We start from the raw sequence: 113,849 nt of genomic DNA, 5'->3' as shown, positions 1-113,849 counted from the left end.
CGGCGTGGAAGGGTTTGGTCAGGTAGTCATCGGCACCGGCTTCCAGCCCCTCGACCTTGTCCTGCCAGGCGCTGCGGGCGGTCAGAATCAGAATGGGGTAGTGGATGCCCTCGGCCCGGAGGGTCTGAATCAGTTTGACGCCGTCCAGATCGGGCAGCCCCAGGTCGATGATCGCCAGGTCGTAGGGGTGCTCCCGCCCCATGAACAGGCCTTCCCGGCCATCGGGCGCGGGGTCCACGGCGTGGCCCTCGGCCTGCAGCTGTTGCTGAATTTGGGTCCGCAGTGCCGCATCGTCTTCCACTACCAATAGGCGCATGGTTCGCCCCCTCTGCCAGTTGCTGTTGTTGTCAGCCGCTATTGTTGTTTCAGCACTTTTCCGCTCTGACCGTCCACGTTGAGGGTGCGAATTCGGCCGTCCTGCTGAAGAATTTTGACCCGGTAGATGACGCGGCCGCCGCGCTCGAACGTGTCGACCTTCAGAACCTTGCCGCCGACCTGCTTCTGCACCAGAGCCGCGGCCTGAGCGGGGGAGAACCGGGCGGCAGGCTGAGCCTCGGCGGCTGGCATCGCGCTGGGCAAACCGGCGAACGGTACTGGCAAACCCAGTGTCCACGCCAGTGACAGGGCGAGCGCGAGGCGAAGAGTGATGGCTCGGAGGTGTTTCATAATTCGAGGGTTCCAAGCGAGTGATTCAAGAGAGTCCCATGACTGCGACCCGCGTAGCTTACCCCGTCGTGCCCCGGGTTGTCAGGCGCCAACGGTCACAGTCTGCCGCTTCCTGTCTGAATGGAAGCTGAAACCCCCAAAAAACCAGCCCAAACAAGGTATAATCGCGGCCATTACCGAGTTTTACCACACCACGAGCAACACGACGAGAAATCGCGGCCCTTATGACCGAACAGAACGTGACTGAAAAGCAAGACGTAATCCAGTATATGACCGAGCTGGGTCAGAACGCACGGGCGGCTGCCCGGCAACTGGCGGCGGCGACCACCGGTACCAAGAACCGCGCGCTACTCGCCATGGCGGAAGCGCTGGAAGCGGCACGACCGGTACTGGCGAGTGAGAACCAGAAAGACCTGGAAGCCGGCGAAGCCAACGGCCTGGACGCGGCCCTGCTGGACCGTCTGGCCCTCAAGCCGGCCACCATCGACGGCATGATCGAGGGGCTGCGCCAGGTCGCGGCCCTACCGGACCCCTGCGGTGCGATTACCGATATGACCTATCGCCCCAGTGGCATTCAGGTGGGGAAAATGCGTGTGCCTTTGGGCGTGGTGGGGATCATTTACGAATCCCGCCCGAACGTGACCATCGACGCGGCCAGCCTGTGTCTGAAGTCCGGCAATGCCGCCATTCTGCGCGGCGGCAGCGAAGCCATTCACTCCAACCGCGCTATCGCCGAGTGCCTGAAGCAGGGGTTGCGCGAAGCGGGCCTGCCGGAAACGGCCGTGCAGGTGGTCAACACCACCGACCGGGCGGCCGTGGGCCAACTGATTGCCATGCCCGAGTACGTCGATGTGATTGTGCCCCGGGGCGGAAAAGGCCTGATCGAGCGCATCAGCCGGGATGCCCGGGTGCCGGTCATCAAGCACCTGGACGGCATCTGCCATGTGTTTATCGACGAGAAGGCGGACCTGGAAAAGGCCTTCAACATTGCCCTGAACGCCAAAACCCACCGCTACGGCGTGTGCAACGCCCTGGAAACCCTGCTGGTGGACGCGGCGGTGGCGGGCGAGATTCTGCCCCGCCTGGCGGAAGCCTATCTGGAGAAGGGCGTGGAGCTGCGCGGCTGTGACCGCACCCGCGCGCTGATCAGCGCCAACCCGGCCACCGACGAGGACTGGGCGACCGAATACCTGGCGCCGGTGCTGGCCATTCGCGTGGTGGACGGCCTGGACCAGGCGATGGACCACATTGCCCAGTACAGCTCCCAGCATACCGAAGCCATCGTCACCGAAGACTACACCCGTGCCCGCCGCTTCCTGGCCGAGGTGGATTCCAGCTCGGTGATGATCAATGCCTCCACCCGGTTTGCCGACGGTTTTGAGTATGGGCTGGGCGCCGAAATCGGTATTTCCACCGACAAGCTGCATGCACGCGGACCGGTGGGTTTGGAAGGACTCACTTCCCAGAAGTGGATCGTCTTCGGTGACGGCCATATTCGCAACTGAGGGGAGTCCGGATGGCGGCTCGCATCGGCCTGTTGGGGGGCACCTTTGACCCCATCCACCTCGGGCACCTGAGGCTGGCGCTGGAGGCCCGGGAGTTCCTGGGGCTGGATCATGTGCGCCTGCTCCCCTGCCACCAGCCGCCCCACCGGGCAACGCCGGATGTGAGCAGCGCCGAGCGCACCGAGCTATTGCGCTTGGCGCTGGATGATTGCCCGGAGCTGCACCTGGATGCCCGTGAACTCGAGCGCGATGGCCCGTCCTACACGCTGGAAACCCTGCAGAGTCTGCGCCGGGAGCTGGGAGAAGAGGCCCGGCTGGTGTGGATTCTGGGCTGCGATTCGTTCGCGGGGCTGGAGCAGTGGCACCGCTGGCGCGAGCTGCTGGACTGGGCCAACCTGTTGGTGGTCTCGCGACCGGGCTGGGACTTGCCCTCTCAAGGCACGCTGGCCAACTGGCTGAGCGAGCATGCAGTGGCGCCGGAGGCGCTGCTCGACCGCCCCGCTGGCGCCATTGCCGTGCAGACGCTCCGCCTGCTGCCGATTTCGGCGACGGAAATCCGGTCGATGATTCAGAGCGGCTCCTCGCCGCAATTTTTACTGCCCGACCCGGTGTGGCATGCCATCCGGGAGCGGGGGCTTTACCGGGGCCGCTGACAGGCGGCGCCGGTTTTTACCGTTTTATCCAACTGATGTTTTACAAAATAGGTGGCGAATGTCCGCAGCGTTAAATGAATTGATCGTCAATGCCCTGGATGACCTCAAGGGCCGGAATGTGGTGCAGCTCGACGTGCGCGAGCTGAGTAATGTGATGGATACCCTCGTGATCGCGAGTGGTACCTCCAGCCGGCACGTCAAATCCCTGGCCAGCAATGTGGTGGAAGATGCCAAGCACGCCGGACACCAGCCACTGGGCGTTGAAGGGCTCGAGACGGGCAATTGGGTTTTGGTGGATTTCGGTGATATCGTCGTTCACGTGATGTTGGACGAGGCCCGCGAGTTTTATGACCTGGAAAAACTCTGGTCTATGGAACCCGCCACCCGTTCGGAAACCTAACGGGGTTCGCCATGCGTATTCGCCTGATCGCCGTCGGGACCAAAATGCCCGGCTGGGTAGAACAGGGCTACGCCGAGTACGCCAAGCGCCTGCCCAGGGACTGCACGGTTGAATTGGTTGAGTTGCCCCTCGGCCCCCGGGGCAAGAGCAGCTCGGCCGCGGTCGCCATGGAGCGCGAAGGCCAGGCGATGATGGCGGCCATCGGCAAGGGGGACCGCGTGGTTGCCCTGGATGTGAAGGGCAAGGCCTGGAGCACCGAGCAGTTGGCCGCCAAACTGGATGACTGGCGCATGAGCGGCGCCAATTACAGTCTGCTCATCGGTGGGCCGGACGGCCTGGCGCCGGAGTGCCTGACACTGGCGGAAAGTAAGTGGTCGCTATCGGCCCTGACGTTGCCGCACCCCGTGGTCCGTATTGTGGTGATTGAACAGCTGTATCGAGCCTACTCGATTCTGCACAACCACCCGTACCATAAATAACGAACCGAGAGTTCATGTCAGAAGACCAGCGTTTCAAAGATCACCACCGGGAGGCTCGCATTACCTCAAGCCGACTGGTCATCACGTCGGTGATTATGGCGGCGTTGGTGGCTCTGCTGGTGTTTCGTTATTACACCCTGCAAGTGGTTCACCACGAGGACTACGCCACCCGTTCGGACCGCAACCGGGTGCACGTTCAGCCGGTGCCCCCCACTCGGGGCCTGATCTACGACCGCGATGGTGAGTTGCTCGCGGACAACCGGCCCAGTTATACCCTGTCGGTGATCCGCGAGCGGGTCGATGACATGGAGGAAACGGTACGGCTGTTGCGCACCCTGGTGGATATCCCCCAGAGCGACCTGGAAAAATTCTACGATCAGCTTCAACAATGGCGCCGCCCGTTCGAGGCCATTCCGGTTCGCTATGGTTTGACCGAGGAGGAAATCGCCCGCCTGGCGGTCAATGAGTACCGGCTCGAAGGGGTGGAGATCAACGCCCAGTTGGTGCGCCATTACCCCAAGGGGAAGTTGTTCGCCCATGTGCTCGGCTACGTGGGGCGGATCAGTCAGGCCGATCTGGCCCAGTTCGATGAAGATCAGCACAAACGCTACAGCGGGACCCACTCCATCGGCAAAAGCGGGCTGGAAAAGCAGTATGAGTCGCTTCTGCTGGGGGATGTGGGCAGTCAGAACGTGGAAACCAACGCCCGTGGCCGCGTGTTGCGGGTGCTGGATCGGACCGACCCGAAGCCCGGAGAGGACCTATACCTTCACCTGGATGCCGATATTCAGCGCGTGGCGGTCGAGGCCCTGGGAGAGTACCGGGGCGCGGTGGTGGCGATGGACGTGAAAACCGGAGGGGTGCTGGCGGCGGTCTCCACGCCCAGCTTCGACCCCAACCTGTTCGTGACCGGTATCAGTTTCAGGGATTATCGCCGCCTCAATCAGTCCCTGGATCTGCCGTTGTTCAACCGCTTTTTGCAAGGCCAATACCCCCCGGGCTCCACCGTCAAACCGGTGATGGGGTTGGCCGGGCTGCACTACGACGTGGTGGATACCAGTTACTCGGTAAAGGATCCGGGCTTCTATCGGTTGCCCGGTGACGACCGCCTGTACCGGGACTGGAAGCGCTATGGGCACGGCAAGCAGGTGGCTCTGGAACAGGCCATTGAGGAGTCCTGTGACGTTTATTTCTACGATCTCGGGCACCGAATGGGCATTGATCATATTCACCAGTTCGGCATCAAATTCGGTCTGGGCTCGCGTACGGGGGTGGATATCCCCTCCGAGCGGAACGGCCTCTGGCCCTCGCGCGAGTGGAAACGCAATAACCGGGGCCTGCCCTGGTTTCCCGGGGACAACCTCAACGTGGCCATCGGCCAGGGGTTTGCGCTCACCACCCCGATGCAACTGGCCCAAATGACCACCACTCTGGCGAACCGTGGGCATCGGCTTACGCCCCAGATGGTGAGCCGGGTGGGGAATGAACCGGTGGCCACCGTGGAAGAGGAAGAGTTGGATGTGGCCCCGGATGACTGGGACTTTGTGCTGAGTGCCATGGAAGGGGTCATGCACGGTGAGCGTGGCACGGCTCGGCGGGCCGCCTACGGGGCCGACTATCATATGGCGGGCAAAACCGGTACGGCCCAGGTGGTGGCCATCCCCCAGGGGGAGGAGTACGACTCCGAGGCTCTGCTGGAGCGCCAACGCGACCATGCCCTGTTCGTGGGTTTCGCGCCGGTGGACGACCCCCAAATTGCTGTAGCGGTGGTGGTGGAAAATGGTGAGTCCGGCTCGGGTGTGGCCGCGCCGGTGGCGCGCAAGGTGTTCGATGCCTATATGAAGGACCGCGACGCCGTGGAAGAGGGGGGCTCACCGTGAGTCAGCAGGATTTTCTCCGTCGCCTGCCAGAAACCGGGCGCAGCCTGCGCCGCCGGGATCGCCTGCAGCAGCGTCTGCATATCGACTTCACCCTGTTGCTGTTGCTGCTGGCGGTGGCCTGTTATGGCCTGGTGGTGCTCTACAGCGCCAATGGCCAGTCCCTGCCGGGGGTTCAGCGCCAGGGCATTTACTTTCTCGTGGCCCTGGTGGGCATGATGGTGGCGGCTCAGGTGCCACCCCACCTGCTGCGCCGAATGGCGCCCTGGCTATATCTGGCGGGCGTGTTATTGCTCGCACTGGTGCTTCTGATGGGCATCGGCGCCATGGGGGCTCAGCGTTGGCTGGGGTTGGGGGGCTTTCGTTTTCAGCCGTCGGAAGTCATGAAGCTGGCCACGCCCATCATGGCCTCCGCGTACCTCGGGCAGCGTTTGCTGCCGCCGCGCTTCAAGCATGTGCTGGTGACTCTGGCGCTGGTGTCCTTGCCGGCTCTGTTGATCATCCAGCAGCCAGACCTGGGTACCGCTTTGCTGGTGGCCTCTTCCGGTCTGGTGGTCCTGTTTTTCGCCGGGCTGTCCTGGCGCTATATCATTGTGGCGGTGGTGGTGGTGTTGGCCAGTATCTGGCCCTTCTGGAAGTTCGTGATGCACGACTACCAACGTCAGCGAGTGCTTACGTTGCTCAACCCCGAGCAGGACCGCCTGGGGGCGGGCTGGAATATTATTCAGTCCAAAACCGCGATTGGCTCAGGGGGCTACTCCGGCAAGGGCTGGCTGCAGGGCACCCAGTCCCAGCTCGACTTTCTGCCCGAAGGGCATACGGATTTTATTATTGCGGTGCTGGGGGAAGAGTTCGGGTTGCTGGGCATCCTGTTCTTGCTGAGCCTTTATGCCCTGATCATCATGCGGGGTATGGTCATTGCGGCGCGTGCCCAGGACAGCTTCAGCCGCCTGCTGGCGGCCAGTATCACCTTCACCTTTTTTGTCTATGTGTTTGTCAACGCGGGCATGGTGTCCGGTATGTTGCCGGTGGTGGGGGTGCCGTTGCCTTTGGTGAGCCAGGGGGGGACGGCCATTGTGACCCTCATGGCCGGCTTCGGCATTCTGATGTCGATCGCCACCGAGCGGCGACGGGTCTCCCGTCAGGAATAGCCAACCGAAAAATTGAGAGGGTTTACGTCTTTGAATCGATTCCTGGGTATCGCTCTGGTTGCCGCCCTGATCACGGCGCTGGGCTTTGGCGCACCGGCGTCTGCGGATTACCGTCAACATCCGGAAGCCGAGCGTTTTGTCACCGAAATGACCGAGCATCACGGCTTTGATGAAGCCCAGATGCGCGCCTGGATGGCCGAAGCCGAGCGTCAGGACGGCATTCTGGAAGCCATCGCCCGGCCGGCGGAGCGCACCCGCACCTGGGCCGAGTATCGCCCGATTTTCCTGCAGCCTCTGCGGGTGACCCGGGGCGTCGAGTTCTGGCAATCTCACCGGGACGCCTTCGAGCGGGCGGAGGCCACCTACGGCGTGCCGCCGGAGGTGATTCTGGCGATTATCGGGGTGGAGACCAACTACGGCCGGACCATGGGCAGCCACCGGGTGATCGACGCGCTCACCACCCTGGCCTTTGATTACCCACCCCGCGCCCCGTTTTTCCGGCGGGAGCTGGAGCAGTACTTTATCCTCATGCGCGAACAGAAACAGAACCCTTTGGCGTTTAAGGGGTCCTATGCCGGAGCCATGGGGTTCGGGCAGTTCATGCCCTCCAGTTACCGCCATTACGCGGTGGATTTCGATGGGGATGGTCTCGTCGATATCTGGCACAACCCCACCGATGCGATCGGCAGCGTGGCCAATTATTTTGCCGAGCATGGCTGGCAGCGGGATGGTCTCGTGGCGGTGCGCGCCCGGGCCGGCGCGTCGCTGAACCGGGGCGCGAAGGAAGACTGGAACCGAATCGAACCGCCAGAGCAGACCGTCAAGGACTGGCAAGCGCGGGGCCTGGTACCGATTTTTCCGTTGCCGGGGGAAACGCCCGCCAACGCGCTGGCGCTTGAGGGGGACTTCGGGGAAGAATTCTGGCTGGCGTTTCAGAACTTTTACGTCATCACGCGCTACAACCGCAGCCATTTGTACGCGCTGGCCGTCCAGCAATTGAGTCAAGCCATAAAAACCGCAATGGAGACACAATCGTGAAATTCCGGGCAAGCCTTGCCGTTTTGGCTCTGAGTATACTGGTGGTCGCCTGCGCACCGCTGATGGAGGAGCAGGACCGGGGGCCCGACCGGCCGGTCGACCTCTCTCACGTCCCCGATGCCGAGCCCCGGCATGAACCGCGCACGTTAGCGGGCAATAAAAACCCCTACACGGTGTTGGGCAAAACCTATCATCTGATGGACGATGAAACCGGGTATAAAGAGCGCGGTATTGCCTCCTGGTACGGGCAGAAGTTTCACGGCCGGAAGACCTCCAACGGTGAAACCTATGATATGTACGGTATGACCGCCGCCCACAAAACCCTGCCGATTCCCAGCTATGTGCGCGTGACCAACCTGGACAATGGCCGTCAGGTAGTGGTGCGCGTCAATGATCGTGGGCCTTTTCACGCCGGTCGAATTATCGACCTCAGTTATGCCGCGGCCCAGAAGCTCGGCTTCGCCGCCCGGGGCACGGCCCAGGTGGAGGTGGAAATTATTGTGCCCGGGGACCAGGCGCCCGCGCCTCTGAGAGCCAACCGGGACGCCCCTGTCGTGGGGACGCCTGCACCCGGCGCTTTTACGCCGGTCAAAACTACCCAGGCGGCGCCCAAGAACCAGCCGATGACGTTTGTTCAGGTGGGGGCGTTCAGCACTCTCGACGCCGCCGAGAAACGGCGCACGCAGCTCGAGCGGTTTGTCGATCAGCCGGTATTGATTTACAGCCCGGACGAAGAACCGGTGCTGCACCGCGTTCGTATTGGACCACTGCATACAACCGAAGAAGTAACGGCTTTGCGCGAACAGCTGCGCAAAAATGCCATTGACCAAACCCATATCGTCCGGGAGTAGTGGTAAACTCCCCGCGTTTTCGTTTCACTCACACAACGGTTACACAATGATGCAAAAGTTTCTCCTGGCCACGGTATTCACGCTGTTGACCCTGACAGTTCAGGCGCAAGAGGTGATTATTCCCTCGCCCCCGCAATTGGCGGCCACTGCCTATTTGCTGATGGATGCGGACACGGGAAAAGTGCTGGTGGAACACAATGCCGATCAGCGCCTGCCTCCGGCGAGTCTGACCAAAATGATGACCGCCTACATTGTGTCGGAAGAGGTGGAACGCAACCGCGCCAGTGAAAACGACATGGTGAACATCAGTGTCAAGGCGTGGCAGAAAGGCGGCTCGAAAATGTTCGTGCGCGAGGGCACCGAGGTCAAATTGATTGACCTGCTTCGCGGCGTGATTATTCAGTCGGGTAACGATGCCAGTATCGCCTTGGCGGAACACATCGCCGGCAGCGAAGAGGGCTTCGTCGATGTAATGAACCAGACCGCTGCGCAGTTGGGGATGGTCAACACTCAATTTCAAAACTCCACCGGCTGGCCGGCGGAAGGGCACTACACCACCGCACGGGATTTGGCGATTCTGGCCAAGGCCGTGATCGAGGACCACCCCGATCACTACTCACTGTACAGCGAGAAGTACTTTTCCTATAACGGTATCAATCAGGCCAACCGCAACCGCCTGCTGTTTCGCGATGAGAGCGTTGACGGTCTGAAAACCGGTCACACCGAAGCGGCAGGTTATTGCCTGGTGGCCTCCGCGGTGCGTCGGGACATGCGTCTGATTTCCGTAGTGCTGGGTACCAGCAGCGAAAACGCCCGCGCGGCGGAAACGGAAAAGCTGCTCTCTTATGGCTTCCGTTACTATCAGACCCAGGCGCTTTACAGCGCCGGCGATGAGCTGCAACGCCAACGCGTCTGGGCGGGCAAGCAGGAAGAGGTTGTGATCGGCGTGTCCCAGGATATCCGTCTGACGATTCCCCGCGGTGCGGAAGACAAGCTTGACGCGCAAATGCATATTGATGAAATTATCAAGGCGCCGGTGGCCGTGGGTGACGAGCTGGGCAGCCTGACCATCGACCTGAACGGTGAGCGCCTGGTGGATGTGCCCCTGGTGGCGCTGGAGCCGGTGGAAGAAGCGGGCTTCTTCTCCCGTCTGATCGACGCCATCAAGCTGTTTTTCATCAAAATCTTCGGGTAACTCCGCTCGGGGTACCCATTGGGTTGCGGGGCAGGGATGCCTCCGGCCTGTTATAATGCCGGTGTTTCTACCGAATGAGAGGTGCGCCGGTTCCATGTCTGAGCAACAACCCCCCAAGATCGAGTTTCCCTGTGAGGATTACCCCATCAAAGTGTTGGGGGATGCCGGTGACGAGCTGCGAGAACTGGTCATCGACGTGATGGAACGTCACGCCCCCGGCTTCGATCAGACGCAGATTCGCGTCAAAGACAGCCGCAATGGTACCTATCAGTCCCTGACCGTGCGCATCACCGCCACCGGCGAGCGGCAGCTGAAGACCATTCATGAAGAGCTGATCGCCAGCTCCATCACCAAAATGGTGCTTTGATCCGATGACGGTGGCGTCCGCAGAGGACCTGAAAACGGTTCTGGAAACCGCCGACCTGGGTCGCGAGGCCTATGAGACGGTGTGGGCCCGCATGCGCCAGTTTACCGACGAGCGGGACGCGGGCACCCCGGATCAGTTCTGGCTGGTGGAGCACCCGCCGGTGTTTACCCAGGGCCAGGCTGGCAAGCCGGAGCACCTGCTGTTGCCAGGGGATATCCCGGTGGTGCAGGCCGACCGGGGCGGGCAGGTGACCTATCACGGGCCCGGCCAGTTGGTGGCCTATCCGCTACTGAGCCTGAAGCGCCTGGGCATCGGCGTGCGGGATCTGGTAACCGCCCTGGAGCAGACACTGGTGGCGCTGCTGGCTGACTACGGTATTGACGCCTACGACCGTCCCGACGCCCCCGGCGTCTATGTCGAGGGCGACAAAATCGCCTCCCTGGGCCTTCGGGTGCGCCGCGGTTGCAGCTTTCACGGCCTGGCCCTGAATGTGAACATGGACCTGGAGCCCTTCGGCCGGATCAACCCCTGTGGCTATCAGGGGCTGAAAATGACCCAGATGGCGGACCGGATGACACCGGCGCCCGCCATGGAGGACGTCAAGGTTCGGTTGACCCACCACTTTGTACAGAAATTGGGCTATTCGTGTACAATGCCCAGCCCACCGCGTTGATCGCGGAGGCCCAAAAGGCCGTACCGCCTTGCTCACAAGGCACTTAGCCCTTCGATTTTACCCAGAGGTCGAAAGATCGAGAGACGAGAGAGTTTCATGTCCGATACCCCCGAAATACAGCCCGTCAAACGCACCCGTCGCCTGCGCCAGGGTGAAAAGTTGCGCGATGCCGACAAGGTTGAGCGGATTCCGGTCAAAGTGATCGCGTCCGACGAAGTCCAGCGCAAGCCGGACTGGATTCGTGTGCGGGTACCCGCCTCACCGGAGGTGGACCGGATCAAGCAGATTCTGCGCAAAAACAATCTCTCTTCGGTGTGCGAAGAGGCCAACTGCCCCAACCTGGGGGAGTGTTTCAGTGGCGGTACCGCCACCTTCATGATCATGGGTGAAATCTGCACCCGTCGCTGCCCCTTCTGCGACGTGGGCCACGGCAAGCCCAACCCGCTGGATACCGAAGAGCCGGCGCACCTGGCCAAGGCCATCGCCGAAATGCAGCTCAAATACGTGGTGATCACCTCGGTGGACCGGGATGACCTGCGCGATGGCGGTGCCCAGCACTTCGCCGACTGTATCCGCGAGTCCCGCATTCACAGCCCGAACCTGCAGGTGGAGATTCTCACCCCGGACTTCCGCGGCCGCATGGGCCCGGCGCTGGACATTCTGGAGCAGGAAGCGCCGGACGTGTTCAACCACAACCTGGAAACCGTGCCCCGGCTCTACCGTCAGGCGCGCCCGGGGGCCAACTACAAATGGTCGCTGGAGCTTCTGAAGGAGTACAAAAAGCGCCGTCCGGACATCCTGACCAAATCCGGCCTGATGGTCGGCCTGGGCGAGACCAAAGAGGAAATCATCGAAGTCCTCAAGGACATGCGCGAGCACGATATCGACATGCTCACCATCGGCCAGTACCTGCAGCCCTCGAAAGACCACCTGGCGGTGGACCGCTTCGTGCACCCGGATGAGTTTGCCGAGTACACCCGCATCGCTCACGAGCTGGGCTTCAAGCACGCCGCCTGTGGCCCGTTGGTTCGCTCCAGCTACCACGCCGACAAACAGGCCCACGGTGAAGCCGTGGGCGTGGTGGACGACCTGCTGGCGACCGCTCAGTAAGCCGTCCTCCTGCCACTCAGGAGCCAGGGGCAATGGCCGAACGCCTTACGATCGAGCCGTTGACCCCGGACACCCCTCAGTTAGAGCCCTGGCTGGCGATCATCGGCCGCTGGCACCACGAGCATTGCGTCTCCCGGGGCCTCAACTCCTCGATCGAGCGGCGCATCGAGCAGATTCGCAAACACTTTTCCGGCGACGCTCTTCCCGTTACCCTGGTGGCTCACAAAGCGGGTCAGCCCTTGGGGAGCGTCAGTTTGCTTCGTTATCAAGCCGCTGGAACGGGCAACCGTCTGTGGTTGAGCAATCTGTACGTAGAGGCGTCTGTGCGAAAGGGGGGCTTGGGGGAGGCATTGCTGGAGCACGCGTGCCGTTACGCCAAGGCGCAGGGTGAGAAGGCGCTGTGGTTGTTCACCGACGACCAGCAGGCGTTTTACCGCAAGCGCGGATGGCGCCCGGCGGGGGATGCGCGGATAAGCCGGACGGAAGTGGATATTTTGGTTCGGGAGTTGTGATAGCGGTTAGTGGTAGGTGGCGCTTCGCTTACCGACCCTACGGCCAAATGACCCGAGAGAGTCCGCCGCGCGTAGGGTAGGTAAGCGAAGCGCCACCTACCAATAAAGCCCGAGATTACTCAATAGGCTGGGCGCCTTACATCAACGCTTCGGGTTCAACTGCCCCACCAAACGCCTGAAGAAGCGCCTTCACCAGCGCCACCAACTCAATACTCATCACCGCAAAATCCGCGTCAAAGGCTTCCTGGGCCGTCTCCGGATTGCGATCGCCCGCCTGCTCCAGCAACTGATCCTCAAACTTCAACCGCTTCACCGCGAACTGATCATCCATCACAAAATGAATCGCCTCTTTCCAGGTGAGCGCCAACTTACTGGCAAACATCCCGGCCTCAAGGTGGCTCGCCACCTCAGGCGCGCTCAAGTCCACGTTCTTGCAACGCACCACCCGGCTGTCCTTCCCGGCCTGAAACTCACATTCCTCCCCCAACACAAAATCCGTCGGCAGAGGCTCGCCCCGCAGCCAATGGGTCATCATCTGAGCGGGCGCCTGCTGCGGGGTCAGGGGCACGGCTTTGAGCGTACCCAGGCTCTCCCTAAGTTGGCTGAGCAGGTCCTCGGCTTTCTTGGCGGAAGAGCTGTTCACCAGAATCAGACGTTCCCGTGGTGCGATAAAGGCGTAGTCCCGTGAGGACTTGCTGAAGGCCTTGGGCAGCAGGTCGAAGATGATTTCGTCTTTCATCGTCTGCCGCTCTTTGCGACCCACCGGGCGGCCTTCTTCGGAACGAATATGGGAGAGCTTCTCTTCCAGGTGTTCGTTCACCACGGCGGAGGGCAGGATTTTCTCTTGGCGCTTGGCGCAGATCATCAGGCAGCCGCTGGCGGCATGCACATAATCCTGAGCGTCGGCGCCAGCGGGGGGGACCCAGCCGTAGCGCATCAGGTCCTGGCTGCCACAGGGTTGGAACGGTGCCTGGCTCAGTTTGTCGGCCAGGGCCTCGGCGCTCAGGGTGAAGTCTTCAGTCAGTTGGTAAAGGCGAAGGTTTTTGAACCACATAGTCGATCCGGTCTGCTACAACAAAAAGCGGGCGGCTCCGGGGAGCCGCCCGCCCGGGAAAGGGAGCGGGAGTTTAGCACAGCCTCAGGCGTCTTTCGGGGGCTCAATGGATTGGGGGTTGAACTCGCGCACGAAAATGCCCCAGGAGGCCACAAACAGGGCGGCAACCAACGGGCCCATGACAAAGCCGTTGATCCCGAACAGGGCGAGGCCGCCGAGCGTGGAAAGCAGCACGATATAGTCCGGCAGTTTGGTGTCCCGGCCCACCAGAACCGGGCGCAGTAGGTTGTCGACCAGCCCGATGACGATGGAACCGAAGGCGGTCAGGACGATGGCGTCGACGTAGTCTCCCACGGCGAAGAGGTAGACGGCGACGGGTGCCCAGATGAGGGCTGCGCCCACGGCGGGAATGAGTGAGACCACCGCCATGACCACGCCCCAGAGCACAGGGCCGGGAATGTCGAGGAACCAGAAAACCAGGCCGCCCAGCGCGCCCTGGAGGGCGGCGATGACGATGTTGCCTTTGACGGTGGCGCGGGTGACTTCGGCAAACTTGCCAAACAGCAGGCGTTCGCGTTCATCCCCGAGGGGGAGGGCCCTCATGAGTACATCCAGAATCCGTTGACCGTCGCGCAGCATGAAGAAGGTCAAGTAGATCATGACGCCGAAGTTGAGGATAAACTGGAAGGCGTTCTGGCCGATGTTGAGGCTGTGTTCTGCGAGAAACTTACCGCTGGCAAGGGCGGCTGCGGTGACTCTGTCTTGTAGGTCATCCAGTTTAACATCGAAGCGCAGGAGCACGTCTTGTGCGAAGGGGAAGCGGGTGGTGATTTCGGTTACGATTTTTTCGAGGTCGATGTTGCCGGCGTCCAGTTGTTCGTAAAGGTTGATCCCTTGGGAGATGACGGACATGGTGATGAAGATGACCGGCAGGATGACGATGACTAGGCTGATGACGAGTGTGACCAGGGCTGAGAGGGTGTTGCTGTTTCTGAGCCGGGGTGTCAGCCATTGTTTGACGGGCGCGAAGATGATGGCGACCGCGCAGGCCCAGAAGATGGGGCCGAAGAAGGGCAGTAGTACCCAGATGAAGGCCAGGGAGACGAACGCCAGTAGCCAGAGAAAGGCCTGGGTTTCCATTTTGCTGTTCATTCTTTCATTCCTTCTTGCGTGCTGGATTAGGTTCTTTTTCAGGGTGTTGGCGGCATCACGTCCGGCGCGCTACGGGGTAAAGCCTTTCAAGACACGCCGTGAACCCATCCCTGGGGGCTCGAATCGCGGGTCCCCCGCTCCACGGTCTTGAAAGGCTTTACCCCGCATCGCTCCTCAGCGGTTCTATTCCACTTTGCGCCAGATGTTACTACACATCGGCGTGTTTTTTGGTGATTGGCATCGCTGAAACAGAAACAAGAGGGGGAGGCGCGGCGGATGCGCGCTTTGCGCTTATCCCCCTACGCTACAACGGGCCGAGCGTAGCTACCCATGCCCAGCAGATTGACCATGGGCAGTTAATCGCAACTAAGCGTGAAGTTGGCACGGAGCCCAGGGAGTGGGTGTTCTGTTCCGAAACCCTCTCTTCAGGGATGAAGCGGTCCGGCGTTCCGGGAGGGAGCTACAGGGATGTATTTATCGCGTTTTCGGAACAGAACACCCACTCCCTGGGCGGTCTTTCCAGCAACTCACAAGACAGACGGTTATTCGTCCAGGAAGCTGCGCAGGTGGTCTGAGCGGGACGGGTGGCGGAGTTTGCGTAGGGCCTTGGCTTCGATCTGGCGGATACGCTCGCGCGTGACGTCAAACTGCTTGCCCACCTCTTCCAGCGTATGGTCCGTGTTCATATCGATACCGAAACGCATGCGCAATACCTTCGCTTCCCGTGCCGTCAGGCCGGCCAGCACCTCGCGAGTCGCCTCGGTCAGGCCCTCGGTGGTGGCGGAGTCGACCGGGGAGACAATGGTGTTGTCCTCGATGAAATCGCCCAGATGCGAGTCTTCGTCGTCCCCGATCGGGGTTTCCATGGAGATCGGCTCTTTGGCGATTTTCAGCACCTTGCGAACCTTGTCTTCCGGCATTTCCATGCGCTCGCCCAGTTCTTCCGGGGTGGGCTCGCGGCCCATTTCCTGAAGCATCTGGCGGGAGACGCGGTTGAGCTTGTTGATGGTCTCGATCATGTGCACCGGAATCCGGATGGTGCGGGCCTGGTCGGCGATCGAGCGGGTGATGGCCTGCCGGATCCACCAGGTGGCGTAGGTCGAGAACTTGTAGCCGCGGCGGTATTCAAACTTGTCGACGGCTTTCATCAGGCCGATGTTGCCTTCCTGGATCAGGTCCAGGAACTGCAGGCCGCGGTTGGTGTACTTTTTCGCGATCGAGATCACCAGGCGCAGGTTGGCTTCCACCATTTCCTTTTTGGCGCGGCGCGCGCGGGCTTCGCCGATGGACATGCGGCGGTTGATCTCTTTGATCTGGGCCAGGCTCAGGCCGCTTTCTGCTTCCAGTTGCGCCAGTTTACGCTGGGCCCGGGCAATCTCGGATTCCACGGACTTGAGGGCGTCCGAATAGTCACGCTTTTTCTTGATGACGCTGGGAATCCAGTCTTCGTTGGTCTCGTTGCCCGGGAACTCGCGCATGAAGGTTTTGCGCGGCATGCGGGACTCGCGCACGACCATCCGCATAATAGCGCGCTCTTCGCGGCGGACCAGGTCCAACACGATGCGGGCCTGGGCGTAAATCGGATCGAACTGGCGTGGCGGCAGTTTGAAGAACTTGAACAGCTCTCCCAGCTCGGCCAGTTCTTTCTGCGCCTGTTTGCTTTCGCGACCGTGCTTGCTGACGGTCTTCTCGGCTTTGGCCAGCTGTTTGGCCAGGGCGTCGAAGCGGACGCGGGCCTCCTCCGGGTCTACGCCGGAAGTGCTTTCCTCTTCTTCGTCGCTGTTGTTGTTATCGTCGTCGTTGTCATCGTCGTCTTTTTTGTCCTTCTTGTTGGCGGCTGACGATGTGTTGGACGAGGTGGCGGTGACCGAGGGGATTTCGTCCGCCGGGTCGAGCCAGCCGATGATCACGTCCGCCAGGCGGCGGTCTTCTTCCTGCACCTGCCTGTATTCGTCGAGGATGCGCTGGGCCGAGCCGGGCCAGTAGGCCAGGGCGGACATCAGCTCTCGCACGCCTTCTTCGATGCGCTTGGCGATGGCGATTTCGCCTTCGCGGGTCAGCAGTTCCACGGTCCCCATTTCGCGCATGTACATGCGCACCGGGTCGGTGGTGCGGCCGGCCTCGGTTTCCACCGCTGCCAGGGCCGCGGCTGCTTCGGCCGCTGCGATTTCGTCGGCGGAGGCGTCCCCGTCGGTCATCAGCAGGGTGTCGGCATCCGGAGCGATCTCATAGACACGAATGCCCATGTCGTTGATCATCTGAATGATGTCTTCCACCTGATCCGGATCGGAAATGTCCTCCGGAAGATGGTCGTTCACCTCGGCATAAGTGAGATAGCCCTGCTCTTTGCCGCGGGCGATCAGCTCTTTAATGCGGGATTGTTGCTGCTGTTGAGCGTTATCTGCCATTCGGGACCCTGTAAGAACCTGGAGGTGGAGAAGAAAAGCGCGGGATTATATCGCATTTATTGGGCTTGATTCCATAAAATCAACGCCTGAATCCCTTTTAGTGGGGTGTTTTGTGCGCCAATGCCGCTTTAACCAGTGCTTCACGCTCTTCGCGGCTCATTCCCGCAAAATCGCTGCTTTTTTGCCGCAGTTGGCTGAGCGCTTCGGTTTTTTGTAATTGGGCCAGCTGCCGGTGAATGCTTTTGAGGCAATCGCAGAAGGCCGCTCGGGTGTCGTAGTCCGCCCGCGCGGGTTTTGCCGCCCTGGCGGCGCCATGGGCCCCGGCGGCGACCAGCAGGTCCTGTCCGGCGATGCCCGCCAGGTGCTCCGCGCTGCGGGCGCCGTGCACGGCGCGCCAGTGGCCAATGATGTGGGGCAGCTGGTAGTGCGACCGCTCCCGCAGCAACTTTAGCAGCTCGCCCAGGGTTCGCAACTCCGGTTCCGGGCGCTCGAGCCAAAACTCCGGGGGCTCTTCCGAGGCCAGGCCGGGGTTGGCCAGTATCAGGCCGATGGCTTTGCGGGCCGGTGGCATCAGGTAGCGCTTTGCCGGCAGCACGGGCGGCGCAGCTTCGGCGGCGGGTGGCGGCTCCTCGGTATAGGAGGGCGGCCAGTCCGCGGGCGGAGGCTCCTGGTACTCCGGTGGCGGTGCTCGCTCGTCGACGGCCGGTCGGTTGGGGGCGGGTTCGCGTGCCGGGGTTTCTGGCTTGAGAACCACCGGCTCGCTCACCAGCTCCATCAGAGTGGCCCGGTTCAGACCGGTGCGCTGGGCCAGGCTGTCGAACATCAACTCCCGGAATACGCCTCGCGGCAGCTTGTCCAGCAGCGGTGCGACCCGTTTGCTCAGCAGGGCACGGCCCTCCAGGCTGGAGGGGTTGAGGTCCCGGCTCAGAGCGTCGAACAGGAAGTCTTCCAGGGGAACGGCCATGTTCACCATGTTGATGAATTTTTCCTGCCCCACCTGGCGCACGAGGGTGTCGGGGTCCTCGCCTTCGGGCAGGAACAGGAATTTGACCTGGCGCCCGTCCTCCATCACCGGTAGCGCGGCGGCGAGTGCCCGTTCGGCGGCGGTGCGCCCGGCCTGGTCCCCATCGAAGCAGAAGACCACCTCTCGGGTGTGCCGGAAGGCCAGGGCCAGGTGGTCTTCGCCGCAGGCGGTGCCCAGGGTCGCGACGCCGTAGCGAATACCGAATTGGGCCAGGGCGACCACGTCCATATAGCCTTCAACCACGAGCAGGCGCGGCAGGTCTCGGTGGGCCAGGCGCGCCTCGTACAATCCGTACAGCTCCCGGCCCTTGTGGAAGACGGGGGTTTCCGGGGAGTTCAGGTACTTGGGTTTGTCATCCCCCAGTACCCGACCGCCAAAGCCGATCACCCGCCCGCGCAGATCCCGGATGGGAAACATGATCCGATGGCGGAAACGGTCATAGCGCTTGTTCTGCTCCGGCTGGTGGATGAGCATGCCGCCTTCGGTGAGCAGGTTGCGCTCTTCCTCGCCGATGCCCAGGGTCTTGAGCAGGTTGTCCCAGCCCGGTGGGGCGAAACCCAGGCCGTAATCGCGGGCGATATGCCCGTCCAGGCCGCGTCGCTTGAGGTAGTCGACTGCTTCCTGGCGCTTGGGGTGCTGGCGTAATTGCAGGCGGTAATAGCGATCGGCCTGCTCCAGCAGGCTGTAGATGCTCTTGCGCGCCTGGGCGCGCTCTTTCTGTTCCGGGCTCTGTTCTTCGCGGGGAACATCCAGGCCCACGTGGTGGGCGAGTTGCTCCACGGCCTCCGGAAAGCCCTGCCGCTCGTAGTCCATCAGGAAGCCCACGGCGTTGCCGCTGGCACCGCAGCCAAAGCAGTAATAGAACTGTTTGTCCGGGCTGACGGTGAACGAGGGGGTCTTTTCGTCGTGGAAAGGGCAGCAGGCGCTGTAGTTTTTCCCGGTTTTCTTGAGTTTTACGCGATGATCGACCACCTCAACCAGATCAACCCGGTCGAGGAGCTCGTCAATAAAGCTTTGTGGAATCAGTCCGGCCATAGAGCCTTATTGTAGCGGGGAAGCGGGAGGCGCGTATGGAAATATAGAAGCCAAGTTAGCCGTAGGGCGAATAAGCGCAGCGCATCCGCCAATTCTGGGCCTTGGAGTTACCCCAACCGAGCCTTCAACCGCTTGCTCACATCCGCCATGTCTGCCCGGCCCTGGACTTGAGGCTTCAAAATGCCCATGACCTTGCCCATGTCTTTCATGCTCTCGGCGCCGCTCTGGCTGATGGCGTCAGCCACCAACTGGTCCAGTTCGGCATCGGAGAGCGGCTGGGGCAGAAATTCCTGGATGGTGTCGATTTCGAACCGCTCCTGATCCGCCAGCTCTTGCCGGCCCGCATCGAGATACTGCTTCTCGGAATCGCGCCGCTGCTTGACCATCTTATCCAGAACGGCGAGCACGCGGGCATCGTCGAGCTCGATGCGTTCATCGACCTCTATGCGTTTGAATTCGGCGGTTACCAGACGCAAAACAGCCACGCGGGCCTTTTCTCTGGCCCGCATGGCGGTTTTCAAGGCGTCGTTGATGCGTGTTTGAAGCTCTGAAGCTGGCATCAGCGTTTCCCTAATTGTCTTGTGGTAAGCGTGCGCTCTGAGAGCGCGGGCCCGGTGCGAGGCATCCGGGCCTAAGTCCAGCCGGTAGGTCCTGACGCTTGTCAGGCCGGCCCGTTCAGGCCCGTCTTAGTACAGGCGCTGGAACTTGCGGTTTTCCCGCTGGACTTTCTTGGCGTGCCGCTTAACGGCGGCAGCGGCCTTGCGCTTACGTACCGCTGTGGGCTTCTCATAGGCTTCGCGGCTGCGAACTTCGGCCAGGATGCCGGCCTTCTCACAGGAGCGCTTAAAACGACGCAATGCTACGTCAAAAGGCTCGTTGTCTTTGATCTTTACTGAAGGCATGCTGTTACCTTTGCTCAATTAATTCACCCCGAAACCGCCTGTTTTTGGGCTTCGGGATCCGAGGGCCGTGGATTCTAACCACTTATCCGCTGTGCTGCAACTGGTTCTTGGGCTTCCGGCTCTATATCATACGCCCTCATTTTTCACCCTGCGGTGTCAGAGCGAAACCCTATGCGAGTACTGGGTATAGAAACTTCCTGCGATGAAACCGGCCTGGCGCTGTACGACAGCGAACACGGGCTGTTGAGCCATGCGCTGTTCAGCCAGATTGAGCTGCATGCGGATTACGGTGGTGTGGTGCCGGAGCTGGCCTCCCGGGACCACCTGCGCAAGCTCCTGCCCTTGATCCGGCAGGTCATGGCCGAGGCGAAGACGTCGGCTGATGAGATTGATGCGATTGCCTACACGGCGGGGCCGGGCCTGATTGGTGCCCTGATGGTGGGGGCCTCGGTGGGCAGCGCATTGGCCTACGGCTGGGGTATACCGGCGCTGGGCGTGCATCATATGGAGGGACACCTGCTCGCCCCCATGCTTGAGGATGAGCCGCCCGCCTTTCCTTTTATTGCCCTGCTGGTGTCCGGAGGGCACACCCAGCTCGTACAGGTACAGGGCATTGGCGAATACCAGTTGCTGGGGGAGTCGCTCGACGACGCCGCCGGCGAGGCGTTCGACAAGGCCGCGAAAATGCTGGACCTGGACTATCCGGGCGGCCCCCATATTGCCAAGCTCGCCGAGCGGGGCCGGCCGGGGCGATTTACCTTTCCCCGGCCCATGGTGGACCGGCCGGGCCTGGACTTCAGTTTCAGCGGACTGAAAACCTATACGCTCAACACGGTGGCCGAGCACGCTCAGGCCGATGGCTTGCCGGACGACCAGACCTGCGCCGATATCGCCCACGCCTTTCAGGAGGCCGTGGTCAGTACCCTGGCGATCAAGTGTCGGCGAGCCCTGGAGCAGACGGGGCAGAAAACCCTGATTATTGCCGGTGGCGTTTCCGCCAACACCCGTTTGCGGGAAGAGCTGGAAACGTCACTGGCCAAAATCGGGGCCCGGGTGTTTTACGCTCGCCATGAGTTCTGTACCGACAACGGTGCCATGATCGCCTACGCTGGCTGCCAGCGTCTGCTGGCCGGGCAGTCGGATTCAACGGCGGTGACGGTACGCGCCCGCTGGCCTTTGGACGAGCTGCCACCTTTGAGCCTCCGAGACTGAGGAAATTGAATGGATATTGTTTATATTCGAGACTTGCGCGTGGATACCATTATTGGCATCTACGATTGGGAGCGGGAAGTGCGCCAGACCATCAGCCTGGATCTGGAGATGGCCTCAGACATCCGCAAGGCGGCGCAAACGGATGACATCCAATACGCGCTAAACTACAAGGCGGTCTCCAAACGCTTGATCGCTTACCTGGAGAACCGCGACGCGCAACTGGTGGAGGCCCTGGCGGAGGAGGTCGCCACTATCGTGCGCAACGAATTCGGCGTCGCCTGGGTGCGTCTGCGCTTGAGCAAGCCCGGCGCATTGCGTGGCGCGCGGGATGTGGGCCTGATCATTGAACGGGGAGAAAAACCGGCATGACCGAGGTGTACCTCAGTCTGGGCAGCAATATTGACCGTTATCGTCATATCTCGGCGGCGCTGGACGCGCTCGCCGGGCAGTTCGGGGAGCTGACCATTTCCTCGGTCTTCGAAAGCGAGGCCGTGGGCTTTGATGGCAGTCACTTCTTTAATCTGGTGGTTGGGGTTGATACGACCTTGTCGGTGGCCGGGCTGTCTGATGTGCTCAAGGGCATTGAGGATGATAACGGCCGTCGCCGCTCGGGCCCCAAGTTCAGCTCGCGGACGCTGGATATCGACATTCTGACCTACGGCGATTTTGTCGGCGAAGAGGCGGGGGTAAAACTGCCCCGGGGCGAGTTGACCAAAAACGCTTTCGTGCTTTGGCCCATGGCGGAAATTGCGCCTGGCCACCAACATCCGGTATCCGGGCGTACCTACGCCGAGCTGTGGGCCGACTATGACAAGTCCCGGCAAAAACTCTGGCCCGTCGATTTCGTCTGGCAAGGCCGGACGCTTTCCCACGCCTCTTCCTAAACCCAGGAGTCGCTCGTGAACGACCCGCAACCCGCTCAGCCGGTTTCGCGCTGGCTGGTACTGGTGGCTGTATGCCTCGGGGCTTTTATCGCACCTTTGGGTATGGCGTCGGTCAATGTCGCCCTGCCTACTATGGCGGAAGAGCTCAACGCCAGCGCCGTGCTGGTCAGTTGGGTGCCCACGGTGGTGTTGATCGCCAATATCATTTTTATGCTGCCCGCCGGCAAGCTCGCGGATAACCTGGGGCGCAAGCGGGTCTTTCGATGGGGCATCGGGCTCAATACCCTCGCCAGTGCCCTGGCGTTCTTTGCGCCCTCCATTGAAGTGGTTTTGGTGCTGCGTTTCTTTCAGGGCACCGGCGCCGCCATGATGTTCGCCACCAGTATGGCGCTGTTGATTTCGGTGTTCCCACCGGAGCGGCGCGGGCTGCCACTGGGGCTTAACGCCGCCTGTGTTTACCTGGGGTTGACGCTCGCCCCTGCGCTCGGTGGTTGGGTGACCGACGCCTTCGGCTGGCGTTTTGTGTTTCTGATGCCGCTGCCCTTGGTGGTGGTTGTTCTGACGCTGATCGCCTGGCGGGTGCCCGGTGATTGGTGGGGAGAGAAACAGACCCGGTTCGATTGGCGCGGTGCCCTCAATTTCGGGGCCTGGGCCATTGCCTTGGTGATCGGGCTTACGGGGTTGCCGGGGCTGTGGCAGAGTGGGGTCTTGGCGCTCTCTTTTGTCTTGCTGTACCAGTTTATTCGCCGACAGGCCCGACGAGAACAGCCGTTGATTCGCGTGCAGATGTTTCGAGAGTCGCGTCTGTTTTCTTTTTCCCTGATCACGGCGTTGTTCATGTATGCCAGCAGTTACCCGCTGGGTTTTCTGCTGAGCCTGTATCTGCAGTATGTACGGGGCTACAGTGCGGCCGATGCCGGGCAAGTGCTGCTGGTGCAGGCGCTGACCATGGCCTGTATCGCGCCGCTGGCGGGTAAGCTGGCGGATTACCTGCCGGCCCGCTGGCTGGCGAGTGTCGGCTGCTTTTGCACGCTCTGTGGCTACGGGTTACTGAGCACTCTGGGTGCCGAGACGCCCGCGGGTTTTATTGTTGCAGCGCTGTTTCTCGTCGGGCTGGGCTTCGGTTGCTTCTCCAGCCCCAACAACCACGTGGTGATGCAGTCGGCGCATGCCTCGGAGGTGGGCGTTGCCGCGGCTACCTTGAACCTCGCACGGGTGGTGGGCAACCTGATCGGGATGAGCCTGGTTAACCTGTTTGTGTACTGGAACCTGGGTGATCGCCCAATGAATGAAACACTGTCGGAGCCGCTATTGCACACTTTCGGTCAGGCTATGATCCTGGCCCTGGTGTTTCTATCAAGTGCGACTCTGGTGTCGTTGCTGCGTGGTTCGAGCGGACACAAAAAGCCGGGCGAGGAGCCCGGCCAAGTCAGGGGTTAAACGGTAACCACGAATGGATCAGTGAATTTCAATCCGCTTGCTTAGCGCCGTTTTTTCTTCCGCCTTGGGGACGGTCAGTGTCAGTAGGCCGTTTTTGAATTCGGCCTTGATGTCCTTGTCTTTGACATCGGCACCCAGGTTGAAGCTGCGGACGAATTTGCCATAACGCCGTTCTTGACGAATCAGTCGCCCTTCTTTTTCTTCCTTGTTTTCAAACCGGGACTCCGCGCTGATGGTCAGCAAGCCGTTGTCCAGGGTGACGTCGATATCTTTCTTGTCCACGCCCGGCAGCTCTGCCGTTAGTTCGTAGTGGTCTTTCTTCTCCGCGATGTCCACCCGAGGAGTGAAAGAGCTGACATCGTTCCCTCCAGACTGCGGCGTCCAGAAGTGATCAAGCAGATTGTCAAAATCAAACAAGGAATTGCGTGGTACGAGATTCATAACAACACCTCCTTTGAATGTAAAAGCCCGTCATCATTCAGAGCCTATCTCTGTCTGACACTTTCATGATGGGGTCAAACTGCTTTTTTTCAATTGATCTGGCGCAAACAACAGTGTGTTTTTGGGGCAGGCTAGCTGACACTTCGGCCACCGTCGACGGCAATAATCTGCCCGGTTATATAAGGCGCTTTGGTCAGAAGAAAAAGAATGGTTTCGGCGATGTCCACCGGGTCCCCGGGTTGCTTGAGGGGCACCCGGTCGAGAATGGTCGCCTTGCCTTTCTCGTCCAGCTCCGCCGTCTGCTCGGGCCACAAAATGGCGCCCGGGGCGATGCCGTTCACCCGGATTTCCGGTGCCAGCTCCCGAGAGAGCGACTTGGTGAGCATGACATTGCCGGCCTTGGCCGCGCAATAAATCGGGTGGTCTTTCAGCGGGCGGTCGGCGTGAATATCCGCGATGGTGATGATGGCGCCTTTGGTCTTGCGCAATGGGCCCGCGAGGGCCTGGGCGAGGAAAAAGGGCGCTTTCATATTGCTGTTTATCAGATCATCCCAATCTTCTTCGGTCGCTTCTCCGACCGGAGTCGGGTAAAAGCTGGAGGCGTTGTTGATCAGAGCGTCGAGACGCCCCCAGTGCGAGGCGGCTGCACCGGCGAGCTGAATCAGCTCTTCGTGTTTGGACAGGTCCGCCTGCATACTGATGGCACTGTCTGGGCGATCGCGGTTGAGCTGATTGACCAGCGCCTCAGCCTCAGTTCTTGAAGAGCGGTAGTGAACAATGATGCGGAAGCCGGCGCGGTGCAGTGTTTTGGCGGTTTCGGCACCGATACGCCGCGCGGCGCCGGTGAGTAGAGCGACGGGAGAAGAATCAGTCATAGGTGGTCTCGCAGTTGTCATATGTGGACCATCGGTTTACGCAAAACAGCATGAGAGAGTTCATTGCCGGGAACCCGTACCTCAGGGGGAGGACGTTGAGTCCGCCTCATTCCGATAGTGGTACGCATAATAAACTACCGGAATCACCAATAGGGTCAGCAGTGTGGATACAGCAATGCCGAAGATCAAGGACACCGCCAGGCCGCTGAAAATCGGATCATCCAGAATGAAAAATGCCCCCATGGTGGCGGCCAGGGCGGTGAGAATGATCGGCCGGGCGCGAACCGCCGCCGCATCAATCACCGCCTCAGCCAGGGGTTTTCCTGCCTTCTGTTGATGCTGAACAAAGTCCACCAGCAAAATCGAGTTGCGCACGATAATGCCCGCCAGAGCAATCATGCCGATCATGGAGGTGGCGGTGAACTGTTTGTCGAGCAGGGCGTGGCCCGGCAGTATCCCGATCAGGGTCAGGGGAATGGGGGCCATGATGATCAGCGGCAAGCCGTAAGAACGGAACTGCGCCACCACCAGCAGGTAGATCAGAATCAGCCCCACTGAGTAGGCAATGCCCATATCGCGGAAGGTTTCAAAGGTGATCTGCCACTCGCCGTCCCATTTCAGGCTCCAGGCGTAAGGGTTGTCCGGCTGCTCGGTCCAGAACTGGGCCAGGGGCGCACCCTTGATGGGCGTTTCGTTCAAGGTCGAGGCCACATCCAACATCCCGTAAAGGGGGCTGTCGAGGGGCCCGGCCATATCGGCGTAGACAAAGGTCACCGGCAGCAGGTCCTTGTGGTAAATGGTCTGGTCCCGGGTGGTTTCCCGGAACTGCACGACTTCGCTCAGCGGCACCCGGACGCCGCTCTGGCTGATCACCGACAGGGACCCCAGTAAGGCCTGGTTGGCTTTGTCGGCGTCGTTCAGTTCCAGGCGAATTGGAATGGGAGTTTTGCTCGCGATACCGTGCAGGTAGCTGACATCGGAACCGGACAGGGCGGCGGTGAGGCTATCGGCGATGGCCTTCTGACTCACGCCCAGCCGCGCCGCCCGCTGGCGGTCCACTTCCGCCACCAGTTTGCGCTGGGGCGCTTCGATGTCATCATCGATATCCACCAGATCTTCGGTGTTTTCAAACACCGCGCGAACCTCCCTGGCCACTTCCATCTGTCCTCGATAATCCAGTCCGTAAATTTCGGCCACAATCGGTGCCATTACGGGTGGGCCCGGGGGCACTTCGACAATTTTGACGGTCGCGTTGAGCTCCCGGCCAATGGCCTGCAGAGGAGCGCGCACCGCCCGGGCAATCTCGTGGCTTTTGCGGTCGCGATTGTGCTTGTCTGCCAGGTTGACCTGAATATCCCCCTGATGGGGCTCGCGGCGCAGGTAGTATTGGCGCACCAGCCCGTTGAAGTTGATTGGCGAAGCGGTGCCGCTGTAGGTCTGGTAGTCGAGCACTTCCGGCACGGTTTCCAGATGATCCCCCAGGGCGTTGAGCACCCGGTTGGTCTGCTCCACCGGCGTACCCTCGGGCATCTCCACTACCACCTGGAACTCGGATTTGTTATCAAAGGGCAGCATCTTCATCACCACTGCCTGAAAGCCCACCAGTGCCATGGAGCCGCCAATGAGCACCAGTAGAACCACCAGCAGGCTCACCCGGGCGCCCCGCCCCTGGCGGGCACGCAGAAAGGGGGTCATCAGGCGTTCGGACAGTCGGTGAGCAAACCCGGAGCGATCGTTTTCATCCGCCGCCTCGTGAGGGTGCTCCACCCGGGCAAACAGCCGGCGGTAGAGCCAGGGGGTGAACATGAAGGCAACAATCAGGGAGATCAGCATGCCCATACTGGCGTTGATCGGGATGGGCGCCATGTAAGGGCCCATCAGTCCGCTGACAAACGCCATGGGCAAGAGGGCGGCAATCACGGTGAAGGTGGCCAGAATGGTCGGGCCGCCCACTTCGTCCACCGCGTAGGGAATGCGCTCGGTCATAGTTTTCAGGCTGCCGGTAGCGCGTCGGTGAATGTTTTCCACCACCACAATGGCATCGTCCACGAGAATGCCGATGGAAAAAATCAGGGCGAACAGGGATACCCGGTTCAGGGTAAAGCCGTAGGCCCAGGAGGCAAACAGGGTAATAGCCAGGGTCACCACCACGGCCGCGCCTACGACCAGCGACTCGCGCCAACCCAGAGTGACCAGCACCAGCAGCACCACCGAGGCGGTGGCGAACAGCAGTTTTTTGATCAGGGTCTGGGCTTTGTCGTTGGCGGTTTTGCCATAGTCGCGGGTGACGGTGGCGTTGATGCCTTCGGGTACAAAGGTGCCCTGCAGGTGTTCAAAGCGCTCGATCACCTGCCGGGCCACTTCCACCGCATTGGAACCCGGTTGCTTGGCGACGGCGACCGTGACGGCGGGCTGGCGGGGTAGCGCTCTGTCATTCGCCGGGCCCATGCCAAAGCTCACATACTGCTCCGGCTGGTCCGGTCCCAGTTCGACTTCGGCGACATCTTTCAGAAATACCGGGCCGCCTTGGTTCATACCCACCACCAACTCGGCCACCTCGGTGGCGCTGCTGAGAAAGGTGCCCGCCTGAACCTGAATCACCTGATTGTCCGCCACAATGTTGCCGGCTTCGCGGGAGACGTTGGAGGCCATCAGCGCCCGGCTAAGCGATTGAATATCCAGGCCATAACCGGCCAGTTTTTGCGGGTCCAGGCGCACGTTCACCGCCCGGGTGGGGGCACCGATGGTGTCGATATCCCGGGTGCCGGGCACCCGCTGCAACTCGGTCTCGATGGTATGGGCCACGCGCGCGAGCTCGTGGGCGCCGACGCTCGGGTCGTCACTCCACAGGGTGCCGGCGACGATGGGCACATCATCGATGCCCATGGGTTTGATCATCGGCTGACCGATGCCCGCATTGGCGGGTACCCAGTCCTGATTGGAGTAAAAGGCGTTGTACAGGCGGACAATGGTTTCCTGGCGGGTCTCGCCCACGGTGAACTGCACCGTGAGCACGGCCATGCCGGGACGGGACGCGGAATAGATGTGTTCGACCCCGGCAATTTCCGAGAGAATCTGCTCCGCCGGTGTGGCCACCATCTGCTCCACCTCCCGGGCCGAGGCGCCGGGGTAGGGGATAAACACGTTGGCAAAAGTCACATCGATCTGGGGTTCTTCTTCCCGGGGCGTGACCAGTACCGCAAACAGCCCGAGCAAAAGGCCCAGAAGAGCCAACAACGGGGTGATTTCCGTGGTCAGAAACTGCCGGGCGATTCGGCCGGACAGGCCGAGACGGGGTTCCTCATTCATTGTGCCTGCCGCTCCTTCAGGGCGATGCCCGCCGCAATGGGATCCAGTGCGACTCGCTCACCGGCGTCGAGACCCGACAGTATGACTCTCTGGCCTTCCGGGGTCAGCTCCCCCGCACGGACCTGGCGCAACTCGATGCGGTGGTCCGGGTGTACCACATACAGACCGGTGACTTCGCTGCGCTGCACCACCGCCGAGGCGGGCACCTGCAGTTGTTTCTGTTCGCCGCGTTTGAAGGCCACCTTGACCAGGGTGCCGGGGAAGACCTGATGATCGCCCTCAGGCAGGGTCACCCGAGTGCGGAAGGTGTGGCTGCCCTCACTGGCCGCCGGCGAGATGCGTACATCGGTGGCGGCCAGGCTAGTGCCGTCGGGCAGAATTACCCGGGCCTCGCCGTGTTCCCGCAAGGGGCCCACCAAGGACTGAGGCACTTCCACCACCGCCCGTAAATGCTCCAGGGACAGACCGGTCAGCAGCGGCTGACCCGCACCGGCGGTTTCCCCCAGTTCGATATGACGCTCTTCGACGATGCCGCTGTAGGGCGCCCGCACCACCGTGCGCTCCAGGTTTTCCTGAGCGGCGCGCACGCCGGCTTCCGCCGCACTGACCCGCGCCTGGGCCGACTCAAAGGTGGCGGTCAGCCGGTCCAGCTCGGCCCGGGCAATCAGCTCCCGCTCGAACAACTCCCTCCCTCGTTCATAGGCCTGACGCGCCTCGGTCAGTTGGGCGCGAGCTTCCTGTAAGGTTGCCTGGGCAGTCGCCATTCGCGCCTGCTGCTCGGCGTCGCGAAAGCGCACGATCACCTCGCCTTTTTCGACGTAATCGTCCACATCAAACGGCAGCTCCATGACCCGGGCGCTGACTTCCGAGGAGACGGTGGAGCGATGCACCGCTTCGAGCACCCCGTCCAGGCGGGTTTCTTCAGCGACCGTCGTCGGTACCACGGAATAGGTGTCCAGCTCCGGCGCCGGCCGGTCGGCGCTGTCGGCCCTGCTCGGTTCACCCTCCGAGCAGGCAGACACTAATAGTGGGAAGGCGATCAGGGCGATCCATCGGTTCATGGCGTGGCTCCGGAGTGTTGTTTGTGGGTCGGGAGAAAACCTGTTTCACAGTATGCTCAGCGTTAACGCTTCGGTGCTTGATGTGCATCAAGGTTTGCCAATCCTTGCGCTCGCATACTGACCGAGTCACGGTGCCCGACAACGGTACTTGGAATGGCCTAAGCATAGACCAGATATTTCCTTACCACGGCCCGGCTCATTCCTGATACAGAGGGTAAGGTTATGGCAACCATTGCGGTCATGGGGGCAGGGCTCGGCGGCATGCAGGCCGGCTACGATATGAAGAAAGCCCTCGGTGCCGCGCACCGGGTGGTACTGATCAACCCGAGTGCGCATTTCCAGTTTACGCCTTCCAACCCCTGGGTGGCGGTGGGCTGGCGCAAGCCGGACGCGGTGACGGTGGACATCGGTCCCGCGGTCGGCGCCAAAGGGGTGGAGTTTATTGCGGCCGGTGTGACTCACATCGACCCCAAAGCCAATCGGCTGACTTTGTCCAACGACGAAAAAGTGGATTTTGACTATCTGATCATCACCACCGGGCCCAAGCTTGCGTTTGATGAAATTCCCGGTTTCGGACCCGACGGCTTTACTCAGTCGGTGTGCACCAACCCCCACGCCCAATCGACCTTCGCCGCGTATGAGAAATTTCTGGAAAACCCCGGCCCGATCGTGGTGGGCGCTGTTCAGGGTGCCAGTTGTTTTGGTCCCGCCTACGAGTTCGCGTTTATCCTGGACGCGGACCTGCGCAAGCGTAAACTGCGCCACAAGGTACCCATGACCTATGTCAGCAGCGAACCCTACATCGGCCATATGGGCCTCGGCGGTGTGGGTGACTCCAAAGGGTTACTGGAATCGGAATTTCGCCAACGCGACATTCGCTGGATCACCAATGCCAAAGTGGATGAAGTCACCAAAGAACACGTGAAGGTGACCGAACACAACCTCAAGGGCGAAGCGGAAAAAACTCACGAGATTGCGAGTCGGTTCACCATGTTGCTGCCCGCCTTCAAGGGCGTGGATGCCGTCGCCGAAGTCAAGGAGTTGTGCAACCCGCGCGGCTTTGTGGTGATCGACGACTACCAACGCAACCCCACCTACCCGCATATTTACGCGGCGGGCGTGTGCGTGGCCATTGCCCCGCCGGAGCCCACACCCATACCCACCGGTGTCCCCAAAACCGGCTATATGATCGAGTCCATGGTCACGGCGGCGGTGGAAAACATTAAAGCGGATATCGAAGGCAAGGCGCCCTATGCCCAGGCCACCTGGAACGCCGTCTGCCTGGCGGATATGGGCGACACCGGCGCCGCCTTTGTCGCGCTGCCGCAAATTCCGCCGCGCAACACCACTTGGGCAAAAAAGGGCAAATGGGTACACTTGGCAAAAGTCGCGTTCGAGAAGTACTTCCTGCACAAGATGCGCAGCGGCAACACCGAACCGGTGTACGAAAAATATGTATTGAAAGCGCTTGGTATCGAGCGGCTGAAAGACCAATGATCTGTTCCACAGAAAGGAGCCTGTCATGATCCAGACATTGTGCCCCCATTGCCTGACGCCCAACCGGATTGATCCCGGCCGGTTGGGTGAAGGGCCCAAGTGCGGTAAGTGTCACCAACGGCTGTTCGTTGGCCAACCGCTGTCGGCCGATGACGTACAGTTCCAGCGGCTGCTTACCAAGGAGCAGCTCCCGTTGGTGGTGGACTTCTGGGCCGATTGGTGCGGGCCCTGCAAAGCCATGGCGCCTGTGTTTGCAAAAGTGGCGGCCGAACAGGAGCCCCGAGCCCGTTTCGTCAAAGTCGACACCGAGCGTGCCCGACAAGCCGCCAGTCAGTTCAACATCCGCAGTATTCCCACTCTGATCGTGTTCAAAAACGGTAAACCCGCCGCTCAGCAAGCGGGTGCTTTGCCTTATCAAAATCTGGTGCAGTGGCTGAACACTGTCCTTTAGTCGGATGGCATGTTGGCGTTCGCCGAATGCGTTTTCTCGAGGGTAAAAGTAAAACGCGCCACTTTGTCGTCTACTGCCTCCCTCCATGGGTCTCTGTTCCCGAGATTAGACCTTCTTCAAGGTATTTTTCCGCTGTTTTGCAGTAAAGTGCACCCCTCGGCGCTACGGCGGCGTCGAATAGACATAATAATTAGCGGAAGGATCACACAAAATGCACAACAATAAATTCACAAGGGCAGTGGCGTTGGGGGTGTTGCTCGCATCCTTGGTCTACGGTTGCAGCGGTCGTTTCAACAGTGACGACACGGACCGGCAGTACGCTTACGACCGCATGCCTGTCAGTGAGGCGCCCGGGCTCTCCGAGCGGCCCTCCAATACTCAGTGTCTGGCCACGCGTTTCCAGCAGCCAGCAAGTATCCGTCTTGAACCCATGCTGCCTGAGGGGGCTTTGCAGGCGCCGGTCAATATGACGCCTTTGCCGGGCAGTGACGACGTCTTTTACGTGCTCGAGCAGGGCGGCCGGATCTGGCGTCTGGAGCGTCGGGGTGATGGTTTTGAAATGCAGGAGTGGGTGGATCTCTCGACTCACTTCCCGATCATGTTTCTGCGCAACGGCTGCCACGAATGTGGACTCTTCAGTCTGGCGTTTCATCCCGAGTTTGAGAAAAACGGCTATATCTATCTGTCTTTTACTGAAGGGGGCGATGGGAACATTCCCTTGACCTCTCACGTGGCCCGGGTGCGCTCCGAGGATGGTGGCCGCACGTTGGTCACCGATGACGACGGCCGCCCCTGGCGGGAGTCACTCTATCAGGTGCCCCAGCCGAATGACGTGCACAATGGCGGTCAGTTGCGCTTCGGGCCCGATGGTTATCTGTACCTGACCTTGGGTGACGGCGGTCCGATCGGTGACCCCAAAGAAAACAGCCAGAATACCGACAACCCCTACGGCAGTATGTTGCGCCTGACCGACGAGGGCGAACCGGCCCCGGGAAATAAGGCCGGCGGCTTGCCGGAAATTTACGCTTATGGGCTGCGCAATGCCTGGGGTTGGAGCTTTGATCGCAAGACCGGCAAGCTGTGGGCAGGGGATGTCGGTGGCGGTCGGATTGAAGAAATCGACATCGTCGAAAACGGCGGCAACTACGGGTGGCCTTGCCTGGAGGGGCGCGAGCCCACCGGTAAGTGCGAGGTGGAGGGGGACGTCGTTGAGCCCATCTGGGATTACACCCGGGCCCACGGCCGTTCCATCACCGGCGGTTACGTTTATCGGGGCGAAGCGATGCCCGAATTGTACGGGACCTACTTCTTTTCCGACTTCGGCAGCGGCGGCATCTGGGGTTTGGAGCAGGACGGCGATGATTACCATCAACGTTTGTTGCTGCACACTGGTAGCGTAATCGTGGCCTTTGCCGAGGATTACCGGGGCGAGCTGTACTTGGTGGATTATGAGAAAGGTTCGGTCTTTCGTGTCCTGTCGGCTCAGCCGCACCCGGACCGCCAGCAGATTCCCGAGCGCCTTTCCGAGACCGGGTGCATGGACCCGGAGAATCCCTCGCGCCCCTCCGAGGCGCTGATTCCCTATGACGTTCGTGAACCCTTCTGGTCCGATGGCGCGCGTAAAGAACGCTATATGGCACTGCCGGAGAAAGCAAAGGTGTCCGTATCGGAAGAGGGCGACCTGATCTTTCCCGTGGGCTCAGTGCTGGTCAAGCAGTTCCATTTGCAGGATCAGTTGGTGGAAACCCGACTGCTGCTTAACCAGGAACAGACCGGATGGATTGGCTACAGCTATCAGTGGAACGAGGAGCAGACCGAAGCCCATAGGCTGGAAACCAGTGCCGATGTGGAATGGGGTGAGCAGCTTTGGCATTACCCCAGCAGCGCCGAGTGCGCGCAGTGTCATACCCCGGCGGCGGATCATGCCCTGGGGCCTGAAGTCCGGCAGTTGGATCGCCCCTTCCACTATTCCCGCTCGGGCATCTGGGCCAACCAAGTCGATACATTGGCCTCATTGGGCGTGTTCGATCGGCCGGTGCCCGACTCGCTTCGAGAGCCGACCATGCCGGCCAGCCGGGACGAGCGCGTTTCCCTTGAGCAGCGAGCGCGGGCCTATCTGCACAGCAACTGTGCCAACTGCCATCAGCCCAGGGGCATCAGTCAGAGTAATATGGACTGGCGTTATGACACACCAATGGCCCTCACAGAATCCTGTGACAAGCCCCCAAAACGCGGCGACCTGGGCATTGCCGAAGCGCGCCTTATCGCTCCCGGAGAGCCGGAGCGATCCATACTCTGGCAACGCATGGCCCATCAGGATCAGCATCGTATGCCTCCGCTGGGCAGCCATCGCATTGACCGTGAAGGAGCCGATCTGGTCGCCGAGTGGATTCGCTCACTGGACGGGTGTTACACCCTGGTCGGCCCCATGAGTGTGCCGTTCACCATCCAGAACGTCGGCACCCAAGCCTACCTCGACCGTCACCGCCGGCTGGTGCAGTTGACTGATGGCGAGCCTCAGCGCTGGCGTGTGGACGAGGGCAATGTGTACTACCGGATACAGGCGCTGGATACCCGACGTTGGTACCTTCATGCCGAGCAGGAGAAACTGCAGGTCGGGACGATACGGCCGGGTTGGTGGAGCGCGGAGTGGGAGTTGTTGCCCCGGGGAGAGGCGTTCCTGATCCGCAATCGCTGGCTCGATGATCACTTCCTTTACATTAACCGAAGTGATGGTCGCCTTACGCTTGGACCAGTGAACCCCCATGAGCCCAATGCCCAATGGCGGTTCGAGGCAGCCGAATAACGCAGCTTCTCCTCTATGCCCGCTTCAGAGCCTGCAGGCGCGCCAGCCGCTCCCGGTCAAGCGCTTCGCCAAAGGCCTGGCCGGTAAAGCCCTGGGCGGCGATTTCCCGGTTGTCGATGGACTGGCATTCGCGCAGCGCTGTGCGCAAATAGTCTGCCTGGGGATAGTCGCGCTGTTCCAGGCCGGTGCGGCCGCGGGCGTCCGCTTCGCAGCACAGCAGGAAGCCTTCAAACTGCTGCGGCTTGCGAAACGCATCGGCGGCTTTCAACACCTTGAGTAAGGTGGTCGGTTTCAGTTCCAGCGCCCGATGGCAATGGGTGTGATATTCGGCCACCAGTCGGGCGAGGCGTTTGTGTTCCTTCGGGGCGGCGATTCGCTCACAGAGGGTGTCGAGCAAAGGCAGGGTGCGTTGCTCGTGGCCGATGTGTCGGGGCCACTCTTCTTCAGGGGTGGTGCCTTTGCCCAGATCGTGCACCAGCGCGGCAAAACGCACGGGAATGGCCGCACTCAAAACCGCGGCCTGCTGCAATACCATCAGGCAGTGAAGGCCGGTATCGATCTCCGGGTGGTGTTGCTCCGGTTGGGGCACCCCGAAAAGGGCATCCACTTCCGGCAGTATTTTCGCCAGGGCGCCGCAGTCGCGCAGGCTTTGTACGAACACTTCGGGGTGACGCTCGCCCAGGGCTTTTTCCATTTCTTTCCAGACCCGTTCGGGCACCAGGTGATCCACTTCGCCGCTGTCCACCATCTGGCGCATCAGCGTCAGGGTTTCTTCCGCAATGGTAAAGCCCAGGTGATGATAGCGGGCGGCAAAGCGGGCCACTCTCAATACACGCACGGGGTCTTCAATAAAAGCCGGCGAGACGTGCCGCAGGGTCTTGCTTGCCAGATCCTTCGCGCCGCCATAGGGGTCTACCAGATTGCCATTGCGATCCTCCGCCATGGCGTTGATGGTCAGGTCCCGGCGAGCGAGGTCATCTTCCAGGGAAACGTCCGGCGCCGTGTGAAACTGGAAGCCGGTATAGCCCGGCGCGGTCTTGCGCTCGGTGCGGGCAAGGGCGTATTCCTCGCGCGTCTTCGGGTGTAAAAAGACGGGGAAGTCCTTGCCGACGGGGGTGAAGCCCTGGGCTTCCATTTCCTCGGGGCGAGCGCCCACGACGACCCAGTCCCGCTCCGAGTAAGGGTAACCGAGGTGTTTGTCGCGAACGGCGCCGCCGACCAGATAGATGTTCATGCTCATATAGATAATGCGTTTGGCGTCAGATAGTGAAACAACGCGAATCTTGACACAAAAAAGCCGCCCTCGCTCGTTGTGCTTCGTTCGGGATTCGATTATCGTATGGAAATTACTGAAATCTGACACCGAGTAACGCCAGACATGTTTTCTCCGCTAGCCTCTATTGTCCGTATCGCGATGCGCGCCCTGCGTTGGGTGGTGCGTGCACCGGTGTGCGTGCGGCGGAGAACAGGCTAGTGTCAGATTAATCAGCCCCGTTTTCAAAAAGCCGCAGCGTCCACTGCGGCTTTTTTCATTATGGGCCGCAGGCGTTGCACGACACGATAAGGAGTGTTTTATGCCGGTCTACGTTGCCTATGCCCTGGTGGTGATAATCTGGTCCACAACGCCGCTGGCGATTCAGTGGAGCAATGACAGCGTCTCGTTTGTAACCGCCGTTGTAATGCGAATGACGCTGGCCGCAGCATTGGCGCTGGTGGCCGTGCTTCTGCTGCGCCGCCGCCTGTTCACTGACGCCAACGCCTGGAAGGCCTACCTGGCCGCCTCCTTCGGCATTTTCCCCAATATGCTGGTGGTGTACTGGTCGGCGCAGTTTATTCCCTCCGGGCTGATTGCTGTGATATTCGCCCTGTCACCGTTTGTGACCGGTGGACTGAGTTGGTTGATCCTCAAGGAAAACCCCTTCAGTCGGCGTCGGATTCTGGCGTTGGTGGTTGCGCTCGCGGGCCTGTGCGTTATTTTCTGGGACCAGATTCAGATCGATGAACGTTCCGTCTTCGGCATTGGTGGCATTCTGCTCTCTTGCGGTCTGTTCAGCCTGAGTAGTGTGAGCCTGAAACGGCTTCAATGCAGCACCGGTCCGCTGGAGCAGACGGCGGGGGCCTTGTTGTTTGCCCTGCCTGGCTTGCTGTTGTGCTGGTGGCTGGTCGAGGGCACCTTGCCCTTGCCCCAAACTCTCTCCCCAAAGAGTCTGACGGGGTTGCTGTACCTTGCGGTACTGGGGTCGTTGGCCGGATTCACGTTGTTCTATTTCGTCCTGCAGCGGATGACTCCCAGCGCGGTGTCGCTGATCACCCTGATGACCCCGGTGCTGGCATTGATGATCGGCTCCCTGGTGGCGGATGAGCACCTGTCGCCCTCTTTGTTGATCGGCGCCGGCATGGTGCTACTGGCCCTCTTGGCTTATCTGGATCTGGGGGTGGAGGCGGCGCTTCGACAGAGGTTGGTGAAAAGGAAAAAGGCGACGCAGACCGAAGTGGAAGTTAATGGTGCATAACGGTGCACCAAGGTGTTCCAATATGGTGCGTTTCAAATTTGTTAATGCGGGGCGGTTTGGGGGTGAAAAATAATAACTGTCTGATTTTAAAGGAGAAATAAAAGTTGGCGTGGTCCCTGCAAAAGCTCGGGTACCTGTACAAAAATCGGGTAAGCCACCGGGCTCCAAAACGGTTCAGTGGCGTTAAAAACTCAAAGATAGCCAATGTTAGAGGAAGAACTCATGAAGATGAAGCAAAGTATTCTGGCTGGTGCCGTAGCAATTTCTGCAATGGCCTCTGCGGCTCTGGCGCCCGTCGCCAACGCCGAAGTATCTGCCTCGGTGGGTGCGGCCAACATGTATTACTGGCGTGGTTATGATCTGGGTAATGGCGACGCCGCTGTCTGGGGTGATATCAATGTGAGCGCCAACGGCCTGTACGCTGGCATGTGGGCTTCTTCCGGTGACGCCACAAACGGTACCGAATATGACCTGTATGCCGGTTATGGCACCTCAGTGGGTGACTTTTCGGTTGACTTCAGTGTGTGGAGCTACTCCTACCCGTCGGCTGCAGACCCCCTTGCCCCCGGTGACTTGGTAGAGGGTATTATTGGTCTGGGATATGGTCCGGTTTCATTTACCCACTATTTTGACCTTGAGGGGAACGAAGACTACTCCTACTCGACTTTGGGTGCAGCATTTGGTGATTTCTCAGTGACCTACGGTGTGCATGATGGCGAGAACGAATACGATGGCTATGCGCACGTCGATTTGGGTTATGCCTACAATGAAAACTTGAGTTTCACTCTTGGTTTGGTTGCTGACGATGTTGACGGCTTGAACAACGATGAAGCCAAGTTCGTCGTCGGCTTCAGCATCCCGATCGAATAAGTCTGGCGTAACTTTTAATACGCTGTCCGGCCTGAGAAAAGGGTGCCTTTAAGGCGCCCTTTTTTATGGGTTTTTCGCCGGTAGGCTCTCTCTATTTTGTGCTCAAATGTGCCAATGTCCCCCGTCGCGTGGAACTCGCATGTCGGGAGTGTTACAGTCAATGGGCGACTTTTTTGTGCGCGTACGCCGTGCGAGGCAGAAAAGTTTCCGGGGGCAAGTCCTTTCCGTTGAAATGTGGTTTGATGCGCAACAGGGAGCTTGCCAGTCCATTGCTGCAAGGATAAAAGGAGACACGTATGCAGCCGTCCCATCTTTCTCAGTCTTATTTGTTACTTCGTTCCCGCTTTTCCACCGTACTTTCCGGGTTGACAGTGGGAGCTCTCGCTGTAAGCAGCCCTCAGTTGTTCGCGCAAAGCTCACAATCGGTGATGGAGGAAGTCCTGGTCACTGCCCAGAAGCGCGAGCAGTCCATGCAGGATGTGTCCGTCGCCGTGACCGCGTTTTCCGGTGCGGCCATTGAGAAAATGGGCTTTGAGGAAGGGTTGGACATTACCCAGCAAGTACCCAATATGAATTTCTTTGCCATCTTTGGTGAAGCGTCCAGCCCCTCAATCAGTTTGCGCGGCATCAGTCTGGTGAATTTTTCCGATTCCTGGGAATCCCCGGTCGCGTTGTATGTGGATGATGTCTATCGCGGTAATCCCGCCGGTTCGGCCATTCAGTTGTTTGATTTGAAGCGCGTTGAGGTGCTGCGCGGCCCACAGGGCACACTCTATGGCCGCAACACCACCGGTGGGTTGGTGCACTATGTCTCCAACAAACCAACGGAAGTATTCGAATCCTCCGCCAGCGTCAGCTACGGCAGTTATGCTGAAACGATTGTGGAAGGTATGGTCTCGGGCCCCTTGGCGGATGGCTTGATGGGCCGCGCCGCCGTCAAGCGCACGCATAATGAAGGGTGGCAAACCAACTGGGTAGACGGCCAAAAGCTCAACGACACCAACAGTTTCGGTTACCGGGTACAACTGCTTCGCGACTACGGAAATGATGCCAACTGGCTGCTGAATGTGCACGGCAGCCAGGCCGATCAGCAGTCCGTGGGCTTTGCCCATATGGGGTACCTGGAATCCGCCGATGAGTCAGCGGCCACTTGTAGTATCGGTCGTATTCAGGCGGGGCTGTGCACCAGCGCGACCTTTGATATGACCGGCCGGGAAGCGGCGGGCAATCATTTCAATCCAGAGTGGGTCGCCTCCAGTGCGCCGGGTGGATTGGCCACAGAAATCGATACCTTCGGCAGCTCGCTGAAAGTCGAGTTGCCGGTCGCGGAGGGGATTGAATTTACCTCCGTTTCCGCGATTGAAAAACTGGATAAATTTCTGCAGGACGATGGCGACGGCACGCCGGTGGTGTTCTTCGATGAGCAGTACTCGGCCGATGCGGAGCAACTGACTCAGGAGTTTCGGTTCAACGGCCGCACCGCCAAATCCAAATGGGTGACGGGTCTCTACTACTATGATGATCATCGCGAGCTGCTCACCGAAGCGCCCACCACGGCGACGGCACGAGACCCCGATGTCGGAGGCTTCTTTCACCGTGAGGATGTGGTGCTGGATACTCAGTCCTGGGCCGTCTTCGGTCAGTATGAGCACGACTTCACTTCTCAGCTGACCGGTATTGCCGGTATTCGCTATACCGAAGAAAAGCGCCAGTTTGAACAGGACGCCGGCCCCAGCTTTTATGATGAAATCGATGTCCAGGATCGGCTGGAAGAGGACTCGGTGACCGGCAAGTTGGGGCTGGACTGGCGACCCAACCCGGACACCCTGATCTACGGCAGCGTCTCCACCGGCTTTAAGAGTGGCGGTTTCTCCGGCAGTTACAACTCTTCCATCGAAGCCACCCGCCCGGTCGAGGCCGAAGACATTACCAACTATGAACTCGGTTATAAGAATACCCTGGCCGGCGGTCGTGTTCGCGTGAACGCCTCGCTCTTTACCTATGAGGTGGAAGGTTATCAGGCCCAGGTCTTTCTCACGGTGGCCGATGGCAGTGTGGTGACCAATGCCGGGGACGTGACCGGTACGGGCGCCGAGGTGGAAGTGAATGCCCAGGTGACGGACAATTTTGAAGTAATCGCCGGGGCCGGTTGGTTGGACACCGAGTTTGATTCTCAGCAGATCTTTCTGGTGGCCGGTGACGAATACACCTTCGATGGCAATGAACTGCCTTCGGCTCCGAACTTCACCTATAACCTGGTGGCGCGTTATTACCAGGGGCTGGGCGGTAACGGTGAGCTGACCTACCAGTTGGATTATGCCTGGCAGGATGATCACTTCCTGCAGATCGAAAATGATCCCTACTCACAGCAGTCCGCTTACGGCTTGGTCAATGCCAAGCTGAGTTGGACGTCCCCAAGCAGTACATGGACGGTGGCGGCCTTTGCCAACAATCTGACCGATGAAGAGTACTTCACTTACCAGAACACGCTTGGCTCTGACTGGGGCTACGGTGTCTGGGGCAAGCCCCGGATGGTGGGTGCTCGCGTGGGCTGGAAGTTTTAGCGCCCGTGACGGCCGGACGATCGGCGCTGGCGCCGGTCGTCAGCCGTTGTTCAGATAACGCATCAGGGCATCGGGATGGTCGGTGAAAATGCCGTCCATTCCGGCGTCGATCAGCCGCCGCCAGTCGGTGGGGTGGTTGGCGGTGTAGACCCAGAGTTTCTTGCCGTTATCCCGGCAGGTTTGGATCAGCTCATCCCGCATGAAATCCATGCTGATATTGACGCTATAGGGCGACAGGGCATCGAGGCTCTGTTGAACGTCTAACGGGACGCCATACAGCAAAAGTCCACGACGCACGTCCGGCAATGCGTGCTGGACCTGTAACAGTTGTTGGTGATCAAAGCCCGAGATGACATAGGGCTCAAGGCTTTGCCCCGTGTCGCGGCTGTACGCCGTCAAAAGGTTTACCAGCGTCTGTGCACAGTCCAGCCCTTTCATTTCGATATTGAGCAAAGCGCGCTCACCCACCAGCTCCAGCACTTGGCGCAACCGGGGGATGGGTTCACCGTTGTTCAGCCGAAGTGCTTCTATCTGTTCGAGGCTGAGGTCGGTGATGACCTCGTGCCCGCCAATTTCCCGGCCCAGCCGGCGATCGTGCATGACCCACAGCTCGCCGTGACATTGCCAGACATCAATTTCAATGGCCGGCGTTCCAGCGGCAAGGCTGCGTCGAATGCCTTCCAGGCTGTTTTCCGGGCCGGGTCCACCCCGGTGAGCGATGCAGAGCATAAAATTTATCCTCTTGTGGAAGTCAGGAACGGGCGAGAGCCAGGGACTGATCCATCTGATTCAGCCGCTCCGGTGTGCCGATGTCGCTCCAGCGCCCCTGGTGCAGACGCCCCTCGATGCGGCCGTTGTCGATAGCGGGAAGTAGCGCTTCCAGTAGCGGAAAGGCAGCCCGGCGTTTTGGGTAGTCGGCAATAAGGGCGGGCCGCAACAGGCTGATACCGGCAAAGGTATAGCGCGGGGCGTCGTCGGCCCGGGTCAGGCAGTGCCTGGTGTTCAGTCCGAAATCCCCTTGAGGGTGAAATTCGGGGTTGGGCACCAATAGCAACCGGCCCAGAGTCTCCGCCTCGAGCGGCGGTTGGGCGAGGGCCTTGAAAGAATAGTCGGTCCAGACATCGCCGTTGATCATCAGAAAGGGCGCCTCGCCCAGTAGCGGCAACGCCCGGTGGATGGCGCCGCCGGTTTCGAGCGGTTCGGGCTCACGGGAATAGTGGATGGTCAGCCCGAAAGCGCTGCCGTCGCCAGCGAACTGTTCGATCCGCTCGCCCAGGTAGGCGGTGTTGATGATGACTTCGCGGATGCCGGCGGCGCCGAGCGCCTCCAGATGATATTGCAACAGCGGTTTGCGGCCCACCTTCAATAGCGGTTTGGGGGTGTGGTCGGTCAGGGGGCGCATGCGCTTGCCCAGCCCGGCGGCGAGGATCATGGCTTTCACGCCGCCGCTTCCCCCGCTTGCCGGTAGTCCTGATACCAACCCTGGGCTTGAGCCGCGGGCAGTACCCGGTGCTCGAACCAGTAGCGGAAGTCATTCAGCTCGGGGTACCGGCTGGTCACTTCCAGAATGTAGCGGATGACCAGCGGCAGGTACTCCAGGTACCCGGGTTTGTCATCGCGCAGGGCCAGACGGGAGAAGATGCCCAGCACCTTGATGTGGCGCTGCAGGCCCATCCAGTCGAACCATTTCAGAAACTGGCTTTCGGTCACGCCCTCGAGCAGGCCGATGCCGCAGGCCATGTTGCCGTAGCCCAGGGCCCACTGCTGAACCTGATCGGCTGGCCAGCGGATGTAGCAATCGCGTAACAGCGAGACCAGGTCGTAGGTGATGGGGCCCCAGACGGCGTCCTGGAAGTCCACGATGCTCATGCAGCCGTCGGGGCGTATCAGCAGGTTGCGAGAGTGGTAGTCCCGGTGCATGGTCACCTGAGGCTGTTCCAGAGCGCTCTGCTCCAGTTGTTCAAACAGCCCGGTCAGGGCCTGCCAGTCTTCCTCGGTTGCGGGTTGGCCCAACAGCTCGGTGAGAAACCACTCCGGGAACAGGTTCAGTTCGCGCCGCAAGAACGGCTGATCGAAGGGGGGGAAGAGGGCGGTTTTGGGGGTCTGCTGTAGTGCCAGCAGTTGCATCAGCGCTTCACCGTACAGCGCGGTGGCTGACTCGGGTTGCTGGCGCAGTGCCCGGTGCAGCAATCGGTCCCCGAAATCCTCGAGCAACAAAAAGCCGTTCTCGGGGTCTACAGAGGCCACTTTGGGAACCGCAATATGGTGATTGAGCAAATGCTGGGACAGTTCGGCGAACCGCTGGGCGCTCTCCCGCTCGGGAGGCGCATCCACCGCCAGCATCGACGGCTCGGTGTTGAGACGGTAGTAGCGGCGAAAGCCGGCATCGCCCGCCAGAGGCGTCAGCTCCAGAGCCTGGGGCGATCCGTCGGGGTGCAGCTCGGCCAGTTGAACTCTCGCCCAGGACTGCAAACTCTCTCGGCGGGCCGTGTGCTGGTCGGTCATGAGGTGTCCTCTTTATTGTGGCTCCACCTCGATTCTACCCCGGTTCGACCGGTAAAAGTCAAAAGCCGACGGCAATCGGAGGCGATTCATTCCATGGTGTGGCTTATTCAAGTAGAATTCTCCGCGTTTTCCCGCTCTCCGACACGACAGGCCCGAGACTCTCGATTTGATGGATCCCCTTGACCCCAATAACAGCCTGAACTCAGCACGCTTCGGGCGGCGCTGGCTTTGCTGTCTGGCGCTGGCCGTGAGCCCCCAGGTGCTGGCCGATGCGGCCTCGGAAGGCAAGCCGGGGGAGGCGCTCGACTGGGTGCCGGCCGAGGAACTGACAGAGGCCCAGCGCCAGGCATTGCCCGACGGCTGCTGTGGTGCCTATATCGCCCCGCCGCGGGACGCCGCCGATGCCAACCTGGCACCGGAGCAGGCGCCGGTGCGCGCCACAGCGGATCGCTCCGAAGCGCGTCGCCAGGACCACTACATCCTGGAGGGGGATGTCGAGCTGACCCAGGGCAACCGCAGCCTGCAGGCGGAGCGGGCCGAGTTGGACAATACCACCCGGGAGGCGGACATCAGCGGTAACATCCAGATTCGCGAACCGGGTTTGCTGCTGCGCGGCGAGCGGGCGCAGATGAATATGGATACCGGCAACGCCATCCTCAAGGATGCCCGCTTCGTACTCTACGAGACTCGCGTGCGGGGCAGGGCCGAACGCCTGACCAAGCTGGGTGATCGCTTCATTGGCCTGGATGACAGTGCCCTGACCACCTGTGAGCCGGGCGACTCGGCGTGGGTGCTCAAAGGCGAAGAGATCAACATCTACAGCGAAAAACACTACGGAACGGCCCGCCATGCCCGCATGGAGGTATTCCATGTGCCGGTGTTTTACACCCCCTATTTGCGCTTTCCCATCGGGGATCACCGCCAGACCGGCTTTCTCTTTCCCTCGCTCAGCGACAGCAGTCGCAACGGGGTCGAGTTTTCCCTGCCGTTTTACTGGAATATCGCCCCGAACCTGGATGCCACCATTACGGCCGAGCATATGGTCAAGCGCGGCACCCTGTGGGATCTGGAAACGCGTCACCTGTCGCGCCATTTTGAAACCCGCTTTACCGGCGGCTACCTGAATGAGGATGAGGGCCGGTACGACGGCACTCAGCGCGCGGTCGGGGAAACGGGCGAAGAGGAAGAAGGGCTCAACCCCTATTACGGCGAGGAACGCTGGCGCCTGCGGTTGGAGCAGGAAGGCGGCAGCAGCGAACGCTGGAGTACGGTCATTGACTATACCGACCTGAGCGACAACGATTACCTGCGTGACTTCAACAGCAGCGGCATGGACATTGACCGGACCGCCACCGTGGCAAAAATGGCGCGCGCGGGCTATCAGGGCGACAACTGGTTGCTGGGAATCAAAGCCGAGGAACTGCGGGCGCTGAGCACCGGCAAGTGGCCGCATCGGGAGTTGCCCCGCATTAACGCGGACGGCCGCTACCGCTGGGGCGACTGGGAGCTGCATCTGAACAACGAGTACGCCTACTTCGACGTCAACAACACCTACGCTGAAGAAAACCCGGAGCAGGTAGAACTGCTGCCTACCGGTGAGCGGTTCCGTACCGATTATGGTCTGACCTGGGACAAGGAGTGGATGTGGGGCTTCTTCAAGCCCAGCGCCATGGTCAAAACCCTGAGCTATCGTCTGGATGAAGACAACCTTCTGGAGGGGGCCGATCCGGAGCCCGCGCTGGTGGTCCCCCAGGGCGTTCTGGATATGGGGTTGTACTTCGAGCGCGATGGTCAGCTGTTCGGACGCGGCTTTCTGCAGACGCTGGAACCGCGCATTTTCTACTTTTACAGCGATTACGAAGACCACAGTGATCTCTTTGGCCTGACTGCACCCGGGTACCCGCTGCTGTTCGACACCAAGGCGCCGACCTTCCAATACAACCAGTTGTACCGGACCAGCCGCTTTACCGGGGGCGACCGTATTGACGACGCCAACCAGGTGTCGGTGGGGGTCACCAGCCGGTTTATCGATCCGCTCACCGGGGTCGAGCAGTTGAGCATGAGCCTGGGGCAGATTTTCTATTTCGCCGACCGGCGGGTGGGCCTGGCGACGCCGGACCTGGAGTTCGACCCCGAGGCGAACCCGGAAAAGGAGCTGCCCGAAGAGCTCTACGATCGCTCTGAACTGGCCGCTCAACTGAGCGCCCGCGTGGGTCAGCGGGTCAACTTCAACGCCAGTGCCACGTATAATCAGGTTGAAAGCCGCCTGGGTAGCGCCAACGCCAGCCTTCGGTATATCGACCCCTCGGACCGCATCGTGCACCTGGGCTATCGCTATACTCATCGCCCGCCCACGCCGGGGTTCGAGACGCCCACCGACGAGCAGGAGCGGGCCATGGACCAGGTGGATTTCGGCATCCACCTGCCGATTGCCGGCCAGTGGAGCTTCGTGGGCCGGGCGAACTATGACTTTACCTATGAGACGGAACTCGATACCTTCGTCGGACTCGAATACAACGACTGTTGTTACCGCGTTCGCCTGCTGGCCCGCCGCTGGTTGGATTTTGACTACACCCCCGACTTCCTTGAAACCGTGGACAGTGACGATTACGACCAGAGCATCATTTTTGACTTTCAATTCAAGGGGTTGGGCAGCGTGAACCGCAGTGTCAACGACCTGCTTGAAAAAGCCATTCCGGGCTATGGCACCCGGGACGGTTCACTCCAATAATCCGAGCCTATAACCAGAGATAGCTGACTTTTATGCATGCAAACCGAATAACTCGACGTCTTTTGACTCTCGCCTTGGCCCTCGTGCTGGCCAGCCCGCTGGCATGGTCGGAAACCGAAATGCTCGATCGTGTGGTCGCCATCGTGGGGGAGGACGTGGTGCTCGAAAGCGAGCTGGAGCAACGCCTGGCTTCTATCAAGGCGCGGATTCAACAGTCCGGAAGCAATCAACCCCTGCCGCCTGACGGTGTCTTGCGCGAGCAGGTACTGGACCAGTTGATTCTCGAGCGGCTGCAGATGGAAATGGGGCGGCGTTACGACATTAAAGTCTCCGAGCAACAACTGGAGCAGACCATTCAGCGGATTTTGCGCAACAACCAACTGACTGAAGCCGAGTTACGGGCGGACCTGGAAAGCCAGGGCCAGACGCTCGAAGGCTTTCGCGCGCAAATTCGGCGCGAACTGTGGGTGAATCAAATTCAGCAGGCGGTGGTCAACAGTCGTATCGAGGTCAACGAACAAGATATTGAAAGCTTTTTAGCCTCCACCGACGGCAAATTCGCCACCTCCCCCAACTATCGGTTGGGGCATATTCTGTTGTCTGTGCCCAGTGAGGCCAGTGAAACGGAAGTGGATGAAATCCGGGAGAAGGCTGAATCTATTCGCGAGCAACTGGTCGACGGTGCTGACTTCGAACAGATGGCGATTACCCACTCCAACGACTCCAATGCGCTGCAAGGCGGGGATTTGGGGTGGCGCAAACTGGCGCAGTTGCCCGAATTGTTTGCCGACGTGGTGGCGGACCTGGAAGAGGGCGATGTCTCCGAACCGGTTCGCAGCGGCGCGGGCTTCCATATCCTCAAAGTGCACGAAACCCGCAGCGAGACCGGCAACAGCATGGTTGAACAGACCAAGGCTCGCCACATTCTGATCAAGACGTCGGAAATCGTGGACGATGCAGCCGCCGAGCAGAAGCTCAGCGAGTTGCGCCAGCGCGCCCTTGACGGTGAAAGCTTCGCAGAACTGGCCCGTGAGCACTCGGAGGATATTGGCTCCATGCTCCAGGGCGGCGATCTGGGTTGGACCATGCCTGGGCAGATGGTGCCCGCCTTCGATGAAACCATGAATGAAACCGCCGTGGGTGAAATCAGCGAGCCGTTCAAAAGCCAATTCGGTTGGCACATTCTGATGGTGGAGGATCGTCGCCAGCAGGATATGAGCGAACAGGTGATTCGCAATCAGGCGGCGAATATGCTGCGCGAGCGCCGTTTTGACGAAGAACTGCAGACCTGGCTCGCGGAAATTCGTGAAGAAATTTACGTGGAAGAGAAGTTGTGACCGCAAGACGATTGGCACTGACCCCGGGTGAACCCGCCGGCATCGGCCCCGATCTGGCGGTTTTGCTCGCCCAAAGTGAACGCCCGGATGAAATAGTCGCCGTCGCCGACCCGGCGTTGCTTGAAGCCCGGGCCAAACAGCTCGGGTTGCCACTGAAATTACGTGAACTGGATGCTAACCAGCCACCCTCGCCGCAAAAAGCGGGCGAGCTGACCGTGGCCCCCGTTCCCTTGCGCAGCCCCGTTACCGCGGGCACGCTCAACCCCAGCAACAGCGCTTATGTGCTGCAGACCCTGGATTTCGCCATCGCCGGTTGTCAGTCGCAGACCTTTCATGCGCTGGTGACAGGGCCGGTTCACAAGGGCGTGATCAACGATGCGGGCATCGCCTTCAGTGGCCATACCGAATACCTGGCGGACAAAACCGGAACGCCCCGCGTGGTGATGATGCTGGCCACCAAGGGGTTGCGAGTCGCCCTGGCCACCACTCACATACCGCTCAAGGATGTGGCCGGCGCGCTCAATGAGACGCTGTTGACCGAGGTGCTCGATATCCTCCATGGGGATCTGCAGCGCGATTTCGGCATTCGGGAACCACGTATTCTCGTCTGCGGGTTGAACCCCCACGCGGGCGAGGGTGGCCACATGGGGCGCGAGGAACTGGATCTGATCGAGCCCGTGCTCGAAAAGCAGCGCGCCCGCGGTCAGAACCTGATCGGTCCGCTGCCCGCCGATACGCTTTTTACTCCCAAACATCTTGACCGGGCCGATGCGGTCCTGGCGATGTACCACGATCAGGGGTTGCCGGTGCTCAAATTCAAAGGGTTTGGCCGGGCGGTCAACGTTACCCTCGGCTTGCCGATTATCCGCACCTCGGTCGACCACGGAACCGCGCTCGACCTGGCGGGCACGGGCCGGATTGATGTGGGCAGCCTGCAGACGGCGCTGGATTATGCCCGGCAGATGGCCACGGCCCGTTACGGGATGGCCTCATGAGTCGTCCCGGTAACCATCTGGGCCCCCATAAAGCCCGCAAGCGTTTTGGTCAGAACTTTCTGGTGGACGGCAACGTCATTGATCGCATCGTTGCCTCCATTCACCCCCGCGATGGTGAGTGGGTCGTTGAAATTGGTCCCGGCAAAGGGGCGCTGACAGCGCGCCTGGCGGACAAGGTGGATCATCTGCGGGTGATCGAGCTGGACCGGGACCTGGTGCCCTGGCTTAAGGTGCAGTTCGAGCGGCACCCGGACTTCGCGCTTTTTCAAGCCGACGCCCTCAAGTTTGATTTCAGCCAACTGGCCCCCGAGGGCAAGCCGCTGCGCATCGTCGGCAACCTGCCCTACAATATTTCCACGCCGCTGATTTTCCACCTGCTGACCTATGCGGACCAAGTGAGCGACATGCACTTCATGCTGCAGAAGGAGGTGGTCAATCGCCTGGCGGCCGGCCCCGGTGAAAAAGCCTACGGCCGACTCGGCATCATGGTTCAATACGACTGTCAGGTAGAAGCGCTGTTTGAAGTGCCTCCGGGAGCTTTCGACCCCGCGCCCAAAGTGGACTCGGCCATCGTGCGATTGATTCCTCACACCCAGCGCCCCTTTGTCGCCAACAACCGTAAGACCCTGGAGCAATTGGTCAACGTGGCGTTTCAGCAACGACGCAAAACCCTGCGCAACGCGCTGAAAAATCTGGTGTTGCCCGAACAGTTGGACGAGCTGCCGGTGGATGCCGGCCTGCGGCCGGAAGCCCTGTCTCTGGAAGACTATGTCCGCCTGGCCAATGCGCTGGATGACTTGAATTCCTAGTCCGTGCCCCCACCTTAGGCGCATATTGCTTCCCCGATTCCGGCGGGCTTCCAGTCCGCCCCTCTGGAGTACACAGGCGCTATGACTCACGACATCCGGGTTTCCGTTAAACCCGCCTATATTGCACAGCAGTCGCAACCGGCCGAGCATCGGTTCGTTTATGCCTATACCATTACCATTGAGAATGGGGGCGACAGCGCGGCACAGTTGATTGGGCGCCACTGGGTGATTTGCGACGAGGCTGAAAAGAAACAGGAAATTCGCGGTATCGGCGTGGTGGGGGAGCAGCCCTACCTTCCCCCGGGCCAACAGTTCACCTATACCAGCGGTGTGATTCTCGATACCCAGACCGGTATCATGGAAGGCTCCTACCAAATGAAGGCGGACGATGGCAAACTGTTTGATGTCACCATTCCCGCGTTTGCGCTGGTACCGCCTCACGCCATTCACTAGTGAATGAACGCGCAGGGGAAACTGCATGAGCACATACGCCATCGGCGACATCCAAGGCTGCCTGGAGCCGTTGAAGCGGCTGCTGGATAAGGTCAACTTCGACCCCGCTGAAGACCGACTCTGGATAGCCGGTGATCTTATCAACCGCGGCCCGAGTTCGCAGGCGACGCTGAGCTTTCTGTATCAGATGCGCGACCGCCTGACGGTGGTGCTCGGCAATCACGACTTACACTTGATCGCCGTCGCCCGGGGCCATCGGGCGCCCAACAGCAAAGATACGCTGGAAGAGATTCTGGGCCACGAGAGTCACCCGGAATGGATTGAGTGGCTGCGGCACATGCCGCTGCTGCATCACGATGCGGACCTCGGCTATGTGATGAGCCATGCAGGTATTCCTCCGCAATGGCATCTTGAACGCGCCAAGGCCCATGCACGGGAAGTGGAAGCTGTTTTACAGAGCTCGCAGCTTGATGACTTTCTGTCGCAAATGTACGGCAATGAGCCGAGCGAGTGGAAGCACAAACTCTATGGCATGGAGCGGCTGCGCCTGATCACCAATTATTTTACCCGTATGCGGTTTTGCACCGCTGAGGGTCGGCTGGATCTGAACAACAAAGGTACCGTGGAGTCGGCGGACCCTGAGTTTGCTCCCTGGTTTGCCCATCCGAAACACAAATGCCGGGATCAGAAAATTATTTTCGGCCACTGGGCGGCGCTGGAAGGCAAGGCCGATGCAACCAATGTGTTCGCGTTGGATACCGGCTGTGTGTGGGGTGGCACCTTGACCGCGCTGCGCCTTGAAGACGAGCGTCGTTTTGAGTGCGACTGTGAATTATAGAATTGTGAACTGTGCACCATTTCTGCACAAAGCGTGTGACAAACTTCTTTCGTCCCATTAGAATGCGCCGCGCATATCGTTCGGTATGCTTTTCATTGGAATTCTGATGTAATCAAAGGAGCACACATGAAATTCAAATCCCTGGCATTGGCCACCGCTTTCGCTTTTTCTTCCGGCTTTGCCGTTGCAGACTATCAGTCTGAAATTGGCGCCGATTACACTGATGTTGAGGACGGTGACGGTGCGTTTGGGATGTACGGTGAGCTGCACTTCTCTCCCGTTCAAACCCGTAATCACCCTCTGGCGGAAGCGGCTTTTCTTGAGCGCTCCTCTAACGTTTTCGCACGTGGTGGGAACGATTTCGATCTTCTCACAGTCGGTGGCGAACTCTATGTTCCGGACACCATGTTTTACGTTAAGGCAGAAGTCGTTCGCGATGACCGCTTTGCCGACAGTGATACCACGGCCTATGCCACGCTCGGTTTGACGCCGATCGATGGACTGCGGGTAACCACTACCTTCAGTGACGATGGTTATGATGCCAACCTGAGCGCCAAATACGTGACCAGCCTCGGTGGCGGAAACTTCGTAAACTTCCAAGGCGAATACGCGGACGGCGACTTTGACGACTACCTCTCTCTGGGCGCTGACTTTTACTTCGATCGTACGTTCAGCGTGGGTGCCGCCTACGCGGACGATATGGGTAACGACGTATTCACTCTGCGTACCGAGAAGTTCTTCAACGAAGAAGTGAGCGGTAACCTGGCATTTACCGATACCGATTTCGGCAACGCCTTCACCATCGGCGCCGCGATCCGCTTCTAAGCGTAACGCTTGCCAGTGCTGAAAAACCCGGGCCTGTCCCGGGTTTTTTTGTGTCTGACAGTTGCGCTTGGTTCCACACCCCGTTAGATTCCCTGTACCAGGAACGACAGGGGGCGCCTGTGGACATCGAACTGCTCAGAACCTTTCTTGAAGTCTCACAGTCCCGTCACTTTGGGCGGGCGGCGGACAAGCTCTTCATTACCCCGGCGGCGGCCAGTGCGCGTATTCGGCAACTGGAGCAGAGCCTGGGGGTGAGCCTTTTCTATCGCACCCGAGGTAACAACCAACTGACGGCAGAGGGGGAGCGGCTATTGCCCCATGCCCACCAGTTGCTGGAAGCCTGGGAGCAGGCCCGCAAGGACCTGGTTCACCAGTCCCAGCCCGACCGGATGCTGAGCGTGGGCGCCACGCCGGGGCTGTGGCATTTCCGCCTGGCGGAGCTTGCCGGCCGCTTGCGCCGCGATTATCCCGACCTCAAAGTCCGCGCCGAGGCTTATCACCCTGACGAGCTGGTGGAGCGGTTGCTGGCGAACCAGCTGGATTTGGCGTTGCTCTGTGACCTGCCTGACTCGCCTGCGCTCAAGGCTCGCAAGATCGGCCAGATCAACCTGACGTTGCTGAACGCCCAGCCGGGCCGATCGCTGAAAGCGGCGCTATCGGAGGGCTATATATCCGTGGATTGGGGACCGGCTTTTACGCTGTTTCAGGCTCGGCGTCTGGGTGAGCAGGCGCCGGTGCTGCACACCAACCTGGCAAGTCTCGCGCTTGAACAGGTTCGCCGTGGGGCGGGCAGTGCCTATTTGCCGGCGGAGCTCCTGGAAGCCGACTGCCATGCGGTGGAGGGCGCGCCGGTGTTCCACCGGACGCTGTATGCGGTGTTTGTGGCTGAACGGGAGTTCAGCCCGGGGGTTCAGGGGGCTCTGGCAGTGCTGTCAAAGACGGAGGAGGACGGTGCCTCCTCCGGTGACGGGGTAGAGCGCTAGGCGTCCAGCTCCCACAGATCGTCGCACCCCAACTCTTCTTTCAGGCGACGGCGTTCCAACCGGTCCTCGATCTTGCGGCGCATATCCAGAATGTGTTGATTGGCTTCCTTCCCGCTCAGTTTCGGGGTCTGCTCTTCGTCGTTATCGGCCTCCGAGGGCAGCTCGACCAGAAAGTCGGTATCTTCATCCGAGTGATCAATAGTTACAGCCATGGACATCTCCAGCATAAGAAATGACAATGCACGAACGGGTGCGAACCGGGACGTCCCCTGAAGGACCTCCATTGAGCGCTATGTATCACAGGGGACGGGCCCGGCAAAGCAAAAAAAATTTGCCGTTATCCCAAAATTTTCTATGGTTAAAGAGTGAGTGCGAGGAACGGCGTGAGTAAACAGGACAAGACGGTCATCGGTTGGCGCGAATGGGTGCGGTTACCGGCCCTCGGGCAGGCGGTGATCAAGGCCAAGATTGACACCGGGGCACGCACCAGCGCCCTGCATGCCTACTTTGTGGAGCCTTTCGAACTGGAAGGGCGCACTTGGGTGCGTTTCGGGCTGCACCCGCGCCAGAAAGACACCAATGTGCAGATCGAGTGCGAGGCCCCGGTCATCGACCAGCGTCGGGTGACCGACTCCGGGGGCCATGCGGAAATGCGTTATGTGATCGCCACCACCCTGGTGCTGGGGGAGGAAGCCTTTGAGGCCGAAATCACACTTACCGATCGGGAAAACATGTTATTTCGTATGCTGTTGGGCCGGGGGGCGTTGAAACCCCGCTTCCTGGTGGACAGCGACCAGTCGTTTGTAATCGGTGGCACCAAGTTTCAGCCACCGGGAGAAACCTCTTAACGCTTGCCCGCAAATCATTGTAAGGACTCATTGGATACCCTATGAAAATTGCCATTCTGTCGCGCAACCGTCGGCTTTACTCTACCCGCCGGTTGGTTGAGGCCGCCGAGCAACGCGGCCACGAAGTCCATGTGCTCGACTTTCTCAAGTGCTATATGGATATTACCCCGTCCCACCCGAGTATCTGGTACAAGGGGACCAAGCTGGAAGGCTACGATGCGGTGATCCCCCGTATCGGTGCTTCGGTTACCCACTACGGGCTGGCGGTGATTCGCCAGTTTGAAATGATGGGGGTTTACTGCCTGACCGAGTCGGTCGCGCTGGGCCGCTCCCGGGACAAACTGCGGGCCATGCAGCTGTTCTCCCGCAAGGGGTTGGGCATGCCCAGTACCAGTTTCGCCTACCAGGTACACAACACCAAGGACCTGATCAAGCTGGTGGGCGGCGCCCCGCTGGTGGTCAAACTGTGTGAAGGCACTCAGGGGCGCGGCGTGGTTCTGGCGGAAACCGCCAAGGCCGCAGAAAGTGTGATCGAGGCCTTTCGGGAGCTGCGCGCCGAGTTCCTGGTGCAGGAGTTCATCAAAGAGGCCGGTGGTAGCGATATCCGGGCCCTGGTGATCGGTAGCAAGGTGGTCGCCGCCATGCAGCGCACGGCCATGGATGGGGAGTTCCGCTCCAACCTGCACCGTGGGGGCAGCGCCCAACTGATCAAGCTGACCCCGGCCGAGCGCCGTACCGCCGTCAAAGCCGCTCAGACCATGGGTCTGAACGTGGCCGGTGTCGATCTGTTGCGCTCCAGTCGCGGCCCACTATTGATGGAAGTGAATTCCTCTCCCGGGCTGGAGGGTATTGAGGGCGCGACTCAGAAGGACGTGGCGGGTTTTATCATCCAGTATGTGGAAGAGAATGCCAAACCCAACAAGACCCGCACCCGGGGTACAGGCTAGAGAGGCACCACTGTGACTGATGAGGTTGGGCCAGGCGAGGGCGCGAAAGTCCCTCCCGTGGCCAGCAAAAAGGCGCGGGAAAAGAATCGGACGCTGGAAATCGGCGGCGTCAAAATCGCTCCCGGGCAGAGCACCTCTGTCGATCTGCCCCTGGCCGCCATGTACACCCACTCGAATGTGGAGCTGACAGTCCACGTCATCAACGGACGCCGGCCCGGCCCCTGCCTGTTCGTCTGTGCGGCCATCCACGGGGACGAGCTCAACGGGGTGGACATCATTCGCCGCCTGCTGGACTACAAACAGCTCAATCAGCTGCGCGGTACGCTCCTGGCCATTCCGGTGGTGAACGTTCACGGCTTTCTCAACCAGTCCCGCTACCTGCCCGATGGCCGCGACCTGAACCGCAGCTTTCCCGGCAGTGAGCGCGGTTCGCTGGCCGGGCGAGTCGCAAGCACATTCGTTCGGGACATCCTCAAACACTGTACCCACGGTATTGATCTGCACACCGGCGCCCGCCATCGCAGCAACCTGCCCCAGATAAGAGCGGACCTGAGCCAGGAGGAAACCCGCAACCTGGCCATGCAGTTCGGCACCCCGGTGGTGCTGGACGCGAAACTGCGCGATGGCTCGCTCCGGGAAACCGCGGCGGACATGGGCATTCCTCTTCTGCTATATGAAGCCGGTGAGGCCCTGCGCTTTGACGAACTGTGCATTCGCGCCGGCGCCCGAGGCATTCTGAATGTCATGCGGGAGCTGAAAATGCTCCCGGCCCGCAAGCGCGCTCCGAAAGTGCACGAAGCGGTAATCGCCGATGACAGCCGCTGGGTGCGCGCGCCGCTGAGCGGTGTGATGCGCACACGCGCGCAACTGGGGGCGCGCGTGAAAAAAGGCGAGGTGCTCGGCATCATTGCCGACCCGTTGGGATTGAACGAGTCCCCGGTATTGGCGCCGGATGAAGCCATTGTGATTGGTTCAACGAACCTGCCGTTGGTTCACGAGGGCGAAGCGCTCTTTCACCTGGCCAGTTTCAAACGCCAGACGGGGCAGGTGGCCAACGAACTCCAGGGCTTCCACGAACGCTTCAGCAGCCAGGAAGAAGAGCCGTTCTTTATCGGTTGGGATGATTCTCTCGAGAACTAAAAGGGCGTGAATCGACTTCAGAGGGGACGGTGCCGGGTCGGGTTTTCTCAAACCCTCACTTCAGGGATGAAGTGAGGGAGCTACAGGGACGTATTCATCGCGTTTTGAGAAAACCCGACCCGGTAGCGGCCCCGGACTTTCTACGAAGTGAAAACAGATTCCACGAAGTGTGGTAAGAAAAATCAGGCGAGGGCATTAAGCTTGACGACATTGCCGTCAAACGAAAAATGCTTTCCCACAAAGCGACCTTCGAACTGTCGGGCGGTCAACGGTTTGGAAAACAGAAAGCCCTGACCCTGATCGCAGCCCTCATCGCACAACCAATCCGCCTGAGCTGGCTTTTCGACGCCTTCCGCGACCACCGCCAGCTGCATATTGTGCGCCAGGCCGATGATCGACTTCGCAATCGCCGCGTCGTTCGGGTCGCTCTGGATGTCGTGGATAAAACTGCTGTCGATCTTCAGCTTCTGAATCGGGAAGCGCTTCAGATACGCCAGAGACGAGTAACCGGTACCAAAATCATCGATCGCTAAAAACAGGCCCATCTGGTTGAGCTGTTTCAACTGATTGATCGTTTCACCGGCGTGCTCCATGGCGCAGCTCTCGGTGATTTCCAGCTCCAGGCACTCCGCCGGCAGGCCGGTGTCCCGCAAAATCGTCACCACCTTCTCGGGGAAGTTACGTTGGCGGAACTGACGGGGCGAAAGGTTCACCGCCATGCGGCCCACCTGTTTGCCCGAATCCAACCAGGCTTTCTGTTGCCGACAGGCTTCGCGCAATACCCACTCCCCGATCGGGGAAATCAGCCCGGTCTCTTCGGCCAGCGGAATAAAGTGTGCGGGCGATACCAGACCGCGCTCCGGGTGCTGCCAGCGCACCAGCGCTTCGATACCCATCAGCTCGCCGGTTCGCAGATCCACCTGCGGCTGGTAGTGGAGAATCAGCTGGTTCTGTTCCACCGCCCGGCGCAGGTCGTTTTCCAGCAGCAGGTAATTCACCGCCGTGGCGCTCATGCCCTTGGTGTAGAACTGGCAGTTGTTCTTGCCCGCTTCCTTCGCCTTGTACATGGCGATGTCTGCGTTCTTCAACAGTTCGTCGGTGTCGATGCCATCGTCCGGGTAGACGCTGACCCCGATACTGACGGTGGTGGTAATTTCATGGCCGGCGATTTCCAGCGGCCGGGCCAGGGTCACCAGCAGCTTGTTGGCGATGAAGACCACATCTTCCATGTCGTTCACGCCTTCGAGCACCACGACAAACTCGTCGCCACCGAGGCGCGCTACGGTATCCATATCCCGAACGCCTTCGTTCAGGCGCATGGCAATGGCCTTGAGCAGCAGGTCGCCGGAGTCGTGGCCGAGGGAGTCGTTGATGTTCTTGAACCGGTCGATATCCAGCAGCATCAGGGCCAGCTTGCTGTTACTGCGCTGTGCGCGGGCCAGGCCGTGGTAGATGCGATCGTAGAACAGGGAGCGGTTGGGCAGGGCGGTGAGCGAGTCGTGGAAGGCCATATAATTCAGGCGCGATTGCTGCTCTCGCAAGGCGTTTTCCGCCAGCTTGCGCTCGGAGATATCGGTGCAGATGGTACAGACGCCGAAGACATCCCCCTTGGGGTTGCGCAGCGGGAACTTCACCATCAGGTAGGTGTGCAGACTGCCGTCCTTGTGCATCAGCTCAAGTTCGGTCTCAAAGGTCTGTTGCTTGTTCTTGGTGGCCAGGTCGATGTCCCACAGAGCCTGGGCGATTTCCTTGGGGTAGACATCGAACACGTTCTTGCCCACAAAACCCTGTTCATCCACATTCTGAAGCTGCTTGTAGTGCTCGCTGGCGAGCACGACGTTGCCATCCAGGTCTTTGACCGAGATCAGGGCCGGGGAGTGATGCAGGATGGCGTGCAGGTAGGTTTCGCTGGCCCACAAGGCCTGTTCCGCCAGCCGGTAGCGCTCACTCTGCTCGTCGTGGCGCCACATCTCGATGATCTGACGGGCGAGCAGGCCACTGAAGGCCCAGACCGTATCCAACTCATGGATACTGGTTTCCAGTGCCGGCAAATCGTCCCGGCTTTCGAGGTAGAACGCGGCGATTGGCCGGTCGTGCTCAAAAATCGGGTACAGGTAGGCCGAACGCACGCCTTTGGGAACGATATCGTGGCCGATGCGGATAATGGCGGAGTGATCGAGCGCGATGGCGTGGCCTTCTTTGAAGACCCGGTCGATCTGGTTGTGGGGAAAGCCTTTGAGTTTGTGCAGAGCGGTGGCGAGGGTGTCGATTTCTGGCTGGCTGTGGGCGCCGACACGCCCGATGGATTCCACGAAGAGACGCCGGTCCCGCTCAATGATCAGAGCCACTCGGCTTACCGCGGGCTTGGCCATTACCAACTTAACCAGGCGCTCGGCAATCTGTTTGTGGTTCAGGTCGGTGAACAGTCTCTGGAACCGCTTGATCAGTTCAACCGCCGTCAGTTTCGTCTGCATAGTCGCCCAGTCTGGGTGGTCTTTGTGGCTAACATCAAACTCAGCCCTACATCAATATCTCCGGGCTGGTTTCAGCTCCTTGTACAAGGCGCTCTCACTCTCCTCGATGCCTACGCATGTTGCTTTTTGCGCCAGGCAGCGCCAATTTATTCGATTCTCCAGCGTTACGCAAGAATTCCCGATAGGCGTAACCCTAAGAGTGACCCAAACGACCTGGTGCTCAGGTTATTATTTTTCGTCATAAGAATTCCATCATAAGCTGGCACTGGCGCAAGAATCAAGGCCCAAGTGGCGGCTAAATTGGAGTGTTTACTTTATGAGCGCTCCCAGTGTCTCGATCAGACGGTTCATTTCCTCATCATTGCCGATGGTGATACGCAGAAAACCCTCGATTCGGGGCTTGTTGAAATACCGCACCAGAATGCGGGCCTCCCGCAGCTGCTGCGCCAGTTCGGCGGCGTCCACGCCCTCCGGGGGCCGGGCGAACAGAAAGTTGGCGGCGGAAGGCAGTACACGGAAACCCAATGCTGTCAGTTGCTCGTTGGTCCACTCCCGGGTCGCGATGATTTTGTCTCGGCACTGCTGGAAGTAAGCGTCATCTTCCAGTGCCACCACCGCGGCGGCCTCGGCCAGGCGATCCACCGGGTAGGAGTTGAAGGAGTTCTTGACCCGGTCCAGCGCGTCGATCAATTCCGGCGCCCCCAGGGCAAAGCCCAGGCGCAGCCCGGCCAGGGAGCGGGACTTGGAGAGTGTCTGGGTTACCAGCAGGTTGGGGTAGCGGTCCACCAACTGAGCGGCGCTCTCGGCCCCGAAGTCGACATAGGCTTCATCTACCAGGACCACGCTGTCGGTATTGCGCTTGAGCAGTGCTTCGATGTCCTCCAGCGGCAGCGCCCGCCCGGTGGGGGCGTTGGGGTTGGGGAAGATGATGCCACCGTTTTCTGTGGAGTACTGGTCGAGTTCGATACGAAGATCGTCAGTCAGCGGTAGCCGCTGAGCCTCAATGCCAAAGAGCTGGCAGTAGACGGGGTAGAAGCTGTAGGTAATGTCGGGGAACAGCAGGGGTTTGTTCTGCTTGAAGAAGGCCATGAAGGCGAAGGCCAGCACTTCGTCGGAGCCGTTGCCGACGAAGGTGTTTTCGGGTTTGAGCCGGTAGTAGTCGGCGATGGTCTGTTTGAGCCGGCTGGAGTTGGGGTCGGGGTAGAGCCGGAGTCTGTCGATGGCGTCGCCGCTGAGTACGTCATGCACTTTGGGCGAGGGCGGGTAGGGGCTTTCGTTGGTGTTGAGTTTGATCAGGCCATCGATTTTGGGCTGCTCACCGGGCACGTAGGGCTCCAGCTGACGAACCAGCTCACTCCAGTAACGCGACATAAAGACCTTCTTCAGCGTTGGATAAAAGCGTCATTATACATGAGGTGGCGCGCTTCGTAGGGCGGGGGATGGGCAAACGCGTAGGGCACGGTAAGGCGTCAGCCGCCACCTGCCACAAAAACTATAATGAGGCGATGGGGTGGATGGGTGGCAATGGTAGGTGGCGGCTACCGCCTTACCATACCCTACGCCTTGATTTGGTTGGGAGTGGATGGAGGTAAAAAGAACCTCGGAGGCGGAGAGCGGGTGTACCTATGGGAGACTCTCTGACGCCTACATGGATGTAGGTGTTAGAGCGACGCAGGAAGCCAAAGCCGAGGCATGGATGCCGATGAGAAGCCCCCATGGATGGGTTCACGGCGGGTCTCCCATAGGTACACCCGCTCTCCGCCGGACTTCAACGTCACTCCTCAACCCAACACCAAAACAAACAACCAAACCTCTATAATCCCCCGCAAGTCTGAATCAAAGGAGCGCCCCATGTTCGAACCCCTGCCCAAACTACCCAACGACCCCATCCTCGGGCTCAGCATCGCCTTTCGCGACGACCCCAACCCCGACAAAGTCGACCTGGGCGTGGGCGTCTACCGGGACGCCAGCGGCGTCACCCCCGTCATGGCCGCCGTCAGGGAAGCCGAAATTCAGCTTCAGATAAACGAAACCACCAAAGCCTACACACCGCCCGCCGGCTACCCCGGCGCCAACGAGGCGGTTCAGGCACTCGCGTTCGGAGAAGAGCACCCCGCGCGGCAACAGCAGCGCATCGCCACCGTCCAGACCCCCGGTGGCTGCGGCGCGCTGCGGCTTGCGGCCGAAGTCATTCAGCGGGCCAAGCATGGCGCCCGCGTCTGGGTCAGCACACCCACCTGGGCCAATCACGTACCGCTGCTCGGCAGCGCCGGTCTTGAACTCAAGGAGTACCCTTATTACGACTTCGAGCGCCACACCCTCGACTTCGACGCCATGATGGCCGCCCTCAACCAGGTGCCCGCGGGGGACTTGGTGCTGCTACACGCCTCCTGCCACAACCCCTGCGGCGCTGACCTCTCACCAGAGCAGTGGCGCCGGGTAACCGAGCTGGCGGCGGAACGTGGCTTTGTGCCGTTGATCGACATGGCTTACCAGGGCTTTGGGGAAGGGCTGGAGGAGGATGCCTACGGCCCCCGGTTGATGGCCGAGCAACTGCCGGAAGTGATTCTGGCTGTGTCTTTTTCCAAGAACTTCGGCTTGTATCGCGAGCGGGCCGGGGCGCTCGCCATTGTGGGCGCGGACGCGGCTCAAACGGAGGCCATCCAGTCCCAACTGCTGAGCGTGGCCCGTGGGCTTTACTCCATGCCGCCGGCCCATGGCAGTGCTCTGGTGGCCGGGATCTGGCAGTCGGAGGAGCTGCGTGGGCGCTGGAGGGATGAGCTTGCGCAAATGCGGGAGCGGATTCAGGCCCTGCGGCAGGCACTGGTGGAGTCCCTGGGCCGGGCGGTGCCGGGACGGGACTTCGGTTTTATCGCCCGTGAGCGGGGGATGTTTTCCTTCCTCGGGCTGAGCGAAGCAGAGGTGGCCCGGATGAAAGCCGACTACAGCATCTATATGACCGATAACAGTCGGATCAATGTCGCGGGCCTGAACCTCGATAAAATCGACTACCTAAGCGCCGCCATTGCCGAGGTGATCAAAGGTCGTGTCTAGTCGGTTGTTGAAATGCTAGCGGAGCGGTCGGTTGGCGGGAACGTTCACTTCGACACCCTCCGCCTGGCGTTGCATGAAGCCCTGAATCCGGCGCACCCAGAAGCTGCGTTCGTTCTCGGGGTCATGCACATCCGGCGCGCCCATCAGCAGGTTCTGGTAACGGTTCAGTTGTTCCCGGCGGGCGATGTCGCGGTGTCGGCGCTGTTGCTCTTGCAGGAGCGCTGAAGGGCCGACGAAGACATCGAGTATCGGCAGTTCCGGAATAATGAAGACCTGGCTCAGCTGTTCGGCGCTGAGCGCCACTCCGCCATGTCGGTTGATCAGAATCAGTGCCCGAACGGGGCCGCTCAACGGACTTTCACCGGTGGACGGGGGCTGCCCCCGAGCGCCGGCTTCCAGTTGTGGCTGCAATACCGCCAATACTTCCGGTGCGGCGAGCGGGTCCACCAGCACCACCAGGTTGCCCTGGCCGTTCTCGGCCAGCCATTGCAGGGCCGCGTCGACGTGGTTGGCAATGCGCTCCTGTCTTGGCGGCAGGGGTTCTTCCGGCGGTGGCTCTGCCACCTCGTTGGCGGGCGCTTCCGGCTCGCCGGCCTCCTCCGCCGCGGTGTCCTCGTTCTCCTCTACGGGTTCTTCCGTTCCGTCTCCGGCGGTCTCATTCGTCTCTTCAGCCGGGGGTGGCGGCGGAGATTCGGGGATGGGGCGCTCGGGCACGGGGGGCTGCTCTGGGGTGGGCAGTGTGACGGCAAAGGTGGCCCAGCCGTGGCGGGGCAGGCTTTGGCGCAGGTTGGCCAGCGGTGGCGGCCAATGCGGCGGATTGTCTGCGCTGTAGAACATCAGCAGTGCGCCCTTGGGCTCGGCCATGGCCGGGCGGTAGAGGGCCAGTGCGCGGGCTTCGGGCTCGGGCAGGGTCAGCCAGCGGGCTTCGTCGGGGAAGCGCTCGGCGAGCAGTTCCCGGTCGCGCTCCCGGCGGGAAGCAAAACGCGGCGGTTCGACGGCGTCGACCGGCTCGTTCGCGGCTGGCGCGACTTCCTCTGTCGTTCCCTCCCCCAGTGGTGCGGGTGCCCCCTCGTCCTGAGCCCCCGTAAGTGCGGGAAAAAGGCAGAGCAATAGCAGCATCAGCCGAGGGGGTGGAGTCTTGGGTGTGCGTTGGAGCGTCATCCGCTTCACTGCCTATTCGTGGGTAACTTTGGTTACAATGTGACAAACTCTATCAACCATCATCGGACAATTTATGCAGAACTTGAAGCGGGATTACAAGATTGCCCCCTCCATTCTTTCGGCCGACTTTGCCCGGCTGGGGGAAGAGGCCGACGCCGTGCTGGCCGCCGGCGGCGATATGATCCATTTCGATGTGATGGACAATCATTACGTGCCCAACCTGACCTTCGGCCCCATGGTCTGCAAGGCGTTGCGCAAATATGGCATCAAGGCGCCCATTGATGTTCACCTGATGGTGGAGCCGGTGGACGATCTGATCGAGCAGTTTGCTGAGGCGGGCGCCAGCTATATCACCTTTCACCCGGAAGCGTCGAAACACGTGGACCGCTCCCTGCAACTGATCGAGAACGCCGGCTGCAAGGCAGGCCTGGTGCTGAACCCGGCGTCCAGCCTGGAGCTGGTGAAGTATTCGCTGGAGCGCCTGGACATGCTGCTGTTGATGTCGGTGAACCCGGGCTTTGGGGGGCAGAAGTTCATCCCCTCCACTCTGGACAAGCTTCGGGCCGCGCGGGAAATGATCGATGCCAGTGGCAAGGATATCCGCCTGGAAGTGGATGGCGGCATCAACCTTGAGACCCTGCACTCGGTCGCGGAAGCCGGGGCGGACACCTTCGTCGCCGGTTCGGCGATTTTTAACGCGGCAGATTACCGTGAAGTGATTGGCGCCATGCGTGCCCAGCTCGCAGAAATTTGATTCCGGGCCGCGCCGGGGCTGGCCCCGGGCGCCGGTTTTGAGTAAACTCGGGCTACGTTGAATTGAGGAGAAGCACGTTGATCTCGTCAGGCTTGTATCTGTATATCCCCACCGCCGCGCCCGCCCGATGGCGTAGCTAGCTTCTGTTTGGGTCCCAGGCCTGAGCCGGGCCCGTCGTCTCGGCACCGATTTGGCATCAGTTGTGGCGCCTGTCCGTGCTGCCGCATACGCAAATACCACTGACGGTTTGATCGAACAAGCTGCCGCGTGAGTGGTCGTGAAAGAAAAAGGTATAAGCATGACTCCCGAACAATTTTCCCGATTGGCGGAAGAAGGGTATAACCGCATCCCGGTGATGCACGAGGTCCTGGCGGACCTGGATACCCCTCTGTCTTCCTATTTGAAACTGGCCCGAGGGCCCTACTCCTACCTGTTCGAATCGGTTCAGGGGGGCGAGAAGTGGGGGCGTTACTCCATGATCGGCCTGCCGGCCCGCCGCGTTCTGAAAGCCTTTGGCGACCGGGTTCAGCTCGAGTACGACGGCGAGGTGGAGGAGTCCTTTCAATGCGAGGACCCGCTGACCTTTGTGGAAGAATACAAGAAACGCTTCCGGGCGCCGGATCTGCCCGGGCTGCCGCGTTTTACCGGTGGTCTGGTGGGCTATTTCGGCTACGACTGCGTGCGCTACGTGGAGCCCCACCTGAAGGCATCCATGCCGCCGGATGCGCTGGGCACGCCCGACATCCTGTTGATGGTCTCTGACGAAGTCCTGGTGTTCGACAACTTGGCCGGCAAGCTGATTCTGGTGGTGCACGCCAATCCGGAAATTGATGACGCCTACCACAAAGCCCAGGCCCGACTGCTTGAGCTCGAAGCGCAGCTTCGCGCGCCCGTGCCAACGATCCCGGAAGTGGGCCTGCCCAAAACCGAAGGGCCGGAGCAGACCTTCACCTCCCACATGGGCGAGGCGGGGTACAAAAACGCGGTCGAGCGGATCAAAGAATACACCCTGGCGGGCGACATCATGCAGGTGGTGCCCTCTCAGCGGCTGTCGATTGATTATAGCGCTGAACCGCTTAACCTCTATCGCGCCCTTCGGTGCCTGAACCCCTCTCCTTATATGTACTTCCTGGACCTGGGGGATCATCAGGTCGTGGGTTCCAGCCCCGAGATTCTGGCGCGCCTGGAAGAGGGCGCCGTCACAGTCCGGCCCATCGCCGGCACCCGTCGGCGCGGGCGCACGCCGGAAGAGGACCTGGCCATGGAGCAGGACCTGGTCAACGATCCCAAGGAGATTGCCGAGCACCTGATGTTGATCGACCTGGGCCGCAATGACGTGGGCCGCGTGTCGAAAACCGGCACCGTCAAGCTCACCGACAAAATGGTGGTCGAGCGCTACTCCCACGTCATGCACATTACTTCCAACGTCACGGGCGAATTGCTGGAAGGCCTGGAAGCCATGGATGTCCTGCGCGCGGCGCTGCCCGCCGGCACCCTCTCCGGCGCGCCGAAAATCCGGGCGATGGAAATCATTGACGAACTGGAAACCGAGAAACGCGGTATCTACGGCGGCGCCGTGGGCTATATCGGCTGGAGTGGCAACATGGATACCGCCATTGCCATTCGCACGGCGGTCATTAAAGACGGCAAGCTCTATGTGCAGGCCGGCGGCGGCATTGTCGCCGACTCGGTGCCCGAACTGGAGTGGAAAGAGACCATGAACAAGGCACGTGCCATTTTCCGTGCGGTGGATATGGTCAACCGGGGCGAAACCGAGCAGGGTGGAGAACAATCATGATTCTGATGATCGATAACTACGACTCCTTCACCTACAACGTGGTGCAGTACCTCGCGGAGCTGGGTGCTGACATCAAGGTAGTGCGCAACGATGAGATCACCGTCGAGGAAGTGGGCCGGCTCAAGCCGGAGAAGATCGTGATTTCCCCCGGGCCTTGCACGCCCAATGAGGCTGGTGTTTCGCTGGAAGTCATCAAAACCTATGCGGGAAAGATTCCGCTGCTGGGTATCTGCCTCGGGCATCAGGCCATCGGTCAGGCCTTCGGCGGCGATGTGATCCGGGCGCCGAAAGTGATGCACGGCAAAACCTCGCTGGTTTACCACCACAATAAAGGGGTGTTTCGCGAACTGAACAACCCACTGCAGGCGACCCGTTACCATTCGCTGGTGATTGACCGGGCAACACTGCCGGACTGCCTGGAAGTGACGGCCTGGACTCAAAATGAGGACGGCTCGCCGGCGGAGATCATGGGGGTGCGCCACAAGACCCTCCCGGTGGAGGGGGTGCAGTTCCATCCCGAGTCCATCCTGACCGAGCAGGGGCACGAGTTGCTGAACAATTTTTTGCGCGACTGACGCGTCTCGTGTCAAAATCGAGGCGTATCGAACATGTGCGAGGGATCGCCCGCACCAACCGACAAAAAAGAATCAGAACGACCCGGCCAACTGCGTGTTCGCCCCTGGGGAGTGAGTGAGAGAGTAGGCTGTAATAACTCACGATAATAAACGGGAGAAACACATGGATATCAAGCAAGCCTTGACCCGCGTGGTCGAGAAGATTGACCTGAGCACCGAGGAGATGACCTTGGTGATGAAAGACATCATGACCGGCGGTGCAACGGAAGCGCAGATCGGCGGTTTTCTTGTCGGCCTTCGTATGAAGGGTGAAACCCTCGACGAAATTACCGGCGCGGCGATTGCCATGCGCGATCTCGCCCAGTCGGTGGAAATCGATACCGACTACTTGGTGGATACCTGCGGCACCGGGGGCGATGGCGCCAACCTGTTCAACGTGTCCACCGCCAGTGCCTTTGTGGTGGCGGCAGCTGGCGGCCGTGTGGCCAAACACGGCAACCGCTCGGTTTCCAGCTCCACCGGCAGTGCCGATGTACTGGAAGAGGCCGGCATCAACCTCAACATTACCCCTGAGGAAGTGGCCCGGTGTGTGCGGGAAATCGGTGTCGGCTTCATGTTTGCACCGGTGCACCACGGGGCGATGAAGTACGCCGTGGGCCCGCGCAAAGAGCTGGGGCTGCGCACCATCTTCAATATGCTGGGCCCCATTACCAACCCGGCCAACGTCAAACGGCAGGTTATCGGCGTGTTCAACGGCGAGTTATGTCGCCCCATGGCTGAGGTACTGCATCGCCTGGGTAGTGAACATGTGATGGTCGTGCATGCCAAAGATGGCCTGGACGAAATCAGTCTGGCGGCAGAGACGCAGGTGGCGGAACTGAAGAACGGCAAAGTGACCGAATACGTTATCAAACCCGAGGACTTCGGGGTTCAGAGCAAAAGCCTGATCGGCCTTGGCGTGGGCAACGCGGGCGAATCCCTGGCATTGATCAAGGACGCTCTGGGCAACCGCCGGGGCCAGTACGCCGAAAAGGCGGCCGATATCATTACCCTGAACGCCGGCGCCGCCATTTATGTCAGCGGCGTAGCCGAGAGCCTGGAAGAAGGTGTGGAGCTGGCGCGCGACGCCATCGGCAGCAGTCTTGCCGGCGAGAAGATTCGCGAGCTGGCCGCCTTTACCCACTGCTTCAAGTAGTCAAAACGAGACAAGAGGATACCCCGTGAGCGATACGCCAACGGTGCTGAGAAAAATCATCGCGCGCAAGCAGGAGGAAGTGGCTGAGCGGAAGCAGCAACGGCCCCTCGAAGAGCTGCGCCAGGAGCTGGTCCACGCGCCCGAGACGCGAGGGTTCGTGCAGGCCATCGCCGATCGCGTTGAAGGCGGTCAGGCGGCGGTGATTGCGGAAATCAAAAAGGCCTCGCCCAGCAAGGGCGTCATCCGCGAGCATTTCGAGCCCGCCGAGCTGGCGCGCAGCTACGAGCGCGGTGGTGCGACCTGCCTGTCAGTACTGACCGATGTGGACTTCTTTCAGGGCGCCGACCGCTATCTGCAGGAAGCCCGCGAAGCGGTCAGCCTGCCGGTGATCCGCAAAGACTTTATCATTGACGAGTATCAGGTCTACGAGGCCCGTGCTTTGGGGGCGGACTGCATATTGTTGATTGTGGCCGCGCTGGAGCCGGAACAGCTGCGCGCGCTGAATACCCTGGCGCTCGAGCTGGGGCTCGATGTGCTGGTGGAAGTGCATAACCTGCAGGAGCTGGAGGTGGCGCTGGAGTTGCCGAATAAGCTGATCGGCATTAACAATCGCAACCTGCATACCTTTGATGTGACCCTCAAAACCACCTATGAGCTGCTGCCAGCCATCGGCAGTGAGCGCATTGTGGTCACGGAGAGCGGTATCCTGTCGCCGGACGATGTCTGGGACATGCGACGCCGTGATGTGCACAGCTTCCTGGTGGGCGAAGCGTTTATGCGCGAAGACGACCCGGGCGAAGCTCTGGCTCGGTTCTTCCGGTAGACAACCCGACTTCAACGTTTTGTAGAACGTAGGTCGGGTAAGCGCCAGCGCCACCCGACAATGTCGTTCAGACGCTTCTCAGGCGGCATCGCGGACTTGTCGGCCTTACCTGGTTCCGTAGACCACCATGGTTTTACCGCGGACCTCGACCAGGCCCTGATCCTCCAGGGTCTTCAATACCCGACCCACCATCTCGCGGGAGCAGCCCACGATCCGGCCGATCTCCTGACGGGTGATCTTGATCTGCATCCCGTCCGGGTGGGTGATGGCGTCAGGCTCCTTGCACAGGTCCAGCAAGGTGCGGGCGACGCGACCGGTGACATCCAGAAAGGCCAGGTCCCCGACTTTGCGGGTGGTGGCGCGCAGGCGACGGGCCATCTGGCTGCTCAGGGCAAAGACAAATTCCGGGTTATCACCGGCGATTTCCTGGAATTTGCTGTAGCTGATTTCCGCCACTTCGCATTCGGATTTGGCGCGGACCCAGGCGCTTCGGGAGTCTTCCTGGTCGAACAGACCCATTTCCCCGAAGAAGTCCCCATCATTGAGATAGGCCACGATCATTTCACGGCCCTCGTCGTCCTCAATGAGAACGGTGACGGAACCGCGAACGATGTAATACAGGGAATCGCTCTTGTCCCCGGCGTAGATAATCGTGCTCTTTGCCGGGTAACGTCGGCGATGACAATAGCTGAGAAACTCGTCCACATGAGTAATGTGGGGTGTCAAGGATACGGCGACCAAGGTGCAGCTCCTAGTTTTTTGTGCGTTATCAATGGGTTAATGGCGGGCATTATGAACCGAAACGACAGCCCTGACCAGTTGGCACCGTTTACATGCTAGCAACTTTGTGAACCAGTTATAAGCCTAGGGCGCCAACATGTCCAGAAGAAAGGGCAACTTTTGTGATCTAAGTCGAATTCGGCGACGATAGTGGGATTATTAATGGGTTATGGTACCCTTCTGCGCCAGTTTCGGACCGGTTTTTATTGAGGTGAATTGAATGAAAGGTAAGGTGAAATGGGTCGATGGCGCCCAATTTCTGGGCGAGTCGGGTAGCGGCCACACGGTGTTGATGGACGGCCCGCCCGATCACGGTGGCCGCAACACCGGGGTTCGGCCCATGGAAATGCTGCTGCTCGGCCTGGGCGGCTGCTCTTCTTTTGATGTGATGAGTATCCTTCACAAGTCCCGCCAGCAAGTGACGGACTGCTATGTAGACATGGACGCCGAGCGTGCCGAGGGCGTCCCGTCGCCGTTTACCAAGATCCACCTGCACTTTGTGGTGACCGGTAAAAGCCTGAAAGAGAATCAGGTCAAGCGGGCGGTGGAACTCTCGGCCACCAAATACTGCTCCGCCTCCATCATGCTTGAAGCCGGTGGGGTCGAGATCACCCACGACTACGAGATTCACGAGGCAGAATAACCCGCTTCCCGGGCCGGTTCTGCACGGGCCCGGCCAACACCCTACAGCCGGTAGCTGGTGCTCGTCATCGCCTTGGCTACGAGGGTCATGGCCCGCTTGACCGGCGCGGGGAAGTCCATCCCGCCCGCGGACAGGGCGGTCTGGGCGTGCTTGGCCTCGTCGATAAGCATTTGCTGCACCACCGCGCGACTGCGAAGGTCCGCTTCCGGCAGTTCTTCCAGGTGGGTCTGCAGATGGTTGCAGACCCGCTCCTCGGTGGCCGCCACGAAACCCAGGCTGACCCGGTCGCTGATCAGGCCCGCTCCTGCGCCCAGGGTGAAGGACAGCCCGTACCATAATGGGTTGAGGTAGCTGGTGTGGCTGCCCAGCTCGTCCAGACGTTGCCGACACCAGACCAGGTGGTCCACTTCCTCTTCCGCGGCATGCTCCATCTCGGCCCTCACCCGAGGCAGCTTTGCCGTCAAAGCCTGCCCCTGATAGAGCGCCTGCGCACAGACTTCCCCGGAATGATTGACTCGCATCAGGCCCGCCGCGTGGCGACGTTCGTTCTCTTCCAGTTCGGTGGGCGATTTGGCCTGGGCGGGAGAGGGGCGGCGCTCCGCGCCCGGCGTGTCCGACAGGGTACGCAGAACCCGATCAAACCCGAGAATGAATTGATCCAGCCTTGAGAGCGTGCGTTGGGTCATGGTGAAGAGCCTCAGTTACCGAACGAGAATGAGTTGGCATCGCCTGGATTGTACTCAAGGTCCCCCGTTGGGGGAAATAACCGCAGAAGTGAAGAATTTGTCGGTTTTGACTTGCAAACCGCTGAGGATTGCTCAATCATTTTGTCGTGAGAGAGAGTCAATAAAAGCATAAGTCCAGCAACTGCCTGTCAGCTGTTGGCAAAGGGTGGCTTCTTCGCGCACTGCGTTGGCAGCTCGCCCGCCTCGGCCACCCATTAGGGGGTCGAATTAATAAAAAATGACGATGGGAGATCCTATGTTAAATCGCTACCTGAGAGCCGGGGGTTTTGGCGCGGCCATTGCCCTTATGATCGTTGTGTTACTGCACAGCGCCCACATTCAAGCCCAATCTGAACCCGATGTCGCCCTTCCCAAAACGGGCAAATGGTCCGAACGAATGGCCCTGTCCGTTATTCACCGTAGCCCTGAAGCCTGGGCCATGCGCGACTATAAGTTGCTGGACACCCCTCAGTGGGCCTACACCTATGGCCTTACGCTGTCCGCCATGCAAAAAGAGTATGAGCGCACCGGTGATGAGCGGCTGTTGGAGTACGGCAAGATATACGTAGACCAGCTGATCGATGATCAGGGTCATATCAAAAACTATGAGATCTGGGATTTCAATATAGATGATGTTAACGCCGGGAAGCTGCTGTTCCTCTTGTACGACAAGTACGGGGACGAGCGCTACTTGACGGCCATGAACACCCTGCGTCGCCAACTCCAGTGGCAACCTCGCACACGTTCCGGTGGCTTTTGGCACAAACGCATCTACCCCTGGCAAATGTGGCTGGACGGTCTGTACATGGGTGCCGCCTACTGGGCCCAGTATGCCCATACCTTCGACGAGGGCAAGGAGGCTTTTTCCGACATTGCCCATCAATTTATCCTGATCGAGTCAAAAACCCGCGACCCGGAAACCGGCTTGCTCTACCACGCCTGGGACGAGAGTACCCTGCAAACCTGGGCGGACAACGAGACTGGTTTATCCCCCCATTTCTGGTCTCGCGCTATGGGATGGTATGCCATGGCATTGGTGGACACACTGGAGGTCTTTCCCGAAGACCATCCGGACCGGCAGGCGCTGGTGGATATCCTGAACCGCCTGGCAGAGGCGTTGGCGGCGCACCAGCATGAGTCGGGCCTGTGGTATCAGGTCACCGATCAGGGCGACCGCTATGGAAACTATCTGGAGGCTTCCGGTTCTTCCATGTTCGTCTATGCGATGGCAAAAGGTGTGCAGGAAGGGTATCTGCCCAAGCGTTACAGAGCGATTGCAGAGAAAGGATTTGACGGCCTCATCAAGGAGCTGGTGGAGGTTGAAGCGTCCGGAGAAGTGCACTTGACGCAAATTTGCGGCAGTGCCGGTCTCGGCAACGAGCCGTATCGGCCCGGCACCTTCGAGTACTACATCGGAGAGGCCGTTCGGGTGGATGATCCCCACGGTGTTGGGCCGTTCATCCTGGCAGCTCTGGCGCTTGGACGCTGAAGGCTAGAATTGTAGGCCCCGCTGCGGGTGAGAGCGCGGCGGGTGCCGTCAATGCAAACAACCAGAAATAACGAGAAGGTATCTATGAAAATCAACTCAGGGCTTTGTGTTCTACTGACCGCCTGTTTCTTATCGTCCTTCGCCGGTGCCCAGTCGATACCCGAGCATCGCAATACTCAAACCGACTGGAATAAAGCCTCTGAAATTGTCCAGGCGGTTCAACGCCCGGTCATTCCCGAGCGCGACTACAACATCACCGATTTTGGTGCGAAGCGCGGGCGCGACGCCCGGCCGGCCATTATGCAGGCCATTGAAACGGCGCATGCCGACGGCGGTGGCCGGGTCATCATCCCCGAGGGACGCTGGTTGAGCGAGGGGCCGATTCACCTGAAAAGCCGAATTAATCTGCACATCAGCGAAGGGGCGGTGTTGCTCTTCGGGGAAGACGCGGAAGACTATCTCCCGGCTGTTTTCACGCGGTGGGAGGGCACCGAAATGTATGGCTACTCACCGTTGATTTACGCCCACCAAGTGGAAGATGTCGCCGTGACTGGCAAAGGCACTTTCGACGGCAACGAAGACAGTGAGTTTCACCCCTGGTACGACAAGCAGCGCCCGGATATGGACGCGTTGCGCGCCCTGGGGGCCGAGGGGTCACCGGTTGAGCAGCGTCAGTTCGGTGAAGGCCACTACTTGCGCCCCAGTATGCTTCAGATTGTGGATGCCAAGCGCGTGTTGCTGGAAGACTATACCATCAAGAACTCACCCTTCTGGATCAACCACCTGGTGTACACCGACCATGCCATCGTGCGCGGTTTGACGGTCGACAGTATGTTTCCCAACAATGATGGTATCGATGTGGATTCCAGCCGATACGTGATCGTGGAAAACAATACCTTCCGCACCGGCGATGACTCGGTCGTGGTCAAATCCGGCCGCGATTATGACGGGCGCCGCATCGGCAAGCCAAGTGAATATGTCGTTGTTCGAAACAACGACATGGGCGGGGAAGACGGTATCGCTTTGGGCAGTGAAATGTCCGGTGGCATCCGCCATGTGTATTTCACCGATAACGTGCTCCGTAGTGGTAAGGCGGCTATTCGGTTTAAAGCCAACCTCGACCGGGGCGGTATCGCGGAACACATCCGTGTTCGAAACATGACCATTGAATCCTTTGACCAGCTGTTCTGGTTCCAGTTGAATTATCCGGGCGAGCTGGGAGGAAACTATCCGACGGTTTACCGGGATCTGGTGTTCGAGAACATTACCGTGGAATCCACCGGTAGCGTTCTGGAGGTGTACGCTCCGGAAGGCTATCCGTTACAGGATGTGACCTTGCGCAACATCACCATCAAAAAAGCTGATAACCTTTTCGTGCTCGATAACGTGCAAAACCTGGTGTTTGACAATGTCCGGATCAACGGCAATCGGGTAGATGGACACCTCGATTGGCGATAACCCCTTCCCGCCAGCGGAAAAACGATCCGCCGTGAACTCTGTTGGGGGCTGGCTTCACTCGAACCGCCAGCCTCCTTCAGGCAAACGCTTTTTCAGCTCTTCAGCCAAGCGTTTCGCTAGAGCCTCGTGCTTCTCATTTAGATAGGGGTGGCCTCTAAGCACCATAAGATGCCCCGCAGAATACAAAGTAGTGGGCAGTTGCAGTGCTGCCATTTCCTGCCGGGTTGATATTGAGGTGCCGATGAACAGGTCCAGACGGCCAGCGCTCAGCATTTTCAGGCCGTGCTCTGTTCCTGTGATGGGAGTTAGGCGCAGGGTCGGGTAGCGTTCCATCAGGGCACTCACAGCCACATGGCCCCGGACGTAACCGATGCGGTAGTCATGCTCTACCAGCCTGTTCAGGCTGACGACTTTCAGGTCGGGGTCGCTGCTCCAGGCCTCCAGAGAAGTGCTGGCAATCTGAGCATCTACCCGGACCAGGGGAGCGGAGGCGTTGTCTTGGTCATAGGTGTCAGTTCGGGCGCACTCTCCATCTGTTACACCGGCGCGTGCTTCCATCAGAGACCGCTGGTTTGGGCGGTAGTGCATCTGGAAATCGTACCCGAGTGCGTCAAAAGCCTCGGCGTACAATGTCGTCAAGCGTTCGTGAAGCGGCACAGTGGGGGGGAGCCAGCACGAAAATACTATCTTGGGGCGGGGTTCGGCAGCGATGGCGGCAGAGAACAGCAAAGCAGCAAACACCGCCAGTGCAGGTCTCGATGGGGGGTGCCGCCAAGTCTTCTGACGATGAGTTTTGCTGTAAAAGGTGTTCATGGTCTGGCTATTTTGGCGCCTAACCCCGCTAAAACGCAACTTGTTTTGGGTAGCCCCCCTCCGAGACCGCTTAAAACGGGCCTAGGACGAAGGCGCTGTCTGTGCGAACGGCTCGTACTGATCCAGACTCTCGTGAAACTCCGTAAGCATTGGATACTGGCTGAAAGAGAAGCGGTTGCGAAACAGCGCCCAGCCCAGAATGCAGCCCAGGCGCAGCTCGAAATCGCTGTAGGGTGCACTTTGCGCCAGCGCCCGTTGGGACAGGGCGTCCAGGCAGGTGTCGATGCGCCGCTGCTGACGCTCAAGGTAAGGGCTCTGCTCGGGCGTGACGCCGTCCTTCTCCAGCATGAACAGGTTGACGGCGGAATCCATCAGCGTGTTGGCCAGACAAAAATCATCGTAATCCCGCAGGCTTGGGAAAAAGGGCTGTTTGGCCTTCTCCCGAATGTAGCGCAGAATGGAGCAGGAGTCGGTCAGGAGCAGCTCGCCATCCTGAAGGAAGGGAAGCTTCTGGCTCGGAGAGCGCTCCGCACTGGTGCGGGCGTCGCTTTCGACAAACTCGCATCGCAGGCCGGTTTCCGCGAGGGCGATTCGGCAATGGCGAACATAGGGTGAGGTGTAGCTGCCAAACAATTGCATAACATCGGCTCCTTGGATCAATGCCGTTTTGAACGTACGGGTCGTACCAGTGACTTTAATGGGATAGGGTCATGATAGCGGAAAAAGTGACTATTTTGGTTAGCGGAGCGTCGATATGAAAGCATCGGATTTTCTGAAAAAGTATGAACGGGAGCAGGAAGAGCACAAAAAAGAAGAACATTCCCTGCAGTCCCATGCCAAGGAGCGCGCCAAGCACCCGGACCACCTCAATGCCGGCACGCCGTATGACTGGGAGGACCTGGAAGCCTACCGCAAGGAGCTGGAGCGCATGGAAAGGGAAGGCCCCGGTGGCTCCCGGGGAGACCCGAAAAAGGGATAGGCGAGGCTGATACAATAGCCGCTTTTTACGGAGAAGGCGGCGCATGATTGCAGGCTGGGAGTTCTACGCACTGGCCATTCCGGTGGTGTTGTTGGTCGGCCTGTCCAAGGGCGGGTTTGGTGGTGGCCTGGGCACACTGGCGGTGCCGGCGCTGTCCCTGATGGTGGACCCGCGTGTGGCCGCTGCCGTGCTGCTGCCCATTCTGTGCGCCATGGATCTGGTCAGCCTCTGGAGTTTTCGCGGCCAGTGGGACAAGGCCAACCTTCGGATCATGTTTCCCTGGGCCATGCTCGGTCTGCTCGGAGGTGCCCTGACCTTTCAGTACATGAGTGTCGACATGATCCGCCTGATGATCGGTGTGATGGCACTGTACTTTGTGGGCCATTACCTGTGGGGCAAGTATCTGCTGCAGCGGCTTCAGGCCCAGCGTCCCAGCCACTGGCGCGGGGGCTTCTGGAGTGGGGTGTCCGGCTACGTCAGCTACATCGCCCACGCTGGCGGGCCGCCCATCGCCATTTATCTGCTGCCACAGCATCTTCCCAAAACCGTGTTTGTCGGCACCACCGTGCTGTTCTTCAGCGTGGTCAATTACACCAAGCTGGTGCCTTACGCGTACTTCGGCCAGTTGAACCTCGGTAACTTTACCACTGCACTGGTCCTGTTGCCCTTTGCCCCCTTGGGGGTGATGCTCGGTGTTTACCTGCATAAGCGGGTGTCGGACCGGTGGTTCTACTGGACCTGCTATGGTTTGCTGGCTGTGGCCGGGGTGAAGTTGTTGATTGAGGGCATTGCCGGCATCTTGGCGTAGCGGGGCTCCTGCATTGTCGTTCAGCTTTGATTCACTTCTCCGGGCGTAGTCTGGCCCCAGGCTCAGACAAAAACCGGAGGTGGCCCATGAAAGCGACAATGACAATAGCACTGTTGGCGGTAATGGTAGTGTTGGCGGGGTGTGATGAGAGCCGCGTCTATGTCAAACACGAGTCGGAGCACCACCACGACGGGAGCGACTTCGTACCCTACCTGAAAGCCTACCACCTGATTGACAGCTACGGCATCGATACTGCGGTGGACTACGAGACCCCGCTGACCCTGGACCCTTACTACGACGCCGGTATTTTCGAGATCGATTGGCAGGTCAACAGCCTGGAAGACTACCAGGTGAGTTTCCGGATGAATGACCGCCCATCGGTCGTTGACAGCATTCCCGTGTACACCGAAATCTGTGGGGCGGGTCTGCCCTGTGACCAGGACGCCATCCGGATCTGTCAGTACTACTCCGATTTAACCATGGCCTGCGGCCTGGACGATTACGTCACCGATATCAGCCCGTTGATTGACGAGCTTCCGGAAAAGTCCTATGCCGTGCTGGAGGTGTGCGATATCGATTCCAACTACTGTGAGTACGATTATTACCCGGTCTGGCTCGAGTAATGCGTTGGCGAATTAATGTAACAGGCTGCTAGGGTTTCGGGCCAGGGACGACAAGGCGCTGGTATACTGGCCTGACTCTTTGTTAAACTGCGGTTACTTTGTCGGCCGGACGTTGTTCCGCACAGTCCAGCGGCTGGCGATGCCGTTCGCAGCCTGTTCACGGTCTGTGAAAAAGGCCGTTAGCGGCTTGGGAAAAGAGACTTGGAGTCCAGAACAATGAGCCAGGGCAGTAACTCCAGCGGCCTTCGCCGCTACAATGAGCGCGTCATGCTCACCCATTTGCGAAAATACCGGACCGCCTCCAAATCTGACTTGGCGCGGGCCACGAACCTTACCCCCCAAGCGGTGACCCGCATTGTCGATGACCTGGAGCAGTCGGGGCTTGTGGTCCGGGAAGGGCGGCGTCTTGGCGGTCTTGGCCAGCCGTCTACCCTGTACGCCATTAATCCCGCCGGGGCTTATTCCATCGGGATAAAAATCGGTCGGCGCGACCTGGAGCTGCTGCTGCTGGATTTCAGTGGCAAGGTCATGACACAGTTTCGCCGTGAATTCGATCAGCCCGATCCTGACTATATTCTTTCTCAGATCGACGAACTGTTGCCTGAGTTGCGCGCACAACTGGATAAGTCCGCGCGGAAGCGCCTGCGCGGTGTGGGCGTCGCCATGCCCTGGTTCCTCGGTGCCTGGCCCAGCGAACTGGAAATGGCCTCGGAGCTGTCTGAGCGCTGGCGAAATATCAATCTGAGCGAGGAAGTGGCCGAGCGTGTCGATTTGCCAGTGTACTTTGAAAATGACGGTGCGGCGGCGGCCATCGCCGAGCTGCAGTTGGGGGTCGGGCGGGATATCTCTGATTTCCTTTACGTCAATATCGGCGCGTTTATTGGCGGTGGGTTGATCCTCCACGGCAATCTGGAGCCGGGAGTGCATGGCAATGCCGCCGAACTCGCCTCCATGCCGGTGCCGCACTCAGAGCGGTTCGGTCACAAGGCCACCAAGCTTGGCTTTGATATGCTGACCCAGCGCGCCTCGTTGCTGACGTTGCGCCGGTACCTGAATCAGAATGGTATTAAGATCAGTCACATCGGTGAGTTGCCTGAGCATATTGATGAGGCTCGAGGCTATATTCAGGAGTGGATGGACGATTGTGCGGATGCTTTGGTTTTCGCCTTTTTATCCGTGATCAGCGTGCTGGATCTGAAAGCTATTGTGATTGATGCCAACCTTCCGCGTTTTATCATTGATGAGCTTGTGGCGATGGTGGAACGTCGGTTGGCCTCGGTGGCTGCTAAAGATATTTTTGTTCCCTCGGTGCTGCCCGGTCAACTCGGCCCGGATGCCATTGCCGTGGGTGGTGGGATACTCCCGTTTTATTCTTCTTTCGGTGCTGACAAAACGGTTCTCTTGAAAGGCAGTGTGCCGGAGCGTCGCATTATCTGAGTTCAGTACCGTCTGCACGTGTTGTCGCCGACATAAAAAAAGCCCCGGCACTGACCTTGCCGGGGCTTTTTTGTGAACTTTACACGGGTGACGGGGTGGGGTACCCCGGCCCCGTCACGGCCTTCACCAAATAGACTTCAGCGGCCAGGCGTTCAGCTGTTCCACCGTCGCCGTGCCGCCTTCAGCGAATACTTCTACGCCCTGGCTGCTCGGTTCGGGAAAAATTTTGTCACTGATGACCACCGCGCCATCGTTGCCAAACACTTCCACCGAAGACCAGTCTATAAACAAGTGCAGCTCAACCTTCCCGCCTTCCAGCGGCATTGGCGCGACATGCACGCCGGGGAATTCCGGATGAAAGTCCACCTCGCCCGACTGGGTTCGATCCAGTGCCAGGGTCTGATCGTTCACATTGTAGCGGATAACGGTTTTCTCGCTGTTGCCCGTACGGACATTGAGCCCGACGGTATCCGCGGTGCCCGGCTCAAAACGCACAGTCATCTCCAGCGCTTTACCATGGACACCCCAGTCCTCCAAAGAGCGGGTTTCATTGGTTAACGTTAGGTTGCTGACCTCTCTCTGGTCCTTACGCAGCATTTGTAGCTCTTTGACCGGCTCCTGCGTCATCGTCAGGCCGCCATTGTAACTGGCGAGCTCAAGGCTGCGGGGAATGCTCTGGGAGCTGCGCCAGGGCGTCGTGGGCAATTCCTGAGCGTACTGCCAGTTATTCATCCAGCCTACCCAAATGCGTCGGCCATCCTCCTCGGGAATGTCGGACCAGGAGACGGCGGCGTAAAAGTCCTTGCCGTAATCCACCCACTGGTGCGGTCCCTCGGCGTGTTCGGGCAGTGTGCTCTCGTCCGCGGTAAAGCGTTTGCCGTCAAACTCCCCCACGAAATACAGGCCACCGGAGCCGCCGGCAACAGAGCCCTCTTCACCTGCGCCCAGGTCTATCTCCAGCACCCACTTGGTTTTGTTCTCGTCGCCGTCGACCGGCAGAGCGTAAAGGTCCGGGCACTCCCAGATTCCCAGCTCCGAGGCGGGGGATTCAAAGTGGCTGAGAAAGGTCCAGTCTTTCAGATTGGGTGAGCTGTAGAATGCGATTTTGTAATCCGTGGAGAGGGCGACCACCATAATCCAGCGTTCGGTGGGCTCATGCCAGAACACCTTAGGGTCGCGAAAGTTCTCCATATTCTCATCGAGAACCGGGTTGTCTTGATACTTGGTCCAGGAGCGGCCATCGTCGAGACTGTACGCCAGTTGCTGGTTTTGCCCCTTGGCGGGCTGCTGTTTGTGACCGGTATAAATGGCCACCATCGGCGGATTGTCTTTGGTTCCAAAACCCGACGTGTTGTAGTGATCCACGACCGCACTGCCCGAAAAAATCATGTAATTCTGATCCTCAGGCAGAGCGACGTCCAGCTCCTCCCAGTGCACCAGGTCCTTGCTGATGGCGTGTCCCCAGCTCATATGGCCCCACTTATTGCCGTGAGGGTTGTATTGGTAGAAGAGGTGATATTCGCCGTTGTGGTATACCAGCCCATTGGGATCGTTCATCCAGTTTTCACGTGGGGTGAAATGGAATTGTGGACGATAACGTTCCGCGTAGGGCGCGTTGGCTTGACTGGAGGCTGACGCTTGGGCTGAGCTTTTCTGGGTGTCACCGCTCGTGCCGGTACAGCCAGCGAAGGCCAGAGCCTGTGCCGAGGTCAGAGACAGAGTGAATAGCTTGTTCATGGTTAACCTCTTTGTGGTGTTATCAATGGGGTCATGTTTAAACCGAGGGTTGATTGGCTGATGACTTTGCGTCACCCCGTACATGGAGTGTGTACTCCAGGTCTTCGAGTGAGGTGCCTTTGGTTTCCGGCATGATTTTCCAGACAAAGAGGAACTGCAGTACCATCATCAGGCCAAAGAAAATGAATACCAGCCCGCCGTTGCCATCGGCAAATACCGGGAACAACCAGGACACCGCTGCTGCCATAAACCAGTGAGTGAAACTGCCAAAGGCCTGTCCTTTGGCGCGCACCCGGTTGGGGAAAATTTCGGAAATAAACACCCAGATGACCGCACCCTGAGAGATGGCAAAGGCTGCAATAAAGCCTAGCAGACCGTAGAGCACCAGGCTGCCGGAAATCTCATCGGCCATAAACTGGTAGCTCACCAGGAACAGCGATGCGGCCGTACCAATGGAGCCGATGAACAACAGGGGGCGACGCCCCAGCTTGTCGATCATGAACAGAGCAATGACGGTGAACAGAAAGTTGGTGCCACCCACCAGAACCGCCTGCAGCAATGAGGCTTCGGTACTGAAACCGGCGCTTTCAAAAATCCGCGGCGCATAGTACATCAGAGCATTGATGCCAGAGAGCTGGTTGAACATGGCAATGGACCAGGCGCAGAAAATCGGAAACAGGTATTTGCGCTGGAACAGTCTGTCAGAGGCGCCGTTGTCATTGTCTTTGAGGGACCGTTCGATGTCGGCCAATTCTTGTTCCACATTGGGCTCGCCCATTTTGACCAGAACGTCGTGGGCTTCCAGCGTCCGCCCTTTCTTGACCAGCCACCGCGGGCTGTAGGGAATAAGGAACAACAGGGCCAGAAACAGCGCGGCGGGAACCGCCTCAATGCCCAGCATCCAGCGCCAGGCGCTGGCGCCCTCAATGGAGAGACCAATCACGTAGTTCGACAGAAAGGCCAGCAGGATACCCCCGACCACGTTGAGCTGATTGATGGCCACCAGACGCCCACGCATGGCTGCCGGAGAAATTTCCGCGATGTACATCGGGGCCACGACCGACGCGGCGCCCACGGCCAGGCCGCCGATCAGCCGATACACCAGGAACTCACCCCAGATGGTCGCCAGTGCACTGCCCACGGCGGAGACGAAATACATCACCGCAATCACCATCAGGGAGCGCTTGCGGCCCAGCCAGTCCGCCGGTTTTCCGACGCTGAGAGCGCCGATGACGGTGCCGATCAGCGCAATGGCAACCGTGAAACCCAGCCCGTTGTTGCTCAGCTCAAACTCTCGTTCCAGAGCGCCAGTGGTCCCGGAAATGACGGCGGTATCGAAGCCGAACAGCAGGCCGCCCAGTGCGGCCACAATGGTACTGAAAATAACAACACGGTGAGAGCGGGGCGGCGATGCCCCGTTGGTATGGCTCATTGTGACTACCTCGCTTCAGTTTATTGTTGGTGACTTCATCGGGCGGCTCACATCGTGGGTCCGCCGTTGTTGGGGTCAGGCGGCGCCTACACCGCCATAGTGCCGGTAGCCTCCTGCGCGACTGCCTGGGCCATCAGAATCGCGCCGGCTTCACCGGCGTGGCCTTCCAGTTGGGGGGGCACGATATAGTGATTGGGGTCGCGCGCCGCCGCCCCGCAGGGGTAACCGTTCATGACGCGCAGAAAGCGTTCGCGGATTTTCGGGAACAAGTGGGCCTGCTTCATTACGCCGCCGCCCAAAATGATACGTTGGGGAGAATAGGCTGCCGTGATGTTCCAGCACATGGCGGCCAGGTAGTCCGCTTGCAGATCCCAGGCCTCGTGCTCCGGGGGCAGCGTTTCGGCTTTGCGGCCCCAGCGCTTTTCCAGGGAGGGCCCGGCGACCATTCCTTCCAGGCAGTTGCCGTGAAAAGGGCAGGCGCCCTCGAACGGGTCGCGTTCGCGGTCATGAGGCATCAACAGGTGCCCGATTTCCGGATGCATGCTGCCTTTGATGGGCTGACGGTTGGAGAAAATTCCCGCCCCGACACCGGTGCCGATGGTGACATAGACAAAATCCTCCAAACCCTGTGCGGCCCCCAGAGTCAGCTCACCCAGCGCCGAGCCATTTACATCGGTGTCGAAAGCGGCCGGGACCCCGAGTTCACCGGCAATGGCACCCAGCACGTCCGTGTTGGACCAGTCAGGCTTGGGGGTTTCGGTAATGTACCCGTAGCGCGGCGAGTGGGGGTTCAGATCAACCGGGCCAAAACAGGCCACTCCGATGGCGGCGATCGGCCCTTGGGTTTCGATTTCCCGGGTAAAGAAAGCCAGCGCATTGGCAAGGGTTTCTTCGGGGGTCGTTGTGGGGAAGCTGGCGCGGGCAGTGATCTCGCTGGCGGAGCGTCCAATAACACAATTGAATTTGGTGCCGCCGGCTTCCACGCCACCAAACAGGCTGGGTAATGACTTCACAACACATCTCGCTCTTACTTATTGGTGTCTGGAATTATTGTGGGGCTGGCCCCATTTCGACTAAGTAAATCACGGTTAAATATATTAGTCAATAATCTATTTTTCTACTAATGTATGATTTATAAGCCGTTTAATTGAAGTTATTTACTTAACTCAAAGTTAATAAATTGCTTGAAATGGGATAAATCCTTATGTAATTTAGAAGGTGAAGCACATTTCGATGCGCACCTTAGACAACAAAAGATATAACCAATAACAGTTCGATCAGCTTTCGCTATATAAAAGGAAGAATTGAGCGCCGCTTGGTCGACAGCTTGGCGAGGACATAATGAAACACAAAAACGAAGTGCGGCGTTTAACCGGTGCACACCCATTGGTAAACGTCTCTGTGGCGAGCCCTGGCGAGAACGCTGGCTGGGGCTATGTCGTCGATATCCTTTCAAACATCTTTCGTTTGAGCTCTCGGGTTCCACCTTCTCTACGGTTGATGAGGTGCATCAAACGATGCGCCGCACGGCGCTTCTGTCCGGGGCTGAGAGAGGGGGCCGGAAGTCTCTGTTGAGGGCTTTGTCTCGGTTCTGATAACGCACAATCGAACTGCTTAAAATAATGAATGAAAGAGGAAACGTTGCTATGAACAAATCGCTATTTGCCATCAGTGCGCTTTCATGCGCAATTGCGCCCGGACTGGCCCATGGCCAGGACGACGGGCCTGACAGTCAGTCTTCCTCGCGGGCGCTGGAAGAGATTGTGGTGACCGGCTACAGCACTACAGAGGAGCGCAAGCTGCTGGGTGCTGTGGATTCAGTGGATATCGATGATGTGGAGGACATGCCCTCCGGCAATATCATGCAGAATCTTCAGGGCCGACTCCCGGGGGTCCAGATCACCACCAGCGGTAACCCCAACCCTGCGTCGACAGTGCGCATTCGCGGCCAGGGTATCGGCGGGCTGGGCTTCAACGAGCCGCTGTACGTAATTGACGGTGTGCCGACCACCAAAGGCATGCATGAGCTGAATCCGAATGATATAAAGTCGATCCAGGTGCTGCGTGATGCTGCCACCGGCAGTGTTTACGGCGCGCGCGCCGCCAACGGTGTGATCGTCATCACCACCAAGAAAGGGTCCGACGCGGAAGGCGTCAATATCCGTTACAACCAGTCCTTTCAGGATTACTCCTACGACCTGAATCCGCTCAATACCCAGCAGCGGGCCCGTGCCGTATTCCAGGCGGCGGTCAATGATGGTACTGATCCGAACAACGCCAGCCCGTTATACACTTACGACTGGAACGGTGACTACGACAGCCCCGCGCTAAACGAGATTCGGTTGCCGGAGTACCTGGATTCCGCTCAGACCATGCGCCCGGCAAGCACCAACTGGTTTGACCAGGTCACCCGCACCGCTAAGGTGAGCGACCTGCACATCTCCGCTGGAAAATCCAGTGACGACTCCAACCTGTATGCGTCATTCGGGTACTACAATGCCGAAGGGGTGGTGGACGAATCCCAGTTCGAACGAATGGCGTTTCGGGTGAACTCCAGCTTTGACTTTATGGATGGAGACCTCACGATTGGTGAGAACTTCACATTCACCAACCAGGTTTCCAACAAGGTCAATGATCTGGCCGAGGGTATTCTGAATCTGTCGATCGAACAACAGTCCATTGTTCCGGTTCACACAGTGGACGGCGAAGGCTGGGGTGGGCCGGCCCCGGGCATTACTGATCGTGACAACCCGGTTCGTCTGATCGAGATGAACAAAGACAACGAGAACACCTACAATCGGGTCGTTGGTAACGCCTATATTGATTACCGCCCGATGGATGATCTGCTTCTTCGCTCCAATGTGGGTCTGGACTACGGCCAGTTCTACTACCGCGATTACACCCGCGCTTTCCAGGCCGGCAACCTCAACTTTGACGACGAGCTGGTAACGACCCATAACTGGAATCAGACGCTGGTGTGGACCAATACCGCCGAATACAGTTGGGACTTTGCCAACGGCCACTTCCTGAAAGTGCTCGGTGGCGTGGAGACGGTTGATTTTGAGACGGAAGGTTTCAACGGCGCCAACCAGGGCTATGCATCCGATAGTCGCGACTACGCGTTTTTGTCCCAAGGTACCGAGGGGACCGAAGTCAGCGGTTCCGGCGACGCCTGGACGATGCTGTCCTACTTCACCCAAGTCGATTACGATTACCAGGGTCGTTACCTGGCCTCTGTCACTGTTCGGCGCGACGGCTCGTCCCGCTTCGGTGAAAATCATCGCTATGGTACCTTCCCCGCCGTATCCGCAGGCTGGTTCATTTCCGATGAGGCTTTCTTTGATGTTGACTTTATCGACGAGCTGAAGCTGCGCGCCAGCTGGGGTGAGAACGGTAACCAGGAAATTGATACTCGCGCAACTTCCACGATTTATGAAAGTCGCTACGCGACCACAACGCTTTTTACCACACAGCAGGATGAGGGCACCGCGTATGACCTCGCCGGTGCCGACACAGGAAATCTTCCCTCTGGCTTTGCCCGGGTTCAAATCGGTAACGACGACCTGAAGTGGGAAACCTCGGTTCAGACCAACGTCGGTCTCGATTTTGAAATGTTTGATGGCACCTTGAGCGGTTCGCTGGACTGGTTTGAGAAAACCACCGAAGACATCCTTACCCGTACCCAGCCTCTGGCGACTCAGGGTGAAGGGGCTTCCAAAATCGTGAATGGTGGCACCATTGAGAACTCCGGTGTAGAGCTATCGCTGACCTATGCCAATGACTTTGAAATTCAGAGCCTGGGCGTTTTCGATTATGAAATCAGCGGTAACATCTCCAGCGCTGAAAATACCGTGATTGACCTGCCCGATGATGTGGTCAACTCCTTCCCGGGTAATGGCCGTGACAAAACCATTTTGGGTGAATCCATCAACGCCGTGTTTGGCTACGTAGCCGATGGCCTGTTCCAGAATCAGGAAGAAGTAGAAGCTCACGCGGATCAGGCCGGTGCGGCTCCGGGTCGTATTCGCTACCGGGACCTGGACGGCAATGGCGAAATTAACGAAGCAGACCAGAAATACTTTACGACGACCGATCCAGACTTCACCTACGGCGTGAACTTCAGGCTTGGTTATGAGAACTGGGATTTCAATATGTTCTGGCAGGGGGTGCACGGAGGCCAGATTCGCAACCATTGGCGCTTTTTCACCGACTTTACGTCGCTTAACGCTGGCTCCAATTATGGCGATCGTGTACTGGGAGCCTGGTCGCCAGAGAATACGGATAGCAATGTTCCTGCGCTGACATTGGTGGATAACAACAATGAAGCGCGTTCGTCTACCTTCTTCTGGGAGGATGCCTCCTATCTGAAGCTGCGGGACCTGTCCGTGGGTTACACCCCTTCTGATTCCTTCTGGGGCGCGATCGGAGCCAGTACGGGGCGGTTCTACATTCAGGGGCAGAACCTGTTGACCATCACGCCGGATGGCACTTTGGCCCAAGACCCGGAAACCCCGGGAGCCACTTTCCCGATTCCGCGCAGCATCAACCTGGGTGTAAACCTCACCTTCTAATGGAAGCGGTAGAGACGAATTCAGACACATTAAATTGAGGTTAACAGTATGAATAAGACCTATAAATTAGCATTGTCCGCCGTGATGGCCTTCGCCATCAGCGCCTGCGGCAGCGACTCACTGGAAGTCGAGCCCAAGTCTGCCTTGAGCGAGGACCAGGTAAAAACCGTCGAAAATCTGGACGCACTGGTCACGGCGGCGTATTCCTATCTGGGCAACGACCACTATACGGCTCCGATGTATCTGTGGCCCACCGGCAACCTGCGCGCGGGTGATGCCCACAAGGGTGGGAATGGGGCGGCGGATATCTTCGCCTACCATGCCCTCTCCCTGTACGAGCCGCTGGTGGCGGACGGCGAATCTTTCCCGCCAGACTTTATTGACCTGAATAACAAGAAATGGGTGCGTGACTTTACCGGCATTTCCCGGGCGAACGCCGCACTCAAGGTCATGAATGATGTGGACGAGTCGGTGTACCCGAACAAGGCCGCTCGCCAAGCCGAGTTACGGTTTATTCGCGGGGTGTTTTATTTCGACCTGAAAATTCACTATAACCGACTTCCCTGGATTGACGAGACGATGACGCCGGAGCAGGTGGAAGCCACCAGCAACGTGGACTTAACCTCGCAAGAGTTGTGGGACAAAATTGCGGCCGATTTCCGCTTTGGTGTGGAGCACCTGCCTTTGCCGCAGGATCAGGATCAGGCTGGCCGAGCCGACCGCGATGCAGCTCGGGCCTACTTGGCCAAAGCGTTGTTGTATCAAGCGTACGTAAAAGATGAGAACCATCAGGTCGTTGAAATCAATACTGACAATCTGGAAGAGGTTGTATCCCTGGTGGATGACATTGAAGCCAATGGTCACTATGGTTTGGTGGATGACTTTGCCAAAAACTTCCTGTGGGAGTTTGAAAATAATCGCGAATCCGTGTTTGAAATTCAGCGCTCTCGCGAAGATGGCAGCCCGGATGGTCGTGGCGCCTGGGGGGTGGCTCTGAATACCCCCATGTCCGGCGGTTTTGGGTGCTGTGGGTTCCATGTCCCGACAGACAACTTTGTCAACGCGTTTAAAACTGGCGCAGACGGGTTGCCGATGTTTGATGGCTTTAACGACTCGCTGTACGACGCTCAGTCCGACATGGTTGATCCTCGGTTGGATCACACGGTGGCAATGGAAGGTAAACCCTTCAAATACGACGAAGACCTGATTATTGAGAACGGTGATGCCTGGGCGCGAAATCCGGCCACTTACGGCAACTTCATCTCCATGAAGGAACTTGAGCATCCAGATTGTGAGTGCCGGATGCAAAATGGCCCCTTTACCGTGTTTTCCAAAAACACCATTCTCGTGCGCTACTCTGACGTGCTGTTGTGGAAGGCTGAAGCGCTGATCGAGTTGAACCGGGAGGATGAGGCCCTGCCAATCATTAACCGCATTCGCACGCGCGCAATGAACAGCCTGGGCCGGTTGGACAATTACAGCATCTATAACATTGGCATCTATGACGCCTTCGAGGATCAGGCCGAAGCCCGTCGTGCGCTGCGCTGGGAGCGTCGCCTGGAGCTGGGGCTGGAAGGGCACCGCTTCTTTGACCTGGTTCGCTGGGGGGTTGCTAAGGAGACTATCGACGAGTACCTCACGGTTGAGGAAACCCGAAAAGAGTACTTGCAGGATGCGGCTTTTACCGAGGGTAAGCATGAATATATGCCCATCCCGCAACAACAGATTAACCTCAGTGGTGGCCTGTACGAACAGAACCCCGGTTACTGAGTTTTCCCAAAAGGCGCGATCAGGGACGATGTGCGCTCAATGCTCACCGGATTGTTGGGAACCGGTGCTCTCCGGGGCTTGTGTCTCTTGACGCTACAATTTGGTGTGCAGGCGCTGACCGTCAGGCAGCGCCTTTTTTTTGGCTAATGCTGATAGGGGCAAAGGGGGCGCACCGTGAGAAGCGTGCCCCCTCCGGGAGGAAGGAGATTACGAGTCGGTCGGTTCCTCGCTGGTGTCGAGGACCGGCTTGTCATGTCGGTTGCCACCGGTACTGCCTTTGCGCTTGGCCAGCGCCGCATCCAGCTTGCGAGCGGCATCGCCGATGGCGGCGTACAGGTCTTGGGATTCGGCATGTGCCGCCACCGTGGCGCCTTTGTACTGGGTGGTGACCTCCACTGCCTGAACGTGGCGTTCGACGGTCAGTGCCATGGAAAGGTCCCCGATGTCCGGGTAGTGTTTTTGAATTTTGTTGAAACGCTGATCGACGGCTTCGCGAATGCCATCGGTGATATCCAGGTGGTGTCCGGACAATTGTATATTCATAGTTGCTCCCAATACCTCTTCCTGTTGGAAATGGGCCGGCAGCTGGATTGGCCGGCCTCGCCGGGTGGGGCAGGTGATCCGGGCCGGGAGTATCGGGCGCCGGAATTTTTGTCCCCACCTGTTTAAGAACATGCGTCCGGCTGGGGAGAAAGTCAAGGCGGGTGCCATAAAAAACCCGCGCCGGGGCGCGGGTTTTTGGAAAGTGGTAGCTAGGGGCGGACTTGAACCGCCGACCCCAGCATTATGAATGCTGTGCTCTAACCAGCTGAGCTACCTAGCCACTTGTTTAGGGCGCGTATTTTCCCTATCTGCCCCTTTAAAGTCAAGCCTTTCGTGGCCAATTTAATATTGCGTCAGACGTTGAAGCGGAAGTGCACCACATCGCCGTCGCGAACGGTGTATTCCTTGCCCTCCAGACGCCATTTGCCGGCATCTTTGGCGCCCTGTTCGCCCTTGTGGCTGACGTAGTCATCGTAGCCCACGACTTCGGCGCGAATGAAGCCTTTCTCGAAGTCGGTGTGGATCTTGCCCGCTGCCTGGGGGGCGGTGGCGCCGACGGGTATGGTCCAGGCCCGCACCTCCTTGACCCCGGCGGTAAAGTAGGTGTGCAAGCCCAGCAGCTCGTAGCCAGCACGGATGACCCGGTCCAGGCCGGCCTCTTCCATGCCCATCTCTTCGAGGAACTCGGCCTTCTCGTCGTCCTCCAGCTCCGCGATTTCCGCCTCCATCTTGTTGCAGATAGGCACCACGATGGCGTTCTCTTCCTTGGCGATCGCGTGCACTTTGTCAAGGTAAGGGTTGTTCTCGAACCCGTCTTCCGAGACGTTGGCGATGTACATGGTGGGTTTCACTGTCAGCAGGGTGAGCTCCCGCAGCAGGCTCTGTTCGTCCTCTGACAGGCCGAAAGAGCGCAGGGGCTTGGCTTCGTCCAGGTGAGGCTGAATCTTCTCCAGCAGGGCTTTCATGGCGATGGCGTGCTTGTCGCCCCCTTTGGCGGACTTGGTGTAGCGCAGCAGGGCTTTGTCCACAGTTTCCAGGTCGGCCAGGGCCAGTTCGGTGTTGATGACCTCGATATCGGCTTCCGGGTCCACGGTGTTGGCGACATGGATGACGTTATCGTCCTCAAAGCAGCGCACCACGTGGGCGATGGCGTCAGTTTCACGAATGTTGGCCAGGAATTTGTTGCCCAGCCCCTCGCCCTTGGAGGCGCCCGCCACCAGGCCGGCGATGTCCACAAACTCCATGGTGGTGGGGATGACCTTCTCCGGTTTGACGATCTCGGCGAGCTTGTCGAGCCGGGGGTCCGGCACCATGACCACGCCCGCGTTGGGCTCAATGGTGCAGAAGGGAAAGTTTTCAGCGCCGATTCCCGCTTTGGTCAGTGCGTTGAACAGTGTGGACTTACCCACGTTGGGCAAGCCAACGATGCCGCAGTTAAAACCCATGATATTCCCCAGGTTGAGTGTTCGGACGTCCCGCGCCCGCTGATCGTGAATGGGCGAGCAATTATACAGACGCCGGGCGGGTGGTTGTAGTCCGTTCGTGTTCGCGCTCTGCAGGGTTACGCGCAGCCGACGCTACGCCAACTTAATTATTAACAATAGTTGAATAAGTTTTTGTGATTTTCCGTTAAGTCGACAACTGTAAGATTAACTTGCTGATAATAAAGGAAATTATAGATTATATATGACGTATATTAAGTAATTGATATTTAACTGAGAGTGATGTAAGTTAGTTGAAAGGCTGAGGGGTCGCTCTTTTCTGTCTCGTGACGCGTTCAGCTTGGGTGTTTGATAAAGAATAAAAGCCTAGAGGAATATAATGATGAATAACTTCAAGTCTTTGACCGGGTTGTTTCCGGTGGCAGTGAGTTGTCTGGTGTTGACCGCCTGCGGCGGATCGGACGGCGAAGTGGGTGATAACCTGCCCGGTAAAAACCTCGATGTCGTCATCGGTGAACCGGAACCGGAGCAACCGGACCCTGATAACCCCGGTGAGGAACCCTCCAGCGACGTGCTGGTGAACCTGACCAACGATGATCCCGCTTTGTTTGTCCCGGAAAACATCATTGCCGACTTTGAAGATGTAGCCTCACTACAGGCCTCCGGCAGTGGCTGGACACTCACAGGCGTATTCGACGAAGTGAGTGACTGGCGTGGTGTGACGACGAACGAAGAAGCCGCTCGTGTGGGCACTGCCGCCGTCAGCACCTGCGAGATCGGCGATAACGACTGTGACTCCAATACCGGCTCGATTCTGACGCCAGCGTTTACTGTTAACTCTGATTACCTCAACTTCCTGATGACCGGTGGCGCCACGGACGTGGGCGCGGAGATCCGCCTCGCCGGTACCGAGACCGTGCTTGCCGCCTTTCAGCCCAACTCCTGTGGCAAGGCTTACATTACCGACGACGAGGACTGGTTCCACTTCGATGTCAGTGCCCTGCAGGGCGAGGATGTGCAGCTGTACCTGTTCGATAACGAGGAGGGTGGCTGCGGCTTTGTCAGTTTCGACCACTTCTACCTGAGCGGCATGGCCGTGGGCTCCCAGGCCGCCTCGGCCCTGGTCCCGCTGGAGCCTTTCCGTGTAACCCTGCCGGAGGATGCGTCGGACAATGTGATTTCCCGTTTCGACAACGCCCTCAAAATGACCGCCAGCGTCGAGGACAACGGCGAGGGCTGGACCGCCACCGGTGACTTCGAGGCGCCTGCCACCGAAGAAGCCTGGCAGGGTAACTCCGCCAATCTGAACGCGGCCCGTATCGGCGCGCGCGGCTTCTCCAGTTGTGCGACCGGCGATGTGGCTTGCGAGGCTCAAACCGGCACCATTACCTCGGCGGACTTCACGGTCAACAATGACTACATCCGCTTCCTGGCCGCGGGCGGTTCCGCGGACAATCAGGACGTCACCATCAACCTGTTGCGCTCCGGTACCAACGAAGTGCTCGCCAGCGTCACACCGCAAACCTGCGATCCGACCTACGTCAGCGGGGATGGCAACTGGTACCAGATTGATGTTAGCGCCATTCAAGGTCAGAACGTCAAGCTGCAGATCGTGGATGACTCCACAGAAGCCTGTGGCTTTATTGCCGTGGATCACGCCTACCAGAGCGGCACGACCAGTTTTGAGGGTGAAGAGGGTGGCACCGTGACCCCGACGGTTGCGGCAACAGCCACCATCCCCGAAGAGTTCCAGAGCAAGAATGTCGACGTAGCCGCCGATGCCTTTGACGAAGGCGCCGTCGTAGCTAACTTTGATGACCCTCAAGCAATGTTGGAGGCCGGCTGGACCGCCAGTGGCGATTTCTCCAGCCCCGCCGACAGCACATCCTGGGCCGGCACCACGGCCGTGGACGCGGCTGCGCGGGTTGGCGTCAATGCCATCAGCACTTGCGAGCTGAACAACAACGCCTCCGGTTGTGACGCTCCCATGGGCTCGCTCACCTCGCCGCTGACCACCATCATCGACCCCTACCTCTACTTCCTGATGGCGGGCGGCAACGGAGAGGTGCCGGTCGGTCTGCGAGTGTTGGACTCCATCGGCAACGAGCTGATCAATTACGCCCCGGCCACCTGTGGTCCGTCGTACATCGACGGCAACGACGACTGGACCTTTATCGAGCAGTCCGCGATCGAGGGCGCCAAGGTGTACTACCAGTTGTACGACGAGGAGCCGGGCGGTTGTGGTTTTGTGAGCTTCGACCACCTCTATCAGACGGATCGTGATCCAGCGTCCACTGACGGAGCCCTGCCGGCCGACATGATCAACGGCGGTGCCATCTTCCTGAACGATACCCAGATGCAGTCCATCGGTTTCCACGCTTCATTGCCCTATGCCGACTCCAATGACACCGTTATTGCTCGCTTTGATGATGCCCAGGCCATGCTGGATGCCGGCTGGGTGGCGTCCGGCTCCTTCGCCAGTCCGGCGGACGGTCAGGCCTGGCAGGGCACCACGCGCGATGAAATCGACGTGGCTGCTCACATCGGCGTGGGCGCGGTCAGCACCTGTGAGATCAACAACAACGCCTCCGGTTGTGATGCACCTACGGGCACTCTGACCTCTCCGACGTTTACCGTCAGCGCAGACAAGCCGATCCTGGCGTTCATGATGGCCGGCGGTAATGGCACCGCGCCGGTGGGGCTGCGGGTCCTCTCCGCCACGGACGACAGCGAGTTGGAAAATTACATGCCCAATAGCTGCGGGCCGTCTTACATTGATGGTGATGATGATTGGGTGGAAATCGACCTGTCCACCTACGCCGGTTCCGATGTGAAAGTGGAAATTTACGACCAGGAAGCGGGCGGCTGCGGTTTCGTCAGCTTCGACCATGTGCACATGACCAGTGGGGCGGTGTTTACCCCCTGATCGGTTGAACGGAAGCAACCCTTGGGCCCCGGCCGGAAGGCCGGGGCCCGTCTGCACGAGACAATGATGAGGTCATTCCGATGTTGTTTGAAAAAAATGCTTATCGCCTGAGCAGCCTGGCCCTGCTGATCGCCCTGAGTAGCTGCGGCGGGGGTGGTGGTTCCACCGGAGGCGGTGGCGGCACGCCCGATGATGACGGCGACAACAATCCGCCCGCCGATGAAGTACCGGCACCCGAAGACGCTGCCCTGATACATCTGGATTACAACGCGTTGGTGGAAAACACCCGGGTGGCCAACGAGGCCGGTTCTGGCAGCTTTCCGATCGAGAATGCGTTTGACGCGCCCGAACTGGTACCCGGCATTGAGGGCTCCGCGTTGCGCACCGACGGCTATTCCACCTGGGTAACGGCGGATCTGGATCCGGTATCCAACAAAACCCTGACCGTGGAAACCTGGGTGGCCCTGGAGAGCTACCCCTCCGATGCGGAAGTCCCGCATGCGGACCTGACGCCCTCGGCGTTTGTCAGCCAGCGCAATTCCCTGGCGGGCTTTTCGCTGGATATTAATACCTTCGGCCAGTGGGGCTTTACGGTTTACATCGATGGCGAGCCCTTGACGCTGGAGGCGCCGGATGAATTTCCGCTGTACGAGTGGGCGCACATTGCCGCCGTGGTGGATACACCCAACGAAACCGTCTCCCTGTATCTGAACGGCGAGGCGGTGGCGAGTGAAACCATTGCCGACGACAGTCAGATCAGCTACGCCGGTGGTGACTTGCTGATCGGCAAAAGCTACAACGACAAGTACCTCGGTATCTTCCTGGTCAACGCCCTGAATGCCGCGTTCGATAACACGCGTGTGTATCCGGGGGCGCGCACCCAGGCGTTGATCGACGACAGTCTCGCCGAGAATGTCGATCAGACCGATGGCTATGCTCACGACGATTCACTGATTGTTCCGGACAGCCGCTTCGCCGGGGATTTGCAGCGCCCGCACTTTCACGCCATGCCGCCGGCCAACTGGACTAACGAGCCGCACGGGCTGGTTAGTGTCGACGGGCGCTATCACATGTTCTACCAGCGTACGCCCAATGGCCCCTATAAAACCCAGATGCACTGGGGGCACACCTATGCTGATGACCTTGTGCAGTGGAAGCACGAAGAGGATGCCCTCTGGCCCACGCTCGAACTGTCGGACACCAAGGGCTACGATATGAAAGGCATCTGGTCCGGGGACGTGGTGTATGAGAATGGGGTGGCCTATGCGTTTTACACCAATGTTAATCACTCCGGCCCGTATAACCCCGGGATCGCGTTGGCCACCAGTGATCATCCCAACCTGCGTGATTGGGAAAAGCAGGGGCCGATTATTGACTCCGATAATGTCGAAGACTTCCGCGACCCGTATCTCTGGAAAGAGGGTGATACCTGGCACATGATCATTGGCGCCCGCGTCAATGGCGGCGGTGGTCTGGATTACTACACCTCTACCGACCTGTACAACTGGACACGCCGTTCCAATTTCACCGTGCCCTCCTATTCGCAAATGGACATCAACTCAGCCATTTGGGAAATGCCGGTGTTTGAAGACCTGGGCAACGGCAAGCACATACTGGTGGTCAACCCCATTGGCGGGGAAGTGGGCAAATACGATGAGGACAAACCCACACGAGCCGTCTACTGGACCGGCACCTGGGGAAATGGTCGCTTCACCCCGGACTACCTGACACCGAAAAACCTGGACGTGATTGCCGGCCACCTGTCCCCCACCGTGGCCCGCAACGCCGAGGGCAAGCTGGTGGGTATCGGCATTGTGGATGAGCGGCGCTCGTCTCAGGCGCAGCTCGATGCCGGCTGGACGCATACCTTCAGCTTTCCCCGGGAATGGCGCTTGATGGATGACGGTGAAACCCTGGGGCAGTCACCGATCGCGGCGCTGGAGACCCTGCGCGACCCGGAGTCGCACATCAGCGTGGTGCCGGGAACCGTTAGCAGCGAGTTTGACCCGGGCATTGAGGGACGGCAGCTTGAGGTGCGTGTCGAGGTAAACCCGAACGTCACCGGCAGTGAGTACGGTTTGTTACTGGCAGCCTCTCCCGACCAGGAAGAGGTCACCCGCCTGTCCTACGATGCCGAGCGACAGGAGATCGTACTCAACAAGTTCAAATCCAGCCTGTCCGGCGAAGTGGAAGACAAAAAAGTCTACCGCGAAGCCTACGATGAGGCGGCCTTTGGCAAGCCCCGGACCTTCCATGTTTTTGTGGACGGCTCCGTGGTGGATGTCTTTATCAATGACAGTGCCGCCTTTTCCTTTCGAATCTATCCGACCCGGGAAGACAGTGATCACGTCTATCTGTTTTCCAGCGGTGGTGACACGGAATTTGTCAGCGCGGAAGCCTGGACCTTGCGACAACCCTGAACGCGGTTGTTTGTTGGTACTTCTCTCAAGCGGGGTGCCGACACCGGCCGGTGAGAGTGGCGGATGCGCCTTTGGCTCCAAAGCGTCGCACCGATCCGCCCGACCTGAGGCGAGAGAGGTACGTCGAGCGCGGCTCGTAAGGATTCGCGCTCCACGTTTTTGAGATCGCTTAGGCTTTAGTATGAAGCTGATTCATTGCCTTGACCCAATCGCCGCTGGCGGCCAGCGGCAGCACCTCGATGGCGCGATCAATGGCATCCAGAAGCATCTGCTGTTCGCTGGTGGGGGCTTTCTTGAGCACATAGCCCACCACTTGTGAAGCGGAACCGGGGTGGCCAATACCCAGGCGCAAGCGGTTGAAGTCCTTGTTGTTGCCCAGCGCTTTGATGGTGTCCCGCAGGCCGTTGTGGCCGCCGTGGCCGCCGCTGTGCTTCAGGCGGGCGGTGCCGGGGGGCAGGTCCAGCTCGTCGTGAGCGACCAGAATCGCTTCCGGCGGAATCTTGAAAAACTGCGCCATGGCACCGATGGACTGGCCACTGCGGTTCATGAACGTGGTCGGGATCAGTAGCCGCAGGTCTTGACCACCGAGGTTGATTCGGCCGGTCAGGCCGTGGAATTTGCTTTCAGGGGAAAGCGTCACGCCCTGGCGCCAGGCCAGTTCGGTGACAAAGTCGGCACCGGCGTTGTGCCGGGTGCGATCGTATTCTGCGCCCGGGTTACCCAGGCCGACGATCAGCTGCAGGGGAGTGTCCATGGCTCGATACCTTATCTAGAAAGAAACCCCGGATGTAGATAGAAAAACACCCCGAGGGCAGGGCCCGTCGGGGTGTGTTTTCGGGCGGGAGAGGCTTACTTCTCCTCTTCGCCACCTTCTTCTTCACCGCCTTCGTCTCCGGCTTCATCAGAAGCCATGCCGCGCGGCTTGTTGATGGACACAACCGGCTGGTCGTGGTCCGAACCGTGGCTCAGTTCCACGGATTCAACGCCTTTGGGCAGCTTCAGGTCGGAGATGTGCAGGCTGCTGCCCAGCTCCAGATCGGCCACGTCCACTTCGATGTATTCGGGCAGGTCGGCCGGCAAGCAGGTAACTTCCAACTGAACCATGTTATGGACGATTTTACCGCCCTGCATTTTAACACCCTTGGCGGTTTCCTCATTGAGGAAGTGCAGCGGGATGCTGGTGTGCAGTTTGGTGGTCTTGGAAACGCGCTGGAAGTCAGCGTGCTTGGTGAAGCCGCGAGCGGGATCACGTTGCAGATCTTTCAAAATCACGTTTTCGGCTTTGCCATCAATGCTCAGCTCGATAATGTGAGAGAAGAAAGCTTCGTTTTCCAACTGCTTGGTCAGTTCTTTCTGACTGAGCATGATGGTGGCGGGCTTCTTTTTTCCGCCGTACACGATGGCGGGTACTTTGCCCTCGAGACGACGCAGGCGGCGGCTCGCACCTTTCCCCAGGTCTTCTCGGGCTTCGGCGTTCAACTTAAACTCTTCAGACATGATAAGTCCTCGAATGTTTTCCACTAATGTCCGCGACCAGAACCATTAGCGGGGTTTCAAAAGCCGACCGGTCAAGCCGGACGGCGGCTAACCGAGTGCGCGTTCCGCTTAGCGGAACATGGCACTCAGGGATTCTTCATTGCTCAAGCGGCGCACAGCTTCGGCCAACATGCGTGACAGGGTCAGGGTACGGATGCGTGAGCAATTTTTACTGGCATCGCTCAGAGGGATGGAGTCGGTCACGACCAGCTCATCCAGCTCCGAGTTTTCAATGTTTTCAACGGCGTTGCCCGACAGTACCGGGTGAGTACAGTAGGCGATGACTTTCTTGGCGCCGTGGGCTTTCAGTGCTTTGGCGGCGTTGCACAGGGTGCCGGCGGTATCGACCATGTCGTCCACCAACAGGCAGGTACGCCCGTTTACCTCACCGATAATATTCATCACTTCGGCCACGTTCGGGTTGGGCCGGCGTTTGTCGATAATCGCCAGGTCCACACTCAGTTGCTTGGCCACGGCGCGGGCGCGAACCACGCCACCGATATCGGGAGAGACCACGATCAGGTCACTGAAGTTCTGCTTTTCGACATCTTCCAGCAGGACGGGGGAGCCGTAGACGTTGTCCACGGGCACATCGAAAAAGCCCTGAATCTGTTCGGCGTGAAGGTCAACGGTCAACAGGCGGTCAATGCCCACGCCTACCATCATGTCCGCCACCACCTTGGCGGTAATCGGCACCCGGGCGGAGCGCACGCGGCGGTCCTGGCGGGCGTAACCGAAATAGGGTACCACGGCGGTAATTCGCCCGGCGGAAGCCCGTCGCAAGGCGTCCACCATGATCATCAGCTCCATGATGTTTCGGTTGGTGGGGGCGCAGGTGGGTTGGACCACGAACACGTCGCGTCCTCGAACGTTGGTATTCAGCTCCACGGCAATTTCACCGTCGGAGAATTGAGAGACCGCGACGTCTCCAAGATCCATACCCAGGCATTCCACAATTTTGTGGGATAGGTCCGGGTTGGCGTTGCCGGTGAATACCATTAACTCAGTCACGTTCGGTACCTTCTTGTTTGCGGTCTTGCTTGTGTTGTGGGTAGTGCGCAAACCGGGACGGAAGGGGCGGGGAGATCGCGCCGACCGAAAACAGGGGCGCTAATGCCATTATCCGATCCGCGAGAAACTAACTCATGGGAGAGGCTCAACCCAAAACGAACAGCGCCGCTGAGGCAGCGGCGCGTTAACGAAAATGGCTGGGGCGGTAGGATTCGAACCTACGCATGACGGGATCAAAACCCGCTGCCTTACCGCTTGGCTACGCCCCAGTAGTAGTCGTTTTCAGCGATTGTTAAAACCGCTTTCAATGCCCAGTCAGCTGTACTCAGACAACTGTTGGCACACCGGGGATTGGTTGACGCCTTTGGCCACAAAAGCGGGCCAGTGTTTGGGCGTTCGGCTCAATCCTCGTTGCGCTTCGGCTTCGCTTTCAAAACGTGCGAAGACGCTGGCGCCAGTGCCGGACATTGTAGCGTTGCTGGCAAATTTTTCCAACCAAATCAGCGATTTATCCACTTCGGGATAAATCCTCCTGACCAGTGGTTGGCAGTCGTTTTTGCCGCCCCGCTCAAGAAAGGCCGCTACTGTAATGGGCGCTGTGCCTCTTGTCAAATCTTTGTGACAAAAAACCTCGGCGGTGGAAACCGGGGTCTTTGGGGTGAGTACCAGGTACCACCGCTCGGGCAGTGGCAGGGGGCTCAGGCGCTCCCCGATACCCTCGGCCCAGGCGCTGCGCCCGCCCACAAACACCGGTACATCCGCCCCCAGTTGGAGGCCGAGCGGCTGCAGCTGTTCATTGGTAAGGCCGCACTCCCAGAGCCGGTTGAGTGCCAGCAGCGTGGTGGCCGCGTCGCTGCTGCCACCACCCAGGCCGCCGCCCATGGGCAGGCGCTTTTCCAGGTGGATGTGCACGCCGGTGCGGTTTCGTGCGAACGGTTTGAGGAGTTGCGCCGCGCGCCAGATCAGGTTTTGCTCCCGGGGCAGGGAGGGGATCTCCGGCGTCAGTAGCAGCTGTTCATCTTTCAGAGGGGTAAAGGTGAGCTGGTCGCCGTAGTCCAGAAGCTGAAACGCTGTCTGTAGCTCATGGTAACCGTCCGCCCGACGCCCCAGGATATGGAGGCAGAGGTTCAGCTTGGCGGGGGCCAGCAGGGTGAGTGCGTCGTTCATGAATTCGGCAAGGACCAGTCGTAAACAATCAGCGTTAAGCGAGTGTCGCCTCGCTCTGCCACGATGCGCCCCGGCAGGGGGAGCGTTCGCAGACCCCGGCGGGTGGTCTGCTCGACGCGCTGGTATTCTTCGTAATGCAGCGTCCAACCGCTTTGCTCGAGTTGCCGCACCAGCCCGTTTTCCGTCCGGGCGGCAATGACATGGTCACTGCCGGGGGCGGGAATGCCGCGAACCCAGTAGGTCAGGTCTTCCACCGGCAGGCGCCAGCCCGTGGCCTGCCAGAGCAGGTCTTCGGCGCTGCTGGCTTCGAGCGGTGGCTCGCCGCCCTGGCGCAGGCGCACGCCGCTCTCGGTGGTATCAATAATAACCCGGCCCTGGCCGAAAGGGCCGCTCAGGTCGATACGGTACTCTTCCTGCTGCTGTTTCCAGCGCAAACGGGCGCTGCCGCTGTCATCGGGAACACGTACGCCCAGTTTGCCGCTCAGGGTCCAACTGTGTAACGCGCTGGCCGCCGCGCGATGGGCGTCCCAGTTCTCGACCGGTTCTATAGAGGGTTGTTGGGCGCAGCCCGCCGCCAGCGCAACAATGGCGGCGCCGAGCAGGAGTCTCCAGTGCCTCATTCAGTCACCTGTAAACGCTCTTTGGTGGCCGGAATCAGTTCGCTCTGTGGGTCATTGTCCAGGCCCTGTTGCCATACGTCGCGGGCCCGCTCGCGCTCGCCCAGTTTCCACAGGACCTCGCCCAGGTGGGCAGCGATTTCCTGGTCCGGGTAGGCGGCCATGGCTTCTTCCAGGTAGGGCAGGGCCTCTTCCAGTCGGCCCATTTTGTAAAGCACCCAACCCATGCTGTCGAGGATGGCTGGCTCCTCCGGCTCAATCGCCAGGGCCTGCTCAATCAGGTCGAGCGCCTCCTCGTACCGGTTGGTCTGGTCCGCCAGGGTGTAGCCGAGAGCGTTCAGGGCGTTGGCGTTCTGCGGGTCGTACTTGAGCAGTTCGCGCAGGTCCCGCTCCATGGCCTCGACCCGCCCCTGCTCGGCGTAGAGCATGCCGCGGGTGTAGCGCAGGTCACTGTGTGTGGGGTGAGACTCCAGCGCAATTCCCAGCGTGTGTTCGGCGGCCTGGTCGTGGCCGTGCTGCATCAGGGTGCGTGCCTGGAGCAGGTAGAGGTCGGCGGCCCGATCCGGGAAGCGGGTCCGCAGCCGGTTCATATGGTCGTTGGCGGCCTCGATCTCGCCGCGCTCCAGGAAAATGTCCAGGATGTTCAGGGTTGCCTGCAGGAAGTCACTGCCGGGCTCGACCTGAAGGTAATAGAGCAGAGCCTCCTCGTCGCGGCCTTGCGTTTCGGCGAGCTGGCCCAGGTAATAGTTGGCGGTGGACATGTGTTCGCCCCTGTCCAGCAGTGCTTCGAAGTTTTCCCGGGCGGTGTCGCTATCGCCCCGCTCAAGCGCGACGATACCCAGTGACAGACGCAAGTCAGGGTCGTTTGGCTCCTGTTGCACCAGCACTTCAAACTGCTCCTGGGCCAGCGCCAGGTCGTGCTGAGTGAGCAGGCGCGCGTATTGAAGCCTGAGGCGGATGCTTTCCGGGTTCTCTTCCAGGGCGGAGACGATGGCTTGCAAGGCTTCATCGCTGCGATCCATCTGGTTGAGCAGGGTCGCTTTTAAAATGGTGGCAGCGGCGTCGTCCGGGTGGTGAGTCAGGGCGCGTTCGGCGTAAGTCAGCGCGGGTTCCAGGTCGCCTTGCTGTTGCATCAGCAGGCCGGTGCCCACCAAAAGTTCCTTGTGTTCGGGGTACCGTTCCAGCAGGGCCCGGTAGCCGTCGATCAACTGCTCACGCTGGGTGTCCGTCGAGTCGGCAGCGCTGGCTGCAATGTTCTGAAACAGCGTGTGTTCCCCTTTTTCCTGCAGCCGACGGGAGAGCTCGAAGGCCTCCTGCAGGCGCCCGGTGCGCACCAGGGCCAGTGCGGCGTTCAGCTGGGCCTCGGTATCCTCGGGGGCGACCTCCACCCATAGCAGGGCGGCATCCAGCACGGCATTCTCGGCAGAGAGAAAGCGGGCGATGTGGGTCGCGCGGGCGGCTACCTGCGGGTCCCGGGTTTCATGCGCCTGCTGTATGTAGTTCGACAGCGCGATATCAAATTGCTGTCGGCTGCCCGCAATTTCCGCGGCCAGCAGGGCATACAGTGTGTCCCGGCTGAACGGTCGGGTGTGAGCGACCTCGGCAGGGGCCTTTGCATCGGATGGGCGGCCTTCGGAGGTGTTTGCCTCGTCCGGGGCAGAATCCGAGGTGCTCGGGTCCTGGTCGGGCTCCGGGCCCTGTTGGGCGCAACCGATCATCAGGGCGCAAGCGGTCAGAGCGGTCGCAAACGGTACGCTAAGCTTCATAGGGTCTCATCGCTTCTTTGGATACAGGGGCATCATAAACACAGCGAGCGGGGATCGCCAGTCGCGCCTGTCCTGTACTGGCTTCGACGGGCGATCGGGGCCATAATTCCCCTGATCCCCACGGGGCAACATCATGGGCGGAGGCAGGTTTCCCCAGCCGCCCCTTGCGCCCGGCCCTCTGGGGCCGGACAATGGCGTCCCTTTTGCTGGCAAACCTGCTTCTACTCTATGACCCTGTTGGCCTTTGGCATCAATCACAATACGGCTCCCCTGGCCATTCGCGAGCGCGTCGCCTTTGCGCCCGATAGCCTGGAAGCCGCGTTGGCCGCGGCCCGAGACCGGGCGGGCTTGAGAGAAGTGGCCATACTGTCGACCTGCAACCGCACGGAAATCTACGCGGCCAGCGAAACTGAAGTCGAGGCCCTGCTCGCCTGGTTGCTGGAACATACGAAAATGGACGCCGATGCGCTCAGTCGATGTTACTACTGTTTTCACAACGATGAAGCGGTCGGGCATATGATGAAGGTGGCCGGCGGCCTGGACTCCCTGGTACTGGGCGAGCCCCAGATCCTGGGCCAGATGAAATCCGCCTATGCCGTGGCGAGTCAGGCCGGTACCGTGGGGGCCGAGCTGCACGCCGCCTTCCAGCAGGTGTTTGGCGTGGCCAAGCGGGTTCGCTCGGAAACCGCGATTGGAGAGAACCCGGTGTCGGTCGCCTACGCGGCGGTCACCCTGGCCCAGCAGATTTTCTCGGATTTGAAAGAAGATACCGCCCTGCTGATCGGCGCGGGCGATACCATCCAACTGGTGGCACGCCACCTGAAAGAGCAGGGTATCAAAGAGCTGATTGTCGCCAACCGAACGCTGGATCGGGCCCAGGCGCTGTCCACCGAGTTGGGGGCTGAAGCGATTTTACTGGCGGACATTCCGGAGTATCTGCACCAGGCCGATATTGTGATCTCCTCCACGGCCAGTCAGCTGCCTTTGCTGGGCAAAGGGGCGGTGGAGTCGGCGCTGAAAAAGCGCAAGCATAAGCCCATGTTCATGCTCGATATTGCCGTGCCACGGGATATCGAAGAGGAAGTGGGCAGCCTGGATGACGTCTATCTTTATACCGTCGATGACCTGCATGCGGTGATCGACCAGAACAAAAAGTCCCGGGAAGCGGCGGCCGACAAAGCGCGGGAGATTATTGCGGAGGGCGTGGCCCTCTATTCGAAAGCGCAGCGCGTTCAGGACGCGTCGGTCACCATCCGGGCCTACCGGCAGCAGGCGGAGGCCTTGGCCGGCGCCGAACTGGAAAAAGTCCAGAGGTCACTGGAGGCCGGCGGTGACCCCCGCGAGCTGATGGCTCAATTGGCCCGCTCGCTCACGAACAAACTGTTGCACCCACCCAGCGTTGCGTTGCGCAAGGCCAGTGCCGAGGGCCGTACCGAACTGGTGACCTCGGCGCGAGAGCTGTTCGGGCTGGTGGAGAGTGACAACGCCATTGACGAGAAAAGCGAACGCGAATGAAAGCATCTATTGAAGAAAAACTGGCCCGCCTGACCGAGCGTTACGAGGAGGTCGGCCAACTGTTATCGGACCCGGAAATCATCACCAACCAGAACCGGTTTCGGGACCTGTCCAAAGAGTACGCCGAGTTGGAGCCGGTGGTGCAGAGCTATGGCCGCTACTACCAGATGAAATCCGACCGGGCCGAGGCGCAAGCCATGCTGGACGACCCGGAAATGCGCGATATGGCCCGCGAAGAGCTGGATGCCTGCGACGAACAGCTGGGTCCTTTGGAAGAAGAGCTGCAACGACTGTTGTTGCCCAAAGACCCGAACGATGGCAAGAACGTGTTTCTCGAAATTCGTGCCGGTACCGGTGGGGATGAAGCCGCCATTTTCGCCGGCGACCTGTTCCGCATGTACAGCAAATACGCCGAGCAGAATAAATGGCGCATCGAAGTGTTGAGCCAGAGCGAAGGCGAGCACGGCGGTTATAAGGAAATCATCAGCCGGGTGGTGGGCGACAGTGTTTACGCCCAGTTGAAATTCGAATCCGGTGCGCACCGGGTTCAGCGCGTGCCGGAAACCGAATCCCAGGGGCGCATCCATACCTCCGCCTGTACTGTGGCGATCATGCCCGAAGCGGATGAAGTGGAAGCGGTGGACATCAATAAAGGTGACTTGCGCATTGATACTTTCCGCGCTTCCGGCGCCGGCGGGCAGCACGTCAACAAAACCGATTCTGCTATTCGCGTGACCCACTTGCCCACCGGTATTGTGGTGGAGTGTCAGGATGAGCGTTCGCAACACAAAAACCGCGCCCGCGCGCTGTCACTGTTGGCAGCGAAGCTGAAAAGCGCCAGCGAAGAAGCGGCGGCGAAACACCTGTCCGACGAGCGCCGTAACCTGGTGGGTTCCGGTGACCGCTCCGAGCGCATTCGCACCTACAACTTCCCCCAGGGACGGGTGACCGACCACCGCATTAACCTCACCCTGTATAAACTGGACGAAGTGATGCAGGGCAACCTGAATGAAGTGGTCCAGTCACTGATTCACGAATACCAGGCGGACCAACTCGCCGCCCTGTCCTCGTAATGCACCGGGTGGACCAGTTGTTGCGGCGCGCGCCCGAGCTCGTGCCGGTCAGCGACAGTCCGCGTCTGGATGTCGAACTGTTGCTGGCCTGGGCCCTGAACAAGGACCGCACCTGGTTATACACCTGGCCGGAAACCGAACTGACACCCGCGCAGCTTGCCGAATTTGAACCGGCGTTTTCCCGACGGTTAAACGGCGAACCGCTCGCGCATATTATCGGCCAGAGAGAGTTCTGGTCGCTTCCCCTGCAGGTGAACAGCAGCACCCTGATCCCCCGCCCCGATACTGAGCGCCTGGTGGAGCTGGCACTGGGGTTGAGTGAGAGTAAGCCCGAGGGCAACGCGTTGGATCTGGGCACCGGTACCGGCGCCATCGCCCTGGCATTTGCCAGCGAGCGACCGGGTTGGCGTGTGGTCGCGGTGGACGCCTCGCCCGAGGCGGTGCAGTTGGCCGAGCGTAATCGGACGCAACTGGGCTTCGACCATGTCACCTGTATTCAGAGCGATTGGTTCGAGCGTGTGAGCGGGGTCTTTGACCTGATCTTGAGCAACCCGCCTTATATTGCGGATAATGATCCCCATTTGAATCAAGGTGATGTCCGGTTCGAACCGCGCTCGGCCCTGGTGGCGGAAAACGACGGCCTGGGGGAGTTTCACCGGATCGTGCAGGCCGCGCCCGAGTACCTTACCGCCGAAGGCTGGCTGCTGCTCGAACATGGCTGGACACAGGGCGAGGCGGTGCGTTCAATATTCGAAGCCCGCGGTTTTCAGAAAGTCCGCACCGAACAGGATCTGGGCGGCAATGACCGAGTGACGCTGGGCCAGGCGCCCACAAGGGGAGGCTGACACAATGGATGATCAACAGTTATTGCGCTATAGCCGACACATCATGTTGCCGGAGCTCGACCTGGACGGGCAGGAAGCCCTGCTTAACGCCAAGGTGCTGATCGTGGGTGTCGGCGGCCTGGGCTCACCCGTCGCCATGTACCTGGCGGCTTCCGGTGTCGGGTCCTTATGGCTGGCGGACCACGATGAAGTGGACCTGTCCAACCTTCAACGGCAGATCGCCCACACCACCGATCGGGTGGGACAGCCCAAAGTCGAGTCCGCGGCCCAGGCGCTGCAGGCATTGAACCCCGAGACCCGCATCATTCCCGTTCCCGAAAAACTCGAAGGCGAGCGGCTGCAAGAATTAGTGGAAAATGTCGATCTTGTGGTGGACGCCACGGATAATTTCGGCGTTCGCTACGCCATCAACGCCGCCTGCGTTCGCGCCAAAACGCCGCTGGTCTCCGGCGCCGCGATCCGGTTGGAGGGGCAGGTCACTGTCTTTGATGCCCGCGAGGAAACGAGCCCCTGCTATCGCTGCCTGTACGACGTGCAGGAAGACGAACAGCTGAACTGCGCCACCAGTGGCGTATTGGCACCGCTGGTGGGAGTGATCGGCAGCATGCAGGCGCTTGAGGCCATCAAAGTATTGGCCGGCGTGGGAACGACGTTAGCCGGCCGGCTGCTACTGTTTGACGCCACCCGCAGCGAGTGGCGCGAATTGAAATTACCGCGAGACCCGGATTGCCCCGTGTGTGGTAACGCCCGTTAGCCAAGCTGCGTAGGGCACGGTAAGGCGTAAGCCGCCACCTGCCATTTCTCTTTTCAAATCGTTACCCAAAAAACTCCTTTTTCAACGCCTCATGCTGCTCCGGCCGCAAACGCGGGCCGTACTGGGCTACCACTTTGCCCGCCGCTTTGCTGGCAAATCTGCCGGCCACGTCATAACCGTGTCCCTGACTCAGGGCATACAGAAAGGCGCCAGCAAACATATCCCCGGCACCATTGGTGTCCACCGCTTTTACCGGCTCGGCATCAATGTGATAGGACTGCTTGCCGTCGAATACCAGCGCGCCATCGGCGCCGCAGGTAATGGCAAAGGTGCGGCAATAATCCTGCAGCGACTGGGCGGCTTCCTCGAGGTTGTTGCAACCGGTAAAGCCCATGGCCTCTTCGCGGTTACAGAACAACAAATCCACGCCCTCGCCAATCATTTCCAGCAAACCGTCCCGGAAAAACTGTACCATGGCCGGGTCGGACAGGCTCAGGGCGGTGAGGGTATCGCGCTTTTCCGCCCGCTCGCGCAGTTCAATGGCGGCGGTCCGGCCAGTGTCCGAGCTCACGAGATAGCCTTCAATGTAGGCATAGTCCGAAGCTTCAATCGCGTCGGAGTCCAGCTCATTGACCGAGAGGGTGGCACTGATGCCCAGAAAGGTGTGCATGCTGCGCTCGGCATCCGGACTGATCATCACCAGGCACTTGCCGGTAATACCCTCGTCTTTACCGAGGTGGGCGGGATAGGTGACACCGGCGTCTTTGATGTCCTTCAGGTAAAAGTGGCCGTTCTCGTCATCGGCCACCTTGCAGGAATAAAAGTTGCGGCAGCCGAAGTAGCCGGCGGCGGTAATGGTGTTGGCTCCGGAACCGCCACTGGCGCGTTTGGAGTGAACCAAGTGGTCCCGCAGGTAGTCAATGAGTTCGTCCTGGCGAGGCTCGTCCACCAGCGTCATCACACCTTTGGCCACCGCCATGGCTATGAGATCGTCCTCGCTGACCTGGATTTCCGTGTCCACCAGCGCCGCGCCGATGCCATAGATGTGGTAGTGGTCTTTCATGTGAATCCTCGCTGTTAATCATCCGGCGAACCAAGATAACCGCTCGCCCCGGTTGGGTTTTGGTCGCCCATTATGCAAAATAAGCGCCCCGCGTAAAAGCGCAGCCGCTGAGGGCGCGCCGCACCTGTTTTGAGAGACCACCGTTCTATGACCCGACGTCGCCACAAAACCCGCTCCCGCCGCAAAGGCCCCAGCTCCTCCGGCCGCCATGGTTGGGCCCTGTTTCGCTTGTGGGCGCTCTATATTCTGGGCTTCCTGCTGGTGGCATTTGTGCTGTGGGTGCTTTACCTCAACGGCGTGGTCCGGGAAAAATTCGAAGGAAAAAAATGGTCCGTTCCCGCCCGGGTATACGCTCGGCCGCTGGAGTTGTATCAGGGCCTGTCGGTTACCCACACCCTGTTTGAACAGGAACTGCTGGCCCTGGGTTATCGCCCCGTGGAGCGAATCAGTGGCCCCGGGCAATACGCCCGTCGCATTGATGGCGGCGCGCACCACTATGAAGTCTACAGCCGCGGCTTTGAATTCTGGGACAAAGACGAGCCGGCCCGACGCTTCCAGATGACGCTGGAAGACGGCCGCCTGACCCGTATGAGTGAAGCCGATGGCGACCCCTTGCCCCTGATGCGCCTGGAGCCGGAAGAGATTGGTGGCATCTTTCCCGCCCACGGGGAAGACCGCCTGCTGGTGCGCCTGGAGGATGTACCACCGCTGCTGGGGGAAACCCTCCTCGCGGTGGAAGACCGCCACTTCGTGGACCACTTCGGTATATCGCCCTCGGGCATTCTGCGCGCCGCCTGGGCCAACATTCAGGCGGGGCGAGTGGTGCAGGGCGGCAGTACCCTGACCCAGCAGCTGGTCAAAAACTTCTACCTTACCCACGAGCGCAGCTTCCAACGCAAAATACAGGAAGCCGTCATGGCCGTGCTGCTGGAGGTGCACTACAGCAAGGCGCAGATCCTGGAAACCTACATCAACGAAGTCTACCTGGGGCAGAGTGGCTCCCAGGGAGTTCATGGTTTTGCGCTCGGGGCCCAGCACTATTTCGCCCAGCCGTTGGGCGAACTCAGCACCGAGAAAATCGCCCTGCTGATTGGCATCGTCAAAGGCGCCTCCTACTACAACCCCTGGCGCCATCCCGAACGGGTCAAGAACCGGCGGGACCTGGTTCTGCGGGTGATGGAACGGGAAGGGCTGATCGACGCCGCCGAGCGCGAACGCGCTACCAACGCGCCGCTCGGCATAGTGCCGGATACCGACTACAGCCTGCAGAGTTACCCCGCGTTTATCGACCTGGTCAAGCGCCAGCTTCGGCGGGACTACCGGGAAGAGGACCTCAAAAGCGAAGGGTTGCGCATCTTTACCAGCCTTTCGCCCATGGTCCAACGCCGGTTGGAACGCGTCGTCAGTGAGCGCATACATCGGCTGGAGCAGGGCTATGACGTGCAGGGCCTGCAGGGCTCCGCCGTGGTGACCTCTGTGGGAGCGGGGGAAGTGCTCGCCCTGGTGGGGGATCGCAACGCCCGCTTTGATGGCTTCAACCGGGCGCTGGATGCCCGACGGCCCATCGGCTCGCTGGTCAAACCTTTCGTCTATTTGACCGCACTTCAACGGCCGGACGAGTACCACCCCGGCACGCTTATCAGCGACGAGCCGGTGGTGGTGGAAGCCCGTAACGGCCAGCGCTGGGAGCCGCGCAACTCCGACCTGAAAAGCCACGGAGAGGTGCCGCTCTACCAGGGGCTGATCCACTCCTACAATCAGGCCACCGCCCGCCTGGGGATGACCCTGGGGCTGGAATCGGTGTACGACACCCTGCGCGAGGCCGGCTTTGAAGGCGACATTCCCCAGGTGCCCGCCATTTTGTTGGGCGCGGTGGAAATGAGCCCTTATGAAGTGTCGGGCATTTACCACACCCTGGCCGCCGAAGGCGTCTACACCCCGCTGCGGGCCATCCGGGAAGTGCTCACCGCCGAGGGCGATCCCCTGCGGCGTTACCCGTTGAAGATGGAGCAGCGCTTCAGCCCGGAAGCCAGCTTTCAGATGCAATACCTGCTGCAGTTGGCGCTGCGCGAGGGCACGGGCAAACAAGTCTACGACCGCCTGCCCGAGGGCCTGGCCCTGGCCGGCAAAACCGGCACCACCAATGACTACCGGGACAGCTGGTTCGCCGGCTTCAGCGGCCAGCATTTGGCGGTATTCTGGATGGGGCGGGACAATAACGATGAAACCCCGCTCACCGGCTCCACCGGTGCGCTCCACGCCTGGGCGGACCTGATGGGCGAGCTGCCCACGCAAGGGCTGCCGGTTACCCCGCCGGGCAACGTCAGCTTTGACTGGTTGGATGAGGAAACCGGCAAGCTCAGTGCCGAGCGCTGCGAGGGCGCCGTCTGGTTACCGTTGAGGGAAGGGCAGGGGCCGGAGGAGTCCGCCGACTGCAGGCTGGACCGCTCCTCCTCCCCGAGCTGGTGGCAGCGGCTGTGGCGTTGACAACCGCTCACCAAAAAAAGCCGGTGCAAAAGCACCGGCAAAAATAGGAGTACACATTCAAGGAAAGTATCCTGACTTGGTCCCACTGGACCCAACTGGTGGTTGGTCACAACCAGAGGATTGCAATCACCAGTTACTGTAAGTATCGGCCCTATGACCGAATACGCCAGTTTTTGAAGCGTTTTAATTAAACCAATTGGAAATAGCGCCAAACATCCACATTAAATTTGGCTATATATTGCCCAGATGTGGCTTTTGGTGTCGGTCAGCGTACGCCCAGTTCTAGAAAACCAGCGTACCGCTCCGTTGCGACGCCCGGTTGTGCACCGTCTCCAGCGCCTGATACAGGTGCGAGTCCGGCGGGCTGAAACGCAAGCCCTGCTGGGCAAACTGGCGCGCCTGCTCCGGGTTGGACAGGCTCATATAGCTCTGCGCCAGCACCAGATAAAACTCCGGCTCGCGCCGGTCAATGCGCAGGCCGCGCTCGGCGGTGGCGATGGCCGATTCAAAATCGCCCTGCTGGTAAGCCAGGCGGGCCTGATCAATCAGGCTGATCACCGCTGCCGCACCGCTGTCCACGGGGGGCGTCTCGGCTTGATCGTCGGGGCTCTTCATGGGCGCCACGCAGGCGGTCAATACCAGCGCTCCCGCACCCAGGAGCCATATCCGAGTGAAACTGTTCACGAGGCAGTCCTCTGAGGGTTAGTCAATTGGGGCCTATCATACCAGCTGTGGGGGTGAATACACCGCCACCCCAGGCCGAAATTGCCCGATGGCGTAGGAAATATCATCCGACCATTTACAGACGCAAATCAGCTGTTATAATTCCGCCTCGCTGGCCAAGGCCAGACAAGTCGGAGCGTAGCGCAGCCTGGTAGCGCACCTCGTTCGGGACGAGGGGGTCGGAGGTTCGAATCCTCTCGCTCCGACCACTTTTGAATACTCTAAGCCCCTGATTTTCCTAGAGAATTTCGGGGGCTTTTTCGTTCTAGCCCTCCACGTTGCCATGATATTGCCATAGATTGCCGAGGCCAGATAGCGGCCTATACCTCAAAGCGTCCTGGAGGTGTTCCGGTGCAAGGTGGGAATAGCGCATGGTAAGGGTCACGGTGCTGTGACCGAGTATCCGCTGTAGCGTCAGAATATCCCCTCCATTCATCATGAAATGACTCGCGTAGGTGTGCCGGAGAACGTGGGTAGACTGACCTTTTGGCAGTTGGAACGAGCACTGATCCACCACCTTATAAAACGCCTTGATGCACTTGGCGAATAGCCGACCGTGACCGGTGGGCTGGTATGCCTTCAAATCCGTTTCCAGTTCAGGGCCGATGGGGACGGTTCGGTTTTTACCGGATTTCGTGTCAGTGAAGGTAATACGCCCGTTGGCGATCTGACTGCGTCTTAGTGTCTGGGCTTCATTCCAACGGCAACCCGTCTCCAGGCATACCCGCACCACCATATACAGGCTACGACTTCCCGCCCTTTGGCACAGGCTCAACAGCTCGCGGCATTGGTCCAGGGTGAGAAACGACAGTTCACGTTCTTTTTGCCGGATGGGTTGAACCTTGGTAAGGGGTGACGGGTAGTTAATCTGGTCCGTTTTATAAAGGTGGGAGTACATGGCATTCATATACCCCAACTCATTGTTCAGCGTTTTGGGCGATATGCCACGCTCAAAGCGTTTATGGCGGTATTCCAGATAAACAGCAGGGGTCAAGTTGAAGGCAACGGGGTTACCCATCGCTTTGGCCATCCTGAGCAAAGTGTTTTTTCTAGCCTTACTACCGGCAAGATGGGCACCGTGCTGAATATACCAAAGCTCTATGAGCTGGCTTAGTCGGCGTTTGTCCTCTTTAACCGGATTCCAGTCTTTTCTTTGACCTTGGGCGTGTTTCGATCTGACATAAGCCTCAAACCGCAGGGCCTCAGACTTTGTTCTGAATACCTTACGGTAACGAGTGGCTATATCAATACCGACATCAGCCATCCAGTTTCCATTAGGACGTTTTCTTACAGCCATTAGACCGCTTTCCCCCATCTTAGATAGCGCTCTTTGAGCAGTTTCTCAATGTGGTGATAAAACTCGCCCTGAGACATGCCTTTGTCCTGGTAGAAGTTCTTTATCGTTGGCCAGAATGGGAGTGTCTGGAGGGCATTTAATAGCTGTGCGATCGTCAGTCGTTCCCTTGCTGCTAAGCTGATCGCGTTACCTAACAGCAGCTCGATGTTTTTTCCTGAAAAGCCGGTACTGGTTTTGTAATAGCGCTTGTAGTCGGTTTTTTCGAGCAGGGACTTTACTTGCGTCTGAACCTTCACGTCTTGAGCCAGGAGGGTCCAAAACGGGTGGAAGAAGCCGGGACGGTGGAGAAACTTGAAGGAGTCCAGGCCGTACTTCCACAGGCCGTCCAGGTGGGGTGCTAGGCCCGCGTAGGACTTAAACACGACCGGCTGGCCTGCCATGGTGGTCCCTTCTGAGAACTGCTGTACCACGGAGTGGTGATAGCGCAGCTCGATGCGCCAGACCGGTTTTTCCGGATCGTAGTTGTACGGGGCATCCTCAAAAGGGTTGTCTTGACGCTTCCAGACGCTTTCCCAGTAGTCGAGCTTATCGACGGCTTTGGCCTGGATGGATTTGTTGTAGATGGCGAGCTGTACGCCCGAGGCGGTGCCAAATAGGTAGGACTGGCCCCGGTTGTAGGTGGCCGAGTGGCTGGCAAATTCGATGCTGTCCATGGAATCGAACTGGCGGACGTGGTTTGATCGGCAGTGCATACGGGCCACGATATCGGAAGGGGGTTCCCAGCCTTGCACGTCTACCGCGATATGAACGGCAGACTGGTTAAAATCGAAGTCGTCGAGCACTTCATTGGCGAGATCGTTCATGATCCCCTGGAGTTCATAGGGGTTGTGTTCGTCGATCAGGTGGGGAGAGGCTTCAATTTTCAGGTGTGGCCCGTTGTTGTCGATTTTGACGTTAAAGTTCTTGATCAGCAGGATTAAGCCCAGATCGGCATTTTGGAGCTTGTACTGATAGCCGGAGTCCCGGCCTATTCGGCCTGCTACCCACTCATAGCCCCCGAGCATGAAGAAGCCGCTATAGTCTTCCAGTCGTTCCATGAGGTCGGTTTTCAAATAACCCCGGTAAAGCTGGCGGACGGTGTCCACACCAGAGTGCAGGACATTGACACCGGAGAGGTCGCAAAACTGGTTTTTATCGAAGAACAAACGACCCTTGGGGTCTTCTTTGAGTTCAACGTCAAAACGGGGCAGATGTTCAGGCTTTTTCATAGTTTTGTGTCCTTTGCTACTGATGAACAATGATGATTAATGATGTGATTTTTATCGGTTTATAAGACGTGCTACAGGGACGTCTTCCAACGGCGGCCGCCTCGGTGCGGCCACGCGTCCTGCGGCCACGCGACCGCCCCTCGGTGGCCGACGGCAGTGGCCGCTCGTTGGATGGTTTAAAAGCACAGGATCGGCACCCGGCTGCCGTCATAAAACGCCTCTACCCGGCAGGGACCGAGCTTGCGAAGGGTGACACCGACGTTCGCCAATTCCTGGTCGGTCCAATAACGGTCGGTCTCACTGGGTGTGGTGAACTGGTAGCTGGTTTCCCCGTTGATGGTCATCGAGCCTTTGATGAAGAGCGCTTCCAGTTTTTGGGAGAGGGATGATTCGGTCACCGATTCGGCGCTCTGCTCTGCCTGGGGCGCTTGTGTGGGCGGCTGATCGGCGGTGACGGTTTCCGGGGCGTAGCGCAGCCAACCGGCCACTACGCCCAGCAGAAGGCCCGTGGCGAGGGCGACGGGGGATTTAAAGCGTTTCCAGTAAATCTTGGTCAGTCGCATAAGGTTTCTCGGGGTCAGGGGGACGGCGTGACGTCCGTGAGTGTGCCAAGGGGTGAGTAAGCAATAGGTTTTGTGGGGGTAGTCTTTAAGAAACACTTGTTGGGTGTCGTAGGCCTGAAACAGATCGTTGCCGCGATACCACCACACATCAGAGATTAAGTCGTCGTCGGCGTAGGTGACTTTGGCCCGGTGGAGCCGGGGCATGGTGAGGTTGTAGCCGGTGAACAGCTTTAGCAGGCGACCAAAGAAGGGCAGGCGCAACTTGTCCAGGCGGCGGCAGTAGACGATCAGCTCGGCAATGGCTTCCCTTGCCTGGGAGTCGAGCAGGCTCAGGTCCTGGATGATGATGTACACATCCCAGCCGAGCTTACGGGCGTGTAAAAACCAGTCGTTGACCGCGCCTCGTGTTTTGTCCTGCCAGTTTCTTGAGTTAAACCAGGTGCCGCACTCATCGAGCACCAGAACGCCAAATTTATCTTCGTTGTAGGGGCCGTCGTAGCCTTTACCCAGCGCGTTCAGGTCCTCGACGGTGGGCTTGTCGGGAATGCGCAGCACATCGACATTTTTGGCGGTGCGGCCCACCAGATGGTGCAGGTTCAGGTCCAGGTTGGTGGCAATGCGTCGGCCTTGGTGGAGCGCATCACGGATACGCCCCACAGTCACCAGCGTTTTGCCATTGCCCAACTTGCCAGTGACGATATAGACACTCATCAGACCAACTTCCACTGGATGACTTTAACGTTCCACTCATACACCCAACGAGCAAGACGAGCAGCGACCACAGCAGAAACGATGGCCGGTGTCTGGTCAGGCACCACCCAGCTAGCAGCAGTAGCAAAGTAATCAGGAACAGCGGGAGCGACTGCATTGATCATCCCCTCTATGGCGAGTAAGAAAGAGGCCGTCAGCCCCAAGGTCAGCACGACGGCAGCGGCGACCAGGGCGAGGCGTTTGGTCAGGTATTTGGCGAACAGTTGGACCACGGAGAACATGAGGCTGCCGAGTACACCGGCAAGCCATGGGATACCACCTGCTAAAGGCAATGGCATAACGTACCTCCTGCGTTATCGGTTGACCGGTTGAAAGGCCATGTTCCAGATGTAAATACCTGCCATGATCGACAGGAACCAGCCAAAGGCGTCCTTGAAGGTGTTGATCAGGTGACAGTCCACGGTTTGGGTGTGACCCATGATTTCCAGTGAGAGGGATTTACAGGCGGCCGGTTGGGGGACAAAACCGTCCAAGGCATTTTCGAGGGGGCCGGCGGCGTCCTGGAGCTGGTTGCTGGTTTCGTCCACGCCTTCTTCGACCTCGGTTTGAATATGGTCGAAGGCGGCATCGAGTTCGGCTTCACCGGAGCTCTCTACTTGGGTCGTCAGCTCATTGATGTCACTTTGGCTCATGCCACAGCGCTGTAACCACTCTTGTTGAAGTTGAGAGCAAGCGATAGGATCACCTTCACATGAAGGCGCGCTTTCACAGCTTTGTCCACCAGTAGCTGAATCGTTAGAGTCACACCTGTCTCCAGTAAGCGGATCGCAGCCAGTAGAGGGGCCGCCACTGGAACCTGTTGAACTAGAGGAGCTGGAAGTGCTGTCCGAACTGGAGCTCTCGGATTCGCTGTTGCTACTCACTGAACTTGAGTCGTTAGAGCTGGATGACTGTGAGGAACTGGAAGATGAGCTGCTGGATGTCTCCCCTGCATGATCTATTCCTCCACACCAATCTCCATCGCATCCGTACCACGGTGAATCATCTTGTGGCTGGTCCGGAAAATTGCAGCTGTATGACCAGTTATTGGAGTCAATAAAGGTATACTCCTCTGATGTCGCGCCTTCACAATCCATTTGCTCTTTTGCATACCGCAAGCAATCCTCATAGTCGGTGCACACTGGCGGCTCCACTGGACATATCCCATCCTCCATCTGGACCACTCCGGAATCACACACCTTTAGATCGGGTCTATCGCAGGTGTCAATATATCCGTATTGGTTTGCCGAATCGGTATAAAAGCCATCTTCACAGACCCCAGAGCCGGTTTCGTGCGAATACTGGCTGCAGTTGTTATACCCATCGTAGCCACAAGACATCATGTTTACGGTTTTCGTTGTCCAGACATTCCCACTTGTAAGGATGTACTCTACGGTTAGAAGATCCGTTCTAGAGGGGTCCAGTACATAGGGAAGAATGTTAAAGCTTTCACAATACTGATAGTTCTCGCAAGCGGGGGTCACGGCCTCAATTGGTGTAGCGCCTTTCGTGTTCCCCTGTTTCCAGTAGACCTCTTCGGCAAAGGCCCTTCCAGAAAGCAGCACCAACACACACACGGTGTATAGAGTCCACGCATTACGCGAAAAATATACAAAACTGAACATAGGGCTACCCTAGGATTAACAGGTCTTCTTAAGAAAAACGGCCCCGGAGGGCCGTGTATGTGGGCAGACACCAACGGAGTCAAATTTTGCTGGAGAAGCGTTTGACGAGCTTGATCACAACCAAAGCGACGATCATGGCCCCGATGACCGGACCAACAAGAGCGGACATGTCAGCCACAGCCGCCTCTGAGTCGGTGGCAATCTGCTGCGTCCAAGCGGGAAGCGTACTCTCGGTCTGAGCCAAGGCGCCAGTGGAGGCCAGGGTAACGACAGAGAACACCGCGAACTTAACAGTGGTGGCTTTGGCATGAAGGAAGTGAAAGAGTTTTTGCATCAGATTTTCTCCATAAACTGTTTGATGGATGTTAATAGGTACGCGGCGAAGAACCCCGCGCAATAGCAGCCAAAGAGTTGACCGAGGATTTGTAAGGCGTCCTGGTAGCTCATCTTTGGCCCCCCTTGCTGAATCCCATGACCACAGCTACGAAGTGGGAGACAACAAGAAGCAGGTCGAAGACGGCCTGTGTATCAGCTTCCACAGTCCGTCCCCCTTGTTACTTCTCACCGGTGGCGGCGGGTTTAGTGGTAGCTGGCCTACTGTCCGGCACGACGCCAATAACGTGGGGCTGAGCTTTACCCTGGGCGGCGCCTTTCATGCGCATGATCAACTTCTTGCGTTTGATGTCCCCGTAACGAATGTCGTTCAGTTGGTCGAACACCGCTGGATCACAGGGAATCTTACGGACGCTAAAACCGTGCACATCGTTCTCTTTGTCTGGATCGGGTGTTTCACCGACGAACACGCTGCAGAACTGGGTGCCCTCAACGGTGACCCGGGTCACGCTCAGTACAGTGGTGTCGTATTCAAATTGCATGGTGATTTCCTCTTGGGTGGTGCTGTTCAGGAGTACCGAACAGCGGGTTTGTGGCTCCGTAGAGCCGCTTTAGGGTTAAAGCCTGTGGACAATCCGCT

General features: G+C 59.4%; 100 protein-coding genes and 3 tRNA genes (1 of these 103 running past the window's edge). 57 read left to right on the top strand and 46 right to left on the bottom strand.

The window, feature by feature from the left end; all coding sequences use genetic code 11:
• On the bottom strand, positions 1-316 hold the 5' end (the start) of the coding sequence (locus tag G547_RS0113550; protein ID WP_027330319.1) for a response regulator transcription factor. 374 nt of this gene lie to the left of the window's left edge; only the first 316 of its 690 coding nucleotides appear in the window; the start codon lies at positions 314-316; its stop codon lies off the left edge, out of view.
• A 38-nt stretch (positions 317-354) separates the two neighbouring features.
• Entirely contained in the window at positions 355-666 is a 312-nt protein-coding gene (locus tag G547_RS21505; protein WP_036188651.1) for a PepSY domain-containing protein, read from the bottom strand.
• Between the two features lie 224 nt (positions 667-890).
• Between G547_RS21505 and G547_RS0113540 the strand changes: the two genes are divergently transcribed.
• From G547_RS0113540 to G547_RS22780, 13 genes are all read left to right on the top strand, one after another.
• Entirely contained in the window at positions 891-2,171 is a 1,281-nt protein-coding gene (locus G547_RS0113540; RefSeq protein ID WP_051235455.1) for a glutamate-5-semialdehyde dehydrogenase, read from the top strand.
• 11 nt (positions 2,172-2,182) lie between these two features.
• Entirely contained in the window at positions 2,183-2,824 is a 642-nt protein-coding gene (nadD, locus tag G547_RS0113535) for a nicotinate-nucleotide adenylyltransferase (RefSeq protein ID WP_027330316.1), read from the top strand.
• A 58-nt stretch (positions 2,825-2,882) separates the two neighbouring features.
• Positions 2,883-3,224 carry a ribosome silencing factor gene (gene rsfS, locus G547_RS0113530; protein WP_027330315.1) on the top strand — a complete coding sequence of 114 codons (342 nt, stop codon included), beginning with the start codon at positions 2,883-2,885 and terminating at the stop codon, positions 3,222-3,224.
• 11 nt (positions 3,225-3,235) lie between these two features.
• The gene (gene rlmH, locus G547_RS0113525) at positions 3,236-3,703 is read left to right on the top strand and encodes a 23S rRNA (pseudouridine(1915)-N(3))-methyltransferase RlmH (RefSeq protein WP_027330314.1); all 468 of its coding nucleotides are present in this window, start codon (positions 3,236-3,238) and stop codon (positions 3,701-3,703) included.
• 14 nt (positions 3,704-3,717) lie between these two features.
• Complete coding sequence (mrdA, locus tag G547_RS0113520; RefSeq protein WP_027330313.1) at positions 3,718-5,583, top strand: penicillin-binding protein 2; 1,866 nt, start codon at positions 3,718-3,720, stop codon at positions 5,581-5,583.
• Positions 5,580-6,731, top strand: coding sequence for a rod shape-determining protein RodA (rodA, locus tag G547_RS0113515; protein WP_027330312.1), 1,152 nt, complete (start codon positions 5,580-5,582; stop codon positions 6,729-6,731). The genes mrdA and rodA overlap by 4 nt, the downstream gene beginning before the upstream one ends.
• 30 nt (positions 6,732-6,761) lie before the next feature.
• Positions 6,762-7,769, top strand: a complete 1,008-nt coding sequence (gene mltB, locus G547_RS0113510) for a lytic murein transglycosylase B (RefSeq protein WP_027330311.1) — start codon at positions 6,762-6,764, stop codon at positions 7,767-7,769.
• A 62-nt stretch (positions 7,770-7,831) separates the two neighbouring features.
• Entirely contained in the window at positions 7,832-8,620 is a 789-nt protein-coding gene (locus G547_RS0113505) for a septal ring lytic transglycosylase RlpA family protein (RefSeq protein ID WP_084646022.1), read from the top strand.
• 46 nt (positions 8,621-8,666) lie between these two features.
• Complete coding sequence (locus G547_RS0113500) at positions 8,667-9,815, top strand: D-alanyl-D-alanine carboxypeptidase family protein (protein WP_425411501.1); 1,149 nt, start codon at positions 8,667-8,669, stop codon at positions 9,813-9,815.
• A 94-nt stretch (positions 9,816-9,909) separates the two neighbouring features.
• Positions 9,910-10,182, top strand: a complete 273-nt coding sequence (locus G547_RS0113495; protein ID WP_027330308.1) for a YbeD family protein — start codon at positions 9,910-9,912, stop codon at positions 10,180-10,182.
• A gap of 4 nt (positions 10,183-10,186) precedes the next feature.
• Positions 10,187-10,855 (top strand): lipoyl(octanoyl) transferase LipB, encoded by a 669-nt coding sequence (gene lipB, locus G547_RS0113490; RefSeq protein WP_051235453.1) that lies wholly within the window; start codon positions 10,187-10,189, stop codon positions 10,853-10,855.
• Between the two features lie 96 nt (positions 10,856-10,951).
• Complete coding sequence (gene lipA / locus G547_RS0113485; RefSeq protein WP_027330306.1) at positions 10,952-11,965, top strand: lipoyl synthase; 1,014 nt, start codon at positions 10,952-10,954, stop codon at positions 11,963-11,965.
• 32 nt (positions 11,966-11,997) lie between these two features.
• A complete protein-coding gene (locus G547_RS22780) occupies positions 11,998-12,477 on the top strand; it encodes a GNAT family N-acetyltransferase (RefSeq protein WP_051235451.1) in 480 nt (159 codons plus the stop codon).
• Between the two features lie 136 nt (positions 12,478-12,613).
• Here G547_RS22780 and rdgC read toward each other — a convergent pair whose 3' ends face one another.
• The 6 genes from rdgC to rpsU form a co-directional block, all read right to left on the bottom strand.
• Entirely contained in the window at positions 12,614-13,531 is a 918-nt protein-coding gene (gene rdgC, locus G547_RS0113475) for a recombination-associated protein RdgC (protein WP_027330305.1), read from the bottom strand.
• Between the two features lie 84 nt (positions 13,532-13,615).
• Positions 13,616-14,683, bottom strand: coding sequence for an AI-2E family transporter (locus G547_RS21495; protein WP_036188644.1), 1,068 nt, complete (start codon positions 14,681-14,683; stop codon positions 13,616-13,618).
• A 542-nt stretch (positions 14,684-15,225) separates the two neighbouring features.
• The gene (gene rpoD / locus G547_RS0113465; RefSeq protein ID WP_027330304.1) at positions 15,226-17,091 is read right to left on the bottom strand and encodes an RNA polymerase sigma factor RpoD; all 1,866 of its coding nucleotides are present in this window, start codon (positions 17,089-17,091) and stop codon (positions 15,226-15,228) included.
• A 97-nt stretch (positions 17,092-17,188) separates the two neighbouring features.
• Complete coding sequence (gene dnaG, locus G547_RS21490) at positions 17,189-19,150, bottom strand: DNA primase (protein WP_036188641.1); 1,962 nt, start codon at positions 19,148-19,150, stop codon at positions 17,189-17,191.
• A 107-nt stretch (positions 19,151-19,257) separates the two neighbouring features.
• Positions 19,258-19,710, bottom strand: coding sequence for a GatB/YqeY domain-containing protein (locus G547_RS0113455; protein ID WP_027330303.1), 453 nt, complete (start codon positions 19,708-19,710; stop codon positions 19,258-19,260).
• A gap of 126 nt (positions 19,711-19,836) precedes the next feature.
• A complete protein-coding gene (rpsU, locus tag G547_RS0113450) occupies positions 19,837-20,052 on the bottom strand; it encodes a 30S ribosomal protein S21 (RefSeq protein ID WP_024460997.1) in 216 nt (71 codons plus the stop codon).
• 171 nt (positions 20,053-20,223) lie between these two features.
• Between rpsU and tsaD the strand changes: the two genes are divergently transcribed.
• From tsaD to G547_RS21485, 4 genes are read left to right on the top strand one after another with little or no spacing between them, the layout of a single operon-like run.
• Entirely contained in the window at positions 20,224-21,264 is a 1,041-nt protein-coding gene (tsaD, locus tag G547_RS0113445) for a tRNA (adenosine(37)-N6)-threonylcarbamoyltransferase complex transferase subunit TsaD (protein WP_027330302.1), read from the top strand.
• A 9-nt stretch (positions 21,265-21,273) separates the two neighbouring features.
• Positions 21,274-21,633, top strand: a complete 360-nt coding sequence (folB, locus tag G547_RS0113440) for a dihydroneopterin aldolase (RefSeq protein ID WP_027330301.1) — start codon at positions 21,274-21,276, stop codon at positions 21,631-21,633.
• Positions 21,630-22,148, top strand: coding sequence for a 2-amino-4-hydroxy-6-hydroxymethyldihydropteridine diphosphokinase (folK, locus tag G547_RS0113435; RefSeq protein WP_027330300.1), 519 nt, complete (start codon positions 21,630-21,632; stop codon positions 22,146-22,148). The genes folB and folK overlap by 4 nt, the downstream gene beginning before the upstream one ends.
• Positions 22,149-22,163: 15 nt before the next feature.
• On the top strand, positions 22,164-23,588 hold the full coding sequence (locus tag G547_RS21485; RefSeq protein WP_051235449.1) for an MFS transporter: 1,425 nt from the start codon (positions 22,164-22,166) through the stop codon (positions 23,586-23,588).
• Positions 23,589-23,606: 18 nt separating this feature from the next.
• Here G547_RS21485 and G547_RS0113425 read toward each other — a convergent pair whose 3' ends face one another.
• The 4 genes from G547_RS0113425 to G547_RS0113410 all read right to left on the bottom strand — a co-directional run bounded on the left by G547_RS0113425 (position 23,607) and on the right by G547_RS0113410 (position 29,274).
• Positions 23,607-24,029, bottom strand: a complete 423-nt coding sequence (locus tag G547_RS0113425; RefSeq protein WP_027330299.1) for an Hsp20/alpha crystallin family protein — start codon at positions 24,027-24,029, stop codon at positions 23,607-23,609.
• A 131-nt stretch (positions 24,030-24,160) separates the two neighbouring features.
• The gene (locus G547_RS0113420) at positions 24,161-24,904 is read right to left on the bottom strand and encodes a pteridine reductase (protein ID WP_027330298.1); all 744 of its coding nucleotides are present in this window, start codon (positions 24,902-24,904) and stop codon (positions 24,161-24,163) included.
• A gap of 81 nt (positions 24,905-24,985) precedes the next feature.
• Entirely contained in the window at positions 24,986-28,213 is a 3,228-nt protein-coding gene (locus tag G547_RS0113415) for an efflux RND transporter permease subunit (RefSeq protein WP_027330297.1), read from the bottom strand.
• Positions 28,210-29,274 (bottom strand): efflux RND transporter periplasmic adaptor subunit, encoded by a 1,065-nt coding sequence (locus G547_RS0113410; RefSeq protein ID WP_036188636.1) that lies wholly within the window; start codon positions 29,272-29,274, stop codon positions 28,210-28,212. Before G547_RS0113410 ends, G547_RS0113415 begins: the two co-directional genes overlap by 4 nt.
• Before the next feature lie 222 nt (positions 29,275-29,496).
• Here G547_RS0113410 and G547_RS0113405 point away from each other — a divergent pair, with 222 nt between their 5' ends.
• From G547_RS0113405 to G547_RS21480, 3 genes are all read left to right on the top strand, one after another.
• Positions 29,497-30,771 carry an NAD(P)/FAD-dependent oxidoreductase gene (locus G547_RS0113405; RefSeq protein WP_027330295.1) on the top strand — a complete coding sequence of 425 codons (1,275 nt, stop codon included), beginning with the start codon at positions 29,497-29,499 and terminating at the stop codon, positions 30,769-30,771.
• Positions 30,772-30,796: 25 nt separating this feature from the next.
• Positions 30,797-31,222: a thioredoxin TrxC gene (gene trxC, locus G547_RS0113400; protein ID WP_027330294.1), complete on the top strand. Its 426-nt coding sequence runs from the start codon at positions 30,797-30,799 to the stop codon at positions 31,220-31,222.
• Between the two features lie 211 nt (positions 31,223-31,433).
• Positions 31,434-34,028 carry a PQQ-dependent sugar dehydrogenase gene (locus G547_RS21480; protein WP_051235447.1) on the top strand — a complete coding sequence of 865 codons (2,595 nt, stop codon included), beginning with the start codon at positions 31,434-31,436 and terminating at the stop codon, positions 34,026-34,028.
• Between the two features lie 13 nt (positions 34,029-34,041).
• On the opposite strand, the gene G547_RS0113390 is transcribed toward G547_RS21480, so the two are convergent.
• Positions 34,042-35,262: a multifunctional CCA addition/repair protein gene (locus G547_RS0113390; RefSeq protein WP_027330293.1), complete on the bottom strand. Its 1,221-nt coding sequence runs from the start codon at positions 35,260-35,262 to the stop codon at positions 34,042-34,044.
• Between the two features lie 340 nt (positions 35,263-35,602).
• Between G547_RS0113390 and G547_RS21475 the strand changes: the two genes are divergently transcribed.
• The 3 genes from G547_RS21475 (at position 35,603) to G547_RS0113375 (ending at position 39,975) form a co-directional block, all read left to right on the top strand.
• Positions 35,603-36,541 carry a DMT family transporter gene (locus G547_RS21475; RefSeq protein ID WP_051235445.1) on the top strand — a complete coding sequence of 313 codons (939 nt, stop codon included), beginning with the start codon at positions 35,603-35,605 and terminating at the stop codon, positions 36,539-36,541.
• Between the two features lie 222 nt (positions 36,542-36,763).
• Positions 36,764-37,411 (top strand): TorF family putative porin, encoded by a 648-nt coding sequence (locus tag G547_RS0113380; protein ID WP_027330292.1) that lies wholly within the window; start codon positions 36,764-36,766, stop codon positions 37,409-37,411.
• Positions 37,412-37,707: 296 nt separating this feature from the next.
• Complete coding sequence (locus G547_RS0113375) at positions 37,708-39,975, top strand: TonB-dependent receptor (protein ID WP_027330291.1); 2,268 nt, start codon at positions 37,708-37,710, stop codon at positions 39,973-39,975.
• Positions 39,976-40,014: 39 nt separating this feature from the next.
• Here the strand turns inward: G547_RS0113375 and G547_RS0113370 are convergent, their stop codons facing one another.
• The 3 genes from G547_RS0113370 to G547_RS0113360 are packed head-to-tail and all read right to left on the bottom strand — an operon-like array spanning position 40,015 to position 42,480.
• Positions 40,015-40,704: a glycerophosphodiester phosphodiesterase gene (locus G547_RS0113370; RefSeq protein ID WP_027330290.1), complete on the bottom strand. Its 690-nt coding sequence runs from the start codon at positions 40,702-40,704 to the stop codon at positions 40,015-40,017.
• A 22-nt stretch (positions 40,705-40,726) separates the two neighbouring features.
• Positions 40,727-41,407: an N-acetylmuramate alpha-1-phosphate uridylyltransferase MurU gene (gene murU / locus G547_RS0113365; protein ID WP_342664694.1), complete on the bottom strand. Its 681-nt coding sequence runs from the start codon at positions 41,405-41,407 to the stop codon at positions 40,727-40,729.
• Positions 41,408-41,412: 5 nt separating this feature from the next.
• The gene (locus G547_RS0113360; RefSeq protein WP_027330288.1) at positions 41,413-42,480 is read right to left on the bottom strand and encodes an aminoglycoside phosphotransferase family protein; all 1,068 of its coding nucleotides are present in this window, start codon (positions 42,478-42,480) and stop codon (positions 41,413-41,415) included.
• 169 nt (positions 42,481-42,649) lie between these two features.
• On the opposite strand from G547_RS0113360, the gene G547_RS0113355 reads away from it, so the two are divergent.
• From G547_RS0113355 to G547_RS21470, 8 genes are all read left to right on the top strand, one after another.
• On the top strand, positions 42,650-45,211 hold the full coding sequence (locus tag G547_RS0113355) for an LPS-assembly protein LptD (RefSeq protein WP_036188632.1): 2,562 nt from the start codon (positions 42,650-42,652) through the stop codon (positions 45,209-45,211).
• Between the two features lie 62 nt (positions 45,212-45,273).
• Positions 45,274-46,548 (top strand): peptidylprolyl isomerase, encoded by a 1,275-nt coding sequence (locus G547_RS0113350; RefSeq protein ID WP_245573484.1) that lies wholly within the window; start codon positions 45,274-45,276, stop codon positions 46,546-46,548.
• On the top strand, positions 46,545-47,543 hold the full coding sequence (gene pdxA / locus G547_RS0113345; RefSeq protein ID WP_027330285.1) for a 4-hydroxythreonine-4-phosphate dehydrogenase PdxA: 999 nt from the start codon (positions 46,545-46,547) through the stop codon (positions 47,541-47,543). The genes G547_RS0113350 and pdxA overlap by 4 nt, the downstream gene beginning before the upstream one ends.
• On the top strand, positions 47,540-48,352 hold the full coding sequence (gene rsmA, locus G547_RS0113340; RefSeq protein WP_027330284.1) for a 16S rRNA (adenine(1518)-N(6)/adenine(1519)-N(6))-dimethyltransferase RsmA: 813 nt from the start codon (positions 47,540-47,542) through the stop codon (positions 48,350-48,352). Before pdxA ends, rsmA begins: the two co-directional genes overlap by 4 nt.
• A gap of 81 nt (positions 48,353-48,433) precedes the next feature.
• Positions 48,434-48,805, top strand: coding sequence for a Co2+/Mg2+ efflux protein ApaG (gene apaG, locus G547_RS0113335; protein WP_027330283.1), 372 nt, complete (start codon positions 48,434-48,436; stop codon positions 48,803-48,805).
• Positions 48,806-48,830: 25 nt separating this feature from the next.
• Complete coding sequence (locus G547_RS0113330; RefSeq protein ID WP_027330282.1) at positions 48,831-49,643, top strand: symmetrical bis(5'-nucleosyl)-tetraphosphatase; 813 nt, start codon at positions 48,831-48,833, stop codon at positions 49,641-49,643.
• A 126-nt stretch (positions 49,644-49,769) separates the two neighbouring features.
• On the top strand, positions 49,770-50,468 hold the full coding sequence (locus tag G547_RS0113325; RefSeq protein ID WP_036188627.1) for a putative porin: 699 nt from the start codon (positions 49,770-49,772) through the stop codon (positions 50,466-50,468).
• A 119-nt stretch (positions 50,469-50,587) separates the two neighbouring features.
• Entirely contained in the window at positions 50,588-51,451 is an 864-nt protein-coding gene (locus G547_RS21470) for a LysR family transcriptional regulator (protein WP_051235443.1), read from the top strand.
• Here the strand turns inward: G547_RS21470 and G547_RS0113315 are convergent.
• Positions 51,448-51,663, bottom strand: coding sequence for a PA3496 family putative envelope integrity protein (locus G547_RS0113315; RefSeq protein WP_027330280.1), 216 nt, complete (start codon positions 51,661-51,663; stop codon positions 51,448-51,450). The two genes, G547_RS21470 and G547_RS0113315, sit on opposite strands and share 4 nt — an antisense overlap.
• A gap of 171 nt (positions 51,664-51,834) precedes the next feature.
• Here G547_RS0113315 and G547_RS0113310 point away from each other — a divergent pair, with 171 nt between their 5' ends.
• The 3 genes from G547_RS0113310 to G547_RS0113300 are packed head-to-tail and all read left to right on the top strand — an operon-like array spanning position 51,835 to position 54,386.
• Positions 51,835-52,299 carry an ATP-dependent zinc protease family protein gene (locus tag G547_RS0113310; protein ID WP_027330279.1) on the top strand — a complete coding sequence of 155 codons (465 nt, stop codon included), beginning with the start codon at positions 51,835-51,837 and terminating at the stop codon, positions 52,297-52,299.
• 41 nt (positions 52,300-52,340) lie between these two features.
• Positions 52,341-53,246, top strand: coding sequence for a 30S ribosomal protein S6--L-glutamate ligase (rimK, locus tag G547_RS0113305; RefSeq protein WP_027330278.1), 906 nt, complete (start codon positions 52,341-52,343; stop codon positions 53,244-53,246).
• 12 nt (positions 53,247-53,258) lie between these two features.
• A complete protein-coding gene (locus G547_RS0113300) occupies positions 53,259-54,386 on the top strand; it encodes a succinylglutamate desuccinylase/aspartoacylase family protein (RefSeq protein WP_245573483.1) in 1,128 nt (375 codons plus the stop codon).
• A 182-nt stretch (positions 54,387-54,568) separates the two neighbouring features.
• Here G547_RS0113300 and G547_RS0113295 read toward each other — a convergent pair whose 3' ends face one another.
• Together G547_RS0113295 and hisC are read right to left on the bottom strand one after the other, a co-directional pair.
• Complete coding sequence (locus tag G547_RS0113295; RefSeq protein WP_027330276.1) at positions 54,569-56,860, bottom strand: putative bifunctional diguanylate cyclase/phosphodiesterase; 2,292 nt, start codon at positions 56,858-56,860, stop codon at positions 54,569-54,571.
• Positions 56,861-57,169: 309 nt separating this feature from the next.
• The gene (gene hisC, locus G547_RS0113290) at positions 57,170-58,231 is read right to left on the bottom strand and encodes a histidinol-phosphate transaminase (RefSeq protein WP_027330275.1); all 1,062 of its coding nucleotides are present in this window, start codon (positions 58,229-58,231) and stop codon (positions 57,170-57,172) included.
• A gap of 480 nt (positions 58,232-58,711) precedes the next feature.
• Here hisC and G547_RS0113285 point away from each other — a divergent pair, with 480 nt between their 5' ends.
• The gene (locus G547_RS0113285; protein WP_027330274.1) at positions 58,712-59,914 is read left to right on the top strand and encodes an amino acid aminotransferase; all 1,203 of its coding nucleotides are present in this window, start codon (positions 58,712-58,714) and stop codon (positions 59,912-59,914) included.
• A 15-nt stretch (positions 59,915-59,929) separates the two neighbouring features.
• On the opposite strand, the gene G547_RS21465 is transcribed toward G547_RS0113285, so the two are convergent.
• Positions 59,930-61,075: a DUF3530 family protein gene (locus tag G547_RS21465; RefSeq protein WP_084646011.1), complete on the bottom strand. Its 1,146-nt coding sequence runs from the start codon at positions 61,073-61,075 to the stop codon at positions 59,930-59,932.
• A gap of 73 nt (positions 61,076-61,148) precedes the next feature.
• Here G547_RS21465 and rpe point away from each other — a divergent pair, with 73 nt between their 5' ends.
• The 5 genes from rpe (at position 61,149) to trpC (ending at position 66,220) form a co-directional block, all read left to right on the top strand.
• Positions 61,149-61,829: a ribulose-phosphate 3-epimerase gene (rpe, locus tag G547_RS0113275; RefSeq protein WP_027330273.1), complete on the top strand. Its 681-nt coding sequence runs from the start codon at positions 61,149-61,151 to the stop codon at positions 61,827-61,829.
• 298 nt (positions 61,830-62,127) lie between these two features.
• The gene (gene trpE / locus G547_RS0113270; protein WP_027330272.1) at positions 62,128-63,627 is read left to right on the top strand and encodes an anthranilate synthase component I; all 1,500 of its coding nucleotides are present in this window, start codon (positions 62,128-62,130) and stop codon (positions 63,625-63,627) included.
• Positions 63,624-64,202: an anthranilate synthase component II gene (locus G547_RS0113265; RefSeq protein WP_027330271.1), complete on the top strand. Its 579-nt coding sequence runs from the start codon at positions 63,624-63,626 to the stop codon at positions 64,200-64,202. The genes trpE and G547_RS0113265 overlap by 4 nt, the downstream gene beginning before the upstream one ends.
• 163 nt (positions 64,203-64,365) lie before the next feature.
• Entirely contained in the window at positions 64,366-65,397 is a 1,032-nt protein-coding gene (gene trpD / locus G547_RS0113260) for an anthranilate phosphoribosyltransferase (RefSeq protein ID WP_027330270.1), read from the top strand.
• Positions 65,398-65,422: 25 nt separating this feature from the next.
• The gene (trpC, locus tag G547_RS0113255) at positions 65,423-66,220 is read left to right on the top strand and encodes an indole-3-glycerol phosphate synthase TrpC (RefSeq protein WP_027330269.1); all 798 of its coding nucleotides are present in this window, start codon (positions 65,423-65,425) and stop codon (positions 66,218-66,220) included.
• A gap of 105 nt (positions 66,221-66,325) precedes the next feature.
• On the opposite strand, the gene crp is transcribed toward trpC, so the two are convergent.
• The gene (crp, locus tag G547_RS0113250) at positions 66,326-66,961 is read right to left on the bottom strand and encodes a cAMP-activated global transcriptional regulator CRP (RefSeq protein WP_027330268.1); all 636 of its coding nucleotides are present in this window, start codon (positions 66,959-66,961) and stop codon (positions 66,326-66,328) included.
• 259 nt (positions 66,962-67,220) lie between these two features.
• On the opposite strand from crp, the gene G547_RS0113245 reads away from it, so the two are divergent.
• The gene (locus tag G547_RS0113245) at positions 67,221-67,643 is read left to right on the top strand and encodes an OsmC family protein (RefSeq protein ID WP_027330267.1); all 423 of its coding nucleotides are present in this window, start codon (positions 67,221-67,223) and stop codon (positions 67,641-67,643) included.
• A 41-nt stretch (positions 67,644-67,684) separates the two neighbouring features.
• Here the strand turns inward: G547_RS0113245 and coq7 are convergent, their stop codons facing one another.
• Entirely contained in the window at positions 67,685-68,329 is a 645-nt protein-coding gene (gene coq7 / locus G547_RS0113240) for a 2-polyprenyl-3-methyl-6-methoxy-1,4-benzoquinone monooxygenase (RefSeq protein WP_027330266.1), read from the bottom strand.
• Between the two features lie 295 nt (positions 68,330-68,624).
• Here coq7 and G547_RS0113235 point away from each other — a divergent pair, with 295 nt between their 5' ends.
• On the top strand, positions 68,625-69,857 hold the full coding sequence (locus G547_RS0113235) for a glycoside hydrolase family 88/105 protein (protein WP_036188610.1): 1,233 nt from the start codon (positions 68,625-68,627) through the stop codon (positions 69,855-69,857).
• Between the two features lie 84 nt (positions 69,858-69,941).
• Positions 69,942-71,315, top strand: a complete 1,374-nt coding sequence (locus G547_RS21460) for a glycoside hydrolase family 28 protein (protein ID WP_157209879.1) — start codon at positions 69,942-69,944, stop codon at positions 71,313-71,315.
• A gap of 54 nt (positions 71,316-71,369) precedes the next feature.
• Here the strand turns inward: G547_RS21460 and G547_RS0113225 are convergent, their stop codons facing one another.
• The gene (locus G547_RS0113225; protein WP_157209878.1) at positions 71,370-71,972 is read right to left on the bottom strand and encodes a type 2 periplasmic-binding domain-containing protein; all 603 of its coding nucleotides are present in this window, start codon (positions 71,970-71,972) and stop codon (positions 71,370-71,372) included.
• A gap of 237 nt (positions 71,973-72,209) precedes the next feature.
• Complete coding sequence (locus tag G547_RS0113220; RefSeq protein WP_027330263.1) at positions 72,210-72,767, bottom strand: glutathione S-transferase family protein; 558 nt, start codon at positions 72,765-72,767, stop codon at positions 72,210-72,212.
• Between the two features lie 115 nt (positions 72,768-72,882).
• Between G547_RS0113220 and G547_RS0113215 the strand changes: the two genes are divergently transcribed.
• The 4 genes from G547_RS0113215 (at position 72,883) to G547_RS0113200 (ending at position 75,975) form a co-directional block, all read left to right on the top strand.
• Entirely contained in the window at positions 72,883-73,107 is a 225-nt protein-coding gene (locus G547_RS0113215; protein ID WP_027330262.1) for a hypothetical protein, read from the top strand.
• A gap of 43 nt (positions 73,108-73,150) precedes the next feature.
• Complete coding sequence (locus tag G547_RS0113210) at positions 73,151-73,915, top strand: sulfite exporter TauE/SafE family protein (protein ID WP_027330261.1); 765 nt, start codon at positions 73,151-73,153, stop codon at positions 73,913-73,915.
• An 86-nt stretch (positions 73,916-74,001) separates the two neighbouring features.
• Positions 74,002-74,538 (top strand): hypothetical protein, encoded by a 537-nt coding sequence (locus tag G547_RS21455; RefSeq protein WP_245573482.1) that lies wholly within the window; start codon positions 74,002-74,004, stop codon positions 74,536-74,538.
• A 216-nt stretch (positions 74,539-74,754) separates the two neighbouring features.
• A complete protein-coding gene (locus G547_RS0113200; RefSeq protein WP_051235441.1) occupies positions 74,755-75,975 on the top strand; it encodes an ROK family transcriptional regulator in 1,221 nt (406 codons plus the stop codon).
• 123 nt (positions 75,976-76,098) lie between these two features.
• On the opposite strand, the gene G547_RS21450 is transcribed toward G547_RS0113200, so the two are convergent.
• The 3 genes from G547_RS21450 to G547_RS21445 all read right to left on the bottom strand — a co-directional run bounded on the left by G547_RS21450 (position 76,099) and on the right by G547_RS21445 (position 80,157).
• The gene (locus tag G547_RS21450) at positions 76,099-77,712 is read right to left on the bottom strand and encodes a glycoside hydrolase family 32 protein (protein WP_036188678.1); all 1,614 of its coding nucleotides are present in this window, start codon (positions 77,710-77,712) and stop codon (positions 76,099-76,101) included.
• A gap of 37 nt (positions 77,713-77,749) precedes the next feature.
• The gene (locus G547_RS0113190) at positions 77,750-79,144 is read right to left on the bottom strand and encodes a sugar porter family MFS transporter (RefSeq protein ID WP_051235439.1); all 1,395 of its coding nucleotides are present in this window, start codon (positions 79,142-79,144) and stop codon (positions 77,750-77,752) included.
• Positions 79,145-79,230: 86 nt separating this feature from the next.
• On the bottom strand, positions 79,231-80,157 hold the full coding sequence (locus G547_RS21445) for an ROK family protein (RefSeq protein WP_036188604.1): 927 nt from the start codon (positions 80,155-80,157) through the stop codon (positions 79,231-79,233).
• A gap of 633 nt (positions 80,158-80,790) precedes the next feature.
• On the opposite strand from G547_RS21445, the gene G547_RS0113180 reads away from it, so the two are divergent.
• A complete protein-coding gene (locus tag G547_RS0113180; RefSeq protein WP_084646009.1) occupies positions 80,791-83,715 on the top strand; it encodes a SusC/RagA family TonB-linked outer membrane protein in 2,925 nt (974 codons plus the stop codon).
• Positions 83,716-83,763: 48 nt separating this feature from the next.
• Positions 83,764-85,485 (top strand): RagB/SusD family nutrient uptake outer membrane protein, encoded by a 1,722-nt coding sequence (locus G547_RS0113175; RefSeq protein ID WP_027330257.1) that lies wholly within the window; start codon positions 83,764-83,766, stop codon positions 85,483-85,485.
• A gap of 207 nt (positions 85,486-85,692) precedes the next feature.
• Here the strand turns inward: G547_RS0113175 and hpf are convergent, their stop codons facing one another.
• The 3 genes from hpf to ychF form a co-directional block, all read right to left on the bottom strand.
• Positions 85,693-86,028 carry a ribosome hibernation-promoting factor, HPF/YfiA family gene (gene hpf, locus G547_RS0113170; RefSeq protein ID WP_027330256.1) on the bottom strand — a complete coding sequence of 112 codons (336 nt, stop codon included), beginning with the start codon at positions 86,026-86,028 and terminating at the stop codon, positions 85,693-85,695.
• A 203-nt stretch (positions 86,029-86,231) separates the two neighbouring features.
• Positions 86,232-86,308, bottom strand: a tRNA-Met gene (locus tag G547_RS0113165).
• Positions 86,309-86,381: 73 nt separating this feature from the next.
• A complete protein-coding gene (gene ychF / locus G547_RS0113160; protein WP_027330255.1) occupies positions 86,382-87,473 on the bottom strand; it encodes a redox-regulated ATPase YchF in 1,092 nt (363 codons plus the stop codon).
• 379 nt (positions 87,474-87,852) lie between these two features.
• On the opposite strand from ychF, the gene G547_RS21440 reads away from it, so the two are divergent.
• Both G547_RS21440 and G547_RS21435 read left to right on the top strand, forming a co-directional pair.
• On the top strand, positions 87,853-90,396 hold the full coding sequence (locus G547_RS21440; RefSeq protein ID WP_157209877.1) for a hypothetical protein: 2,544 nt from the start codon (positions 87,853-87,855) through the stop codon (positions 90,394-90,396).
• Positions 90,397-90,476: 80 nt separating this feature from the next.
• The gene (locus G547_RS21435) at positions 90,477-92,816 is read left to right on the top strand and encodes a GH32 C-terminal domain-containing protein (protein ID WP_051235437.1); all 2,340 of its coding nucleotides are present in this window, start codon (positions 90,477-90,479) and stop codon (positions 92,814-92,816) included.
• A 169-nt stretch (positions 92,817-92,985) separates the two neighbouring features.
• On the opposite strand, the gene pth is transcribed toward G547_RS21435, so the two are convergent.
• From pth to G547_RS21425, 7 genes are all read right to left on the bottom strand, one after another.
• Positions 92,986-93,570, bottom strand: a complete 585-nt coding sequence (pth, locus tag G547_RS0113145; RefSeq protein WP_027330253.1) for an aminoacyl-tRNA hydrolase — start codon at positions 93,568-93,570, stop codon at positions 92,986-92,988.
• Between the two features lie 95 nt (positions 93,571-93,665).
• Entirely contained in the window at positions 93,666-94,313 is a 648-nt protein-coding gene (locus G547_RS0113140; RefSeq protein WP_211224560.1) for a 50S ribosomal protein L25/general stress protein Ctc, read from the bottom strand.
• A 108-nt stretch (positions 94,314-94,421) separates the two neighbouring features.
• On the bottom strand, positions 94,422-95,351 hold the full coding sequence (locus G547_RS0113135; protein WP_036188599.1) for a ribose-phosphate pyrophosphokinase: 930 nt from the start codon (positions 95,349-95,351) through the stop codon (positions 94,422-94,424).
• 206 nt (positions 95,352-95,557) lie between these two features.
• Positions 95,558-95,632 (bottom strand) — tRNA-Gln (locus tag G547_RS0113130).
• 46 nt (positions 95,633-95,678) lie between these two features.
• Positions 95,679-96,530, bottom strand: a complete 852-nt coding sequence (ispE, locus tag G547_RS0113125; protein WP_027330250.1) for a 4-(cytidine 5'-diphospho)-2-C-methyl-D-erythritol kinase — start codon at positions 96,528-96,530, stop codon at positions 95,679-95,681.
• A complete protein-coding gene (lolB, locus tag G547_RS21430) occupies positions 96,527-97,150 on the bottom strand; it encodes a lipoprotein insertase outer membrane protein LolB (RefSeq protein WP_036188596.1) in 624 nt (207 codons plus the stop codon). The genes ispE and lolB overlap by 4 nt, the downstream gene beginning before the upstream one ends.
• The gene (locus G547_RS21425; RefSeq protein ID WP_051235435.1) at positions 97,147-98,913 is read right to left on the bottom strand and encodes a tetratricopeptide repeat protein; all 1,767 of its coding nucleotides are present in this window, start codon (positions 98,911-98,913) and stop codon (positions 97,147-97,149) included. Before G547_RS21425 ends, lolB begins: the two co-directional genes overlap by 4 nt.
• Before the next feature lie 228 nt (positions 98,914-99,141).
• Here G547_RS21425 and hemA point away from each other — a divergent pair, with 228 nt between their 5' ends.
• The 4 genes from hemA to G547_RS0113095 are packed head-to-tail and all read left to right on the top strand — an operon-like array spanning position 99,142 to position 103,100.
• Entirely contained in the window at positions 99,142-100,428 is a 1,287-nt protein-coding gene (gene hemA, locus G547_RS0113110) for a glutamyl-tRNA reductase (protein WP_027330249.1), read from the top strand.
• On the top strand, positions 100,425-101,501 hold the full coding sequence (prfA, locus tag G547_RS0113105; protein ID WP_027330248.1) for a peptide chain release factor 1: 1,077 nt from the start codon (positions 100,425-100,427) through the stop codon (positions 101,499-101,501). The genes hemA and prfA overlap by 4 nt, the downstream gene beginning before the upstream one ends.
• Positions 101,501-102,346 carry a peptide chain release factor N(5)-glutamine methyltransferase gene (gene prmC / locus G547_RS0113100; protein ID WP_036188594.1) on the top strand — a complete coding sequence of 282 codons (846 nt, stop codon included), beginning with the start codon at positions 101,501-101,503 and terminating at the stop codon, positions 102,344-102,346. The genes prfA and prmC overlap by 1 nt, the downstream gene beginning before the upstream one ends.
• A 4-nt stretch (positions 102,347-102,350) precedes the next feature.
• Complete coding sequence (locus G547_RS0113095) at positions 102,351-103,100, top strand: HesA/MoeB/ThiF family protein (RefSeq protein ID WP_027330246.1); 750 nt, start codon at positions 102,351-102,353, stop codon at positions 103,098-103,100.
• 61 nt (positions 103,101-103,161) lie between these two features.
• On the opposite strand, the gene G547_RS0113090 is transcribed toward G547_RS0113095, so the two are convergent.
• Positions 103,162-104,163: an adenosine kinase gene (locus G547_RS0113090; RefSeq protein WP_027330245.1), complete on the bottom strand. Its 1,002-nt coding sequence runs from the start codon at positions 104,161-104,163 to the stop codon at positions 103,162-103,164.
• Between the two features lie 147 nt (positions 104,164-104,310).
• Here G547_RS0113090 and mrcB point away from each other — a divergent pair, with 147 nt between their 5' ends.
• Complete coding sequence (mrcB, locus tag G547_RS21420) at positions 104,311-106,650, top strand: penicillin-binding protein 1B (protein WP_036188584.1); 2,340 nt, start codon at positions 104,311-104,313, stop codon at positions 106,648-106,650.
• A 282-nt stretch (positions 106,651-106,932) separates the two neighbouring features.
• Here the strand turns inward: mrcB and G547_RS22775 are convergent, their stop codons facing one another.
• On the bottom strand, positions 106,933-107,334 hold the full coding sequence (locus tag G547_RS22775; protein ID WP_051235433.1) for a tetratricopeptide repeat protein: 402 nt from the start codon (positions 107,332-107,334) through the stop codon (positions 106,933-106,935).
• A 171-nt stretch (positions 107,335-107,505) separates the two neighbouring features.
• Between G547_RS22775 and G547_RS0113075 the strand changes: the two genes are divergently transcribed.
• Positions 107,506-107,582, top strand: a tRNA-Pro gene (locus G547_RS0113075).
• 56 nt (positions 107,583-107,638) lie between these two features.
• Here G547_RS0113075 and G547_RS21410 read toward each other — a convergent pair.
• The 7 genes from G547_RS21410 to G547_RS0113010 all read right to left on the bottom strand — a co-directional run bounded on the left by G547_RS21410 (position 107,639) and on the right by G547_RS0113010 (position 113,751).
• Positions 107,639-108,637, bottom strand: a complete 999-nt coding sequence (locus tag G547_RS21410; protein ID WP_245573481.1) for a phage integrase — start codon at positions 108,635-108,637, stop codon at positions 107,639-107,641.
• 32 nt (positions 108,638-108,669) lie between these two features.
• Positions 108,670-109,938, bottom strand: coding sequence for a hypothetical protein (locus G547_RS21405; RefSeq protein WP_036188581.1), 1,269 nt, complete (start codon positions 109,936-109,938; stop codon positions 108,670-108,672).
• A gap of 176 nt (positions 109,939-110,114) precedes the next feature.
• Positions 110,115-111,212, bottom strand: a complete 1,098-nt coding sequence (locus tag G547_RS21400; RefSeq protein WP_051235431.1) for a zonular occludens toxin domain-containing protein — start codon at positions 111,210-111,212, stop codon at positions 110,115-110,117.
• Entirely contained in the window at positions 111,212-111,550 is a 339-nt protein-coding gene (locus G547_RS0113040; RefSeq protein ID WP_027330241.1) for a DUF5455 family protein, read from the bottom strand. The genes G547_RS21400 and G547_RS0113040 overlap by 1 nt, the downstream gene beginning before the upstream one ends.
• Before the next feature lie 15 nt (positions 111,551-111,565).
• Positions 111,566-111,904, bottom strand: coding sequence for a hypothetical protein (locus G547_RS23435; protein WP_027330240.1), 339 nt, complete (start codon positions 111,902-111,904; stop codon positions 111,566-111,568).
• Between the two features lie 1,051 nt (positions 111,905-112,955).
• Positions 112,956-113,210, bottom strand: a complete 255-nt coding sequence (locus G547_RS0113020) for a major coat protein (protein ID WP_027330239.1) — start codon at positions 113,208-113,210, stop codon at positions 112,956-112,958.
• A gap of 220 nt (positions 113,211-113,430) precedes the next feature.
• Positions 113,431-113,751 (bottom strand): hypothetical protein, encoded by a 321-nt coding sequence (locus G547_RS0113010; RefSeq protein ID WP_027330238.1) that lies wholly within the window; start codon positions 113,749-113,751, stop codon positions 113,431-113,433.
• Between the last annotated feature and the right edge of the window lie 98 nt (positions 113,752-113,849).

Origin of the sequence: Marinimicrobium agarilyticum DSM 16975 (assembly GCF_000423345.1) — a bacterium.
GTDB classification, from domain to species: domain Bacteria; phylum Pseudomonadota; class Gammaproteobacteria; order Pseudomonadales; family Cellvibrionaceae; genus Marinimicrobium; species Marinimicrobium agarilyticum.
This window is presented reverse-complemented; position numbering and strand designations above follow the sequence as displayed.

What these genes read in the sequence shown, in the direction of transcription:
- G547_RS21505 (WP_036188651.1), bottom strand. Translation starts at nt 666, where the DNA reads ATGAAACACCTCCGAGCCATCACTCTTCGCCTCGCGCTCGCCCTGTCA.
- G547_RS0113540 (WP_051235455.1), top strand. Translation starts at nt 891, where the DNA reads ATGACCGAACAGAACGTGACTGAAAAGCAAGACGTAATCCAGTATATG.
- nadD (WP_027330316.1), top strand. Translation starts at nt 2,183, where the DNA reads ATGGCGGCTCGCATCGGCCTGTTGGGGGGCACCTTTGACCCCATCCAC.
- rsfS (WP_027330315.1), top strand. Translation starts at nt 2,883, where the DNA reads ATGTCCGCAGCGTTAAATGAATTGATCGTCAATGCCCTGGATGACCTC.
- rlmH (WP_027330314.1), top strand. Translation starts at nt 3,236, where the DNA reads ATGCGTATTCGCCTGATCGCCGTCGGGACCAAAATGCCCGGCTGGGTA.
- mrdA (WP_027330313.1), top strand. Translation starts at nt 3,718, where the DNA reads ATGTCAGAAGACCAGCGTTTCAAAGATCACCACCGGGAGGCTCGCATT.
- G547_RS0113505 (WP_084646022.1), top strand. Translation starts at nt 7,832, where the DNA reads ATGGAGGAGCAGGACCGGGGGCCCGACCGGCCGGTCGACCTCTCTCAC.
- G547_RS0113500 (WP_425411501.1), top strand. Translation starts at nt 8,667, where the DNA reads ATGATGCAAAAGTTTCTCCTGGCCACGGTATTCACGCTGTTGACCCTG.
- G547_RS0113495 (WP_027330308.1), top strand. Translation starts at nt 9,910, where the DNA reads ATGTCTGAGCAACAACCCCCCAAGATCGAGTTTCCCTGTGAGGATTAC.
- lipB (WP_051235453.1), top strand. Translation starts at nt 10,187, where the DNA reads ATGACGGTGGCGTCCGCAGAGGACCTGAAAACGGTTCTGGAAACCGCC.
- lipA (WP_027330306.1), top strand. Translation starts at nt 10,952, where the DNA reads ATGTCCGATACCCCCGAAATACAGCCCGTCAAACGCACCCGTCGCCTG.
- G547_RS22780 (WP_051235451.1), top strand. Translation starts at nt 11,998, where the DNA reads ATGGCCGAACGCCTTACGATCGAGCCGTTGACCCCGGACACCCCTCAG.
- rdgC (WP_027330305.1), bottom strand. Translation starts at nt 13,531, where the DNA reads ATGTGGTTCAAAAACCTTCGCCTTTACCAACTGACTGAAGACTTCACC.
- G547_RS21495 (WP_036188644.1), bottom strand. Translation starts at nt 14,683, where the DNA reads ATGAACAGCAAAATGGAAACCCAGGCCTTTCTCTGGCTACTGGCGTTC.
- rpoD (WP_027330304.1), bottom strand. Translation starts at nt 17,091, where the DNA reads ATGGCAGATAACGCTCAACAGCAGCAACAATCCCGCATTAAAGAGCTG.
- dnaG (WP_036188641.1), bottom strand. Translation starts at nt 19,150, where the DNA reads ATGGCCGGACTGATTCCACAAAGCTTTATTGACGAGCTCCTCGACCGG.
- G547_RS0113455 (WP_027330303.1), bottom strand. Translation starts at nt 19,710, where the DNA reads ATGCCAGCTTCAGAGCTTCAAACACGCATCAACGACGCCTTGAAAACC.
- rpsU (WP_024460997.1), bottom strand. Translation starts at nt 20,052, where the DNA reads ATGCCTTCAGTAAAGATCAAAGACAACGAGCCTTTTGACGTAGCATTG.
- tsaD (WP_027330302.1), top strand. Translation starts at nt 20,224, where the DNA reads ATGCGAGTACTGGGTATAGAAACTTCCTGCGATGAAACCGGCCTGGCG.
- folB (WP_027330301.1), top strand. Translation starts at nt 21,274, where the DNA reads ATGGATATTGTTTATATTCGAGACTTGCGCGTGGATACCATTATTGGC.
- folK (WP_027330300.1), top strand. Translation starts at nt 21,630, where the DNA reads ATGACCGAGGTGTACCTCAGTCTGGGCAGCAATATTGACCGTTATCGT.
- G547_RS0113425 (WP_027330299.1), bottom strand. Translation starts at nt 24,029, where the DNA reads ATGAATCTCGTACCACGCAATTCCTTGTTTGATTTTGACAATCTGCTT.
- G547_RS0113420 (WP_027330298.1), bottom strand. Translation starts at nt 24,904, where the DNA reads ATGACTGATTCTTCTCCCGTCGCTCTACTCACCGGCGCCGCGCGGCGT.
- G547_RS0113415 (WP_027330297.1), bottom strand. Translation starts at nt 28,213, where the DNA reads ATGAATGAGGAACCCCGTCTCGGCCTGTCCGGCCGAATCGCCCGGCAG.
- G547_RS0113410 (WP_036188636.1), bottom strand. Translation starts at nt 29,274, where the DNA reads ATGAACCGATGGATCGCCCTGATCGCCTTCCCACTATTAGTGTCTGCC.
- G547_RS0113405 (WP_027330295.1), top strand. Translation starts at nt 29,497, where the DNA reads ATGGCAACCATTGCGGTCATGGGGGCAGGGCTCGGCGGCATGCAGGCC.
- trxC (WP_027330294.1), top strand. Translation starts at nt 30,797, where the DNA reads ATGATCCAGACATTGTGCCCCCATTGCCTGACGCCCAACCGGATTGAT.
- G547_RS21480 (WP_051235447.1), top strand. Translation starts at nt 31,434, where the DNA reads ATGCACAACAATAAATTCACAAGGGCAGTGGCGTTGGGGGTGTTGCTC.
- G547_RS0113390 (WP_027330293.1), bottom strand. Translation starts at nt 35,262, where the DNA reads ATGAACATCTATCTGGTCGGCGGCGCCGTTCGCGACAAACACCTCGGT.
- G547_RS21475 (WP_051235445.1), top strand. Translation starts at nt 35,603, where the DNA reads ATGCCGGTCTACGTTGCCTATGCCCTGGTGGTGATAATCTGGTCCACA.
- G547_RS0113380 (WP_027330292.1), top strand. Translation starts at nt 36,764, where the DNA reads ATGAAGATGAAGCAAAGTATTCTGGCTGGTGCCGTAGCAATTTCTGCA.
- G547_RS0113375 (WP_027330291.1), top strand. Translation starts at nt 37,708, where the DNA reads ATGCAGCCGTCCCATCTTTCTCAGTCTTATTTGTTACTTCGTTCCCGC.
- G547_RS0113370 (WP_027330290.1), bottom strand. Translation starts at nt 40,704, where the DNA reads ATGCTCTGCATCGCTCACCGGGGTGGACCCGGCCCGGAAAACAGCCTG.
- murU (WP_342664694.1), bottom strand. Translation starts at nt 41,407, where the DNA reads ATGATCCTCGCCGCCGGGCTGGGCAAGCGCATGCGCCCCCTGACCGAC.
- G547_RS0113360 (WP_027330288.1), bottom strand. Translation starts at nt 42,480, where the DNA reads ATGACCGACCAGCACACGGCCCGCCGAGAGAGTTTGCAGTCCTGGGCG.
- G547_RS0113355 (WP_036188632.1), top strand. Translation starts at nt 42,650, where the DNA reads ATGGATCCCCTTGACCCCAATAACAGCCTGAACTCAGCACGCTTCGGG.
- rsmA (WP_027330284.1), top strand. Translation starts at nt 47,540, where the DNA reads ATGAGTCGTCCCGGTAACCATCTGGGCCCCCATAAAGCCCGCAAGCGT.
- apaG (WP_027330283.1), top strand. Translation starts at nt 48,434, where the DNA reads ATGACTCACGACATCCGGGTTTCCGTTAAACCCGCCTATATTGCACAG.
- G547_RS0113330 (WP_027330282.1), top strand. Translation starts at nt 48,831, where the DNA reads ATGAGCACATACGCCATCGGCGACATCCAAGGCTGCCTGGAGCCGTTG.
- G547_RS0113325 (WP_036188627.1), top strand. Translation starts at nt 49,770, where the DNA reads ATGAAATTCAAATCCCTGGCATTGGCCACCGCTTTCGCTTTTTCTTCC.
- G547_RS0113315 (WP_027330280.1), bottom strand. Translation starts at nt 51,663, where the DNA reads ATGGCTGTAACTATTGATCACTCGGATGAAGATACCGACTTTCTGGTC.
- rimK (WP_027330278.1), top strand. Translation starts at nt 52,341, where the DNA reads ATGAAAATTGCCATTCTGTCGCGCAACCGTCGGCTTTACTCTACCCGC.
- G547_RS0113295 (WP_027330276.1), bottom strand. Translation starts at nt 56,860, where the DNA reads ATGCAGACGAAACTGACGGCGGTTGAACTGATCAAGCGGTTCCAGAGA.
- hisC (WP_027330275.1), bottom strand. Translation starts at nt 58,231, where the DNA reads ATGTCGCGTTACTGGAGTGAGCTGGTTCGTCAGCTGGAGCCCTACGTG.
- G547_RS0113285 (WP_027330274.1), top strand. Translation starts at nt 58,712, where the DNA reads ATGTTCGAACCCCTGCCCAAACTACCCAACGACCCCATCCTCGGGCTC.
- G547_RS21465 (WP_084646011.1), bottom strand. Translation starts at nt 61,075, where the DNA reads ATGACGCTCCAACGCACACCCAAGACTCCACCCCCTCGGCTGATGCTG.
- rpe (WP_027330273.1), top strand. Translation starts at nt 61,149, where the DNA reads ATGCAGAACTTGAAGCGGGATTACAAGATTGCCCCCTCCATTCTTTCG.
- trpE (WP_027330272.1), top strand. Translation starts at nt 62,128, where the DNA reads ATGACTCCCGAACAATTTTCCCGATTGGCGGAAGAAGGGTATAACCGC.
- G547_RS0113265 (WP_027330271.1), top strand. Translation starts at nt 63,624, where the DNA reads ATGATTCTGATGATCGATAACTACGACTCCTTCACCTACAACGTGGTG.
- trpD (WP_027330270.1), top strand. Translation starts at nt 64,366, where the DNA reads ATGGATATCAAGCAAGCCTTGACCCGCGTGGTCGAGAAGATTGACCTG.
- G547_RS0113245 (WP_027330267.1), top strand. Translation starts at nt 67,221, where the DNA reads ATGAAAGGTAAGGTGAAATGGGTCGATGGCGCCCAATTTCTGGGCGAG.
- coq7 (WP_027330266.1), bottom strand. Translation starts at nt 68,329, where the DNA reads ATGACCCAACGCACGCTCTCAAGGCTGGATCAATTCATTCTCGGGTTT.
- G547_RS0113235 (WP_036188610.1), top strand. Translation starts at nt 68,625, where the DNA reads ATGTTAAATCGCTACCTGAGAGCCGGGGGTTTTGGCGCGGCCATTGCC.
- G547_RS21460 (WP_157209879.1), top strand. Translation starts at nt 69,942, where the DNA reads ATGAAAATCAACTCAGGGCTTTGTGTTCTACTGACCGCCTGTTTCTTA.
- G547_RS0113220 (WP_027330263.1), bottom strand. Translation starts at nt 72,767, where the DNA reads ATGCAATTGTTTGGCAGCTACACCTCACCCTATGTTCGCCATTGCCGA.
- G547_RS0113215 (WP_027330262.1), top strand. Translation starts at nt 72,883, where the DNA reads ATGAAAGCATCGGATTTTCTGAAAAAGTATGAACGGGAGCAGGAAGAG.
- G547_RS0113210 (WP_027330261.1), top strand. Translation starts at nt 73,151, where the DNA reads ATGATTGCAGGCTGGGAGTTCTACGCACTGGCCATTCCGGTGGTGTTG.
- G547_RS21455 (WP_245573482.1), top strand. Translation starts at nt 74,002, where the DNA reads ATGAAAGCGACAATGACAATAGCACTGTTGGCGGTAATGGTAGTGTTG.
- G547_RS0113200 (WP_051235441.1), top strand. Translation starts at nt 74,755, where the DNA reads ATGAGCCAGGGCAGTAACTCCAGCGGCCTTCGCCGCTACAATGAGCGC.
- G547_RS21450 (WP_036188678.1), bottom strand. Translation starts at nt 77,712, where the DNA reads ATGAACAAGCTATTCACTCTGTCTCTGACCTCGGCACAGGCTCTGGCC.
- G547_RS0113190 (WP_051235439.1), bottom strand. Translation starts at nt 79,144, where the DNA reads ATGAGCCATACCAACGGGGCATCGCCGCCCCGCTCTCACCGTGTTGTT.
- G547_RS0113180 (WP_084646009.1), top strand. Translation starts at nt 80,791, where the DNA reads ATGAACAAATCGCTATTTGCCATCAGTGCGCTTTCATGCGCAATTGCG.
- G547_RS0113175 (WP_027330257.1), top strand. Translation starts at nt 83,764, where the DNA reads ATGAATAAGACCTATAAATTAGCATTGTCCGCCGTGATGGCCTTCGCC.
- hpf (WP_027330256.1), bottom strand. Translation starts at nt 86,028, where the DNA reads ATGAATATACAATTGTCCGGACACCACCTGGATATCACCGATGGCATT.
- ychF (WP_027330255.1), bottom strand. Translation starts at nt 87,473, where the DNA reads ATGGGTTTTAACTGCGGCATCGTTGGCTTGCCCAACGTGGGTAAGTCC.
- G547_RS21440 (WP_157209877.1), top strand. Translation starts at nt 87,853, where the DNA reads ATGAATAACTTCAAGTCTTTGACCGGGTTGTTTCCGGTGGCAGTGAGT.
- G547_RS21435 (WP_051235437.1), top strand. Translation starts at nt 90,477, where the DNA reads ATGTTGTTTGAAAAAAATGCTTATCGCCTGAGCAGCCTGGCCCTGCTG.
- pth (WP_027330253.1), bottom strand. Translation starts at nt 93,570, where the DNA reads ATGGACACTCCCCTGCAGCTGATCGTCGGCCTGGGTAACCCGGGCGCA.
- G547_RS0113140 (WP_211224560.1), bottom strand. Translation starts at nt 94,313, where the DNA reads ATGTCTGAAGAGTTTAAGTTGAACGCCGAAGCCCGAGAAGACCTGGGG.
- G547_RS0113135 (WP_036188599.1), bottom strand. Translation starts at nt 95,351, where the DNA reads ATGGTATTCACCGGCAACGCCAACCCGGACCTATCCCACAAAATTGTG.
- ispE (WP_027330250.1), bottom strand. Translation starts at nt 96,530, where the DNA reads ATGAACGACGCACTCACCCTGCTGGCCCCCGCCAAGCTGAACCTCTGC.
- lolB (WP_036188596.1), bottom strand. Translation starts at nt 97,150, where the DNA reads ATGAGGCACTGGAGACTCCTGCTCGGCGCCGCCATTGTTGCGCTGGCG.
- G547_RS21425 (WP_051235435.1), bottom strand. Translation starts at nt 98,913, where the DNA reads ATGAAGCTTAGCGTACCGTTTGCGACCGCTCTGACCGCTTGCGCCCTG.
- hemA (WP_027330249.1), top strand. Translation starts at nt 99,142, where the DNA reads ATGACCCTGTTGGCCTTTGGCATCAATCACAATACGGCTCCCCTGGCC.
- prfA (WP_027330248.1), top strand. Translation starts at nt 100,425, where the DNA reads ATGAAAGCATCTATTGAAGAAAAACTGGCCCGCCTGACCGAGCGTTAC.
- prmC (WP_036188594.1), top strand. Translation starts at nt 101,501, where the DNA reads ATGCACCGGGTGGACCAGTTGTTGCGGCGCGCGCCCGAGCTCGTGCCG.
- G547_RS0113095 (WP_027330246.1), top strand. Translation starts at nt 102,351, where the DNA reads ATGGATGATCAACAGTTATTGCGCTATAGCCGACACATCATGTTGCCG.
- G547_RS0113090 (WP_027330245.1), bottom strand. Translation starts at nt 104,163, where the DNA reads ATGAAAGACCACTACCACATCTATGGCATCGGCGCGGCGCTGGTGGAC.
- mrcB (WP_036188584.1), top strand. Translation starts at nt 104,311, where the DNA reads ATGACCCGACGTCGCCACAAAACCCGCTCCCGCCGCAAAGGCCCCAGC.
- G547_RS21410 (WP_245573481.1), bottom strand. Translation starts at nt 108,637, where the DNA reads ATGGCTGATGTCGGTATTGATATAGCCACTCGTTACCGTAAGGTATTC.
- G547_RS21405 (WP_036188581.1), bottom strand. Translation starts at nt 109,938, where the DNA reads ATGAAAAAGCCTGAACATCTGCCCCGTTTTGACGTTGAACTCAAAGAA.
- G547_RS21400 (WP_051235431.1), bottom strand. Translation starts at nt 111,212, where the DNA reads ATGAGTGTCTATATCGTCACTGGCAAGTTGGGCAATGGCAAAACGCTG.
- G547_RS0113040 (WP_027330241.1), bottom strand. Translation starts at nt 111,550, where the DNA reads ATGCCATTGCCTTTAGCAGGTGGTATCCCATGGCTTGCCGGTGTACTC.
- G547_RS23435 (WP_027330240.1), bottom strand. Translation starts at nt 111,904, where the DNA reads ATGAGCCAAAGTGACATCAATGAGCTGACGACCCAAGTAGAGAGCTCC.
- G547_RS0113020 (WP_027330239.1), bottom strand. Translation starts at nt 113,210, where the DNA reads ATGCAAAAACTCTTTCACTTCCTTCATGCCAAAGCCACCACTGTTAAG.
- G547_RS0113010 (WP_027330238.1), bottom strand. Translation starts at nt 113,751, where the DNA reads ATGCAATTTGAATACGACACCACTGTACTGAGCGTGACCCGGGTCACC.